Origin of the sequence: Corynebacterium tuscaniense (assembly GCF_008693065.1) — a bacterium.
Taxonomy (GTDB): Bacteria; Actinomycetota; Actinomycetes; order Mycobacteriales; family Mycobacteriaceae; genus Corynebacterium; species Corynebacterium tuscaniense.
Genome location: NZ_VXKH01000003.1, coordinates 1 through 115,343 on the forward strand (window position 1 = coordinate 1; position 115,343 = coordinate 115,343).

100 protein-coding genes, 4 tRNA genes and 1 pseudogene (1 of these 105 running past the window's edge) are annotated in these 115,343 nt (G+C 58.2%); 50 read left to right on the top strand and 55 right to left on the bottom strand.

Annotation, left to right across the window (positions count from 1 at the left end; translation table 11 throughout):
* The 4 genes from F4V54_RS01530 to infC all read right to left on the bottom strand — a co-directional run.
* Positions 1 to 1,510 (bottom strand): S8 family peptidase (locus F4V54_RS01530; protein WP_150386007.1); only part of this gene is annotated, 1,510 nt, incomplete at its 3' end.
* 376 nt (positions 1,511 to 1,886) lie between these two features.
* On the bottom strand, positions 1,887 to 2,270 hold the full coding sequence (rplT, locus tag F4V54_RS01535; protein WP_034662970.1) for a 50S ribosomal protein L20: 384 nt from the start codon (positions 2,268 to 2,270) through the stop codon (positions 1,887 to 1,889).
* Between the two features lie 60 nt (positions 2,271 to 2,330).
* Positions 2,331 to 2,525 (bottom strand): 50S ribosomal protein L35, encoded by a 195-nt coding sequence (gene rpmI / locus F4V54_RS01540; RefSeq protein WP_034662973.1) that lies wholly within the window; start codon positions 2,523 to 2,525, stop codon positions 2,331 to 2,333.
* A gap of 31 nt (positions 2,526 to 2,556) precedes the next feature.
* Positions 2,557 to 3,078 carry a translation initiation factor IF-3 gene (gene infC, locus F4V54_RS01545; protein ID WP_084576479.1) on the bottom strand — a complete coding sequence of 174 codons (522 nt, stop codon included), beginning with the start codon at positions 3,076 to 3,078 and terminating at the stop codon, positions 2,557 to 2,559.
* Positions 3,079 to 3,476: 398 nt separating this feature from the next.
* Between infC and F4V54_RS01550 the strand changes: the two genes are divergently transcribed.
* A complete protein-coding gene (locus F4V54_RS01550; RefSeq protein WP_150386008.1) occupies positions 3,477 to 5,447 on the top strand; it encodes a DUF2339 domain-containing protein in 1,971 nt (656 codons plus the stop codon).
* Here the strand turns inward: F4V54_RS01550 and uvrA are convergent.
* Positions 5,444 to 8,293, bottom strand: a complete 2,850-nt coding sequence (gene uvrA / locus F4V54_RS01555; RefSeq protein ID WP_150386009.1) for an excinuclease ABC subunit UvrA — start codon at positions 8,291 to 8,293, stop codon at positions 5,444 to 5,446. The two genes, F4V54_RS01550 and uvrA, sit on opposite strands and share 4 nt — an antisense overlap.
* 128 nt (positions 8,294 to 8,421) lie before the next feature.
* Here uvrA and F4V54_RS01560 point away from each other — a divergent pair, with 128 nt between their 5' ends.
* The 3 genes from F4V54_RS01560 to F4V54_RS01570 all read left to right on the top strand — a co-directional run bounded on the left by F4V54_RS01560 (position 8,422) and on the right by F4V54_RS01570 (position 12,575).
* A complete protein-coding gene (locus F4V54_RS01560) occupies positions 8,422 to 9,021 on the top strand; it encodes an MBL fold metallo-hydrolase (RefSeq protein WP_034662984.1) in 600 nt (199 codons plus the stop codon).
* A 75-nt stretch (positions 9,022 to 9,096) separates the two neighbouring features.
* Positions 9,097 to 10,209, top strand: coding sequence for a DoxX family protein (locus tag F4V54_RS01565; RefSeq protein ID WP_150386010.1), 1,113 nt, complete (start codon positions 9,097 to 9,099; stop codon positions 10,207 to 10,209).
* A 143-nt stretch (positions 10,210 to 10,352) separates the two neighbouring features.
* Positions 10,353 to 12,575, top strand: coding sequence for a HelD family protein (locus F4V54_RS01570; RefSeq protein ID WP_150386011.1), 2,223 nt, complete (start codon positions 10,353 to 10,355; stop codon positions 12,573 to 12,575).
* Here F4V54_RS01570 and F4V54_RS01575 read toward each other — a convergent pair.
* Positions 12,572 to 13,012 (bottom strand): universal stress protein, encoded by a 441-nt coding sequence (locus F4V54_RS01575; protein ID WP_034662991.1) that lies wholly within the window; start codon positions 13,010 to 13,012, stop codon positions 12,572 to 12,574. The two genes, F4V54_RS01570 and F4V54_RS01575, sit on opposite strands and share 4 nt — an antisense overlap.
* A 120-nt stretch (positions 13,013 to 13,132) precedes the next feature.
* Positions 13,133 to 15,241, bottom strand: a complete 2,109-nt coding sequence (gene uvrB / locus F4V54_RS01580) for an excinuclease ABC subunit UvrB (protein ID WP_150386012.1) — start codon at positions 15,239 to 15,241, stop codon at positions 13,133 to 13,135.
* 204 nt (positions 15,242 to 15,445) lie between these two features.
* On the opposite strand from uvrB, the gene F4V54_RS01585 reads away from it, so the two are divergent.
* From F4V54_RS01585 to F4V54_RS01610, 6 genes are all read left to right on the top strand, one after another.
* Positions 15,446 to 16,318 carry a TetR family transcriptional regulator C-terminal domain-containing protein gene (locus F4V54_RS01585; protein ID WP_102723362.1) on the top strand — a complete coding sequence of 291 codons (873 nt, stop codon included), beginning with the start codon at positions 15,446 to 15,448 and terminating at the stop codon, positions 16,316 to 16,318.
* On the top strand, positions 16,315 to 17,871 hold the full coding sequence (locus F4V54_RS01590) for an ABC transporter substrate-binding protein (RefSeq protein WP_150386013.1): 1,557 nt from the start codon (positions 16,315 to 16,317) through the stop codon (positions 17,869 to 17,871). Before F4V54_RS01585 ends, F4V54_RS01590 begins: the two co-directional genes overlap by 4 nt.
* Before the next feature lie 3 nt (positions 17,872 to 17,874).
* Positions 17,875 to 18,822, top strand: a complete 948-nt coding sequence (locus F4V54_RS01595; protein WP_150386014.1) for an ABC transporter permease — start codon at positions 17,875 to 17,877, stop codon at positions 18,820 to 18,822.
* A complete protein-coding gene (locus F4V54_RS01600) occupies positions 18,822 to 19,826 on the top strand; it encodes an ABC transporter permease (RefSeq protein WP_084576481.1) in 1,005 nt (334 codons plus the stop codon). Before F4V54_RS01595 ends, F4V54_RS01600 begins: the two co-directional genes overlap by 1 nt.
* 2 nt (positions 19,827 to 19,828) lie before the next feature.
* A complete protein-coding gene (locus F4V54_RS01605; RefSeq protein ID WP_249041194.1) occupies positions 19,829 to 21,613 on the top strand; it encodes an ABC transporter ATP-binding protein in 1,785 nt (594 codons plus the stop codon).
* Positions 21,614 to 21,792: 179 nt separating this feature from the next.
* Positions 21,793 to 23,529, top strand: a complete 1,737-nt coding sequence (locus tag F4V54_RS01610; RefSeq protein WP_170253085.1) for a choline/carnitine O-acyltransferase — start codon at positions 21,793 to 21,795, stop codon at positions 23,527 to 23,529.
* A gap of 12 nt (positions 23,530 to 23,541) precedes the next feature.
* On the opposite strand, the gene F4V54_RS01615 is transcribed toward F4V54_RS01610, so the two are convergent.
* The 3 genes from F4V54_RS01615 to rpsA all read right to left on the bottom strand — a co-directional run bounded on the left by F4V54_RS01615 (position 23,542) and on the right by rpsA (position 26,251).
* Positions 23,542 to 23,907, bottom strand: a complete 366-nt coding sequence (locus tag F4V54_RS01615; protein WP_034663002.1) for a DUF4259 domain-containing protein — start codon at positions 23,905 to 23,907, stop codon at positions 23,542 to 23,544.
* Between the two features lie 109 nt (positions 23,908 to 24,016).
* Positions 24,017 to 24,625, bottom strand: coding sequence for a dephospho-CoA kinase (gene coaE, locus F4V54_RS01620; protein ID WP_150386016.1), 609 nt, complete (start codon positions 24,623 to 24,625; stop codon positions 24,017 to 24,019).
* A 147-nt stretch (positions 24,626 to 24,772) separates the two neighbouring features.
* A complete protein-coding gene (gene rpsA / locus F4V54_RS01625; RefSeq protein ID WP_034663005.1) occupies positions 24,773 to 26,251 on the bottom strand; it encodes a 30S ribosomal protein S1 in 1,479 nt (492 codons plus the stop codon).
* Positions 26,252 to 26,593: 342 nt separating this feature from the next.
* On the opposite strand from rpsA, the gene F4V54_RS01630 reads away from it, so the two are divergent.
* Positions 26,594 to 27,850 (top strand): YkvI family membrane protein, encoded by a 1,257-nt coding sequence (locus F4V54_RS01630; RefSeq protein ID WP_211359442.1) that lies wholly within the window; start codon positions 26,594 to 26,596, stop codon positions 27,848 to 27,850.
* Between the two features lie 19 nt (positions 27,851 to 27,869).
* Here F4V54_RS01630 and polA read toward each other — a convergent pair whose 3' ends face one another.
* Both polA and F4V54_RS01640 read right to left on the bottom strand, forming a co-directional pair.
* Positions 27,870 to 30,554 (bottom strand): DNA polymerase I, encoded by a 2,685-nt coding sequence (gene polA / locus F4V54_RS01635; protein WP_282958568.1) that lies wholly within the window; start codon positions 30,552 to 30,554, stop codon positions 27,870 to 27,872.
* Between the two features lie 66 nt (positions 30,555 to 30,620).
* A complete protein-coding gene (locus F4V54_RS01640) occupies positions 30,621 to 31,634 on the bottom strand; it encodes a DUF418 domain-containing protein (RefSeq protein ID WP_150386017.1) in 1,014 nt (337 codons plus the stop codon).
* A 154-nt stretch (positions 31,635 to 31,788) separates the two neighbouring features.
* Between F4V54_RS01640 and F4V54_RS01645 the strand changes: the two genes are divergently transcribed.
* From F4V54_RS01645 to F4V54_RS01655, 3 genes are all read left to right on the top strand, one after another.
* Entirely contained in the window at positions 31,789 to 32,193 is a 405-nt protein-coding gene (locus tag F4V54_RS01645) for a TetR/AcrR family transcriptional regulator (protein WP_232218081.1), read from the top strand.
* Positions 32,183 to 32,548, top strand: a complete 366-nt coding sequence (locus F4V54_RS01650) for a hypothetical protein (RefSeq protein WP_034663010.1) — start codon at positions 32,183 to 32,185, stop codon at positions 32,546 to 32,548. Before F4V54_RS01645 ends, F4V54_RS01650 begins: the two co-directional genes overlap by 11 nt.
* A gap of 121 nt (positions 32,549 to 32,669) precedes the next feature.
* Positions 32,670 to 33,764 carry a DNA alkylation repair protein gene (locus F4V54_RS01655; RefSeq protein WP_150386018.1) on the top strand — a complete coding sequence of 365 codons (1,095 nt, stop codon included), beginning with the start codon at positions 32,670 to 32,672 and terminating at the stop codon, positions 33,762 to 33,764.
* A gap of 220 nt (positions 33,765 to 33,984) precedes the next feature.
* Here the strand turns inward: F4V54_RS01655 and F4V54_RS01660 are convergent.
* Positions 33,985 to 34,061 (bottom strand) — tRNA-Leu (locus F4V54_RS01660).
* Between the two features lie 71 nt (positions 34,062 to 34,132).
* Positions 34,133 to 35,710 (bottom strand): alanine/glycine:cation symporter family protein, encoded by a 1,578-nt coding sequence (locus tag F4V54_RS01665; protein ID WP_150386019.1) that lies wholly within the window; start codon positions 35,708 to 35,710, stop codon positions 34,133 to 34,135.
* A gap of 184 nt (positions 35,711 to 35,894) precedes the next feature.
* On the opposite strand from F4V54_RS01665, the gene F4V54_RS01670 reads away from it, so the two are divergent.
* The 6 genes from F4V54_RS01670 (at position 35,895) to F4V54_RS01695 (ending at position 41,507) form a co-directional block, all read left to right on the top strand.
* Entirely contained in the window at positions 35,895 to 36,818 is a 924-nt protein-coding gene (locus F4V54_RS01670) for a phytoene/squalene synthase family protein (RefSeq protein WP_346265109.1), read from the top strand.
* The gene (gene crtI / locus F4V54_RS01675) at positions 36,815 to 38,401 is read left to right on the top strand and encodes a phytoene desaturase family protein (RefSeq protein WP_150386020.1); all 1,587 of its coding nucleotides are present in this window, start codon (positions 36,815 to 36,817) and stop codon (positions 38,399 to 38,401) included. Before F4V54_RS01670 ends, crtI begins: the two co-directional genes overlap by 4 nt.
* A 74-nt stretch (positions 38,402 to 38,475) precedes the next feature.
* Positions 38,476 to 38,820, top strand: coding sequence for a hypothetical protein (locus F4V54_RS01680; RefSeq protein WP_034664798.1), 345 nt, complete (start codon positions 38,476 to 38,478; stop codon positions 38,818 to 38,820).
* A gap of 99 nt (positions 38,821 to 38,919) precedes the next feature.
* Complete coding sequence (locus tag F4V54_RS01685) at positions 38,920 to 39,819, top strand: ABC transporter substrate-binding protein (RefSeq protein WP_150386021.1); 900 nt, start codon at positions 38,920 to 38,922, stop codon at positions 39,817 to 39,819.
* Positions 39,820 to 39,821: 2 nt separating this feature from the next.
* Positions 39,822 to 40,742 carry an amino acid ABC transporter permease gene (locus F4V54_RS01690; RefSeq protein WP_150386022.1) on the top strand — a complete coding sequence of 307 codons (921 nt, stop codon included), beginning with the start codon at positions 39,822 to 39,824 and terminating at the stop codon, positions 40,740 to 40,742.
* Positions 40,743 to 41,507, top strand: a complete 765-nt coding sequence (locus F4V54_RS01695; protein WP_034664805.1) for an amino acid ABC transporter ATP-binding protein — start codon at positions 40,743 to 40,745, stop codon at positions 41,505 to 41,507.
* A 41-nt stretch (positions 41,508 to 41,548) separates the two neighbouring features.
* Here the strand turns inward: F4V54_RS01695 and coaD are convergent, their stop codons facing one another.
* The 6 genes from coaD to F4V54_RS01725 are packed head-to-tail and all read right to left on the bottom strand — an operon-like array spanning position 41,549 to position 47,946.
* Complete coding sequence (gene coaD / locus F4V54_RS01700; protein ID WP_150386023.1) at positions 41,549 to 42,028, bottom strand: pantetheine-phosphate adenylyltransferase; 480 nt, start codon at positions 42,026 to 42,028, stop codon at positions 41,549 to 41,551.
* Positions 42,028 to 42,606, bottom strand: coding sequence for an RsmD family RNA methyltransferase (locus F4V54_RS01705; RefSeq protein ID WP_150386024.1), 579 nt, complete (start codon positions 42,604 to 42,606; stop codon positions 42,028 to 42,030). The genes coaD and F4V54_RS01705 overlap by 1 nt, the downstream gene beginning before the upstream one ends.
* Positions 42,607 to 42,626: 20 nt before the next feature.
* Positions 42,627 to 44,747, bottom strand: coding sequence for an ATP-dependent DNA helicase RecG (locus F4V54_RS01710; RefSeq protein ID WP_150386025.1), 2,121 nt, complete (start codon positions 44,745 to 44,747; stop codon positions 42,627 to 42,629).
* Between the two features lie 3 nt (positions 44,748 to 44,750).
* Positions 44,751 to 46,289 (bottom strand): DAK2 domain-containing protein, encoded by a 1,539-nt coding sequence (locus F4V54_RS01715; protein WP_150386026.1) that lies wholly within the window; start codon positions 46,287 to 46,289, stop codon positions 44,751 to 44,753.
* Positions 46,290 to 46,300: 11 nt separating this feature from the next.
* Complete coding sequence (locus F4V54_RS01720) at positions 46,301 to 46,945, bottom strand: uracil-DNA glycosylase (RefSeq protein ID WP_150386027.1); 645 nt, start codon at positions 46,943 to 46,945, stop codon at positions 46,301 to 46,303.
* The gene (locus tag F4V54_RS01725) at positions 46,942 to 47,946 is read right to left on the bottom strand and encodes a thiamine-phosphate kinase (protein ID WP_376997652.1); all 1,005 of its coding nucleotides are present in this window, start codon (positions 47,944 to 47,946) and stop codon (positions 46,942 to 46,944) included. The genes F4V54_RS01720 and F4V54_RS01725 overlap by 4 nt, the downstream gene beginning before the upstream one ends.
* A gap of 141 nt (positions 47,947 to 48,087) precedes the next feature.
* On the opposite strand from F4V54_RS01725, the gene F4V54_RS01730 reads away from it, so the two are divergent.
* Positions 48,088 to 49,074, top strand: coding sequence for a DUF3515 domain-containing protein (locus tag F4V54_RS01730; protein ID WP_249041195.1), 987 nt, complete (start codon positions 48,088 to 48,090; stop codon positions 49,072 to 49,074).
* Here the strand turns inward: F4V54_RS01730 and F4V54_RS01735 are convergent.
* Together F4V54_RS01735 and F4V54_RS01740 are read right to left on the bottom strand one after the other, a co-directional pair.
* Positions 49,043 to 50,107: a D-alanine--D-alanine ligase family protein gene (locus tag F4V54_RS01735; protein ID WP_034664821.1), complete on the bottom strand. Its 1,065-nt coding sequence runs from the start codon at positions 50,105 to 50,107 to the stop codon at positions 49,043 to 49,045. The two genes, F4V54_RS01730 and F4V54_RS01735, sit on opposite strands and share 32 nt — an antisense overlap.
* A 22-nt stretch (positions 50,108 to 50,129) precedes the next feature.
* Positions 50,130 to 51,128 (bottom strand): NAD(P)H-dependent glycerol-3-phosphate dehydrogenase, encoded by a 999-nt coding sequence (locus tag F4V54_RS01740; protein ID WP_034664823.1) that lies wholly within the window; start codon positions 51,126 to 51,128, stop codon positions 50,130 to 50,132.
* Positions 51,129 to 51,277: 149 nt separating this feature from the next.
* Here F4V54_RS01740 and F4V54_RS01745 point away from each other — a divergent pair, with 149 nt between their 5' ends.
* Complete coding sequence (locus F4V54_RS01745; protein ID WP_034664826.1) at positions 51,278 to 52,297, top strand: NUDIX hydrolase; 1,020 nt, start codon at positions 51,278 to 51,280, stop codon at positions 52,295 to 52,297.
* 25 nt (positions 52,298 to 52,322) lie between these two features.
* Here the strand turns inward: F4V54_RS01745 and leuD are convergent, their stop codons facing one another.
* Positions 52,323 to 52,913 (bottom strand): 3-isopropylmalate dehydratase small subunit, encoded by a 591-nt coding sequence (leuD, locus tag F4V54_RS01750; RefSeq protein WP_034664828.1) that lies wholly within the window; start codon positions 52,911 to 52,913, stop codon positions 52,323 to 52,325.
* Between the two features lie 13 nt (positions 52,914 to 52,926).
* On the bottom strand, positions 52,927 to 54,348 hold the full coding sequence (gene leuC / locus F4V54_RS01755; protein WP_150386029.1) for a 3-isopropylmalate dehydratase large subunit: 1,422 nt from the start codon (positions 54,346 to 54,348) through the stop codon (positions 52,927 to 52,929).
* A gap of 174 nt (positions 54,349 to 54,522) precedes the next feature.
* Here leuC and F4V54_RS01760 point away from each other — a divergent pair, with 174 nt between their 5' ends.
* The 3 genes from F4V54_RS01760 to F4V54_RS01770 are packed head-to-tail and all read left to right on the top strand — an operon-like array spanning position 54,523 to position 56,149.
* Positions 54,523 to 55,230, top strand: coding sequence for an IclR family transcriptional regulator (locus F4V54_RS01760; protein WP_249041196.1), 708 nt, complete (start codon positions 54,523 to 54,525; stop codon positions 55,228 to 55,230).
* A gap of 23 nt (positions 55,231 to 55,253) precedes the next feature.
* Positions 55,254 to 55,649 carry a carboxymuconolactone decarboxylase family protein gene (locus F4V54_RS01765; protein WP_150386030.1) on the top strand — a complete coding sequence of 132 codons (396 nt, stop codon included), beginning with the start codon at positions 55,254 to 55,256 and terminating at the stop codon, positions 55,647 to 55,649.
* Between the two features lie 50 nt (positions 55,650 to 55,699).
* Positions 55,700 to 56,149 (top strand): hypothetical protein, encoded by a 450-nt coding sequence (locus tag F4V54_RS01770; RefSeq protein WP_102723384.1) that lies wholly within the window; start codon positions 55,700 to 55,702, stop codon positions 56,147 to 56,149.
* A 525-nt stretch (positions 56,150 to 56,674) separates the two neighbouring features.
* Here F4V54_RS01770 and F4V54_RS01775 read toward each other — a convergent pair.
* From F4V54_RS01775 to gltX, 4 genes are all read right to left on the bottom strand, one after another.
* A tRNA-Glu gene (locus tag F4V54_RS01775) sits at positions 56,675 to 56,747 on the bottom strand.
* 155 nt (positions 56,748 to 56,902) lie between these two features.
* Positions 56,903 to 56,975: transfer RNA gene (locus F4V54_RS01780), tRNA-Glu, on the bottom strand.
* A 46-nt stretch (positions 56,976 to 57,021) separates the two neighbouring features.
* Positions 57,022 to 57,093: transfer RNA gene (locus F4V54_RS01785), tRNA-Gln, on the bottom strand.
* Positions 57,094 to 57,239: 146 nt separating this feature from the next.
* Positions 57,240 to 58,742: a glutamate--tRNA ligase gene (gene gltX / locus F4V54_RS01790; RefSeq protein WP_150386031.1), complete on the bottom strand. Its 1,503-nt coding sequence runs from the start codon at positions 58,740 to 58,742 to the stop codon at positions 57,240 to 57,242.
* A gap of 145 nt (positions 58,743 to 58,887) precedes the next feature.
* On the opposite strand from gltX, the gene F4V54_RS01795 reads away from it, so the two are divergent.
* Positions 58,888 to 60,012 (top strand): isochorismate synthase, encoded by a 1,125-nt coding sequence (locus tag F4V54_RS01795; protein WP_150386032.1) that lies wholly within the window; start codon positions 58,888 to 58,890, stop codon positions 60,010 to 60,012.
* 9 nt (positions 60,013 to 60,021) lie between these two features.
* Here the strand turns inward: F4V54_RS01795 and F4V54_RS01800 are convergent, their stop codons facing one another.
* From F4V54_RS01800 to F4V54_RS01840, 9 genes are all read right to left on the bottom strand, one after another.
* The gene (locus tag F4V54_RS01800) at positions 60,022 to 60,813 is read right to left on the bottom strand and encodes a fumarylacetoacetate hydrolase family protein (protein WP_150386033.1); all 792 of its coding nucleotides are present in this window, start codon (positions 60,811 to 60,813) and stop codon (positions 60,022 to 60,024) included.
* A 57-nt stretch (positions 60,814 to 60,870) separates the two neighbouring features.
* On the bottom strand, positions 60,871 to 61,467 hold the full coding sequence (locus F4V54_RS01805; RefSeq protein ID WP_150386034.1) for a 3'-5' exonuclease: 597 nt from the start codon (positions 61,465 to 61,467) through the stop codon (positions 60,871 to 60,873).
* On the bottom strand, positions 61,468 to 63,333 hold the full coding sequence (locus F4V54_RS01810) for a DUF294 nucleotidyltransferase-like domain-containing protein (protein ID WP_150386035.1): 1,866 nt from the start codon (positions 63,331 to 63,333) through the stop codon (positions 61,468 to 61,470).
* 79 nt (positions 63,334 to 63,412) lie between these two features.
* Positions 63,413 to 64,960, bottom strand: a complete 1,548-nt coding sequence (locus F4V54_RS01815; protein WP_249041197.1) for a cell wall-binding repeat-containing protein — start codon at positions 64,958 to 64,960, stop codon at positions 63,413 to 63,415.
* Between the two features lie 10 nt (positions 64,961 to 64,970).
* The gene (locus tag F4V54_RS01820) at positions 64,971 to 65,987 is read right to left on the bottom strand and encodes a 3-isopropylmalate dehydrogenase (RefSeq protein ID WP_150386036.1); all 1,017 of its coding nucleotides are present in this window, start codon (positions 65,985 to 65,987) and stop codon (positions 64,971 to 64,973) included.
* Positions 65,988 to 66,047: 60 nt separating this feature from the next.
* The gene (serA, locus tag F4V54_RS01825) at positions 66,048 to 67,631 is read right to left on the bottom strand and encodes a phosphoglycerate dehydrogenase (protein ID WP_211359443.1); all 1,584 of its coding nucleotides are present in this window, start codon (positions 67,629 to 67,631) and stop codon (positions 66,048 to 66,050) included.
* Between the two features lie 150 nt (positions 67,632 to 67,781).
* Positions 67,782 to 68,750, bottom strand: a complete 969-nt coding sequence (locus tag F4V54_RS01830; RefSeq protein ID WP_249041198.1) for a hypothetical protein — start codon at positions 68,748 to 68,750, stop codon at positions 67,782 to 67,784.
* Positions 68,747 to 70,549 (bottom strand): GmrSD restriction endonuclease domain-containing protein, encoded by a 1,803-nt coding sequence (locus F4V54_RS01835; RefSeq protein WP_150386038.1) that lies wholly within the window; start codon positions 70,547 to 70,549, stop codon positions 68,747 to 68,749. The genes F4V54_RS01830 and F4V54_RS01835 overlap by 4 nt, the downstream gene beginning before the upstream one ends.
* A gap of 39 nt (positions 70,550 to 70,588) precedes the next feature.
* Positions 70,589 to 71,542: a cation diffusion facilitator family transporter gene (locus F4V54_RS01840; protein ID WP_150386039.1), complete on the bottom strand. Its 954-nt coding sequence runs from the start codon at positions 71,540 to 71,542 to the stop codon at positions 70,589 to 70,591.
* 227 nt (positions 71,543 to 71,769) lie between these two features.
* Between F4V54_RS01840 and F4V54_RS01845 the strand changes: the two genes are divergently transcribed.
* The 3 genes from F4V54_RS01845 (at position 71,770) to F4V54_RS01855 (ending at position 75,363) form a co-directional block, all read left to right on the top strand.
* A complete protein-coding gene (locus F4V54_RS01845) occupies positions 71,770 to 72,222 on the top strand; it encodes a hypothetical protein (protein WP_150386040.1) in 453 nt (150 codons plus the stop codon).
* A 275-nt stretch (positions 72,223 to 72,497) separates the two neighbouring features.
* Positions 72,498 to 73,730 (top strand): amidohydrolase, encoded by a 1,233-nt coding sequence (locus tag F4V54_RS01850; protein ID WP_034664854.1) that lies wholly within the window; start codon positions 72,498 to 72,500, stop codon positions 73,728 to 73,730.
* Positions 73,731 to 73,740: 10 nt separating this feature from the next.
* Positions 73,741 to 75,363, top strand: coding sequence for an MFS transporter (locus F4V54_RS01855; RefSeq protein ID WP_102723395.1), 1,623 nt, complete (start codon positions 73,741 to 73,743; stop codon positions 75,361 to 75,363).
* A 169-nt stretch (positions 75,364 to 75,532) separates the two neighbouring features.
* On the opposite strand, the gene ilvC is transcribed toward F4V54_RS01855, so the two are convergent.
* The 3 genes from ilvC to F4V54_RS01870 all read right to left on the bottom strand — a co-directional run bounded on the left by ilvC (position 75,533) and on the right by F4V54_RS01870 (position 79,010).
* Complete coding sequence (gene ilvC, locus F4V54_RS01860) at positions 75,533 to 76,549, bottom strand: ketol-acid reductoisomerase (protein ID WP_150386041.1); 1,017 nt, start codon at positions 76,547 to 76,549, stop codon at positions 75,533 to 75,535.
* A gap of 98 nt (positions 76,550 to 76,647) precedes the next feature.
* Entirely contained in the window at positions 76,648 to 77,175 is a 528-nt protein-coding gene (gene ilvN, locus F4V54_RS01865; RefSeq protein ID WP_034664858.1) for an acetolactate synthase small subunit, read from the bottom strand.
* Positions 77,176 to 77,177: 2 nt separating this feature from the next.
* On the bottom strand, positions 77,178 to 79,010 hold the full coding sequence (locus F4V54_RS01870) for an acetolactate synthase large subunit (RefSeq protein WP_249041201.1): 1,833 nt from the start codon (positions 79,008 to 79,010) through the stop codon (positions 77,178 to 77,180).
* Positions 79,011 to 79,326: 316 nt separating this feature from the next.
* Between F4V54_RS01870 and F4V54_RS01875 the strand changes: the two genes are divergently transcribed.
* The 4 genes and pseudogenes from F4V54_RS01875 to F4V54_RS01890 form a co-directional block, all read left to right on the top strand.
* Positions 79,327 to 80,889, top strand: coding sequence for a mechanosensitive ion channel family protein (locus tag F4V54_RS01875; protein ID WP_150386042.1), 1,563 nt, complete (start codon positions 79,327 to 79,329; stop codon positions 80,887 to 80,889).
* Between the two features lie 49 nt (positions 80,890 to 80,938).
* The gene (locus F4V54_RS01880; protein ID WP_150386043.1) at positions 80,939 to 81,448 is read left to right on the top strand and encodes a PH domain-containing protein; all 510 of its coding nucleotides are present in this window, start codon (positions 80,939 to 80,941) and stop codon (positions 81,446 to 81,448) included.
* 4 nt (positions 81,449 to 81,452) lie between these two features.
* A complete protein-coding gene (gene ilvD, locus F4V54_RS01885; RefSeq protein WP_150386044.1) occupies positions 81,453 to 83,306 on the top strand; it encodes a dihydroxy-acid dehydratase in 1,854 nt (617 codons plus the stop codon).
* Positions 83,207 to 84,145, top strand: a pseudogene (locus tag F4V54_RS01890) (glycosyltransferase 87 family protein); the annotation flags it as partial. The gene ilvD and the pseudogene F4V54_RS01890, both read left to right, overlap by 100 nt.
* A 288-nt stretch (positions 84,146 to 84,433) precedes the next feature.
* Here F4V54_RS01890 and F4V54_RS11730 read toward each other — a convergent pair.
* Positions 84,434 to 85,414, bottom strand: a complete 981-nt coding sequence (locus F4V54_RS11730) for a DoxX family protein (RefSeq protein WP_150386045.1) — start codon at positions 85,412 to 85,414, stop codon at positions 84,434 to 84,436.
* A 171-nt stretch (positions 85,415 to 85,585) separates the two neighbouring features.
* On the opposite strand from F4V54_RS11730, the gene F4V54_RS01900 reads away from it, so the two are divergent.
* Together F4V54_RS01900 and F4V54_RS01905 are read left to right on the top strand one after the other, a co-directional pair.
* The gene (locus F4V54_RS01900) at positions 85,586 to 86,989 is read left to right on the top strand and encodes a YkvI family membrane protein (protein WP_034664861.1); all 1,404 of its coding nucleotides are present in this window, start codon (positions 85,586 to 85,588) and stop codon (positions 86,987 to 86,989) included.
* 248 nt (positions 86,990 to 87,237) lie between these two features.
* Positions 87,238 to 88,338, top strand: coding sequence for an HNH endonuclease signature motif containing protein (locus F4V54_RS01905; RefSeq protein ID WP_150386046.1), 1,101 nt, complete (start codon positions 87,238 to 87,240; stop codon positions 88,336 to 88,338).
* Between the two features lie 205 nt (positions 88,339 to 88,543).
* Here F4V54_RS01905 and gatB read toward each other — a convergent pair whose 3' ends face one another.
* A complete protein-coding gene (gene gatB, locus F4V54_RS01910) occupies positions 88,544 to 90,046 on the bottom strand; it encodes an Asp-tRNA(Asn)/Glu-tRNA(Gln) amidotransferase subunit GatB (RefSeq protein WP_150386047.1) in 1,503 nt (500 codons plus the stop codon).
* A gap of 49 nt (positions 90,047 to 90,095) precedes the next feature.
* Positions 90,096 to 91,058 carry a bile acid:sodium symporter family protein gene (locus F4V54_RS01915; protein ID WP_150386048.1) on the bottom strand — a complete coding sequence of 321 codons (963 nt, stop codon included), beginning with the start codon at positions 91,056 to 91,058 and terminating at the stop codon, positions 90,096 to 90,098.
* An 88-nt stretch (positions 91,059 to 91,146) separates the two neighbouring features.
* On the opposite strand from F4V54_RS01915, the gene nadA reads away from it, so the two are divergent.
* Both nadA and nadC read left to right on the top strand, forming a co-directional pair.
* Positions 91,147 to 92,100: a quinolinate synthase NadA gene (nadA, locus tag F4V54_RS01920; RefSeq protein ID WP_150386049.1), complete on the top strand. Its 954-nt coding sequence runs from the start codon at positions 91,147 to 91,149 to the stop codon at positions 92,098 to 92,100.
* Positions 92,101 to 92,104: 4 nt separating this feature from the next.
* A complete protein-coding gene (nadC, locus tag F4V54_RS01925; RefSeq protein WP_150386050.1) occupies positions 92,105 to 92,953 on the top strand; it encodes a carboxylating nicotinate-nucleotide diphosphorylase in 849 nt (282 codons plus the stop codon).
* Here the strand turns inward: nadC and F4V54_RS01930 are convergent.
* The 5 genes from F4V54_RS01930 to gatC are packed head-to-tail and all read right to left on the bottom strand — an operon-like array spanning position 92,950 to position 97,693.
* Positions 92,950 to 93,510 carry a GNAT family N-acetyltransferase gene (locus tag F4V54_RS01930; RefSeq protein WP_232218108.1) on the bottom strand — a complete coding sequence of 187 codons (561 nt, stop codon included), beginning with the start codon at positions 93,508 to 93,510 and terminating at the stop codon, positions 92,950 to 92,952. The two genes, nadC and F4V54_RS01930, sit on opposite strands and share 4 nt — an antisense overlap.
* A gap of 23 nt (positions 93,511 to 93,533) precedes the next feature.
* Positions 93,534 to 94,565 (bottom strand): ATP-dependent 6-phosphofructokinase, encoded by a 1,032-nt coding sequence (locus F4V54_RS01935; protein WP_034664137.1) that lies wholly within the window; start codon positions 94,563 to 94,565, stop codon positions 93,534 to 93,536.
* A 19-nt stretch (positions 94,566 to 94,584) separates the two neighbouring features.
* Complete coding sequence (locus tag F4V54_RS01940; protein ID WP_150386051.1) at positions 94,585 to 95,919, bottom strand: MFS transporter; 1,335 nt, start codon at positions 95,917 to 95,919, stop codon at positions 94,585 to 94,587.
* Positions 95,903 to 97,384, bottom strand: coding sequence for an Asp-tRNA(Asn)/Glu-tRNA(Gln) amidotransferase subunit GatA (gatA, locus tag F4V54_RS01945; RefSeq protein WP_150386052.1), 1,482 nt, complete (start codon positions 97,382 to 97,384; stop codon positions 95,903 to 95,905). Before gatA ends, F4V54_RS01940 begins: the two co-directional genes overlap by 17 nt.
* Entirely contained in the window at positions 97,385 to 97,693 is a 309-nt protein-coding gene (gatC, locus tag F4V54_RS01950) for an Asp-tRNA(Asn)/Glu-tRNA(Gln) amidotransferase subunit GatC (RefSeq protein WP_034664170.1), read from the bottom strand.
* A 91-nt stretch (positions 97,694 to 97,784) separates the two neighbouring features.
* Between gatC and F4V54_RS01955 the strand changes: the two genes are divergently transcribed.
* From F4V54_RS01955 to F4V54_RS01980, 6 genes are all read left to right on the top strand, one after another.
* Positions 97,785 to 98,459 carry an ACT domain-containing protein gene (locus F4V54_RS01955; protein ID WP_150386053.1) on the top strand — a complete coding sequence of 225 codons (675 nt, stop codon included), beginning with the start codon at positions 97,785 to 97,787 and terminating at the stop codon, positions 98,457 to 98,459.
* Between the two features lie 96 nt (positions 98,460 to 98,555).
* Positions 98,556 to 99,080 (top strand): ArsR/SmtB family transcription factor, encoded by a 525-nt coding sequence (locus F4V54_RS01960; RefSeq protein ID WP_150386054.1) that lies wholly within the window; start codon positions 98,556 to 98,558, stop codon positions 99,078 to 99,080.
* Positions 99,080 to 100,102 carry a serine hydrolase domain-containing protein gene (locus F4V54_RS01965; RefSeq protein WP_249041199.1) on the top strand — a complete coding sequence of 341 codons (1,023 nt, stop codon included), beginning with the start codon at positions 99,080 to 99,082 and terminating at the stop codon, positions 100,100 to 100,102. Before F4V54_RS01960 ends, F4V54_RS01965 begins: the two co-directional genes overlap by 1 nt.
* The gene (locus F4V54_RS01970) at positions 100,099 to 100,356 is read left to right on the top strand and encodes a hypothetical protein (RefSeq protein WP_150386055.1); all 258 of its coding nucleotides are present in this window, start codon (positions 100,099 to 100,101) and stop codon (positions 100,354 to 100,356) included. The genes F4V54_RS01965 and F4V54_RS01970 overlap by 4 nt, the downstream gene beginning before the upstream one ends.
* A gap of 21 nt (positions 100,357 to 100,377) precedes the next feature.
* Positions 100,378 to 101,046: a hypothetical protein gene (locus F4V54_RS01975; RefSeq protein ID WP_150386056.1), complete on the top strand. Its 669-nt coding sequence runs from the start codon at positions 100,378 to 100,380 to the stop codon at positions 101,044 to 101,046.
* The gene (locus F4V54_RS01980; RefSeq protein ID WP_150386057.1) at positions 101,034 to 101,348 is read left to right on the top strand and encodes a hypothetical protein; all 315 of its coding nucleotides are present in this window, start codon (positions 101,034 to 101,036) and stop codon (positions 101,346 to 101,348) included. The genes F4V54_RS01975 and F4V54_RS01980 overlap by 13 nt, the downstream gene beginning before the upstream one ends.
* Positions 101,349 to 101,354: 6 nt before the next feature.
* Here F4V54_RS01980 and ligA read toward each other — a convergent pair whose 3' ends face one another.
* Both ligA and F4V54_RS01990 read right to left on the bottom strand, forming a co-directional pair.
* Positions 101,355 to 103,364: an NAD-dependent DNA ligase LigA gene (gene ligA / locus F4V54_RS01985; protein ID WP_150386075.1), complete on the bottom strand. Its 2,010-nt coding sequence runs from the start codon at positions 103,362 to 103,364 to the stop codon at positions 101,355 to 101,357.
* A gap of 73 nt (positions 103,365 to 103,437) precedes the next feature.
* Entirely contained in the window at positions 103,438 to 104,199 is a 762-nt protein-coding gene (locus F4V54_RS01990; RefSeq protein WP_150386058.1) for a MerR family transcriptional regulator, read from the bottom strand.
* 73 nt (positions 104,200 to 104,272) lie between these two features.
* Here F4V54_RS01990 and F4V54_RS01995 point away from each other — a divergent pair, with 73 nt between their 5' ends.
* Complete coding sequence (locus F4V54_RS01995) at positions 104,273 to 104,950, top strand: 3'-5' exonuclease (protein ID WP_034664165.1); 678 nt, start codon at positions 104,273 to 104,275, stop codon at positions 104,948 to 104,950.
* 4 nt (positions 104,951 to 104,954) lie between these two features.
* Here F4V54_RS01995 and F4V54_RS02000 read toward each other — a convergent pair whose 3' ends face one another.
* Both F4V54_RS02000 and mnmA read right to left on the bottom strand, forming a co-directional pair.
* Positions 104,955 to 105,827, bottom strand: a complete 873-nt coding sequence (locus F4V54_RS02000; RefSeq protein WP_170253086.1) for a uroporphyrinogen decarboxylase/cobalamine-independent methonine synthase family protein — start codon at positions 105,825 to 105,827, stop codon at positions 104,955 to 104,957.
* Entirely contained in the window at positions 105,824 to 106,933 is a 1,110-nt protein-coding gene (mnmA, locus tag F4V54_RS02005) for a tRNA 2-thiouridine(34) synthase MnmA (protein WP_150386059.1), read from the bottom strand. Before mnmA ends, F4V54_RS02000 begins: the two co-directional genes overlap by 4 nt.
* Positions 106,934 to 107,039: 106 nt before the next feature.
* Here mnmA and F4V54_RS02010 point away from each other — a divergent pair, with 106 nt between their 5' ends.
* The 6 genes from F4V54_RS02010 (at position 107,040) to F4V54_RS02035 (ending at position 112,151) form a co-directional block, all read left to right on the top strand.
* Positions 107,040 to 108,173 carry a sensor histidine kinase gene (locus F4V54_RS02010; RefSeq protein WP_150386060.1) on the top strand — a complete coding sequence of 378 codons (1,134 nt, stop codon included), beginning with the start codon at positions 107,040 to 107,042 and terminating at the stop codon, positions 108,171 to 108,173.
* Positions 108,170 to 108,856, top strand: coding sequence for a response regulator (locus tag F4V54_RS02015; protein ID WP_150386061.1), 687 nt, complete (start codon positions 108,170 to 108,172; stop codon positions 108,854 to 108,856). Before F4V54_RS02010 ends, F4V54_RS02015 begins: the two co-directional genes overlap by 4 nt.
* Positions 108,857 to 108,939: 83 nt before the next feature.
* Entirely contained in the window at positions 108,940 to 109,857 is a 918-nt protein-coding gene (locus F4V54_RS02020) for an ABC transporter ATP-binding protein (RefSeq protein WP_150386062.1), read from the top strand.
* On the top strand, positions 109,854 to 110,600 hold the full coding sequence (locus F4V54_RS02025) for an ABC transporter permease (RefSeq protein WP_052092829.1): 747 nt from the start codon (positions 109,854 to 109,856) through the stop codon (positions 110,598 to 110,600). The genes F4V54_RS02020 and F4V54_RS02025 overlap by 4 nt, the downstream gene beginning before the upstream one ends.
* 4 nt (positions 110,601 to 110,604) lie before the next feature.
* Positions 110,605 to 111,354: an ABC transporter permease gene (locus F4V54_RS02030; protein WP_102723775.1), complete on the top strand. Its 750-nt coding sequence runs from the start codon at positions 110,605 to 110,607 to the stop codon at positions 111,352 to 111,354.
* Between the two features lie 11 nt (positions 111,355 to 111,365).
* Complete coding sequence (locus F4V54_RS02035) at positions 111,366 to 112,151, top strand: spermidine synthase (protein WP_150386063.1); 786 nt, start codon at positions 111,366 to 111,368, stop codon at positions 112,149 to 112,151.
* Between the two features lie 8 nt (positions 112,152 to 112,159).
* Here F4V54_RS02035 and F4V54_RS02040 read toward each other — a convergent pair whose 3' ends face one another.
* The 3 genes in view from F4V54_RS02040 to F4V54_RS02050 are tightly spaced (at most 59 nt apart) and all read right to left on the bottom strand, a layout consistent with a single transcriptional unit that may run on beyond the window.
* A complete protein-coding gene (locus F4V54_RS02040) occupies positions 112,160 to 113,227 on the bottom strand; it encodes a glycoside hydrolase family 25 protein (RefSeq protein WP_150386064.1) in 1,068 nt (355 codons plus the stop codon).
* 59 nt (positions 113,228 to 113,286) lie between these two features.
* Positions 113,287 to 114,423 (bottom strand): cysteine desulfurase family protein, encoded by a 1,137-nt coding sequence (locus F4V54_RS02045; RefSeq protein ID WP_150386065.1) that lies wholly within the window; start codon positions 114,421 to 114,423, stop codon positions 113,287 to 113,289.
* 4 nt (positions 114,424 to 114,427) lie between these two features.
* Positions 114,428 to 115,343: the 3' portion of an electron transfer flavoprotein subunit alpha/FixB family protein gene (locus F4V54_RS02050; protein ID WP_150386066.1), read on the bottom strand. It continues 38 nt past the right edge of the window; only the last 916 of its 954 coding nucleotides appear in the window; its start codon lies off the right edge, out of view; it ends in the stop codon at positions 114,428 to 114,430.

Below are 115,343 nucleotides of genomic sequence, written 5' to 3' on the forward strand. Positions count from 1 at the left end.
GCGTCGGCGTTGGTGTCGGTGCCGGTTGCCACGGCCACGGAGACGGCGGTTGTGGTGTTGGTGGCTGCGGTGCCGGCGGTTGTGGTGTTGGTGGCTGCGGTGCCGGCGGGTTGTTGCCACCGCCTCGCTTCACCGCCGCAGCTGGGTCAACGATACCGGTGCCACAGCCATTGCAGCTACCGCGCAACGGACGCGTCGTCGAACGCAGTCTCTGTGCGACCTGGTCCGGAGACATCTGGCTCTCCGCCCGCATGAGTGCCACAACACCAGCGACGTACGGTGCCGCCATAGAGGTACCTTGAAGGTCACCGTAGGACGGCCTGCCTGGGCGCTGCCTTCCGGAGTTGTAGGTGGCCAGAATTCCACCGCCCTGGTTGGAATCGCCGCCAGGAGCGGTGACATCCACTGGTGCGCCGTAGTTCGAGTAGCTGGACTTCTGGTCGCGCGGACCAGATGCAGCAACAGTGATGACACCCCGGCAGCTGGCCGGCGTGACGTTAGCAGCGTTCTGGCTCTCATTACCTGCTGCGACCACCACGACGGTGCCCCGGCTGCGCGCGTTATCGATCGCCTGCTGATAAGCCCGAGAGCACTTGCCCTGGCCACCGAGCGACATATTGATCACGGTCGCCGGGTTCGGGTTGCGGGGCACACCGCGCACAGTGCCACCCGATGCCCACTCGATTGCATCAACAATATCGGAGCTGTAACCACCGCACGGCCCCATGACGCGAACCGGCTGAATAGTCGCGCGCGGAGCAACACTGGCTACGCCCTCACCGTTATCGGCCACCGCGGCAGAAATACCGGCCACGTGCGTTCCATGCCACGAGGAGTTATTAGCTCGTCCACATTGACCGGGCTCCGTCCAGTCTCCCTCATCTCGTGGATTCGGATCCCATCCGTCACCGTCTCGACCGGTTTGCGGTGAAGAGATGAAGTCATATCCACCCCGCACATTCTGGTTAAGGTCCGGATGGTTTGTAATGCCGGTGTCAAGAACTGCAATGGTTTGCCCAGCGCCACGCTTGGGGGCATTTGCCCACGCGGTCTCAATGCTGGGGCCTACCGAGCCATTCAGCGACCACTGTTGGCGGAAATGTGGATCATTCACCGCCATCGGGTACATGCGCACATCCTCTTCGATGTGATCAACCTTGCCGCTGGCAAGAGCTTCTCGCATGAACTTATCCACTTCGTCGTCGCTCATCTTCCTATCGGATGTGACAACAGTGGTGCCATCTTCGCGCTCACGGACTTCCGTCACATCTGGCAACGACTCTTCCGTAGCCGTGTTGAGAGTTCTTATGCGCTCCTCAGACTTGTCCACATCATCGGAAAAGTCCACGATGAATCGCGTCGGCGCTTTGTCCTCTTGACTCTGTATGCCAACATTTGGTGCGCTAGCAATCTTCCCATCTTGCGCAGACGTCACCGGCGCTTGCGCCGAAACCATGAGCATGAGGCTCATTGGTACGGCCACATAAGCAAAGGATTTTCTAGGTTGCAATGACCTACCCCTTCAGTCAATGTTTCGGTGTTCCCAGCGACCGATACCCCTGCCTCAAAAGACATGAGCACGCTCGCCGGCTTCCTACCGTCCCGTCAAGTAACGGCACGATAACGGAACAATAACAAAGATGACGCATAAACGTAAGAATTGACTAAGTTTACGGGCATACTTATGTACAGGTTCTTAGTTTTTTCTAAGGTTGATGTAGTGCGCATCCTGCAGAAATCCCTCCGAAGATGCTTGACACGCTCCCACCCCTTTTGTTCACCCCCGACCGTACAAACAGTCACTCCAGCAGCACGAAGCCCCGTGGTCTGGATGGAAACCAGCACCCACGGGGCATTCGACGATGGTGCACGGTGGCACCTAAAAGCTAGGCGACTTTCGGAGCATTGACATCTTCCGGAAGAGCATTCTTAGCCACCTCGCACAGCGCGGAGAACGCCGCGAAGTCGTTGACGGCCAGCTCGGCCAGGATCTTGCGGTCCACATCAACCTCAGCGAGCTTCAGTCCGTGGATGAGGCGATTGTAGGTGATGTCGTTCATACGGGCAGCCGCGTTGATGCGCTGGATCCAGAGCTTACGAAACTCGGACTTGCGGGCGCGACGGTCACGGTATGCGTAGGTATGGGAGTGCAGCCACTGTTCCTTGGCCTTGCGGTAGAGACGGGAACGCTGGCCGCGGTAGCCCTTGGCAGACTTGAGAATGGCGCGACGCTTCTTCTTGGCGTTAACTGAGCGCTTAACACGTGCCACAGTGATACTTCCTTAAATTCTCGTAACGGATGGATTTTCTAGGGAAAGGCAGGCGCTCGATTAAGCCATGCCGAGGAGGCGCTTAGCGCGCTTGACGTCACCTTTAGCAACGTCGGTGGTGCCGGAGAGCTTACGGCGACGCTTGGACGAAAGCTTCTCGTTCAGGTGGCGCTTACCAGCCTGCTCGCGGCGCAGCTTGCCAGAGCCGGTGACCTTGATGCGCTTTGCGGTGCCCTTGTGGGTCTTCTGCTTCATAGTGGTAAATCCTTAAAGGCGGTGAAACGATCTAATTCTTACCCTTGCGAACCGGCCCAAAGACCATGGTCATGTTGCGGCCGTCCTGCTTTGGACGGGACTCGACCTGGCCGACCTCCTGGATATCCTCAGCGAGGCGCTCCAGCAGGCGGTACCCCAGCTCCGGACGCGATTGCTCGCGACCACGGAACATGATGGTCACCTTGACCTTGTTGCCTTTTCCCAAGAAGCGTTCAACGTTGGACTTCTTGGTCTGGTAGTCGTGCTCATCAATCTTGGGACGGAACTTCTGTTCCTTGACCACGGTTTGCTGCTGGTTCTTACGGGCCTCACGGGCCTTCTGATCCTGCTCGTACTTGAACTTGCCGTAGTCCATGATCTTGCACACGGGTGGCTTAGCGTTCGGGGCTACCTCGACGAGGTCAAGGTCAGCTTCGTACGCAAGCTTGCGTGCATCATCGGTACGGACAATGCCAACCTGCTCGCCAGACGGGCCGACGAGACGAACTTCCGGAACGCGGATGCGTTCGTTGATGCGAGCTTCAGCGCTGATGAGAACTCCTAGTGTCTAGGGCGGTTATGTGGTTCGCTACCGATTCGCCCGTGAGAATTCCCCCTCAAACAAAATCCCACGCTGCCGGTGGCACGCGTGGGAGTTCATCCGAAAACGGCGCCAGCTGCTATGGCTGCCACCGTTGTTTTGACCCTTAGCCTTCCGGTGGCCGGCGGCATCAGGTGGGAGTAACTCCACTTGCAACCTATGTACCTGTGAAGGTTCGTAGGCGGTAGTGGGTAAAGGTTAGCACTCCCCTGCTGGAGCACCAAATCTAAGCACGCAAACCGCTCTTTAGGTTATCAATGTAACGACACAATAACGTTTCGCACGCGTTTGGAACCGTTCGGGCCTTTGCGTCGTCTAAGTAGTAACCAACCATTGTTAGGAGGACCAACATGAATCAACCGCCTGATCGGATTCTTGCGGATGTTCACCGTCAACTCGGCGAACTCCGAGAGAGCACTGCGCGTTCGCAGATGCTTGTCGCCGACATCCAGGCATCCCTAAATCGCCTCACTCCTGGCCCAGCTGTAGGAAGCCCGACACCCCAAAAACAGCAGGAAGCACAACCCGTGATGGCACAACCAGCGATACAGACGGCATCGCCAGGGACAATGCCCCACCATCCGGCGCAACCGGCACCGCTGCAACCGCAGCCAAAGGAACCGGTGGTTCCTCCCAAGTCGCCGAAGCCGAAACTGTCCACCGAGCAGTTGGTGCTGCGTTGGGCGGCGGTCATCGGCTCAATCATCACGTTTGCGGGCGCATGTTTCGGCATTGCGTTGGCTATTCAAACTGGCCTCCTAGGCCCCGTTGGCCGCGTGGTGGGTGCTGCGCTTCTCGCATTCATCTTGCTGGGAGTGGGCATTAGAGTGGACCGACGCAAGGGAAGCAACGCGGGCGTCATGGCACTTTATGTGACTTCATTCCTCATCCTCATCGCGGATCTGTGGTATGCCGCGTCGGTCCAAGGTTGGCTAGGTCCCATAGCGAAAGTCGCGGTATTCCTTGCCGTGTGGTTCAGCTACCTCGCACTTGCGAAATGGCGCAATAGCCTTCAGTTGGTTTTGGCCATGTGCATCATCCTCGTGTTCCACACTTTCTTCCTTTTCACCAACAACAATCTGATCAATGGCCTCGTAATGGTCGCACCTATCGCGGTGATCCTTTTGACCTGGTGGATGGCACGGGAAGCCTCCCCACGCCTCATTGCAATTGTTCGTGGTACAGCGGGCGCACTGCTAGCTTGGCAGACCTATGTACTTGCTTTCTCCACCCCTCTCTTTTTCGACGTTTCGTCGTCGGAGGAACCGATCGGTTTCGCAGTCACATTCCCACTGATCGGCCTTGTGCTTCTCGTTCTTGGGGAGATCTTCTTCGTCGCAGCTGGCGCTCAGCGTGTCCACAACATCATCTCGGCGGTCGTCGTGCCGGCGGTCATTTTGGTGGCCTCCTATGCGCTGCTCCGTGATACTGGCACGTGGCTACCTTTCCTCATCGCCACTGTAATAACCGTCCTTGTCGCTGTTATTGGCCCGAAGAACAAAACAGAATTCTCATCGGATCTTCTTACCGGCTGGCTTATCGTGTTGCCGTTCACATTCTTCCGGCCATTCATTGATTCCCAAGATTTCACTGGGAATACTCCTCAGGCAGAGGCAATTCCGGTACTGATCTTCTTTGCCGCCGCTATCACCGTGTTGATGCTTTTGCACCGCCTGCAAGTCAACACGCTGGCGGTCCTAGCTAGCTGGGCATTTATGCTCTTGGTCGGCGTTCTTCCCATGCTTGCGTACACCTTGAATCCTTCAATCACCACCCGCTGGTCCTGGTTCACGCTGATCCAAGGCCTTCTGCTGGCGGCTTTGCTCATTATCGCTGTGACACGAAAAGCCCTATGGCGTGGAGTGACCGCCCAGGCACGCGCCGTCTCTGCTGGTTATGGTCTCATTCTGGAGATGTTAGCGGTAGTGACTATCGTCGACTTGCTTTGGCGGATCTCTACCGAAGTGGCTGGCGCCCCGAGCGAGGCGGTCGTGGAAAGCTCTCGAATGGGCTTCTACAACGGCCACATGATTGTATCCATCTCCTGGATGGCTGCTGCTTCCTGGCTTTTGCTCAAACGCCCCGGAGCTATGGACACCAAGACCCTGCGCACCACTGGTTTGGTCATGGCCATAGTGGCTACGGGCAAGCTGGTCTTCTTCGACATGGCGGCGCTTGGCGGAATCCCACGCGTGCTCACATTCATCGTCTGTGGTCTGCTCCTCATCGCCGTTGCGATCAAGGGCGCACAACGCAAGACCACAGCTGCCAACACCAGTCCCGCCGATGTAGATGTTGATGTGCTCGAGCGACGAAACTAAACCATTTTGCTCAGGAACTGGCCGGTGAAGGATCCCTTCACCTTGGCCACATCCTCGGGTGTGCCTTCGGCAACGACGGTTCCACCGCCGGAGCCACCTTCAGGGCCCATATCGATGATCCAGTCAGCACACTTGATCACATCGAGGTTGTGCTCAATAACTAGGACAGAGTTGCCCTTATCTACCAAACCATTGAGCACGAGCATGAGTTTGCGGATGTCCTCAAAGTGAAGGCCCGTCGTCGGCTCGTCGAGAATGTAGATTGTGCGCCCGTTTGAGCGCTTCTGCAGCTCGGCAGCCAGCTTCACGCGCTGGGCCTCACCACCAGACAACGTCGTGGCGGATTGGCCGAGGCGGACGTAGCCCAAGCCGACGTCGCAAAGCGTCTGCAGATACCGGTGAATTGACGTGATGGGTTCAAAGAACTCGGTGGCCTCACTGATGGGCATATCCAGCACTTCGGCGATGTTCTTGCCCTTGTAGCGGACCTCAAGCGTTTCGCGGTTGTAGCGCGCGCCGCCACACACCTCACACGGCACATACACGTCAGGCAGGAAGTTCATTTCAATCTTGATAGTGCCGTCGCCGCGGCACGCTTCGCAGCGACCACCCTTGACGTTGAAGGAGAAGCGACCCGCCTTGTAGCCACGAACCTTTGCTTCTTGAGTCTCAGCAAAGAGGTTGCGGATCTTGTCAAAGACTCCCGTGTACGTTGCCGGGTTTGAGCGAGGCGTACGTCCAATCGGCGACTGATCCACCTGTACCAGTTTGTCTAGGTGCTCTAGGCCCTCAACTTTTTTGACACGTCCTGGAACCTGGCGGGCACCGTTGAGTCGGTTCTGCAGAGTCTTGGCCAGAATCTGGTTGACCAGGGTGGACTTGCCCGAGCCGGAAACGCCCGTGACAGCGACGAGAACACCGAGTGGAATGTCTACCGAAACGTTATCAAGATTGTTCTCCCGGGCGCCGACGACTTTCAGCTGCCGTTTCTTATCTCGGGGGCGGCGTGTTTCTGGAACGGCAATTGCCTTCTTGCCCGACAGGTAGTCACCGGTCAGGGAGTTCTTGGCTTTCAGGATTCCCTTCGGGGGTCCCTGGTAGACCACTTCCCCACCGTATTCACCGGCGAAGGGGCCGATGTCAATGAGCCAGTCCGCTTCCCGGATTGTGTCTTCATCGTGCTCGACCACAACGAGGGTGTTGCCAATATCGCGGAGCTTCTTCAAGGTGGAAATAAGTCGCTGGTTATCGCGCTGGTGCAGGCCAATGGAGGGCTCATCCAGAACGTACAAAACACCGGCGAGACCGGAACCGATCTGGGTGGCCAGTCGGATGCGCTGTGCTTCACCGCCGGACAGGGTCCCGGCAGAGCGGGACAGGGTGAGGTAGTTCAAGCCGACATCCAGTAGGAAGTGCAGGCGCGCCTGGATTTCCCGCAGCACTGCGCCTGCAATCATTTCTTCGCGATATCCCAGGACCAGGTTGTCCAGGTACTCAGAAGCATCTTCAACGGAAAGTTCGGTGAGTCCAGCAATCGACTTCTCACCATGCGTGGTGGAATCCAAACGCACGGCCAAGATTTCCGGCTTCAGACGCGCACCATGACACGTCGGGCAAGCCACATCACGTGTGTAGGCCATGAAGCGCTCTTTGGTGTGCTCTGAATCAGACTGCTCTATCTTTCGGTGCAGGTATCCCCGCACGCCCTCGAAGGCGGCGGTGAAGGAGCGCTGGCGCCCATAGCGGTTCTTGTATCGGACGGACACCTTCGTATCAGTGCCGTTGATCAGGGCATCTCGGTGGCTCTTCTTTAAGCTGGACAAGGGCGCTTCTGGGTCGAAGCCTTCCTCCTTCGCCAGGGCAATGATGAGTTTGGCAAAGTACCCCTTATTAGGGCTGGAGTTCCACGGCTGGAATGCGTCTACTGCTGGTGCATCTGGGTCTGGGATGACCAAGTCCGTGTCGATCTCAGCGCGGGTTCCCAAGCCATCACACGCTGGGCAGGCACCAAAGGGAGAGTTAAAGGAAAACGCGCGTGGCTCGTACTCCTCCACGCCGAGGGTGTGGCCATTCGGGCACGCCATCTTCTCGGAGAAGATCACCACTCGATCCGGATCATCAGCATCTTTTTCAACCCAGTCGAAGGCCACGAGTCCGTCGGCAAGCTTGAGCGCAGTTTCCACGGAATCAGTGAGACGCTGCTTCTGACTCTCTTTGACTGTGAGACGATCCACCACAACGTCAATATTGTGCTTGATCTGCTTCTGTAGCTTCGGCGGATCGCTTAACGTATACGTCTCACCATCCACGTTGACGCGGGCATAGCCTTGTGTGGCAAGGTCAGCGAAGAGGTCTACAAACTCACCCTTGCGTTTACGCACAATTGGCGCAAGCACCTGGAATTTGGTGCGCTCCGGGTTCTCCATCACCTGATCCACAATTTGCTGTGGTGTTTGTCTTTCAATCACCGCATCACACACTGGACAATGCGCCGTGCCCGCGCGGGAGTAAAGGAGGCGCAGGTAGTCGTAGATCTCCGTAATCGTGCCCACCGTGGAACGAGGGTTACGGTTAGTTGATTTCTGGTCTATAGACACAGCTGGGCTCAGCCCATCAATGTAATCAACCTCGGGTTTGTCCATCTGCCCCAGGAACATGCGCGCATAGGAGCTCAGTGATTCGACGTAACGGCGCTGGCCTTCAGCAAAGATCGTGTCAAAGGCAAGAGAGGACTTCCCAGAACCTGACAGCCCGGTAAACACCACCATTTTGTCGCGGGGTAGTTCAATGTCTATTCCCTTGAGGTTGTGTTCGCGTGCTCCGCGGACAATCAGCTTCTCAGCCACAGGCAGTGCATCCCCTTGTTTCAGTTGATGGTTGGATCCTCGAACAAAGATACCAACGCTAGCCGCTCACTAATCATTCCCGCAGCATCAACCTACGCAAGCGGCTGGCTTCTCATAGAGTAGGCGCCATGAACACTCTGACCCTTCACTCCGTTTCCGTATCCCCAATGGATAACAATTGTTACCTGTTGGCGTGTGGTGAGCAGGGTTTGCTTATCGACGCTGCCGCGGAACCACACACTCTCCTTTCCATGGCTGAATCCGCCGGAGTGCGCATCACCGATGTCCTGACAACGCATCGGCACGCAGACCACGTCGGAGCTTTGAAGGAGATCCTCGAAGCAACTGGAGCGAACCACTGGGGTTCCTTCCTTGACGCGCCGGCGCTGCCCGTTGCGCCGGATCATGAGCTGCATGAGGGGGACACACTCGACTTCGCTGGGCACGAATTCCCTGTCCATATCCTCCGCGGGCACACGCCCGGCGGTGCATCCATTGCCGCTGAGATTGATGGCACAGTAAATCTCTTCGTCGGCGATTCCCTCTTCCCCGGCGGAGTGGGCGGGACGAACGGCGAAGGCGATTTTGTCCGCTTGTTCACGGATGTGAAAGAAAAACTTTTTGATCAATATCAGGATGATGCGATCGTGCGCCCAGGACACGGAAAACCGACAACATTGGGTGCAGAGCGACCACATCTGGACGAATGGTGGAAGCGTCGCTGGTAGTTTTCCCTGCCAGCCTGCCGGGATCCGTCTACAGTAGGAAGAACGGACTATCCCCGAAGTAGAGAAGGATTGAGTATGATCCGCAAACTAGCTCGACCGATGCTCGCCTCTGTGTACATCGCAGATGGTGTCAACTCGGTCACCAAAGCTTCCGAGCATGCAAAAAGCGCTGAGAAGGTAGCTGGCGCTGTGAAGTCGGTGCTCCCGGCTCAGTACGCCAGCTTTATCCCTTCTGACCCGGAGACTCTGGCCAAGATTGGTGGCGGTGTAAAAATCGGCGCTGGTTCCACTTTCGCACTGGGCAAGGCTCCGCGCCTGTCCGCTGCTCTGCTGGCTGGCTCTTCCGTAGCCACCCTGCTTGGTCGCAATGCGTTCTGGGAGGCATCCAATGAGTCCGAGAAAACACGCCAGCGCAATGGTGCGTTGACCAACGTTGCTCTCCTCGGCGGTGTGCTGATCGCTGCTGCTGACACCCAGGGCAAGCCTGGTCTGGCGTGGCGTGCTCAGGACGCAGCAAAGCGTTCTAAGAAGAATATTCAGCAGGCTCTGCCGACCCAGTCTGAGTCTGAAAAGGCTCTAAAGAAGGCTGGCGAGTGGTTCCAGGACACCCGTGAGACGGTGACCGAGTCCGCTCAGCAAGCAGCTCACCAGGTGTCAGACTACGTGGATGACAACAAAGGTGACTGGAAGAAAGTCGCTGAGAAGTGGGCTGGCAAGGCTACTGATGTTGCTCATGATGCCGCTGACTGGGCTGAGGACACATACAAGGACCTCAAGCCGAGCAAGGTTCAGCAGTACAAGGCTAAGCGCCAGGTGAAGGGCCTGATCGGTGACGTGCAGGGCCGTGTGGGTGACGTGCAGGGCCGTATTGAGGACTTGCAGCCGTCCGCACTGGACAAGTTCAAGACAAAGCGCAAGGTGAACTCTGTCGTGGGCGACCTTCAGGACGCACTGGATGACTTTGTCCCGTCTGCTTTGGACAAGTTCAAGGCAAAGCGCCAGGTGAAGAAGGGCGCTGCGAAGGCTCAGAAAACCGCACAAAACGCGATTGACACCCTGCAAGATGCCTTTGACAATCTTGATGCTGCTCCGAGCCGCCGTCAGAAGCGCAAGCTCAAGAAAAAGGTGAACAAAGCAGAGAAGACGGCCAAGAAAGCCGTGAAGAAGGCAGAGAAGAAGTTCAAGTAATTTCTCTCGCTGCTGCCTTTTAGTGTGACAGCCTTATTGCCGGTTTTCCAGCAATAAGGCTGTTTCTCTTTTCGCGCTAGACTAGACCGTCACTGTTTACACGCGAACCGTTCAACAATTCTGAGTAAAGGAGAGTGTGCGTAGTGGCTGATCAGTCCGGCGCCTCTTCCCTGGGATCCCAGGAGGCAGTGAAGCATGAGCAGGCCTACGTGGATCTGCTCGTTGCCCACTTGGACCGAGAAGTGTCTGGCGCGCAAGAACGCTTGGAGGAAGTTCAGAGGGATGTGGACCCGGATAACCCGGATGCGGATGCATTAGTACGACGTGAAACGGAGTATCACGGGCTGAATGCGAAGCTGGATGCGTTGAGTATCGCCGAGACCGGTCTCGTCTTTGGACGTATCGATGTTGAGGATGACTCCCCAGAAAACCCCGTCCCCGGATTGCCCAACCTGGACCGACGCTATATCGGCCGCATGGGCATGGATGACCGAGAGGATAACTACCGCACGCTCTTGCTGGACTGGCGTGCCCCGATGGCCCGGCCGTACTACCTGGCTACCACTGCGCACCCGGAAGGAGTTGTCTCACGCCGCAATATCCGCATGCGCGGGCGGACAGTCACCGGCGTTGATGACGATGTATTGAGTGGGCCTGGTGCAGATGAACCCGGTAGGGATTCTGGTGTGGGCAGTGAGGCAGCACTGCTGCGCGCCTTGAACGCACCCCGCACCGGCCACATGCAGTCCATCGTTGAAACAATCCAGCGCGAACAGGACCAGATTATCCGCGATAGAACCCGCGGTGTGCTGGTTGTCACGGGTGGTCCTGGCACCGGAAAAACTGCTGTTGCTCTCCACCGTATTGCCTATTTGTTGTACACCTGGCGTGACCAGTTGGCCCGCACCGGTGTTCTTATCGTTGGGCCCAATCGGACCTTTTTGGACTACATCTCGCGCGTACTCCCAGAACTTGGTGAGACCGGCGTGGTACTGAGCACCGTTGAGGATCTGGTCCCCGGTTTCACTCCGACCCTGCTGGATGATCTGCTCACCCGCGAGGTCAAGGGTTCGGGGGAAATGGTCACGATTCTTTCCCGCGCGGTGCGCAATTATCAGCTGGTGCCCGGCGCGTCGATTCCGCTCAAGATCGATGGTATTGAGATCGCGGTGACACCTGAGATGATCGCCGCAGCGCGCACTCGTGCTCGTCGCAGCCGCAAACCGCACAATGATGCGCAAGCGGTCTTCGCCGAAGTTCTCACGCAGCTCCTCGCGGAGGCGATGGCTGAGCGCATCGGTGCGGACCCACTGGGTGGGGCTAACTTGCTCTCGCACGCCGATGTGGACCAGCTGCATGATGATCTTGCGGAGGAGCCCCAGGTCACGGCGCTCATTTCGGAGCACTTCCCTATTCTCGATCCCGTTGATGTGCTCACCGAATTTCTGAGCAGCCGTGATGCGATCAGTGCGGCCGCGCATGATTATGATGAGGAAACGCAGGACGCGCTCTACCGCGACGACGGTGACGCATTCACTGCGTCAGACACCGCGCTTATCGACGAGTTGTACACCCTCATCGGCATCCCCACCCCCACCGACGAAGTGGAGAAAGCCGAACGCCAATGGCGTGAACTCGTGGCAGATGCGGAAGATGCGCTGGACATCTTGGCGTCTTCGGCGAACACGGATACGGACGATGAGTTCGAGGCAGAGGTTTTGTCTGCCCACGACATCATCGATGCTGAGACCCTGGCTAGTCGCCAGCGTGAAACAGACGTACGGTCCACCGCCGAACGAGCCAGCGCTGATATGACCTGGGCCTACGGCCACGTCATCGTGGATGAGGCACAAGAGCTCACGCCTATGGAATGGCGGATGGTGTTCCGTCGCTGCCCGTCGAAGTGGATGACCCTTGTTGGGGATACGGCTCAGACTTCCTCCCCTGCCGGGGTAGACGATTGGTCCAGTGCCCTTGAGCCCTTCGTGGGGCAGCGTTTCGTCTCCCATAAACTCACGGTCAACTACCGCACACCAGAAGAAGTGATGGAGGTAGCCAACGATGTGTTGAAGGCTATCGATCCGGATGCGGAACCCGCCGTGACTGTCCGTTCATCGGGCCACCCCGTGCGTTTCCTCCCCGAAGACACAGACGCCACCACGGTTCATACTGAATTGGACAAGCTCGGAGGACTCGTCGCCGTGATCAACAAAGACAATGTGGGGACGGTGAAAGGGTTGGAGTTCGACCACGTCATCGTGGATAAACCCCATGAGATCATCGCAGGTTCCCCTCAGGGGCGACAAGACCTGTACGTGGCACTGACACGTGCCACTCAAACTCTTACCGTGATCGGCGAGTTCTAAGCCACGGTGTGAACGATCATCACATCACAATCGGACTGACGCGCAACGTCAGCCGGAACGGAACCGAGCAAGCGGCCCGTCAAAGAATTAATGCCGCGGTTACCCACGACGAGAAGATCCGCATCATACTCAGTCACGATGGCCATCAGCGCCTCAACCGGGGTGCCTGAACGCACAGTGGTGACCACATCTGTTGCACCATGCTGTTGAGCGTGCTCAGCGGCGGCGACAAGATTCGACTTCGCCGTCTCATCCCCAAGAATCGTATTGGAGTCCTGGCGCAGCGTCCCCGCAACATCCTCCTCAGACTCATAGTACGCACACCCGATAACAAGCTTCGAATTAAAAGCTGAGGCAATCTCAGCGGCGCGCTCAACTGCCAGCAGCGAAGAGTGTGAACCGTCCGTGCCAACAACAACAGTGTTGTACTTGCTCATGTTGCGCCTTTCGCTTCTACTTTCCACGAGGCCCTTTCACGGGCCGTGTCTTCTTTGGCCACTATATACACTCGCAGAACACCTGCGTTCGGCAGGCCAGATTACCTGCTCAGATATGAATTAGATCCCAGCGTCTTTCACACCGCGAAGTTCTTTCTTCAGATCCGCAATCTCATCACGCAAGCGTCCTGCCAACTCAAACTTGAGTTCACGGGCGGCGGCGGTCATCTGAACCGTAAGATCGTCGATAAGCTTTTGTATTTCGTCCGAAGCCATCGTTGAGGTATCGCGCCCTTCGACCATCGCTGTGTCCCCAGCGAGACTCTCCTCCGGCGCACCGCGTTCCTCGCCGTTACGCTCATAGACCTCGTCGAGAATATCCGCAATCTTCTTCCGCAACGGCTGCGGATCAATCCCATGCTCCTTGTTGTACGCGATCTGCTTCTCGCGGCGCCGCTCTGTCTCATCAATCGCCTCACGCATGGAATCTGTGATGTTGTCTGCATACATGATGACCTCACCCGACACGTTTCGAGCGGCACGACCGATCGTCTGAATGAGGGACTTGGTGGAACGCAGGAAGCCTTCCTTATCCGCATCGAGGATGGCCACGAGGGAGACCTCTGGGAGGTCCAGGCCCTCGCGCAGCAGGTTGATGCCCACCAGGACGTCATACTCACCCAAACGCAGTTGGCGGAGTAGCTCGACGCGCTGCAACGTATCAATATCCGAGTGCAAATACCGCACGTTGATACCGTTGTCCATCAAAAAATCCGTGAGATCTTCCGCCATCCGCTTGGTCAAAGTGGTGACCAGGACGCGCTCATCCTTCTTCGTGCGCTCACGGATTTCATGAATGAGATCATCAATCTGCCCCTTCGTTGGGCGCACGTCTACCTTCGGGTCCACCAGGCCCGTGGGGCGAATAACCTGCTCAACAAACTCTCCGCCAGAGGCCTCCAGTTCATAGTCCCCCGGCGTAGCGGACATGTACACGGTCTGGCCCACGCGCTCCTCAAACTCATCAAAGGTGAGTGGGCGGTTATCCACGGCTGAAGGAAGACGGAAACCGAACTCGACGAGATTGCGCTTGCGCGACATATCGCCTTCATACATGCCACCGATCTGCGGAACGGTGACGTGAGACTCGTCGATGATGGTGAGGAAGTCCTCCGGGAAGTAGTCAATGAGGGTTGCTGGTGCTGAGCCTGCCTCACGTCCGTCAATATGCCGCGAATAGTTCTCAATGCCGGAACAAAAACCCACTTGTTGGATCATTTCCAGGTCATACTCCGTACGCATACGCAGGCGCTGCGCTTCGAGGAGTTTACCTCGGCTTTCTAAGTCCTCCAGGCGGTCGGCGAGTTCCTCCTTGATGGCTTCAATGGCTTTTTCCATGCGCTCTTCCGTGGCCACATAGTGCGTAGCCGGGAAGATACGCAATTCATCGCGCTGTTGGAGGACATCGCCGGTCAACGGGTGAATGTAGTAGAGCGCATCTACCTCATCACCGAAGAACTCCACGCGCACAGCCACTTCCTCATAGGCCGGAATAATGTCCACGGTGTCGCCCTTCACTCGGAAGGTCCCGCGTTTGAAGTCCACGTCATTGCGCTCATACTGCACATCCACCAGCAGGCGCAGGAAGCGGTCACGCTCAATCTCTTCACCAACGCGCAGCAGAAGCGAACGATCCAGATAGGACTGCGGTGTGCCCAGACCGTAGATACAGGACACGGATGACACGACGACGACATCTCGTCGACTAAGTAGCGCAGATGTAGCCGAGTGGCGCAAACGCTCCACATCATCATTGATCGACGAATCCTTCTCAATGTAGGTATCCGTCTGCGCGATATAGGCCTCTGGTTGGTAGTAGTCGTAGTACGATACGAAATACTCAACCGCGTTGTTAGGCAATAGCTCACGCAACTCCGTGGCCAACTGTGCAGCCAATGTCTTGTTGGGCGCCATCACGAGCGTGGGGCGCTGTTGCTGTTCGATCAGCCACGCTGCGGTTGCTGACTTACCGGTACCGGTAGCACCCATGAGAACCACGTCGGGCTCCCCTGCTCGCAGTCTTCGATCCAGCTCCTTAATCGCTGCAGGCTGATCGCCAGAGGGCTCGAATTCAGAAACAACTTCAAACTGTTTCTCCGAACGTTCCACCTCACCTACAGGGCGGAACTCAGAGTGAGATAAAACAGGGTGTTCAGCAGCAAAAGCCATGCCAGCCAGTCTATAGAGGCACACGGTTGAAGGTGGGGCCGGTAGCCTCAATCCGCGATCACAACACCTCCTTCCTCAATTTTTCGGGGACTACATATCTCTTTTCTGCGTATCGCTTGCCGAATCTCATAAAGTTGCGAGACGTCACCTGAACCGCGTTCAAACAGTTGCGATAGTTTCACAGCATTACCTAAGCTTGCATGCATGGTCTCGCATTCACCCCTGTCAGTCGCGCGCGACGCAATCGCTGCGTCGGGCTATCGGCATAACGAGGTGGCTGCATATCTAGGCATCGATGCCCCGAAGCTCTCCAAGTCCCTCTCCGGAGTCCGGCGTTTTAGCCAGACAGAACTGGAACGCTTGGCAGAACTGACTGGCGTTGATGTGAAAGCCTTAAGACCATCGCCGAAAGAAGGCCACGCGACACCGAATCCCCGCCATTCCGGTGAGGAGTTCGCGCGCCGTCAGCAAAAGATTGTGGACGGCGCCTGGCCGCTGTTCACTTCCCGCGGATACCAGGCGGTCACCATCGCCGAGATCGCCCGCAACGCTGGGATTTCCACCTCAGCAGTCCACTATTACTTCCACTCAAAGAATGACATCTTCATTGCCACGTTGGACCGGTGTTCAGAACAAGCAGCCTCTCGCCGGTCATTCGTTGCAGAAATCGTGGATCCCGCCGAGCGTCTACTCGCCTTTGCAGAAGTAACGCTTGACGGCTCACCGGAGTCATTCTGTGAATGGACCACATGGGCACAGTTTTGGGCATCTTCCGTCGCTTTTGAAGACGCAAAGCGCGCCACAGCAGTGGCCTACGCACGGTGGCAGAAGCAGATGCGCAGCATTGTTGAGGATGGAATTGCCACTGGCTGTTTCATTGCTCACGACCCGGAATCCATGATCAACGCCGTTACAGCGATGATCGATGGGCTCGGCGTGCGCATGCTCGCAGGGGTGCTCTCCCCTGCTGCCGCGAAGGATGCTGTGACTGCCTACCTGAATACGTGGATTGTGCAGCCCGAAGCGAGAGAACTCGTATCGGCTACACCCACACTTAAGGAGAATTACGCACCATGATTGACCTCACACGCCGGCAACTGTTCGGCGCCTCGGCAGTCGCTGGAGCAGCAGGCGCACTAGCCTCATGCTCCACGCAGCCGCCGGCCGAACAGATTGATACGTCCGGCCCGCCACGAAAGGGAGGCAAACTCCGCGTCGGACTCGTTGGTGGTTCTACGGCCGACACGGTGGACGCCCATATCCCAGCTAGTGCCAGCGATGCGGCGCGCGTCATAAACCTCTACGAGCTTCTTGTTCGACGAGGGTACGACTACGAGTTGGAATACCGCTTGGCTGAATCGATTGAATCGAATGAGGCAGCTACCGAATGGACTGTGGTTTTACGTGAAGGTGTGAAGTTCTCTGATGGTCGCCCAGTTCGGCCCCAGGATGTTGTGGCAACGCTTGAACGCGTGGCCGATCCAGAGGACCCCAAAAATGGCGCTGGTTCCATCGCTCACGTAGAAGCGATGGAGGTTATTGATAATCGCTCCCTGGTGATCAAGCTCTCCCAGCCGGATGCGGCGTTCGTAGACACTTTGGCCGAGTACCAGATGGGCATCGTGCCGGAGGATTATGACCCGAAGAATCCCATCGGTGCTGGCCCGTTCAAACTGATGAACTTCAGCCCAGGGCGCTCCACATCGCTGGCACGGAATGAGTACTACTTCGAAGGTCCTGCGAACTTAGATGAAGTGCACATCATTGACTTCTACCAAGAAGACGCGATGCTCAATGCTCTATTGTCATCCCAGGTCGATGGCATTGGTGCGTTAAACCACGCGCTCGTTCGTGTCATCGAAGCAGATCCGCGTTTGAATGTGGTCAGCTCTGAAACAGGTATGTGGTTGCCGTTCACAATGCGTGTCGACGTTGAGCCTTTTGACGACGAGCGCGTGCGCCAAGCAATGCGCCTAGCGGCAGACCGCCCTGGTATGGTCAATCAGGTTTTCTCTGGTGAGGGCCAGGTGGGCAACGATATGTTCGCCCTGTACGACTCGGCCTACCCGCATGAGTTCCCGCAGCGCGAGCAGAATGTTGAAGAAGCCAAGCGTCTCCTCGCCGAAGCTGGTTACCCCGATGGCATCGACGTTGAGCTAAATACCTCTGAGATTGCTTCCGGCGCTATCCGTGCGGCACAGGTTTTCGCGGAGCAGGTGCGCGAGGCCGGCATTCGGGTGAAGATCAACCAAGTGGATTCCACCACCTTCTGGGCAGAAGGCAATTACTTGTCCTACCCGTTCTCCCAGAGCTTTTACTACACCCGTAACTTCCTGGAGCAGGTGAACCGCTGCGCCACTGCTGATGCGCCATTCAATGAGACTCATTGGGTAGATGATGAGTTCACCGCGAAGACCATCAAGGCGCGTTCCTTGTCCGATGATCGTGAGCGCACCAAGCTGATCAAGGAACTGCAGCAAGACCTGTATGACCGCGGTGGCTATATCATTTGGGGCTTCCCCAACAACATTGATGCGTATCACAACTATGTGGCTGGTGCCCGCCCTCATCCGAGTGGTGTGGCGTTGTCCCAGGCACTCTTCTACGACATGTGGATTGCGGAGGCATAAACCATGGGCAAACTGATTCTTCGCAGACTCGGTCTGAGTATCTTCATCCTTCTCGCCGTGTCCATCATCGTTTTCTGCGCGACGCTGCTTCTGCCAGGTGATCCGGCACGTGCAATCCTCGGCCAGCAGGCAACCCCGGAGCGTATCGCTGCACTGGAAGCTCAGATGAACTTGGACAAGAGTCCTTTTGAGCGGTACTTCCTGTGGCTCGGCGGTGTGGTCACCGGGGACTTTGGTATGTCCACCACAACAGGTGGTCCCGTATCAGAGCTGCTGGGTGAACCCCTGGTCAACTCCCTGATCCTCATGGTGTTGGCCGCGCTCGTTGCCATTCCGGTGGGCATCCTGCTGGGTGTCTACGCCGCATGGTGGCGTGGCTACAAGCGTGATAGCGCTATCACCTGGGTGACGTTGATCCTCGCAGCCATGCCGGAGTTCGTCATCGGTATTCTCCTCATCACGCTTTTTGCTACATCGGTATTCCAAGTCCTTCCGGCAGTGACCATGTCGCCACCAGGCACAGCTGTGTGGGAGTACCCATCCCAGCTGATCTTGCCCACGTTGACACTGGCTCTCGTGGTCAGTCCTTACATCGCCCGAATGACGCGCGCAACGATGATTGAGACCTTGGACTCTGGCTACGTGGAAATGGCACGCCTCAAGGGTGTTCCTGAGCGCCGTGTGATCTTCCGCCACGCACTCCCCCACGCTGTCGGTCCGATTGCTCAGGTTGTAGCAATTCAGCTGGCCTGGCTGGCGGGTGGCATCGTCGTGGTCGAGTACCTGTTCCGTTACCCCGGTCTCGGTGTCGCCATGATCGACGCCGTGAATTACCGCGACGTCCAAGTGGTGCAAGCAGTCACATTGCTGATCGCCGCCGTATACGTCGTAGTCAACCTGCTCGCTGACGTGGTGAGCATCATGGCCAACCCGAAGCTAAGGAGCAACTAATGTCTCAGCCACAGCTGAATCCACACTCCCCCACTCCGGTGCCTGTCTCAGCCGAGACGCAGGATGAGCACGCCACTGAGCTGAAGACTTCCCTGTCCAAACCAGCACCAATTTACAAGCGCATTTGGGCCCAGCCGGAGGGCAAGGTTGGTGCGATCCTAACTGGACTTGTGCTCCTTGTCGCACTGATCGGCTACTTCTTCGCCGAGCAAATCACCGGTTACTCGACCACTGAGTTCCTCGGCCTACCGTTCACCAGCGATGGCACGTTTGGTACGGACAACCTCGGTCGCTCTGTTGCCTCCCGCTTCATTGCCGGTGGGTTGCTGCTGTTGGTCACCGCTTTCCTCGCCACCGTGCTTGGCATGCTCGTGGGCACCCTCCTGGGCATGATTGCTGGATACGCGGGCGGGAAGACTGATGCAGTAATCATGCGCATCAATGACATTTTCCTGGCCTTCCCGCAGCTCATCTTTGCCATGTTGGCGATTGTGATCTTCGGACCTTCCGCAACGGTCCTGGTGTTGGTCATCGGTCTCACCCACGCCCCGCGTATCGCGCGTGTGGCGCGCGCCTCCACGCTATCTGTGACCAATGAGGACTACATCCGTGCCGCACAGATGTACTCCGTCCCGCATTGGAAGATCCTCACCCAGGAAATCCTTCCCAATATCACTGGGCCGCTGTCCGTGGAAGCCGGTTTGCGTCTCACCTATTCCATCGGTTCAATCGCTTCCCTGTCCTTCTTGGGCTTGGGTATCCAGCCACCCGCTGCGGACTGGGGTTTGATGATCAATGAAAACCGCATCGCTTTGTCCATCCAGCCATGGGGTGTTGTGCTTCCGGTGTTTGCCATCGCACTGCTCACCATTGGCACTAACATGCTCGCGGATGCGACAGCCCGGGCAACTGCAACGACCGCTATGCCGATTAAGCGCACCGGCCCGAAGGCTGAAAGTGTGCGTCAGGAAAAGGTAGAGCCGATCCACAACGAGGAGGTATAACCGTGACCACCGCAACTAACTCAGGTGGCCCGGACCCGGCCAATCAGGCTGAACAGGACGCATCGAGTGGCATCAACCTATGGGAGGCCGCCGGCCTCCAGGGTGAGTACACGCCACCACCGCGCACCGAAGAAACACTGGTGATGCGTTGCCGCGATCTTCGCCTGGCAACGTTTGAGGGCACCGAAATCCTCCATGGTGTCGACTTTGATCTCTACCGCGGTGAGATCGTCGGTCTCGTCGGCGAGTCCGGCTCTGGTAAAACCACCGCTGGTCTTGCCACGATGGGACACTTCCGTACCGGTCTGATCAAGACTGATGGCACTATCACACTGCACACGCGTGATGGTGAATCGATCGACATCTTCAGTCTGAATGAGGACCAACTACGTGATCTGCGTGGTGGCCGTGTTGCCTACATCCCGCAGGATCCAGCACTGAGCCTGAATCCTGCGATGCGCGTCGGCGACCAGATCCGTGAAGTCCTGGACATCCACGGCTACGGTTCCGATGCTCAGGAGCGCGAAGACCGCGTGCGCGAAGTTATGCGTGGCGTGGACTTGCCAGACACCGATGAATACTTGAGTCGCTGGCCCCACCAGCTTTCCGGTGGCCAACAGCAGCGCGTCGGTATCGCTATGGCTTTTGCCATGTACCCTGACGTGCTCATCTGTGATGAGCCGACAACCGGCCTTGACGTGACCACCCAGAACCACGTTTTGAAGACGATTCGCACGATGACGGTGAAGAACGATGTTGCATCGCTCTACATCACCCACGATCTTGCTGTTGTTGCGGAACTAGTGGACCGCGTCGTGGTGATGCTGCGCGGTGACATCGTCGAAGAAGGGCCGTACAACACCGTTTTGTACACTCCGAAGCACCCGTACACCAAGAAGCTGCTCGCAGCCATTCCGGACCTGGCGGGCCGCAAAGATATCGCTGGCTTTGCCCGCTGGAGTGTTGCGGAAGGTGCTCAGGGCACCTCTGTTACTGCAGAAACGCCCACAGATAAACAGGAGCAACAACGCAAGCACAATGCGCTGCTAGAGATCCGTGACCTCAAGATGGCGTATGGCTCCAACCAGGTGCTCCACGGAATCAACCTGACGGTGGAGCCCGGCGAATCCATCTTGATTCTGGGTGAGTCCGGTTCCGGTAAAACGACATTGTCGCGTTCTGTAGTGGGCTTGAACGATGGCTACACCGGCGATGTTCTCCTCCGTGGCGAGAAACTTGCTCCGAGTAGTCGTGCCCGCACCCTCCCACAGCGCAAGGATGTCCAGTACATCTTCCAGTCCCCCTTCTCGTCTTTGAACCCACGCCGCACAATCGGTGAATCAATGAGTGTCCCATTGGTCATTGCGGATGAGCTTTCTAAGGACGAGCAGCGTGCCATTGTTGAGGAAACTCTAGAAGCTGTACAGCTGGACCGGAGCTTCTACGATCGCCGTCCGGGTGACCTCTCCGGTGGTGAGCGCCAGCGCGCCGCTATCGGTCGCGCACTGGTGAGCACGCCCTCCGTGCTTGTGTGTGATGAGGTGACATCGGCCCTGGACGTGTCCGTTCAGGCCAGCATCCTCAAACTGCTCGCCGAACTGCGCCATGAGCGCGATTTGGCCATGTTGTTTGTCACCCACAACATCGCACTCGCCCGCCACATTGCCACTCGCGTGGCCGTGTTGAACAAGGGCGTCATTGTCGACGAAGGTCCTGTGGACGAGGTTCTGGAAAACCCGCAGCATGAGTACACGAAGGAGCTTCTGGCCAACATTCCTTCGCTCTAATGGTTCCTCGAGCGGTGGGTAAAACACCGTTCGACGCCTTCGCCGTCTCCACCGCCACCGACAGGAGGTTGTGGGAGACGGCGCTCAAATTTCTGCAGGTCTTAAGGGAAGCATTTCGTCGGTACAGTGGGTTGTGTATGCACTTTATTGAAGACCTACCTACAAGGAGGCCTGCACACGTGGCTGAGAAAACCACTATTACCCCGCACCCCTCAACATTGGATCTGAAGGTTCTTGAGGTCCCGCCGCTGTTTGGCACGCTCGATGCGTATAAGCACGCACTCTCAGCAGTGCTTGATGAGGGTACGTTGAGCCACGCCAACGAAATCGTCGAAAAGTTCCGCACAGGCGCTGGGCCCAAGCTTGATGCTGCGCTGCGTGAGCGCGCCGAAGCACGCGCGGCCGTGGGCACGAACTGGCTTAACGACGAGTGGTATTCCAGCTATCTCACCGTCCGTGATCCACTGCCGTTGAGCACAAATGTGGGCTTCCAGCTTGCTCTCCCGGTGAAGCAAACACCCGTCGGCCTGGACCGCGCTGTCGAATTTATCCGACGCGCCGCAGTCGTGCACCTGCAAGTGGCCTCCAAGGATCTGCCTGAGGATGTGGATGCCCGCGGTAACCGCATCACCCTGAACCAATGGTTCGTTTACGGAGGGGGCCTGCGTCATCCGCTGCCGAATGAAGACGCCATTTGGCAAAGCGACCTCGATGAAACGAACCGTGAGATCGGCGTTTTTGTTAACGGTCGCCTCTTTGCCATCCGCATCACTGACAGTTCCGGCAAACTCGTCTCTGCCGAGACCTTGCGGTCTGCTTTGGAGAGCATTCAAGCAGCGGCAACTGAACCATCTGACATTGACTTCAACGCTCCTTCCCTCCTGGGATCCGGCGTGCTTGGGGAGCTTCTTCCGGAGATACTGAACCAGAGCGACAACGAATCGACGTACAAGCGCTTGAGTGACATGCTCTTCACGGTCGAGCTGCTTAACGACGAAGACAAGACGAATAACCAGCGCATCCGTGAAGCAACATTCACCCCACGCGGTGCGTGGACGTACAAAGCGTTGAGCTACCAGGTGAGCCTCAAGGACGAATGGATTGCCGTTCACGTTGAACACTCGTGTATCGACGGTGCCACCTTGGTCACCGCCATGAACCACCTGCAAGCGGTTGAGCTGCCGAGTGAATCATCCGAGGAACTGACGGAACTCACCCCCGAAGAACTAGTGTGGACGCTGGATGAGGCAACCACGGCAAAGCTCCGCCAGCAGGCCACATCCTATGCGGAGCTGGCATCGAAATATGCGGTGGAAATCATCGATGCACCGCTGCGGCAGCCAGCTGATCTGCCCTTCAAGTTCAGCCGCGATGCTTCCGCCCAGTTGATCATGCACATCGCACAGCAGTTGACCTACGGCCGAGTCCGCGCCGTCTACGAAGCAGTGGATATGCGCGAATTCCGTGCCGGCCGAACCGAGTGCTTGCGCGCTGCTACCCCCGAAGCCGTCGCGTTTGCCCAAAAGCTGGTTGCTGGCACCGCAGCTCAGGACGATCTCCTCGCCGCAGTTAACGCCCACCGCGGCTGGGTTAAACGCTGCAAGTCCGGCAATGGTTTTGACCGCCACATTCAAATGATGGCCACCATCGATGACAGTGATCCTTTCTTCAACGATGAGGCTGTTCTTGCCGCGCGTCAGGACTTCCTGTCCACCACCTCCATTGGTGGCGCGAAGCAAATCGTTCGTTACAGCTTTGCGCCAACCTTGCAGGAAGGCTTCGGCATTTCCTACACTCCCCTCCCGGACGCCACGGAGTACTGCGTCTCCTGGAACGTGGACACAGCGGAGAAGCCGGAGGAGTTCAAGGTGAACCTGCTCAAGGCCTCCGATTTACTCTGGGATTTCCTGCAGTAAGTCAGCGTGGGTTTAGCTCACAAACTTCCCAGAGTATTTGCGCGTTTCGGCGAGCCAGTTTTCCAGCTCGCCGGCATCCTGCCACAGGTCGTACAACTCGGAGATCGCCGGGTTGACGGCCTGTTCCGCGCGGCGCCGAATCCACTGACGGTCATCGCGGGTAAACGGGAAAGACAGTGCAGCTGTGTATTCCTCCGATGGCACGAAGCCATTGAGCACCGCTGCCAAAGCCAAAACAGTTTCAGCCTCGTCGGTGCCGAGCGCCCCGCGCCCGCAATCAAAACGAAATTGCGCCATACGGAAAGACCCGTCGGCCAATGCGGCGACGGTATCCAATGCCTGATCATTATCAAAAGGCCCGATGTCCCACGTTCCCATAGGTGGGGACAGTAGGGATAGCAGGTTAATCAAACGTGTCTACGCATTAGCCAGACACTTAACATTGCCGGTCGAGTGAGCAACCTCTTGTGTTTTTGTCATCATTCCACTACTGGAAAGCTTCGCCTGTTTTCACTGCGTCAATGAGTCGTTTCACCTGTGGCGCGAGTTCTTCCAACGGGCCGTTATTATCAATAATCCAATCGGCTGCCGCTTTGCGCGCGTCATCGCCAATCTGCTGTTTAATCCGTGCGCGGGCATCAGCCTCATCTAAGCCGCGCGAAGACACAAGGCGCTTCACACGTTCTTCAGCAGCAACATCCACGACGACGGTGAGATCCATGTCTTTGTTCAACCCGAGCTCGATAAGCAAAGGCATGTCATAGACTGACACAGCAACACCATCGGCTTCTGCTTGGATGAACTGCCGGTGGGATTCCGAGCGAATCGCCGGATGCGTGATCGCGTTCAGTTGTTGAGTGGCCCCCTTGTCCGCGAATGCTCGACGCGCAAGCTCTGCCCGGTCCAGTGAACCATCCACTTTGAGTACATCGTGGCCAAACTCCTCCGCTACTTTGGCGAGGACTGGTGAGCCAGGTTCCATGATCTCCCGACCGATCTTATCTGCATCTACAACGCGAAAACCCGCTTCGTCCAGCATCGCTGCCACCGTGGTTTTACCGCTGCCAATGCCACCTGTCAGTCCAATCTTTTTCATGCCCGCCACCGTAGTCGAGTTCAGAGTAGAGAAAAAGGCCCGCACCTTTCGGTACGGACCTGGCTCGCTGGAGGCCTTTCGGCTGCTCCCTAGCGATGAGTCGCTTCCGTCAACTCCGTAGTGATGAGTCGCTGAAGCGACTCATCACTAGTTGCCAGCGAGCTTCTCGCGTAGAGCAGCGAGCTGCTCATCGGAAGCAAGGGAACCACCCTGCTCAGCCTCGCCAGCGGACGGAGCTGCCGGAGCTGCAGCATCGCCGGAGGTGGAGCTGTAGTTGGTCGGGGTAGCGCCCTCACCGTTGGCCTCAGCCTCTGCTGCGGCAGCACGGTTGCGTTCGATCTGAGCGGTGTGAGCCTCGTGCAGGCGTGCAGCCTCGGCGTAGCGAGCCTCCCACTCCTGACGTGCCTCGTCGTAGCCTTCCATCCACTCGTTGGTCTCCGGGTCGAAGCCCTCCGGGAAGATGTAGTTGCCCTGCTCGTCGTAGGAGTCGGCCATGCCGTAGCGGGACGGATCGAACTCCTCCGAGTAGTCCTCGTCTGCCTGCTTGAGAGACAGGGAGATGCGGCGACGGTCCAGGTCAATGTCGATGACCTTGACCATGACTTCCTGGCCAACACCAACAACTTGGTCCGGCACATCCACGTGGCGCTGAGCCAACTCGGAGATGTGGACGAGGCCCTCGATGCCCTCCTCGACGCGAACGAATGCGCCGAACGGGACGAGTTTGGTGACCTTGCCTGGGACGATCTGGCCCACAGCGTGGGTGCGGGCGAAGACGCGCCACGGATCTTCCTGGGTTGCCTTCAGGGACAGGGACACGCGCTCGCGGTCGAGATCGACGTCGAGGACCTCGACGGTGACCTCGTCGCCAACAGTGACAACCTCGGATGGGTGGTCGATGTGCTTCCAGGACAGCTCGGACACGTGGACCAGGCCGTCAACGCCACCGAGGTCGACGAATGCACCGAAGTTGACGATGGAGGAGACAACACCCTTGCGGACCTGCCCCTTCTCCAGCTGGTGCAGGAAGTCGGAGCGGACTGCAGACTGGGTCTCCTCAAGGTATGCACGACGGGACAGAACAACGTTGTTGCGGTGCTTGTCCAGCTCGATGATCTTGGCTTCGAGCTCCTGGCCGATGTACGGATCCAGGTCACGCACGCGACGCATCTCAACGAGTGAGGCCGGCAGGAAGCCACGAAGGCCAATGTCGAGAATGAGACCACCCTTGACAACCTCGATGACTGTACCGGTAACCGGCTGGTCGTTGGCCTGGAGCTCCTCGATGGTGCCCCATGCACGCTCGTACTGTGCTCGCTTCTTGGACAGAAGCAGACGACCTTCCTTGTCCTCCTTGGTCAGGACAAGCGCGTCAATCTCATCGCCGATCTGAACGACCTCATCCGGGTCGACGTCATGCTTGATGGAGAGTTCGCGGGTCGGGATGACGCCTTCGGTCTTGTATCCAATGTCGAGAAGAACCTCATCATGATCGACCTTGACGACGGTGCCGGTGACAATATCGCCATCATTGAAGTACTTGATGGTCGCGTCAACTGCGGCAAGAAAATCCTCAGCGCTGCCGATGTCGTTGATGGCAACCTGCGGGGTAGTAGAAGTGGGCATAAGTTATGTTGCTCCGAAACGGATAGGAGATAGCAAATGGACATGAGCGCATCTCTCGATACTCCGACTCGTGGATATCAAATCCGTGTATGAGCTGGTGTTTCGATCTCGCCCCCAGCGCGGACGGCCCTCCTATAATGACCGGCTCCTCGACAAAAGCGTAGATACGCTCGTTCGAGATTAGTCCATTTTCCCAGCTTGAGCAAACTTTAGGCGCATGCGTCGCCAAGCCATTACCGACGGCGATTTGAGCATTCCGCAACGAACCCCACTAGGCTTGTACAGCCAAACAAATTTTTGATAGCGCCCGAAGCTTTAGCCCGGCGCATAGGTGGTGTTTTTATGTTAAAACGCGGTATCGGTATCGGTTTCGCGTTCATTGGCGTCGTTGTTGGCGCCGGTTTCGCTTCCGGCATGGAGGCTTTCCAATACTTCGTGTCCTATGGCCACATGGGTCTGTGGGGCATCGCTCTAGCAGGAATTGTCATGGCTCTGGCTGCCGTGGCTTTCCTCGCCTTCGGGTCCTACTTCCGCGCGACGGAGCACACACGCGTCTTCGGCGCAGTATCCGATGGATTGTCCTCGAAGATCATGGACTGGTCCGCTATCGCCTGCATGTTCAGCGTTGGCTTTGTCATGTTCGCGGGCGCCGGTTCCAACCTGGAACAGGCCTACGGCTGGCCGATCTATGTCGGCGGTGTGTCCATGCTCATCATCATGCTGCTGGTGGGCCGCCTAGATGTGGACAAGATCTCGGTTATCTTGGGTCTCGTTACTCCCCTGTTGATCATCTTCGTGCTCATTGCCTCAATCTGGACGTTTACCCACGCGAGCGTGGATATCGCCGCACAAAGCGCATGGACCAAAGAACATGTCGCCGGCGCGACAGGCGCACCAACTTGGTGGCTCGGGGCACTCAACCACACCGGACTGAACGCGCTATGCACGGTGTCCATGGCCATTGTCATCGGTGGCGATAATTTTGATAACAAGTCCGTACGCATTGGCGGCCTCATCGCGGGCGCATTGTATGCACTGATGCTTGCACTGCTCGTGGTCACCTTGTTCATCGAAGCGCAAGCCGTCAACGGCGATGACATGCCGCTGCTCACCGTACTGTTCAACATCAACCCGGTCCTGGGCCAGGTAATGACATGGGTGATTTTCCTCATGGTCTTCAACACCTGCTTGGGCATGATCTACGCCATGGCAAAGCGGCTTACCCGCGATAAACCGGAGAACTTCTACAAGGTGTACGTGGTCGCCTGCATCATCGGCTTCATCCTGTCCTTCATTGGGTTCAAGACATTAGTGGCTAACCTCTACCCGATCTTGGGTTACCTGGGGCTCTTCGTCATCGCGATCATGGTGTACCAGTACTTCCACTACCGCGATCATCTAGCCAAGGAGAGCGAGGTGCGCACGGCCGCAGTGGACATCGTTACCGATGAGGAAAATTTGGACCCGGACAGTGAATTCGCGGATATGACCCTGGCGGAGCTCGCCGAGGAGTCCAGCCTTGACCTTGAGGAGTTCAAAGAAGGCCTCGAATCAGAGATGGAAGCCTTTGGCTCCGACACGGAGTCAAAGAAGGACTAAGCTCGCCTACTGGCGTCGCCTAGTGCGCCGCCTCATCCCAGTTCTTGCCGGTTCCGGCGGAGACTTCCAGCGGCACACGCAAGGTGATTGCGCGGTCCATCTCCTCTTCCACGATCGCGCGCACCTCCTCCAGCTCGCCCGGGGCCACCTCCACCACGAGTTCGTCGTGCACTTGGAGCAGAACACGCGACGCCAGCGGTTTACCTGCACGCTTCGTCGTTGACAGTGCATGGTCAACGCGGATCATGGCTACCTTGATGATATCCGCTGCAGTACCCTGTATCGGCGCATTCAGCGCTGCACGCTCCGCGTTTTCACGCGCCACGCGGTTATCGGAGTTCAGCTCCGGAAGGTAGCGGCGGCGACCAAAGATCGTGGAGGTGTACCCGTCACGGCGGGCCTGCTCCACTACCTGGTCCAGGTAGCGCTTGACGCCGCCGAAACGCTGGAAGTAGCTCTCCATGATCTGTTTCGCTTCACCGGCGGGAATGCCCAGCTGGTTGGACAGGCCATAGGCGGACAAACCGTAGACCAACCCGTAGCTCATGGCTTTGACCCGGCGGCGCAATTCCGGTGTGACCTCGCTGATAGGCACGTCGAAAACCCGCGAGCCGACGAAGTTGTGCAGGTCCTCCCCTTCCTTGTAGGCCTCAATGAGGCCCGGGTCTTCGGAGAGGTGCGCCATCACGCGCATTTCAATCTGCGAGTAGTCAGCCGTGAGTAGGCACTCGTACCCCTCGCCTACAGTGAATGCGGATCGAATGCGACGGCCCGCTTCTGTGCGCACAGGAATGTTCTGCAGGTTCGGGTCAGTGGAGCTCAAACGCCCCGTGGACGTGACGGTCTGGTTGAACGTAGTGTGAATCCGGCCATCCTCACCCACAGACTTGATCAAGCCCTCTAGCGTGGACTTCATCTTCTGGTACTCACGGTGCGCGAGCAGCTGATCGAGGAACGGGTGCGGGTTCTTCGCCGCAAGCGCCTCAATCTCCTTTGCCGCCGTGGAGTAGCCCGTCTTCGTCTTCTTCGTCTTGGGCAGCTCCAGCTTGTCAAAGAGCACAACGGACAGCTGCTTAGGCGACGACAGGTTCAGCGAAGGTTCATCCACGAGCTGGCGCGCTGTTTCTTCAGCAGCAGCAACCTTTTGCGCGAATTCTTTCTGCTGGTTCTGCAGCACATCCACATCAACAGCGATGCCGTTTTCTTCCATCTCCGCAAGAATGGTCACCAGCGGCAATTCCAAGTCCGCGTAGAGCTCATAGGAATCAATCTCGCGCAGCTCACCCGTCAACTTCTCAGCCAACTCAAGAATCGCCGCGGCGGAATCCACCACCGAAGTGTCCTCATCCAGCAGACTCATCTGCTCACTCGCAGGCGCGAGTTGTCGCTGTAGGTGGCGCTGATACACATCCGCCAGGTCATACGTGCGCTGGCCCGGACGCAACAAGTACGCCGCAATCGCCGTGTCATGCGCAATGCCGCGCAGAGTTATCCCGCGCCCACGCAACATGTGCCACGTGGCCTTCGCCGAATGCACGTACTTCGGCGCATCCGATTCAATCCATGTCTTCAGTGCAGCGTCCTCAGCAGGGCTCAGATCCCCCAGTTCGCGCGTCACAGCATGCCGTTGCTTATCGACGACCCCCACTGCCTGCACATCCCCACTCGCCGGCACCCCAGTGCCCACGACGTACAGGGCCATGCCTTGGCCTTCGCGCTTATTGAGCCACTCATCCAATGGTGCCTCATCGATTGTGAGTTCAACAGCCTCATCGGCAACGTCACCGTCGTCAAGCAGTACACCATCATGCGGCACAGCGGCGAGCACTCGTTCGCGCAGATTGACTCCAAATTCCAGGTCATCAAACGCAGTAGCTACCGCATTGACATCAGCGGGTTTGAGTTCCAGCTCATCGGGACCGACGGGCAATTCCAGGTCACGCACCATCTGGGTGAGCTCGCGGTTGAGCTGAACCTGCTCGATGCGCTCGCGGAAGGAGTCGCCCACCTTGCCCTTGATCTCATCTGCATGATCAATGAGGCCTTGGAGGTCTCCGTACTGCACGATCCACTTCGTCGCCGTCTTCTCCCCCACACCCGGGATATTCGGCAGGTTATCCGACGGGTCGCCGCGCAGCGCCGCGAAATCCGGGTACTGCGCCGGGGTGAGACCGTACTTCTTCTCCACTTCCTCCGGTGTAAACCGCGTCAAGGTGGACACACCACGGGTGGGATAGAGCACCGTCACCGAGCCATTGACCAACTGCAAGTAATCGCGGTCACCGGTGACAATGACAACCTCGTAATCATCCTGGGCTTGGGTGGTCAGTGTGGCCAGAATGTCATCAGCCTCATAGTTCTCCTTGGTCAAAGTGACAATAGCCAAGTCCCCCAGCACATCCTGGATGATGGGCACCTGGCCCTTGAACTCCTCGGGTGCTGATTCTCGCTGTGCTTTGTACTCCGGGAACCGCTCCGTGCGGAACGTCTTGCGCCCGATATCGAAGGCCACTGCCACGTGCGTCGCCTTTTCATCCGCGAGGATGTTCGCAAACATTGACAAAAAGCCGTACACCGCATTCGTATGCTGCCCACCCGACGTGGAGAAATTCTCCACCGGCAAAGCATAAAAAGCCCTGAACGCCATCGAGTGGCCGTCAATGAGCAGAAGACGTTTCTTAGCAGAGGAATCAGAAGAAATCACAGCGTCCCACCTTACCTGCGACTGTTGAACGCCGATTTAGGGTTTGCGCAAAAGCCCAAAACCGCCCTAAGAGGACATATGAAAACCGGTTCCCCACGTAATTTTCCGCCACAGTTTCTCCAACGGTCCCTGGCCGAATCTCTTGAGCCAAAGTGCGCTAAAAATCATCTGTGCAGTCAGCATGACTAAAACCACTCCCCATGCCGTGAGGAAAGAAGCATTCGTAGCCGATCCTTGTTCGGCGGGGATGCCCAACAGCGGTCTGGATGCCAGCAGAATCACGGTGGCTCCAATGTAGTTAGTCAAAGCCATTCGCCCCAATGGAGCAAAGACCACTTCGAATCCTTGCCGCAGAGGCGTGCGCACAAGAACGACCACCGCAGCAACCCACGTTGCGGCGAAAAGGAAACCCGCAATAGATGAATGGGGTGAAAAACCTGCTTGATCACGGTAGAGGTATTGGACATAGCTGGCGATAGCGGTGAACAAAATGAGTACTGGCAGCGCTAACGCTGCTGGCTTCGGATTCTCATCCAGCTTTTCCGGAACGCGCCACTCCGATACCGCAAAACCAAGTAGGAGCAGACCCGGAATGAGCAAAACACCGCCAAAATACGCGCCGACAAGGGTAAGAATCACACCAAGGGCCAATGCGATTCCTCGTCTCTTTTCCAGCGGTAAGAAAGTTAAAGGAAACAGGAAGACGAGCCCGCCAATTGCGTAGGGTCCGAGCGCTTCACCTGGCTGGAAGATCCCATGAACCAGCCCAAGGAGAAGCAAAGGAATGAGTCGCCGCAGCATGATCTGCCATTCCACTCGGCCACGTCTCCGCGCCGAACGAGTAATCATGGCAAACCCAATTCCAAATAGAAAAGTGAATACGGGAAAGAACCTTTCGTTTGCAAGGAAGTTCAACCATGTCCAAGCCTGGGTGTCTCTTGCGGACTCGGGAAACATATTCCACATCTGCGTCACGTTGACGAATGCGATTCCACATACCGCGATTCCACGTACGACGTCCAGAGAAAGGAGGCGGGGGCCTGTGCTTGTGGAGTTTGCCGAAGAAGCGTTGAGGGTCATTAAGTTCCTTAATGTTGAGTACTTCCTCTATACCGAATTTCTCCCCTGCTAGCTCATGAACAGGCCTTTACATTCCTTCTTTTGCGTGTTTCGACGTTGCCTAGGGCACAAAATATTAAAGAGATTCTAGACATTCTGTTCCAGAATGAATAGTATGAAAGTCATGGGCAGGCCAAGAGAGTTTGATGAAGACCAAGTTATCCGCAAGGCAATTGCACTATTTGGTGAACGCGGATTTAATGCTCCACCCGTAGATGCAATCCTTTCTTCCCTTGGGATTAACCGCTCGAGCTTCTACAAGCTCTTTGGATCGAAGCACGGCCTGCTCCATGCAGCACTGGAGGCAGTGTGTCAAGAAGCTAATGCCGGAGAAGTGACCGAGGACGCAAAAAACCTCGTTGTGGTCACCCTCGTTGAAGTTGCACCTACCAGCCACGAGATGCGAGGCCTCATTCTTGACGCAAGCGTTCTGTGCTTTGGAAAAGACAACGCTGCCCTGGGCGAACACCTACTCAACCGCGCCAGCGGAAAGCTCAAAGGAGAAACCAATGCTCAATAAGCTCACTTTTACTGACGACGCACTCATAGTTGAACCCGTTGGGATGAACAAAGTCTGGTCCTTTAAAGGCTCCATCAAGGTGCCGTGGAGCCATGTTCGAGGCGCCACCCACGACCCAGGGATTAAGGATGAGCCGAAAGGCTTCCGCGGCCCCGGGCTGGCCCAGGGGAAGAAATTCGCTGGAACATTCCGCACTGGAGGAGAGAAACACTTTTGGAACATCAGCGGGTATGAGAACGCTGTAGTGATCGAGCTGACCAACGAAGACTTCAGCCGGCTAATTCTCTCGATCGATGACCCAGCGCCGAACGTAGCAAGGATTAATGAATTGGCTATGGCCAATAAAAGTAGTTAAGCAGTGAACTGCAGGGGTTCCTCGTACGCCGCAATCGCATCACCAAAACGCACAACAGGCTGGTTGGTAGCCAGCTCCGGGCCGCGCAAAAGTTGGTTCATGCCCGGTATTGTGCACAGTCATGGCCACCAAAATGAAGGACTACTTCAACGCTGAAACCGCACAAAGGCTCGGCGCGCAGCTCGGCATTGACGGTGCGGAGTACGCCGCGTGGGTTGCTCCACTAGTCGAGAATTTAGAGATCTTGGACCGCGTGACCCTGTTTGCGCAGGGACTGCGGGAGCGCCTTGGCGAGGAGTATGCGGGGGTGATGGGCGGGATCGTCGAGAAGCTTGGGCCTGAACTTGCTGAGGGGGAAGGCTACTTCAACCACGCATTCCATTTGTGGCCGGTGAGCCGTTTCATTGAACTGTACGGGTTGGATAAGCCAGAGGTTTCTTTAGACGCGATCGAGGAACTCACGAGGGCTTTTACCGGCGAGTGGGCCGTGCGCCCCTACCTGGAGCGCTACCCGGAGCTGACCATGTCCCGGGTACACGAGTGGGCTGACTCCAACAGCCACAACGTGCGCCGTCTCGCTTCGGAGGGCATCCGACCACGCCTGCCATGGGCGAAAGTGCACACGCCGTTTGTAGCGGACCCCTCCCCGATCATCCCCATCCTCGACCGGTTGTATGACGATGAATCGCTCTTCGTCCGCAAATCCGTGGCCAACAATCTCAACGACATCGGCCGCACGCACCCCGAGTTAGCTCTCGCCACCGCTACACGCTGGGCAGATAGCGGCGCCCCGCACGCGGAATGGGTGGTGGAACGCGGGTTGCGCGGGTTGATCAAGCGCGGTCACATGGAGGCCCTGGAGCTTGCTGGCTTTTCGATGCCTACCGCCATCACCATGACTCGCCCCGAGTTCCCCCACGCTGTGGGTATTGGGGAGAAAGCGACCCTTTCAGCGTCGCTCACCAACACGGCCGATGTCGCCGTCAATGTGCTGGCGGAGTATCGCCTGCACTTTCTCAAGAAGAACGGCACCCGGAAACCAAGCGTATTCCGCCTTGGCAAATACACGCTTGAGCCCGGCGAAACCCGTGTGGTGACCAAGATCCACCCGTTTCGGGTGACCAGCACTCGCATCTACTACCCCGGCACGCAGGCATTGAGCCTGGTGATCAATGGGTGCGAGGGTGAGCTAGTGGAATTCGAGCTCACTCAGTAACAAACCCAGATGGACTAGCCGCCATTAGATCGTGAGGTCTCAATGCGCTCCGGCGTGGCTCCCCGCTGCACCATTTTCGAATATCGTGCAGAACCCCCATTAAAAACACCAGGACTGCACTGAACTTCGGAAAGTTGAGGGCATGCTGTAGGCACCCAGGCCTCGGGTTAAATGAAAGTAGCCCCGAGACATAACCGGAACTATGTCTCGAGACAACACATGGTGCCCCAGGTGAGACTCGAACTCACACTGGACGGGTTTTGAATCCGTTGCCTCTGCCAATTGGGCTACTGGGGCGTGCTGTGAGAAAGGATAGCGCACGAGATCCCGTGCGCTGAAATCAGCACGCCCCGGGGGTTGTTGTGGGACTAGATGCGCGGGTAGCGGTCAAGGATGGGGTCGTTGAGGCGGGTTTCGTCAATAAGCTCCCCTGTCTCCCACGTGCCAGCCTCAACCATGGCGGTCTTGCGTGCAACCCAGAAGTCGGCGTTTTTGATGCCCAGTGCTTCGGGGTCAAACTGTGGGTCACGGCCGGCTTTCTTCTGGCGGCGGTAATCCCACAGACACTTGAGAGCGGGGACCTGGAGCACCAAGATGGCCAGGATATTCAACCACGCGGTGGCGCCGACACCGATATCACCGAGTGCCCACGCATTACCAGGCGTGGTGGTGGCGCCGATCCATACGGAAACAAGGATGAGAACACGCAAGAACCAGATGACCACGGAGCGGGTCTTCTCATTCTTTATCCAGCGATTCAAGTAGGTGAAATTGACCTCAGCCATGTAGTAGTAGGCAACAATCGTGGTGAAAGCGAAGAAGAGAATAGACAGTGCGACGAAGCTGCCGCCAAGGCCCGGGGTGAAGGAGTCAAGTGCGGACTGCACGAAACCGGGGCCGACCTCAACCGAATCCGGGATCGCACCGGTAAAACGAACTGAGCCGTCTTCCGAGCCATTCTCGTACACGCGGTACATGTCAGTCGAGATGATGATGAAGGCGGTTGCTGAGCAAACAAGCAGGGTGTCAACGTACACGGCGAAGGACTGGACGAAGCCCTGCTTAGCCGGATGGGACACCTCAGCAGCGGCAGCGGACTGCGGGCCGGTTCCCTGCCCGGCCTCATTGGAGTAGATACCGCGCTTGACGCCCCACATGATGGCGAAGCCGATGAGGCCGGAGAACGCAGCTTCCTTGTCAAACGCGGAGCGGAAGATGAGGCCGAACACCTCAGGGATTTCAGATGCGTTGGCAAACAGGATGACAATGGACACGACGACGTAGATGAGAGCCATGAACGGCACAACCATCGAAGCAAACCACGCGATGCGCTTCACCCCACCCACCACGATGACGCCCAGTAGAACCACCATCACGAGAGCGGTCGCCCACGTTGGAACAGTCCATGCGTGCTCAACCGCTGTTGCAACACCATTAGCTTGCACGCCCGGCAGGAAGTAGGACGTAGCCAGTATCATCATGACCGCGAAAATGATCGCGTACACGAGGGCAAATTTGCCCGCTTTGGTGTGCTTGTAGGCCTTCTCAATGTAGTAGGCCGGGCCACCCCGGTATTCGCCCGTGTCCTGGTCCTTCTCTTTGTAAATCTGGGCGAGGCAGCACTCAATGTACGACGTAGCGGAGCCCAAAAAGGCCACGATCCACATCCAGAACACGGCACCAGGGCCACCGAAGGCAATCGCGGTGGCCACACCAGCAATGTTGCCGACGCCGACGCGGCCGGCAAGCGAGATCATCAGGGACTGGAAGGGCGAAATGCCGTCAGCGGAGTCTTCCCGCGACGACACCTGCTTGAACATGTCGGACAGGCACCGAACCTGCAGGAACAAAGTGGCTAGGGTGAAGTACACCCCGGCGCCCAAACAAAGATAAACGAGCCAGTTTGACCAAATCAGGCCATTGAGCGTTGTGATGACGGTTTCCACGGGTGGACCTTTCCTATGCCAGCCACAGCGGGGCGAATTTCAATTGTTGAATCGAATTTAGTGCATGGTGTAGCCCAATGTTAAGAGTTTTCAACGAATTTCTTGTTAAAAAATACACACCTGTGCATATGTCAAGGCAGCAGCCGTTTCGGCATTCTTATGGCCAGGCGCTACCTTATTTCTTATGTACGCAATGTCCTCGGATCGCTTTTTGCGGCGATACGACGCGATGTGTAGCGATGCCGCCGCTGCAGTAATGAAGCGGTACTCCACAAGCTTCACCTTGGCAACGAAGCTGCTCCCCGGGCAAACCAAAGAAGACATACGAAACCTTTATGCAGTTGTCCGTATTGCGGATGAGATTGTGGATGGCACTGCGAAACAAGCTGCCGTGGCTGATATTTCTGCGCTCCTTGATGAGTATGAAACAGCCGTGCTTGCCGCGCCCACGAAGCGTTTCCATACAGACCCGATTCTTCATGCGTACGCCCAAACAGCACGGCGCTGCCAGTTTGATTCCGCACACATCACCGCATTCTTTTCCTCCATGCACCGGGACGTGAATCAGACCACGTACACGCAGACTGACTTTGATAAGTATGTGTACGGTTCAGCGGAAGTCATCGGGCTGCTTTGCTTATCGACGTTCACCGCAGGCATGACCTTGTCTCTTGCCGAGAAGGCAAGACTTGATGAGGGCGCCCGGTCCCTGGGCGCCGCTTTCCAGAAAGTGAATTTCCTCCGGGATATCGCTGTAGACTCGCGACTGCTTGGCCGTTCCTATTTCCCCGGGATTAGCGTGTCGACGGATCAACCTCTCGCTGATGCTGCTAAAGATGCCATCGTCGCTGATATCCGTGCTGATCTTGCTGTGTCACGTGCATCTATGTATCTTCTTCCCCGCCGTGTTCACGCCGGCGTTCTTGCTGCCGCCGATTTGTTCGAGGAACTTACCGACATGATTGATGCAACACCGGCATCAGTATTAACCACCACGCGCATCAGCGTTCCCCGTCGACGCAAGCTTTGGTTAACAGCACGCGCTGCTTCCCGCGTTGCTGCCCAGTCCAACCGCATACCCCCTTTCACCGAGGAACCACGGAAATGACCTCACATAAACTGCCGACTGACGGGCGCGCCGCCATTGTGATCGGTGCTGGCATCGCAGGTCTGGCCGCGGCTGCATTGTTGGGCCGGGAAGGCTACGCCGTGAAAGTGATTGAGCGGCTCGACACTATCGGGGGGCGCGCCGGGGATCTCAGTGTTGACGGCTTCCGCTTTGATACCGGGCCCTCCTGGTACCTCATGCCCGAAGCGTTTGATCACTTCTTTGAACTCTGTGGCACACGCACTGACGAAGTGCTTGATCTTGTGGATCTGAATCCCGGCTACCGAATGTTCCCGGAAGGTTCGGCCCCCATCGATGTGCCCTCCAACCGCGATGAGTCCCTCACCCTCTTCGAATCGATCGAACCGGGCGCAGGCAAAACACTGGCAAGATACCTAGATAGCGCCGGGGAAACCTACCGATTGGCCGTAGATTACTTCCTGTACACAACGTTCACGTCACCTGCGGCATTCTTCACTCCGGAGGTGCGGCGGAATTATTCCAAACTCGCGGAGTACCTCACCCGATCTTTGGAGAGCTTCGTGTCCAAACGATTCACCGATACGCGGCTACGCCAGATGCTCTCTTACCCCGCAGTGTTCCTCTCATCCGATCCAGCACACACCCCGTCGATGTACCACTTGATGAGCCACACTGATCTAGTCCAAGGTGTGAAGTATCCTCGCGGTGGATTCACCGCCGTTGTTCACGCCATCGCTGATCAAGCTGTCGCCCACGGCGCTGAGATTGAACTCAACACAGCCGTAACAGCCATTGATACGGAGGGAAGCAGAGCGTCCGGGGTGACGGTGAGGCGGGATAACGGGGACGTCGAAAAGCTTTCTGCTGACGTTGTAGTTTCTGCTGCAGATCTGAAATTCACGGAAACTCGACTCCTCCCGCACGATAAACGCACGTATAGCGAGGAGTATTTTGCTGCCCGCAACCCCGGTTTGGGTGCGGTACTCGTCATGCTTGGTGTGAAGGGCATACTCCCCCAGCTTGAGCACCATAATCTCCTGTTTAGCGCCGATTGGTCAGACGACTTCGGTGCTGTCTTCCATGGCCCGGTGAGCAGCCGGCCGAACCACGCATCCCAGTCGATTTACATCTCTAAGCCGTCCAAAACTGATCCAACGACAGCGCCAGAAGGTCATGAGAACCTCTTCATTCTCATCCCCACCCCCGCTGCCACGGAGCTTGGGCACGGCGATGCTTACCACCTACAAAGCTCCCCCGCCGTCGATACAATCGCTAATGCCGCAATTGAACAGGTGGCTGCATGGTGCGGAATTCCTAATCTGTCTGAACGCATCGTTGTCCGTCGCACCTTGGGGCCGGCTGATTTCAAAGAGCGCTACCACGCGTGGGCCGGTGGCGCGATCGGGCCGGCGCACACGCTGAAACAATCAGCATTCCTCCGTGGACGGAACGCCTCGCGGAAGGTGAAAAACCTTTTCTACGCTGGAGCAACAACCGTGCCTGGAGTCGGTGTGCCAATGTGTTTGATCTCCGCGGAGAATGTGATCAAACGCCTACGCGGGGACCGTTCACCGGGCCCATTGTCCGTGCGAGACTGGTAGCCCTACCCCAGTTTTGGTTTTCTGTGAGCCAATTCAGTTTTGTATTAGGTCTAGTAAAGCTACACTTCACTGTCATGCGTAAAAAGATGATTGCTGTTGCGACTGCCGCTGCCTTGACCCTTTCCGCTGCACCCGCAGTTCATGCACAAACCACAACGAACTCTAAGGGCGCCGATACTGCCGTTGGGCGCGGTATTGAGAATGCCTTCGATCCGGATAAGGCCTCCTCTATGAAGGAAAAGTCTGTCAAAGGGTTCTTCGACATGGCAGTAAATCCTTACCGCCTTATGTCCTCCGATAACAAGGAGCTGAGCTCGCAAGGCGTCACCCAGGCCATTATCAACTACGTGATCATTGCAGCAGCTGTCACCGTGATTGGTCAGATTATTCAACTGATCATGTCTAATCTGTCACGCTAGAAAAAGGAGAAAGCGCTGCTAAGTCAGCGTTTAAAAATTCTTCTGCATTATCCAGAGGCATACAATAATCTTCATTCGAAGGCATTGTATGCTTCTTTTATGTTTAAACCTCTCAAGGTGGTTGCTGCCATCCTCACCACCGCCACTGTCGGTGCATTGAGTGGCTGTGTCACCAACGTAGAAGGCGGAAACCCCGAAGGCTGGGAACAAATCACCCCAGCTGAAATCCCCGAGATCGCCGCAATGGTGCCGGACAATGTCCGCCAAGACGGTTTCTTCACCATTGGCGCTAATCCACCGTTCGCACCTTTTGAATTCAAAGATTCACAGGGCACGATCGTGGGCCTGGAAATGGATTTGGGCCACGCCCTAGCTAGCGTCATGGGATTGAAGTTCCGCGCCATTGACCAGGACTTCGCCATGATCCTCCCCGCTGTGCAGGCAGGCACGCTTGATGCCGGTATGTCGGGTTTTACGGATAGTGAGGAACGCCGCCAGAACTTCGACTTTGTCAACTTCCTCTACGCCGGCATCCAGTGGGCGCAATCCCCTGGCAACGACGTTGATCCGGCTAACCCCTGTGGTCTCACAGTGGCAGTGCAGCGCACCACTGTCTCCGAAACGGATGATGTGCGACCGAAGGCTGCAAAATGCGAGGAGCAAGGCGACCCCATCACCATCCTCTCCTACGACACATCCGATAACGCCGCTCTTGCCGTGCTCGTTGGCCGCGCCGATGCACTGAGTGCGGACTCCCCTGTTTCCGCATGGGCCGTGGACCGCTCGGACGGCAAGCTCGAACTGATTGGGGAGATGTTTGATGCGGCGCCATATGGCATCGCTGTGCCGAAGGACTCTCCTTTGGGGCCAGCACTGGCCGCAGCCATGCAGCATCTCATCGACACTGGTGAGTACGAACGCATCATGGAGCAGTGGAATGTGAAAACAGGTCTGCTCGACCAAGCTCTAATTAACGAACAACCCGTGGGAGGACAATAACCATGACGCTCAAACCCACACGCCCACAACGCATCGAAGCTAAACCGTTGCGCCACCCCGGACGGTGGATCACCGCAGCCATCCTCGTTGCGCTGTCCATCCTGTTCATCGTCGATGCCGCCGGCCGTGATGCCTATGGCTGGCCCACGTATCGGGCATACATCTTTGACACCCGCGTCCTTACTGCTGCTGGCCACACGCTCGCACTAACTGTTCTTTCGATGATCATCGGTGTCGTTCTCGGCGTGGTGCTTGCTGTGATGCGCATGTCGCCGAACCCGGTATTCAAATCAATTGCGTGGTTGTACCTGTGGGTCTTCCGTGGCACCCCGATCTACGTTCAGTTGGTCTTCTGGGGGCTCATTGGTGCGATTTACCAGTCCATCAACTTAGGCTTTACAGAGATCTCGCTAGACGCGCTGACATCCTCGGCTTTCGCTCTCGCCGTCATTGGACTGGGTCTCAACGAGGCGGGCTACATGGCGGAGATTGTCCGTTCCGGTGTGAACTCGGTGCCTGCTGGCCAGATCGAAGCGTCGAAAGCCCTAGGCATGGGTTGGGGTATGACCATGCGCCGCACCGTGCTGCCGCAGGCCATGCGCATCATCATCCCGCCGACGGGCAATGAGTTTATTTCTTTGCTGAAGACCTCGTCCCTTGTTGTCGCTGTCCCCTACTCGCTCGAGCTTTACGGTCGCAGCCAGGACATCGCTGCCGCACTCTTCGAGCCGGTGCCCATGCTGCTTGTCGCCGCTACATGGTACTTGATCATCACGTCCATCCTCATGGTTGGCCAGCACTACCTGGAGCGTTACTTTGACCGCGGGGTAACCCGCGAATTGACCGCCCGCCAGCTGGCAGCACTTACTGACGCTGAGGGCAAGGCCCCAAACAACGTCACCGTCGTGGAAAGGAACTCTTAAATGAGCACCCCTATGATTCAAGCCGTTGATGTATGGAAGTCTTTTGGTGCCCTTGACGTGCTTAAAGGTATCAACCTTGAGGTGAACAAGGGCGAGGTCACCTGTCTCATCGGTCCATCCGGTTCCGGCAAGTCCACGTTTCTGCGTTGCGTTAACCACCTTGAAAAGGTCACCGCGGGTCGCCTTTACGTTGATGGTGAGCTCATCGGCTACCGGGAAAAGAACGGCGCGTTGCATGAGATCTCCGAGAAGGAAGCCGCTCGTCAGCGCCGCGAGGTAGGCATGGTGTTCCAGAATTTCAACCTGTTCGGTCACCGCACCGCGTTGGAAAACGTCATTGAGGCGCCGATCCATGTCAAAGGCATGACACCGGAGGCTGCGAAGAAGCGCGCGATGGAACTGCTTGAACAGGTCGGCCTGGCCAACAAGGCGGAGGCGTACCCAGTGCAGCTTTCAGGTGGTCAGCAGCAGCGCGTTGCCATCGCCCGTGCAGTTGCGATGGGCCCAAAGCTCATGCTTTTCGACGAACCCACCTCCGCCCTTGACCCCGAACTCGTCGGTGAAGTTCTTCGCGTCATGCGTGAACTAGCAGATTCCGGCATGACCATGCTCGTGGTCACCCACGAGATGGCCTTTGCCCACGAGGTTGCTGACAACGTGGCCTTCATGTCCGACGGCACCATCGTTGAATACGGCACGCCTGAACAGGTGCTAGACAACCCCCAGCACGAGCGGACGAAGGAATTTCTCTCCTCGATCTTTTAGCTCTTGCAGGTACCTGCAAGAGCTAAAAGGAGACGCTCAGATCAGTCTTTGAACTTGGCGTTCATGGCCTCCACGACGTGATCGGGCACCAGCCCGCTCACGTCTCCGCCGTATTTGGCCACTTCCTTACACAGGGACGAGGAAATGTAGCCGTACTTCTCATCCGTCATGAGGAAAAACGTGTCCACCCCGGACAGGCGGCGGTTCATCTGCGCCATCGGCAGCTCATAGTCATAATCGAGGGAAGATCGCAGACCCTTCACCAGCGCCCCCACGTGATTTGCTGTGGTGTAGTCCACCAGGAGACCACCCCAGGTATCCACCTTGATATTGGGGATGTGGCTGGTGGCCTGACGGATCATGTCCATGCGTTCCTCAATGTTGAACAAACCGCTTTGTTTATTCGGGTTCGCGGTGACAAGGACGATGATTTCATCGAAGCTCTTAGCGGCACGCGTGAAAATATCCACGTGGCCATTGGTCACGGGATCAAACGATCCGGGGCACACTGCCTTCGTCATTATTCCTCGTCCTTCCTGCGGTGGAACGTGGCCATATCCATACGAGCGATACCATACAGCCGCTTCTTCAACTTCTGCCCAGTGGGAGTGAAACCCTCCGGCCACGCTGTCTCCGGGCTGTCCCGGTGGCGTTCAATCACCACTGCTGCCCCATCGGCTAATGCTGGAATGAGGGCGTGAAGCATTTCCACCACTGATTCGTCGGAAAGCTCATACGGCGGGTCCGCCAACACCATGGTGAAGTGCTCACGTGGAGCACGGGCAACGTAGGTGGACGCCTTGACCGGCTCGATGATGACATTCGGGTGACCAACGACACCTGCGTTGTGGTGGATGACCTCCACCGCTTTCGGGTCGTTTTCCACCAACACCACTTCATCGGCACCGCGGGAAGCAGCCTCCAAGCCGAGAGCCCCGGAACCGGCGAAAAGATCGAGCACGTTCTGCCCTATGAAGCCGAAACGGACTTGCAACGAGGAGAACAATCCTTCGCGTGCACGGTCAGATGTGGGCCTGGTGCCCTCCGGCGGGACCTTGATCTTCCGGCCGCGGGCTTCACCCGAGATGATGCGGTTCATGCGCAACACTCTAGCTGTAGTTAGCTCTTGTTCAGATAGTCGAATGGGTCGAGGAAGAGGTCCTCAACAATCTCCCGCGCGCGCTCCGGGGCAGACTCAACGAATTCAGCCGCGTCATCGTAAGCGCGCTGAATGATCTCAAAGTCTTGCACGAGATTCAGCAACCGCAAGTGCCTATCTGTGCCGGACTGGGAGGTGCCCAGGACGTCGCCCTCAGAGCGAGTTTCCAGGTCAAGCTCGGCGAGCTGAAAACCATCAGAGATTTCCGCGATCCGCGTGACGCGCTCCAGTTGCGGTGAACCTTGCTCCGCAAACGTGTGGAAAAGACAAAGCGAAGCATGCCCGCCACGGCCCACACGTCCGCGGAGCTGATGCAGCTGTGAAACACCGAAGTGCTCCGATTCGCGCACCATCATCACGGTGGCGTTGGGCACGTCCACGCCCACCTCGATAACCGTGGTGGAGACCAGCACGTCGATGGTGCCGGCAGCGAAGGCGGACATGACGCGATCCTTTTCCTCACCTTTCATCCGGCCATGCAGCACACCGATGGTCAGGCCTTGGAGTTGGTGGGCTTCTAGTGTGTCAGCGACTTCAAGAACACCCCCTGGCCCCTCAATACGTGGGCACACAATATAGGCTTGGTGGCCACTGTAAATCTCTTCTTTGATTTTCTCCCAGGCGCGATCCACCCACGTCCGCTTAAATTCAGGGACAACTGCGGACTGGATGGGTTTACGTCCACCAGGCAGTTCACTCAATGTTGATACGGCGAGGTCCCCAAACACCGTCATGGCAATAGTGCGGGGAATCGGCGTTGCTGTCATAACCAGCAGGTGCGGTGTGTTCTCCCCTGCCTTATCGCGCAAACGATTGCGCTGCTCCACACCAAACCGATGTTGCTCATCAACCACGACGAAACCGAGGTTAAAGAATTCCACCAAGTCCTGAATGATCGCGTGCGTGCCCACGACGATGTCCGCCTCGCCCGTCATGATTGCCAACAGGGCTTCCTGCTTCTGCACCGTGGACATGGACCCCGTCAACGCAACAACGCGGGCGTGCACGCCCGTTTGCATGAGGGTTTTGCGCAGGGACTTCTCGTGCTGCAGGGTGAGGACTTCAGTGGGCGCGAGCAAGGCGCACTGCATGCCGTTATCAACTGCTTGCAGCATCGCGGCGAGAGCAACGATCGTCTTGCCGGAGCCCACTTCGCCCTGTAGGAGCCGGCTCATTGGGATGGTTCGCTCAAGGTCGGCAGAGATCTCCTCCAAGACCTGCGTCTGCCCCGCGGTGAGCTTGAACGGCAGGTGCTCCACCATGTGCACCACATCCCCATCAGGTTTACGCGGCAGCGGGGTGGCTTGGCGGTAGGAATCATCACGCCTACGCATAGCCATGACGAGGGCGACACTCATTGCCTCGTTGTACTTGAGGCGCTCCAAGGCAGCGTGGGGCCCCTGCGACGTGGGGTTGTGAATCTGGTTGATCGCCTCGTACAAAGACAGCAGCCCCGGTGGTGTGTACCCCAGTGGCTCAGGGATCTCCTCAATGGTGTCCAGCACCATGCTGATAGCACCCATGATCGTCCACGTAGATAGATTCTTCGTAGCGGGATAGACCGGCAGATAGTCGCGTCCGGCCAGCAGGTCATCCGGATCGCCGAAGACCGAGAGTTTCTTAATCGACCCGGTGGATGCCCCCTTGTTGTTGCCCGCTTGAGGTGTTCCGGGCGCAGACAGGATCATGAAGTCCGGATGCTGCATTTGTGGCTGATCCCGGAAGAATTTCACCTTGCCAGTGAACATCGCACGCACGCCGGGTTTGAGCACCCTCGGAGCATATTTCGCACCGAAGAAAGAAGCCTCAATGGTCTGATAGCCATCAGTGATGACGGCTTTGAAAATCGGGCGCTTGGAGGTCGTGATGGTGCGCACGCTTTCCACATTGCCGATGAAACTGATCGTGTCATCAGGCAGCACACCGTCGAGCGCATCACCGGTGCCGTACTGCAGGTACTTGCGGGGGTAGTACTCGAGAAGACCCGCGACGGTCTCAATTCCGAGGTGCTTGGCAATCGCGCGCGCAGGTGCAGTGGGAATGACCAAGTTGAGAGGGGTGAAATTAGTCAAACCCAGCATGTTTTACTCCACTCCGAGTTGTCCGGTTGAGCCGAGTCCATCGGCGGGATACACCACCACTTCTGCATCAAGGTCGGCTTCCAACGCCTCCACATCAACGTTGGCCACGTCCTGTGGAGATACCAGAATGGTGACCAGTTCCCCACCGCCGTCCAACATGACGGCGGCTGCTTCGCGCAGGGCTGCGGTCAAGGTCTCCGCCCTCACAACGAGGGTATCGCGCGCTACCACCTCAACGCCCTCACCAGTGGTCACTATGTCAGCCACCGCCATCTCCTCAGCGGCTTCCCTCATTACCGCTGCGGCTTCATCAACAGGCAGGCGTGGGTCATGGACAGACACCGCCGCAATTCCGTTGACCAAACGCACAGTGGGTAGCAGCGTTACCGCCAAGGACTCGTGCTCCGCGGCTGTCTCAATCTCCTCCAGGGTGGCCGGATCAAGCTGTCCATTAGGCAGAATGATTACTTCATGTGCACCGGAAGCACTGATTTCACGGCGAACGTCCGCTACCACGTTGGGCCCGGGCGCTACGGCCACAGCACCCGCACGGTTATACAAGTCCATGAGCGAACCCATCGGCGTGATCGCCACAATGAGCCGGCCCACACGCCGAGCTTCGTGCAGCGGGGAGGCATCCGGCAGGATCTCTAACCGCAGATCGCTCACGGCACCGAGCTCGAAAGCGCGCTCAATCACTGGTCCTGCCTCAGTGGTGTGAATATGTACCTTGCCGTGGGAGTCTGTCGACCGCGCGATCACAAGACTACGGCCCATCGTCGCCAACACAGCCTCAAGATTGTCCAGCGGGCCTTCAAACATGAACAGGACTTCCAGCCAGCCTGCTACACCGTGGGAATGATCCGCCTGATCATGTGCGCTCTCATGCTGCGCTTCATTTCCCTCAGCGTCATCAATGCTGCCGCCAGTCACCTCAGCATCAAGAACTTTAAGCAGAAGCACTAGGCCAGTACCCCCCGCATCCACAACACCGGCTTCGCGCAACTCGGCCAGCTGGGAAGGAGTGTTTGCAAGAGCATCTTCCGCGGAGGCCAATGCAGCCGACGTGACGTCGTCTAAATCAGAATTGCTTATCGACGCCCCCTCAGCCGCTCGCGCTGCCTCCCGCAACACCGTAATGATGGTGCCTTCAACAGGCTCTGCAATAGCGCGTTCCACAAACGCCACCGCGTTGCTCAGCGCCGCAGCAACGGCACTGCCGTCCAGTTCCCCTTCCGCCGCTGCTTGGGCAACACCACGCAGCACCTGTGAGAGAACCACACCGGAATTACCGCGAGCACCCTTGATGCTGCCGACGGCAAGAGCTTCCGCAATAACTTCGGCAGAGGCATCAGGTTCACATTTCTCAGCCTCACGTACGGCTGCAGCCATAGTGAACGCCATGTTTGACCCCGTGTCCGAATCCGGCACCGGAAACACATTCAGGCTGTTGATTTCTTCACGATGACGGCCCAAATCCTCTGCTGAACGGCGCGCCCATGACAGAAGTCGGACACCATCAATAGTCTCAGCAGAAGTCATGGGCATTAACTCTACAATGCCCAGTCGACACCGCCCCCGCCCTGTGCGATTAGTGCCTCATTAGCACGGGAAAACGGCCTCGAACCAAAGAAACCACGTCGAGCTGAAAGAGGTGATGGGTGTGGCGACATAATGCACGGGGTATCCCCCAAGAAGGCCTTGGCCGACTGCGCATCCTTGCCCCATAAAATGGCAACCAATGGCGTTCCACGCTGAGCGAGCGCACGAATCGCCACCTCCGTCACCTTTTCCCAGCCCTTACCACGGTGTGAGCCTGGTTCACCCGGTGCAACGGTGAGAACTCGGTTGAGCAGCATGATCCCTTGGCTTGCCCAGGAGCTCAGGTCGCCGTCGGGGCGGGGCGGGATACCTAAGTCGTCGTAAAGCTCTGCATAGATATTTACTAACGAGCGCGGTGGCTTGACCCCCGGCTGCGTGGAAAAGCTCAACCCCATCGGGTGCCCCGGCGTCGGGTACGGGTCCTGACCAAGAATGAGCACACGAACATCTTCGAAAGGGTCCTGAAAAGCCCGCAGAATATCCTTGCCGGCCGGTAAATACGCGGGCTGTGCGCGCAGGAAATCCCCCATCGCATGAATGCGCTCCTCAACGCTGGCCAGTGGCTCCTGCCATGAAGGATGAACGGGAAGACTCATGAAAAGCTCTCCCATCCGCGTGTGTACTGTGGCGCATTCCCGTCGATGGTCACCGGGATGCCGAAGGCTGCTGTCGTGACCGAACCGGTCTCACTGCTCGGCTTGTGCACCGTGCCAATGGGGCGGAAACCCACCGGCGCCTCGCCCTGCAACGTGCCGATCAATGTGTGATCCTCCCCTCCTTCACACACCCACTTCCAAGGATCCACGCCCAGCAACTCACCGGCCTGCACCAACAATTTGTCCGGCGCGATTGCGTTTGCCCTTAGATCAATCCGAACACCAGAGCGTTGGGCTAACACCCCGACGTCATGCAGCAGCCCATCTGAATTATCCGTCATCGACGTAGCACCGGCTGAGCGCGCCACCATGCCACACCCCGGAGTGAGCTCCGGCGATTGATAAGCATGCGCGAGTGGCTCCAACTCTTCCGGAATGGTGATGCCAGCCTCCAACAACTCCAGGCCCGCCGCGGAGTAACCGATGCGCCCATGGGCTACTACCGTTTGTCCTGCACGCGCTCCAGCCAGTGTCAGGGGTGGTCGATTGCCGCCAAGAGACCCGATCGCGGTGATCGACATAACCAGATTCTGTCCTGCCGTCACATCCCCGCCCACAAGCTCAGTGCCATACTTATCCAACTCCGCGCCAATACCGCGTGCGATCTCTGTCACCGTCGCTGCTGGTGTAGTGCTGGGTGCAGAGAAAGACAGCAACGCGGCCAATGGGCGTGCCCCCATCGCTTCAATATCGGCGTAGTTCTGCACCACTGCCTTACGCCCCAACAGGAACGGGGTAGTCAGATCCGACCTGAAATGGCGCCCCTCCACGATCATGTCGGTCGTGGCAACCATGCGGGAATTAGGAGAGGGCGGATGGAGCACAGCCGCATCATCACCATTCACAGCCGAGGGGCTGGCCTCAATAATGGAGCGGATAACAGCGTCCTCCCCGATCTCACCCAAGGTGGGACCATCAAGGGGAAAGCCAATGTTGATCACAAAACATCCAGCCTTTCGCATGGGAAACAGACATTGGAAACGAAGACAATCAGGTCACAGGGTAAACGACCGCAGGCCACAACACCGCGGCCGGGGTAGCTTCATGGGTTCTGCACCTGCAGCCAGATAGACTGTGCGGGTATGAGCACGGCGAGTACACACACAGAATCCTCCACCAGCGCACCCATTAACCGCACGTTGGTGTACATCACCCTCGGTCTTGCGCTGCTATTGGTGGTCGGCGTCCTCGCTGGATCCAAATTTGTTTTGGACCGCACCGCCCACCAGCCAGTTGTTCTCTCACCACTCCCAGCACCCCTCGCAGAGTCCCCTGAATGTGCCGCTGTGGTTGAACAGCTGCCTGAGAAACTTGCCGGCCACAAGCGCACACCGCTAGCTGATCCGGCACCGGCCGGTGCAGCTGTGTGGCAGTCCTCCTCTACTGAGCGCATTACGCTCCGCTGTGGTGTGGATATGCCTCTGCAATACACAGAACTCAGCCCCACATTCACCGCAGCAGGCGCAAAATGGGTAAAGGTGGGCGACCCGTCCGGCACTGGCCTTGCCACCTGGTTCACCGTCGACCGCACCCCCGTTTTGGCGGTGACGGCTGATAACGCAGCTCTTGGTCGTCACGATAACCCGGTAGAAGGGTTGAACCTCGCAGCAGCTGAAGGCGCCGCCCCTGAACCGGCACGGGCACCATTAGCCACATTGGAGGACGCCCAGGATTATTCCGCGCGCGCCTGCAGTGAATTCATTGCCGCCTTGCCAAAAGGGTTGGCGGAAGGTTACACCCCCATCGATTTCAGTGGCGTTGAAGGCCTCGCCAAAGACCGCACCCAGGTGTGGGCTGGCGATGGCCTTGAACCCATCGTTGTTCGCTGCGGGGTAAAGCAGCCGGCTAGCTACACGCCGGGCACAGTGCTTACTCAGGTCAATGAGATCCCGTGGTTTGAAGATGAGGCCGCCGCCGAAGGGCCGGAAACCTCCGGTGGCCTGGCCACGACCCTCTACGCACTTGGCCGTGAAGCAAATATCGCTTTGTCACTGCCCGCCGGTCTTGGGGATGAAGCCTTGAACACAGTCTCGGGTGTTATTTCCTCGACCGTTCCAGAGCGGAACTAATCAAGGTATTCAACAGCTCACTGTAGCTCATTCCCGCAGCTTGAAAAACCTGCGGGAACATCGAGATTGAGGTGAAACCAGGCATGGTGTTCACCTCGTTGAGCATCGGGCCATCCTCGGTGACAAAGAAATCCACGCGTGCAAGCCCGCGGCAATCCAAAGCCTTAAATGTTTGAATAGCCAGTTCCGCGAGTTGCTGGTTCAGGTCCTCGTCATAGCCCGCCGGGATGGTTGCGGTGACCACGTTGTCAAGGTACTTGGTTTCAAAGCCGTAAAAACCCTCATCCGAGTCTGCGGTGCCGTTCAACTTCGCCGGAGGTGAGGCCACCAACTCGCCACTGGCAAGCTCAATCACGCCGACTTCAACTTCGTCACCGACGAGCTCAGCTTCAACAATCACCTTCGTGTCATAGAGCTGTGCCATACGCACCGCATCCGCGAGATCATCCCAGTCGGAGACCTTGGTAATGCCTATCGACGATCCCCCTCGCGCCGGCTTCACAAACACCGGCAAACCGAGGTAGTCCCGTTCCTTCTGACCAATCGAATCAACCCCCATGCCGTCATGGAGGATGACTTCTCGGGTGACAGGAATCCCAGCAGCCCGAGTAATCGCCTTGGTGAACTCCTTGTCCATCGAGCACGCCGAGGACAAAACACCGGTGCCCACATAGGGCACACCAGCCATCTCAAGCAGCCCCTGGATCGTCCCATCTTCACCGTAGGTGCCGTGGAGCACGGGGAAAGCTACATCAACGGTGGCTAGAACCTCACCGGTTTTCACGTCATAAAATTCCCCGCGACGCTTCGGGTTAACAGATAGTGCGATCTCACGGCCTTCCGTGACAGAGGGCAGCTTGGAGTCCCCTACTGGATCTGTGGTCCCCTGCACCCACACTCCGTCTTGGGTGATACCTACCGGGAAAATATCAAAAGTGTCCTGTGGCAGTTCAGCCATGATGGCACCTGCGGAGATGCAGGAGATGGAATGTTCAGACGACATTCCTCCGTAAACAACGGCTAGTGTGATCATGGTTCACCACACTACTTGGGTACTACTCCGACTTTTTGGATCGACCCATGAGTGCCACAACCATTTCATCAACTTTCATGGCTCCGTGGCATACCGCATGAACCGCGGCTGTAAGTGGCATCTCTACCCCATTTGCCTCAGCCAGCTGATGCACGCTGGCAGAACTAGTCACGCCCTCAGCCACCTGACCATTAGTGGCCTTCCGGGCCTCTGCCATCGACATTCCCTGCCCCAAACGCTGCCCGAACGTTCTGTTGCGCGACAACGTCGAACTACACGTAGCCACCAAGTCACCGATACCCGCCAGGCCGGCAAAGGTCTTCTGATCAGCGCCCAATTGCACGCCTAGGCGTGTGATCTCCGCTAGGCCACGGGTAATCAACGTTGCCTGAGTGTTCTCCCCTAAGCCCTTGCCGGCAGCCATACCGCAGGCCAGAGCAATCACGTTCTTGCACGCGCCACCAATCTCACAGCCCACGACATCGGTGTTGGTGTAGGGGCGTAAATAGTTTGTGGCACATGCAGCTTGAATCAGTTTGGCGCGATTCAAATCAGTGCACGCAATCACAGTGGCTGCTGGTTGTTCTTCTGCCACCTCACGGGCCAAGTTAGGTCCCGATAGGACAGCGATGCGGTCTTCCGCCACACCCGTCACGTCCGCAATAACCTCAGTCATGCGTTTAAACGTGCCTGTTTCAATACCTTTTGAGATAGACACCAGGGTGGAATCTGACGGCAAGTGCGGTGCCCACTCCGCTAAGTTGGCACGCATCGTCTGACTGGGCACTGCAGGCACAACAATTTGTGCTGACTCTAAAGCCGCAATTGCATCAGCTGTTGCCTCAATGCCAGCAGGCAAGTTAATCCCAGGAAGGTAATCAGCATTCACTCGAGTTTCAGCAATAGTCTGAGCAAGCTCCGGCCGACGTGCCCACAGGGCCACCTGATTGCCTGCATCCGCAAAAGCCTTTGCTAAAGCCGTTCCCCAAGATCCAGCGCCTAAAACGGCCACCTTGACCATGTGCGTGCCCTTCCCTTCGTCGATAAGCATGCGCTTTATTAAAAGCATTCCCCAACAAACCATTCAGCCGAGTACGTCACAGTGTATAAGGACGCGCGAGCGAGCGGGTTCCGTGCACGGAAGCACGCGATGCGGAACAATGGGTTTCCATGGGCAAGCACTCACAACCAAACTCAAAGTTGCACGAACATGATAAAGATGTGCAGGGCGAAATGTTCCTCACAGGACGCCACCAAGAAATCCCCCGTCATCCACATGAAGAGTTTGCAAAGACCACCCTCGCCGCAGGAGCCGTGCTGTGGCGCGGTGATATTCAAGACATTGACAGCATTGAAGTCGCCTGCATCCACCGCCCGCGGTATGACGATTGGTCGCTAGCCAAAGGCAAGGTCGATCCGGGCGAGTCTCTCATTGCAACAGCCGTGCGCGAAATTCGTGAGGAAACCGGCTACCACATCAACCTTGGAAAGCTACTGGGTAAAACCGTCTACCCCATCAAAGACGCAACCAAGGTTGTGTACTACTGGACGGGCAAAGTCATCGGCGGTGAATTCGAACCGAACGATGAAGTCGATGAGATTCGCTGGTTACCTATCGATGAAGCGAAAGAGCTCATGTCCTACGACCTCGACCGACAGGTCCTAGCCAAGGCAGAGAAGCGGTTTCGCCTGCCCTCGACGAGCCGGATTCTCTATGTCCGCCACGCTCGCGCGCATGACCGCAAGAAATGGGCCGGCGATGACAACCTTCGGCCCTTGGACAAGAAAGGGCGCCGCCAGTCAGAGATGCTTGTGCCCCTGCTAGCACCATTCGCACCAGATCGGATCTACTCGGCGCTGCCGGATCGCTGCCAAGCAACAGCAGCACCGCTTGCGGACGAATTGAAGGTGCCCATCGACGTCGACGTCCGCTTCGGCGATGAAGCCTGGATCAACAACATGGTGGACTCCCAAAAAGCCTTCATGGATGTGGTGAACGAAGGTGGCACGAGCGTCATCGTGGGCCAGGGTCTCATCATCCCGAACATGCTCGCATGGTTGGCAGCTAATGGCCGCTTGCCAATCGACGGGGAAATCAAGTCCAAAAAGGGCTCCGTCTGGGTGCTCACCTTCAACGAAGGCCAGCTCATCGGGGCAGACTACATGCCCACCGCGCTGCCTGTGCGTTAAGCAGCGCGGTGGGCAGCGGTGACTCTTAGGTGATCGACGGCTTGTATGCTGGGCGGTGCTCCTCAAAGTCCTCAATGGCACCCTCATCGCGCATGGTTAGACCAATATCGTCCAGGCCTTCCATGAGGCGCCAGCGGATGTAATCATCGATTTCAAACGTGAAGGTATTCTCCCCCACGGTGACCGTGCGGTCTTCCAAAGAAACGGTCACCTCGGTGCCAGGGTTTTGCTCGAGGATCTTCCAGATCAGCTCAATATCGGACTCCGTCATTTGGCCGGCCAAGAGCCCTGCCTTCGACGTGTTGCCGCGGAAGATGTCCGCGAAGCGTGGGCTAAACACAGCCTTGAATCCATAATCCATAAGTGCCCACACGGCGTGCTCACGCGACGAGCCCGTACCAAAATCCGGGCCAGCGAACAGGACCGAACCGTTTTTGAACGCCTCCTGGTTCAGCACAAAATCCGGCTCGCCTTGACGCCAGTTTGAAAACAAGCCGTCCTCAAAACCCGTGCGTGACACACGCTTCAAATACACGGCCGGAATGATCTGGTCCGTGTCTACGTTCGAGCGGGTCAGCGGGACGCCAATGCCAGTGTGAGTGGTGAACTTCTCCATGGTGGTGTACTCCTTACAGATCAGCGGGGCTGGACAGATGGCCAGTAATAGCGGTGGCTGCAGCAACCAGCGGGGAAACCAGGTGAGTGCGGCCGCCGGGGCCTTGACGCCCTTCGAAGTTACGGTTAGACGTAGAAGCGGAACGCTCGCCAGGCTTGAGCTGATCCGGGTTCATGCCCAAACACATGGAGCAGCCGGCGGTGCGCCAATCAGCACCGAATTCCGTGAAGATCTTGTCCAGGCCCTCTTCTTCCGCCTGCTGCTTCACCATTGCAGAGGACGGCACAACCATCATGCGGGTCTCTGGGTGAATCTTCTTCCCTTTGAGAATCTCGGCTGCGGCACGCAGGTCCTCAATACGAGCGTTCGTGCAGGATCCCAAGAAGACAGTGTCGATCTTGATGTCGCGCAACGGTGTGCCCGGCTCAAGGTCCATGTACTTGAGGGCTTTCTCAGCGGCTGCCTTCAACGTGTCATCGCCGAAGGACTCTGGGTCCGGGACAAACTCAGCCAGCGGCAAACCCTGGCCCGGGTTCGTGCCCCAGGTGACAAACGGAGTCAGTGCCGAACCGTCGATTTCCACGACGGTATCGAACTCCGCACCCTCGTCTGTTGGCAAGGTCTTCCAGTAGGCCACGGCCTCATCCCAGTCCTTGCCCTTCGGCGCAAACTCTCGCCCCTTGACGTATTCAAAGGTCTTCTCATCCGGTGCGACCATGCCTGCACGCGCGCCACCCTCGATGGACATGTTGCAGATGGTCATGCGGGCTTCCATCGACAGCTTCTCAATCGCTTCGCCGCGGTACTCAATGATGTGGCCGGCACCGCCGTTCGTGCCAATCTTAGCGATGATGGCCAGGATCAAGTCCTTCGCCGTCACGCCCGGCTGCAGCTCTCCGGAAACCTCAATGGCCATTGTCTTGAACGGCTTGAGGGGAAGCGTTTGCGTTGCCATCACGTGCTCGACCTCAGAGGTACCAATGCCCATGCCGATGGAACCAAAGGCGCCGTGAGTGGACGTGTGCGAGTCACCGCACACGATGGTCATGCCGGGCTGGGTAATGCCCAGCTGCGGACCGACGGTATGCACGATGCCCTGCTTAATGTCGCCCATGGAGTGCAAGCGAACGCCGAACTCCTCGCAGTTCTTGCGCAGAGTGGACACCTGGGTGCGGGAGGTCAGCTCCTCAATCTCCAGCAGGTTACCGGACTTGATGCCAACGGTAGGCACGTTGTGATCCTCAGTAGCCAGGTGCTGCTCGGGGCGACGGATCTTACGGCCGTTCATCCGCAATCCGTCGAAAGCCTGCGGGGAGGTCACTTCGTGCAGAAGCTGGAAATCAATGTAGATCAAGTCCGGGTCCCCATTCTCACCCTTCTTGACCACGTGGTCGCGCCAGACTTTCTCAGCCAGTGTCAACGGTTTATTAACCATTGTCGCCTCCTTGCAGCTTCCCATCCCATGGGACTCAGATTTCCATTCGATGAGACAGTATAGACCATCTCTTGGCTCAGCTTATCGACGCCTCCCCCCCCGGCCTTTCACATTCCCCCTTCCCGCTTCCCCGCAAGGATGCCTCTCACATAGTGGACTGCTACGATCCACTATGTGAGAAAGACCGATAAGAAGACAGAGGTTCCCGAGGGCCCTTCCGGCATCAAGGTCCTCGACCGCTCTGTGAGCATCATCGAGGCGATCGCTAACGGCGATAAAACACTGTCTCAGCTAAGCGATGTCACCGGCTTACCCCGCGCTACCACCCACCGCCTGGCCACCGCACTGGAAGTGCACCACATCCTCATCCGCACGGAAGCAGGGGCCTGGACCATCGGGCCAGCACTCTCCCGCTATGCCGCATCCGCGCCATCCGCAGTAATTGAAGCAGCCAAGCCCATCATGGGCGCATTGGTACGTACCACCGGTGAGTCCGTCCAGCTCTATGAACTCACCGGCAATACCCGCACCTGCGTGGCCGCTGTGGAACCACCCAGCGGTTTGACCAATACCGTGCCGGTTGGATCCCAACTTCCCTTGGATCGCGGTTCTGCTGCCCGCGTTTTTGCCGCCTACGAGCACATCACTGCACCGTTTAGCAAGGATGAGCTCGGCCGCGTGCGTAAAACTCGCCTTGCGGAATCCGTCAACGAGCGCGAAGTTGGCCTGTCTAGCGTGTCCACACCCATCCATGACGCCGCAGGCCGCCTCCTTGCTGTCCTATCCATCTCCGGCCCAGCAGAGCGTCTCAAACCCTCCCCTGCCAACACATGGGGCAAGCAGCTGCTCAAAGCTGCCGATCAGCTGATGTCAGAAATCTAACTCACCTTGTGGAGATTAAAAACATGACTGAAAAAGACAACCGCTACGACGCCGGCATTGTAATCCGCCGCGCCGTGATGGGTGACGAGTTCGTCGATGCTGCCCTTGCGCGCAACGCCGGCAAAGACGGCGAACCACTGCAAAACCACATCACCGCTACCGTGTGGGGCTCCGTGTGGACCCGGCCAGGCCTGAGCCACCGCGACCGCAGTCTCCTCAACATTGGCATGCTCGTTGCACTCCGCGCGACCGAGGAACTGCGCGGTCACATCCGCGGTGGCCTGGCCAACGGCCTCACCCGCGAGGAGATCACCGAAGCCATCATTCATTCCTCCGGCTACTGCGGCGCACCCGCAGCGCTTTCCGCCATGAAGGTGGCCCAGGAAGTGCTCGAAGCCGAACTCGGCCCCCGGTGCTGACTCACCTTCGATCCCACATCCAACCAGTGCGAAGCTGCTAGTCTGAACCCGTGAGCAAGAAGAAACTGGAATACAAAGCCGAATGGAATAATTTTCAACTGATCGCTTTTTTGCTCTTGCTTTTCACGATACTGCTGCTGCTCATCCACTGGGCGCTAGTTGGAATTTGGGGAAAACCCTGGAAAGAATCATTAGCAGTAATTTTTTCTTATCGGGGCGCAATACCTGCAGCTGCCGCCGCAATTGTCACCCTCGGCATCGCCACGAAATCATTAACTCAAAAGTCCAACTCAGATGATCGGTCTGCCTACTACGAGCGCGTCAGGTGGGCAATAGAAATGACTCTTGCCGAAGACCCGGCGCAGCAGAACGCGGGCTGGCATTTTCTCACTCCTATGCTGGAGTCAGGACTCAAATCATCAGAAGATATTGGGTTCGCGCTCGCTATTCTTGAATACGATAAGAAGTTCAATCCCACGAATATCTCTACACCGCGATAGCCCCACAGCCGAAATTCTGTTTATCCTCATCCACGTTGGATAGTATTATGACGTGAAAAGGCGCGATTTAAGAAGAAGGGAGTCCGCTAATGTCCAGCCCAGCAGCAGCCCCGCGCAAATACCCTCTCACTGAATCTCACAAGCGCATGATTGAAGAACTACCGAAAACACAGGCAAAAGCCACCCGCGACCTGCAAGAGTATGTGAAGAAACTCGAGGCTCGCCAAAAACGCCCCCGCTGGCAGCGGCTACTTGGTATATACCCCGTTTAATCTCTCTCATCCGCCCAGCACAATTCGCACTTGTTCATTTAACCACTCAGCAAGTGGAGAACAAGGGCTTTCCCTTTGAGTCTTCAATCTTGAAACAAGCCGATCATGGAGATGTGCCAAGCGGGTTAAGGGATTCAAGGTCAAATCTTCGGTCATGAAAGAGCCCTGATTCTGCTTGTTTGAGAATCAGGGCTCTTTAAGCCGCTCCACGTCAGCACGCCTTGCGTAACCGGAAAGTGGAGTCACCGGTCTGTACCCCGTACGGGATTTGAACCCGTGTTACCGCCGTGAGAGGGCGACGTCCTAGGCCGCTAGACGAACGGGGCGTGTTCGCTGTTTTTTGCGACTTGCTTACAGTAAAGGACCGGGCGAAAAAGTCCAAACCAGCTGGTCATCATGGAGGTTCGCCCCCGTGCGGGAGACCAAGCAAGAAAACAAGTATCCCTCCGAATCTGAAACCAGACTCGGAGGGACTTCGTTGTACCCCGTACGGGATTTGAACCCGTGTTACCGCCGTGAGAGGGCGACGTCCTAGGCCGCTAGACGAACGGGGCGTAAGGACTTTTTGTCCTGCAGATCCTTATTGCTAATTCTCTGCAGCTGGCCTACCAGGACTCGAACCTAGAATGACGGTACCAGAAACCGTAGTGTTGCCAATTACACCATAGGCCATCGTTGCTGTTGAACTTCTTAAGCACTTAAGCTGTTCAAAACAACGTGGGATACTATAACCACGTCTGAGCCTAACTGCCAAATCGCAAGGTCAGACGCGGTAAATAGCACTCCACAAAGCGGGTCAAACTACCCCGCTGTGATTTCTATTGCGCTGGTTCTTCAGCGACATAAGGTGTAGCGGCGCGTGCAGCGCGCAGACGGGTCAAGGTGGACTCGCGGCCGAGGAGCTCCATGGACTCAAACAGCGGCGGGGAAACAGCTTCGCCAGAGACACCGACGCGCAGGGCGCCGAAGGCAACACGGGGTTTGAGCCCGAGTTCGTCGATAAGCGCCTTGTTGAGAGCTGCCTCGATGCTGGGAGTGGTCCACTCCCCGACTGCTTCAAGCGCGGCGATTCCGGCGTCAAGAGGTTCTACGGCTGCTTCCTTGAGGTTCTTCTTTGCGGCGCGCTCATCGAGGGTGAGTTCTGAATCCGGGATAACAAGGAACTTGAGCAGGTCGTAGGCGTCCGAAAGTACCTTGATGCGTGTCTGCACGAGATCGGCGGCGATAGCGAACTTCTCTTCTGGGTAATCGGCCGGGAAATCGGTGTACTCGGTCAAGTACTCGCGCAGGCGGTTCTTGAAGTCCTCCGGCTCAAGCATGCGGATGTGGTCCGCATTGATGGCTTCCAACTTCTTCTGGTCGAAGCGAGCAGGGTTAGCCAACACGTCAGAAACGTCAAAGGCTTTGACGAACTCATCCACAGTGAAAATGTCTTGGTCGGCGGACAGCGACCAACCAAGAAGAGCAAGATAGTTGATCATGCCCTCGGGGATGATGCCGTTATCGCGGTGGTTGAACAGGTTCGATTCCGGGTCGCGCTTAGACAGCTTCTTGTTGCCCTGCCCCATAACGAAGGGAAGGTGCCCAAACTCGGGAGTGAAGTCGGTGATGCCAATGCGCTGCAGCGCTTCGTAGAGTGCGATCTGGCGCGGGGTGGACGAAAGAAGGTCCTCGCCGCGCAGGACGTGGGTGATGCCCATCAACGCGTCGTCGACAGGGTTGACCAGGGTGTACAGCGGCGCACCGTTGGAACGCGCAACAACATAATCCGGCTGGGTGGTGGACTTGAACTCCACCTCACCACGGACCAGATCATTCCACTTCCAATCCTTATCCGGCATGCGTAGACGCCACACTGGCTCGCGGCCTTCGGCCTTGAACGCGGCAACCTGTTCCTCTGTGAGGTTGCGGTCAAAGTTGTCATAGCCCAGCTGTGGGTCGCGACCAGCAGCGATATGGCGCTCCTTGACCTCCTCTGCGGTGGAGTATGCCGGGTAGACCTCACCTGCCTCGATCAACTTGTCCAGGACGTCCTTGTAAATGTCCATGCGTTGGGACTGACGGTAGGGCTCGTGCGGGCCACCTTTGACCACGCCTTCGTCCCATTCCATACCAAGCCATGTCAGAGAATCAATGATGGCCTGGTAAGACTCTTCTGAATCACGCTTGGCATCAGTGTCCTCAATACGGAACACCAGAGTGCCTCCGGTGTGGCGAGCTTGCGCCCAGTTAAACAGCGCCGTGCGGACCATACCCACGTGTGGAGTACCAGTGGGTGATGGGCAGAAACGAACACGTACAGATGTGGCAGAGTCAGTCATGCACACAACTGTAGCGCGCTCTCCCCCACGGCTCGCCAGTAGCGCCTTCCTCGCGTAGGACAGATGCAGTCCCGCAAGTGAGCGATCCGGAGGTTTTAATAGCATGTGCTTATCGACGCTTCCCCACCCGCTAAGATGGTCCCCCATGTCCACCCGCCCTGCTGCCGCACCTGATACCGCACCGGACTTTGCGCTGTCCCGGCCCACAGGCTCCGTACGCACCCAAGGCGCGGTAACCACGTTCAACGATACCGGCTCAGCGGTCACTTCCCTTGAGCACGGTGACGTCAAAATTGTTGTCGGCGCACTCCCCTTCGACCGTGAGGCCCCGGCAGCGCTTACGGTCCCGGAGCACATCATCCGCGAGGACGGCTACCTACAGCCACATGCCTACTACCGTTCTGGCCCCGGCTCAGTGGTCCATGCGCGTGTGAGCGGATTTGATCCGGAGCCACGCGAACATCTTCGTCGCATCGAAGCAGCGATTGACACAATCCGGGAATCTCGCCTGGACAAGGTCGTGCTCGCCCGCGCTGTTGATTTTGCGTTCGATCCACCGGTGGACCCGCGCCTTGTGGCAGCGAGGCTCATTGATCTATCTCAATCACGCGATGGGTTCATGGCTGACCTTTCGCCCGCTGGCCTGCAGGGCCACACAATCGTGGGCTCCTCACCAGAACTGCTCATCCGCCGCGATGGGTTGAACATTTACTCCTACCCACTTGCCGGCTCAGCACCTCGCATCCCAAATGATCCGGTGGCCGATGCTGCTGCCGGTAAGGCGCTAGCGACGTCGGAAAAGAACCTCGCAGAACACTCCTACGTTGTTGAACACATCCGCGAAATCCTCGAGCCTCTATGCACGGAATTGAACATTTCCACCCGTCCACAGCTCGAATCCACCAATGAGATGTGGCACTTAGCCACCCCCATCAAAGGCGTGCTTAAACAGCCGGCTCCAACCGCCTTGGAGCTCGCAGCCAAGCTCTACCCCACTCCGGCCGTTTGTGGAACCCCACAGCATGCGGCAGAAACACTGATCACTACAGCTGAATCGGATCGTTCTTTCTACGCCGGTGCCGTTGGCTGGACCACGTCCGACGGTGATGGTGAATACGTCGTGTCTATCCGCTGCGCGCAAGTCAACGCTGATGGCACAGCTGCCCGCGCGTGGGCCGGTGGCGGACTCGTTGCCTCCTCAGATGCAGAAGAGGAGCTTGCGGAAACAACCGCCAAGCTCCTCACCATCCAGCGTGCGCTGGGACTTTAACCCAACGCTTTACGCCCGCTCAACGGGGTTACGCAGGGAACCAATCCCGTCAATCTCCACCTCGATGGTGTCACCTGGGACCATCTCGGCTGTGCCCGCTGGAGAGCCAGTGCAGATCACATCGCCCGGAAGCAATGTGTAGGACGATGTGATGAACTCGATGATCTTGCCGATCTTCCAGATCATCTGGTTCGAGTTCGAGTCCTGCTTCGTCTCCGTAACACCATCGTGAGTCAGGTGAGCCTTGATCGGCAGATCATCAAAGTCGAACTTGTCCAAGTCCGTCTCAATCCAGGGACCCAGCGGGCAGAAGGTGTCAATGCCCTTGGCACGTGCCCACTGGCCATCCGCGAATTGCAGATCACGCGAGGAAACATCGTTGACGATGGTCACACCACGAACAACAGACTTCCAGTCTTCAGCCTTGACGCTCTTGCATGGGACGCCAATGACCAGCGCCAGCTCGCCTTCAAACTCGACGCGTGTAGCAAAGTCTGGAATCTTGATCGCCGCATCCGGGCCGATGACAGCTGTCGGCGGCTTGAGAAAGAGAGTCGGTGGAAGGTGTTCAGCAGACTGTTTGAACACCTCTGCAACGTGGTCGGCATAATTGCGACCAATAGCTACGACCTTGCTGGGGAGCATGGGCGCGAGCAGGCGAACGCTCTCAAGCGGCCACTCCTTACCCGTGTACTCCGGTTCCGTAAACGGGGTCCCCTTAATCTGCTTGGCAGTGGTGCCCTCATCATCAATGACCGCGAAGGTCATTCCCTCAGGTGTGGCAATTCGTCCAAAACGCATGGGGATGAGCATACGCGAGCCAGATCACAGCAGTGGCTTTAACCCGCACATTCCTCTCTACATGCTCGATGGTTCCCTAGCTTTCCCCACAGTCAAAGCAAGATACAGCTCAGCGCATGCGAGCGCGTCCGTCAGCGCATTGTGGTTTCCGTAATCAGGCAGGCCATGACGAGCACGTACACGCGCTAGCCGCAAATCCTCTCCCCGTGGGTACGTTCCCATGCGTTCCATTCGGCGACGCTCCAGTGTCATTGTGTCCACGACTTCCTCATCGCGCACCCGCCATGTTTTACCAAAGACCTTTTTGTGCAGCGCGCCCAAAAATCCGGTTTCCATCTGCGCAAAATGCGCGAGGAGTTTTCGGCTTTCCAGTGCCTTTAGGAACTTCTGAAGGGCTTCCACAGAGGGAATGCCATGGCGAGCAACATCATCATCAGTCACGCCATGCACGGTCGCGGAATCACCAACATGAGCACCACTGAGCACGCAATAGCCAGCGCCGGAAAGATCAATCACACGATCATTGATGGGCACCCACCCAATGGAGACAAGTTCATGCACGCCGGGTTTCAACCCAGTTGTCTCCACGTCCACCGCGAGTAGCGCGCCTGGTTCCAGATCACGCTTGGGTGGTCGAAAGAGCCCAGAGAACATCTAAATCGACCTCACGGGAAACTTCGATGCCATTGCCGCTTGCAGGGATTTGATAATGCGGAAGGAGTCCCGCAACGCGTCGCGGTCGATCGAGGACATCTTGGATGGATCAATGTGATAGTTCGGGGTCTCCCCTGCCCGTACCTGCGCCGCCTGGTGGCGCAGTGCCAGGTTAGAAATGTGGTTGTAGGCGCGCTGCAAGTCTTGAGCGCCGCGGGCGCTGATGCTATCTCCCGCCGCCTGCTCAATGCGCTCCTGTGTGCCCACCACTGTCGAGCCCGCCAGAATGCCGTACAGTCGCGCCATCTGCACCACTGCTGCGGTGCCACCCTTCTTCACATCAAGCGTGTCCGCATACTCTCCAGAACGTTGGACGACGAACCCGCGGAAGAAACCGATGGGTGGTTCACGGCGCGTGGCCAGCGCCGCCAGATGCGCATGGAGGCGACGGGATCCACGCGCGGAAACAACTGCGTTGTCATGGACTCGCTGCGCCATCTCTTCATCACCGAAGAGACACCGGAAATCAAAGAACACCTGAGCGTGAAGCAGCGCCTCCGATTCGGGGGCGGTAATCCAGTTGTGGAAGGTCTTGTTCCATTCACTTTCGGTCATACGCCATTCCGACGTGGACGCCATCATGTCACCTGGACACAATGTCTGCCCGGCATCCGCCAAACCCGTGCAGATGTACTCAGTGAACTTCTGAAAGTACTCGCCGTGTTCGGCCTCGTCATAGGAATCAGACAGCACCAGCGCATTGTCCTGATCCGAGGCAGGCCCCATTTCACGGCGCGCTTGTGAGCCCACCGCCACGAAGGCAAAAGGTACCGGCGGTGGTCCGAATTCCTCATAAGCCAGCTCGGAAAGACGCCGCGCGATCGCATCCGCAATGCCGGTGAGCAAGTGTTGCACGTCGCTTGCCGACGACCCCCGGTCCACAAACCTCGCCGCCACTGCTGCCGCGCGCTTATAAGCATCCCGCAGCTCATTCCTACTACTGCCAGCCACATCAGCAGCCAGGTAGATGGGATCTGATTGGAGCTGGTGCATGATGTCACTACTGGTCAGAACACCGATGATTTCTTGCGAGGTCCCATCGACCACGGGCAGGTGGTGGAAGCCGTGTTCGCTCATCACCAACATGGCCTCAAACAGCAATGTCTCGGCGTTGATGGTGCGCACCGGTGATGTCATCACTTCGGCCACCGCGGCAGCAGTGGAATAACTTTCGGCTACAACGCGTCGGCGCAGGTCCCGGTCGGTGAGAATGCCAATGTCTCCGCCTTCCTCCACTGGTGTGACCACGATGCAGGACACATCACTCTCGCTCATTCGAACAGCGGCATCTCGGATCGACGCAGATGCCTCCACCGTGACCAAGTTGCCCGTTTTGATCATCTCACTCACGTTGGTGCGCAGAGTGTCTGCATTGCCCGGATCGTTCAACTCCTGTGCATAGGCAGCAACACGGCGAGAGAGGGATTGGAAGAAACGGAGGATATCCGGGTGATCGCTAATAAGCGAAACAAAAGCTTCACGTGGAAGGACCAGCAAAATGCTGTCTTCCACCGCGATCATGGTGTAATCCGATTCGGGCGTGCTGACGAGCGAGGAATACCCGAAATTGCGGCCGGATTCGCGCCGATCGATGAGCGTATCTCCCTCGGCGAGAACATCGACGGCGCCAGAACGGATGATGTACAGGTTGTCATTGATCTGGCCACGGGTGACGATGACCTCGCCCCGACGAACATAAATGATCTGCATTTGGCGTGGCAGCGCCGAAAGGGCTTCATCCGGCAGATGGGAAAATGGTTCGTGCTGCGCGAGAAAACCACGCACCTCATCGAGCTCAACTGTCATGGGCTTAGAGTGCCAGAAACTCTGGCCGCACATGACAGCTTTGACCGTTTTGGGGCTTTTGGAATGTGAAATAAATTAACTACTGGTAGCTGACAAACCACGGGCGCGGGTTCACCTGCGTGTATGTCTGCTCGGGTGTGAACATTGGCTTGTCCTCGTCGATGAAATTCTTCCAGGCAACGAAGAACCTCGGGTCAAGGTTCTCCAGCAAAATGTTCCAGGTATCAAACTTCTCACCAGGTGTGCCGTGTCCATCCGCATGGAGGATGAAAGACAACTCTGGGTGATCCGTGTTGATGTTGTGCCGATCCGGCAGCATAGCCACCTGGAATTGGTGCACGATGAGGGCTTTCTGCGGCAGCTTGTGCTTGCGGGTCAGGTCAGCCAACCACTGCGTGACCTCATTGATTTCCGCAGCGTCCGCAGAGCCAACCTGTGCAGCTGGGGTTTGTCCCGGCTGAAGCTTCCACTCCGCATCTAGTGCTAAACCGACATTCGGGCGCTTCAACAGCTCCTCATAGAGCACCGCCTGGTCCTTAAAGGTGTCCAGCCCCGGCTGCAGGTCTATAACGGCGTACCCACCGGCCTCCGTAATCGCATCAATATACGGAACGAGATCGGCTGGATCCGTTTCGTTGGTGAAGTTACCGTCATCCCCGGGTCCGGCTGATGCCACAGTGGCAATAACCTCAAAAGCTGGGACGATGGTCTCATCTGTATGTTCGCGGTATTGGTCCACCCACTTCTGCACCACCTGCACCGCTTCGGCGGGTGGCTGCTCCCCCATCTGTCCCAGCGCTGGCCCAGATGGATGGCCATAGAGCGCGATCATGCGGCGCCCAGGGAAAACCAGACCGCCACCGCCGGGCAATTCGCCATTGGCGGCCATGTCCACGGCCCCATTTAAATACTCTGAAGAACCGAAGTCCTGGCCTAGAGCTAGTACCTTCTTGCCTTTCACCTGATCCATAGATTCCCGGGTCACACGCGGATCTGGATACGACAGGACGGTGACGGGGATGTGCTTGGCTGTGGCAGTGGCTGCTGCTGCCAAGGAGGTCGACTCCGTGGCAAACACCGGGGTCTTGCTTTCCTTGGTGGCGCGTGCGCCACGATCGACGATCTGGGTAATTCCGTGGCCATCTCCGGCATCGACTGCCACGGTTTCGTCGATAAGCGCTAAGTCCTCCGCATCTGTTTCAGCCTTCATGGAGGTGTCTACGGGATCCTCTGATGAAACCTGAATTCGGCGTTGTGCTCCTAGGCGCGAAATCTCCTTCTCCACGGCATCTTCAGCACCTGGTTGATGGATGAGCATGGGCGCGCCGAGATCAACAGCAATTCCTGCTGCTTTCAGTTGAGCGTCGCGGGATGGAGCAGAAACAACAACGCTATCAGAGGTTTCAAAGAAGGCCCCGGACGCATCGATGCCTGTGCCATCGGCATCGGCAAGCACCGTGGAGCCATTCTCAACGAGAGGCCGAAGCAGGGTGTCAATCTCAGACAGGTGTTCAACAGCTTTATCAGGCTTCTTCGTACACGCAACACCGCCCAGTCCCACGGCAAGACTGACTGCGATAGCAAAGACAGTACGGACCAAACGGGCTGGGGGGTGAGAAGCACGCATGGTGCGAAGCCTACTTGAGAGCTTCAGCGATCCTTGTGCCGACCCTCTCAGTCACAATTTCTTCATCGGCACGCTCGGACACATCCTGGGCCACAGCGTCCTCAATACGCACCGCATTTTCCTCATCACCCAACCAGCGCAGCATCATCGCCACAGAAAGGATCATCGCGGTAGGATCCGCGATCCCCTGTCCAGCAATATCAGGTGCGGAACCGTGAACCGGCTCGAACATGGACGGGTTCGTCCGGGATGCATCGATGTTGCCGGAGCACGCCTGGCCAACGCCACCGGTAACTGCACCAGCTAAGTCTGTGAGGATGTCACCAAAGAGATTGTCGGTCACGATGACGTCATACCGCTCCGGGTCAGTAACCATGTAGATGGTCGCGGCATCGATGTGGTTGTAATCCACCTCGACCTCTGGGTACTCCGCAGCGACATCGTTGACGGTGTTCTGCCACAGCGCGCCAGCATTGGTCAGCACATTAGTCTTGTGCACGAGCGTGAGCTTCTTACGACGAGCTATCGCTGTTTCAAAACCATGGCGAACGAGGCGCTCGACACCGTAACGAGTGTTCTGCGAGACCTCGCAGGCCACCTCAGCTGGGGTGCCCTGACGCAGAGTGCCACCATTGCCGCAGTACAAACCCTCGGTACCTTCGCGCACCACAACAAAATCAATGTTGCCGGGATTAGCCAGCGGGCTCACCGCCGTCGGGTACAACTTCGAAGGGCGCAGGTTAACAAAGTGATCCAGCTTGAAGCGAAGTGGCAACAGCAGGCCACGTTCCAGCACACCAGCCGGCACCCGCTCCGGATCTCCAATCGCGCCGAGCAGGATGGCATCGTGCTCGCGCAGGCTTGCCAGATCCTCATCCGTCAACAACTCCCCATTACGCAGGTAGCGGCGGGCGCCGAGGTCATACTCCGTGAACTCAACGTCTTGGCGCACGGCGTTGAGCGCCTTAAGGCCCTCAGCCATCACCTCGGGGCCGATTCCGTCGCCAGCAATAACTGCGATCTTCATGTGGTGTGTCACCTTTCTTCCCATTGAGGGCGGCTTAAGGGCTGGTGTGCGAATGAGGGTTTAGTCCAGTACCAGCTGGAAACTGGATGCCTGAATAGACTCGGCGATAGCCTTCTCCAGATCCGCTGGGATCTCAGACTCAACTCGGAGGATAAGGAACGCACCGTCGCCCTTGGCAGCCTGGGTCAAAGCAGCAGCCTCGATATTGATGCCCTTCTCACCCAGCTGGCTGCCAACCTTACCCAGTGCACCAGGCTGGTCCGTGTAGGACAGGAACAGGTTGCGGCCTTCTGCGCGCATGTCCACGCCACGGCCGTTGATGCGCACAATCTTCTCCACGTGCTCAAGGCTGGTCAGTGCCCCCTCCACGGTCGCGGTATCACCATTCGCTGAAACAACCTGAACCTCCAACGTGGAGCGATGACCGCGGGATTCAGTGGCCACACCAGACTCCATTTCAAGACCACGCGCCTTGGCAATAGCAGGTGCGTTAACAAAGGTAACCGGCTCCTCCACGATGCCAGAAAACAGACCGCGCACAGCGGACAGGGCCAGTGTGGACGGATCCTCGGTGGACAACTCGCCTCGGGCGGTGACGCGGAGGGACACCGGGGCCTCATCGAGCAGGCTACCTGCAAGGAGACCGAGCTTGCGTGCGAGTTCAAGCCATGCGGCAACCTCTTCGCCCACGGCACCACCGATGACGTTGACGGCATCCGGGACGAACTCGCCGGCCAGCGCCTTGAGTACGGAATCAGCAACGTCCGTGCCTGCACGGTCCTGTGCCTCAGCGGTGGATGCGCCCAGGTGCGGAGTCACAACTACCTCATCCAGGGCGAACAGTGGGGAGTCCGTGCACGGCTCAGTGGCGTACACGTCAAACCCAGCGCCGCGGATCTTGCCGTTGGAAATGGCATCAGCCAGCGCCTGCTCATCTACCAGGCCACCGCGCGCGGCGTTGATGATGATCTGTCCTTCCTTGGCCTTCGCCAGCAGCTCAGCGTTGAACATTCCCTGCGTTTCCTTGGTCTTGGGTAGGTGAATGGTGACAAAGTCAGCACGGGAAACAAGCTCTTCCAGCTCCACCAGCTCGACACCGAGCTGCGCGGCGCGTGCGGGGTTAGCGTACGGGTCATATGCAATGACGGTGGTTTCAAAAGCGGAAAGGCGCTGTGCAAAGAGCTGACCAATGTGGCCAAACCCGACGATGCCCACGGTCTTGCCAAAGATTTCAACACCCTTGAAGGAGGATCGCTTCCACTCCCCGTCACGCAGGGTCTTGTCCGCAGCCGGAATCTGGCGTGCAGTGGACAGAAGCAGGGCGATAGCGTGCTCACATGCGGAGTGAATGTTGGAGGTCGGCGCGTTGACCACCATGACGCCACGCTGGGTTGCGGTGTCCACGTCAACGTTGTCTAGGCCCACACCGGCGCGACCAACGATACGCAAGTCCGGCGCGGCTAAAAGGACCTCAGCATCAACAGTGGTTGCGGAGCGAACGAGCAATGCCTCTGCCTCGGGCACAGCAGCGAGGAGCTCAGCGCGGTTCGGGCCGTCTACCCAGCGCACCTCCACTGCATCTCCGAGCGCATCCACGGTGGATTGGGCGAGTTTATCTGCAATGAGGACAACGGGTTTAGACACGGTATTTACATCTCCTGCTATGTGGGTTGGTGCACTCGGACGTGCATTCGCTTCTGGCAGCGTCGATTATTTTATTCACACCACTGTGTATTCCCCTATTTCAGGGTTCTATTTCATGCAGTATTGCTTATCCGCGCCACCTCCGCCCCCTCACAAGACCTGTGGCAACTTCTCTATCCCAGCAAAACTCCGAGACTCTGCGGTCGCCTCCGCCTCCTTGATCCGGCTGCGCAGCTCCTCATCGGTGCCAAATTCCGGCCCTAAAGCAATGAGCGGTTTATCTGCAAGTCCTGTCATGACCAACAGTGCGCGATCATCCACGCGCGGGTCTGGGTCATCCACCACATAAACGTCCGCGCCAAATCCTCGTGCAGTGGCAACAGCGGCAAGGGGGCTCGAAGCCACTGCAATCACGTGGGGCGCCATCTCAGCGTTCTGCCTTGATTGAAGTGGGACAACACCTTCTTTTGCCCGATCTTCCACGTGCTGCTCTCCCCCATAGCCACTTTTCAGCCACACCGGATCATTGGGATCCAGACCCGCAACCGCCGCTACCGCTTTCTCAGGTGCATCCACTACTTTTTCGCCGAACTGCAGCGCCGTTGCTTTCTCTAAGGCATCCAATCCACCGGGATCCCGGATCACGGTGAGCTTCTCCGAGTAATTGAGTACGGGAACGTTGCCCACGGCAAAGACCGTGTGGGTATCCAGCCGTTCAATCTCCCGCACCACGGCCGCATGATGGTCGCTGGAATACACAACCATCGGTGCATGGGCGACAACTGCCAGCGATGCAGCGCGCAGCTGTGATTGCGGATCGCCGTCGCTGATGATGAGTACCTCAGAGTTGTCAAAGAAGATCTTTGAGGTTTCGAAGCCCCACGGGTCATCTACCACGACCGGGGTTGGCGTAAAACGTTCAGACACATGGTTTGAACGGTTCACTGTGCGCGCCTGCTGCAGAAGTGGAGGCACCGTTGTTGTTGGCGTGGTCACTGTGGGGTCTTGCCCAGTGGCTGCATCTTCAGGAGACGTGCATGCAACAAGCCCCAGCGCAAGACAGATGGCAGCACCAATTAGCGGTGCTGCCTTACGCTTTGTGTCGCTTACTTTCGTCACGCGTCCTCGATATCACTGTCTTCGCTGCTTGCATTCCTCGCGCTGACGTTACCGTCACGCACCACGGGTTTGTCCATGGCATATTCAATCATCCCGATGAAACGTTCCGCCCGGTCAGCAAAGAATGCCTCCCAATGAGAAGTCAGCAGGTATTCCGGCACCAATTCGTGTGTTGCCAAAACTTCATCGAATTCTGAATCTTCCATGATGGCCTTGGATTGCAGACGCGAGAGGTACCGTTTCGGATCCCCGCTTTCCATCACGCTTTCAGTGCGTTTGCCAAGGGGTGTGCGGTTGAGTACCGAGTGCGCCAATTGTTCATCCACGCCATGTGTGTGGCAGTAGCCAGCGGGAAAGACCTGATAGAAATCAGGTTGCAGTTCAACGATGCTGGTGGCGTCAAAAGTCTTGCCCGTACGCCAATCGCGTGCACCCCGCGCCATGAGCAGCGAATAGATACCGCGATACACCGCCGAATCGGGACCAGCGGTAAGCAAACGCGACTCCGCAAACTGTGCATCTCTTACTGTCTTAGGTACCTCGTCGGTGGTGCCCATGGCCCACGGGGTGACTTGGTCCACATCAATGCCCGCACGAATAGACGGCGCGTGCGCACCATAGAGCTCACCAAACACACCACACCAGAACCATTGGTTAACACGGTCCGTGGTGGTCTGTTCATCGCAGCTGAGACCGGCTGTATCCCTGTTCAAACGCGCAAGAATGACAGCCAAGGGAACAAGCTGATGCGAATAAGGAACCTGATCAACGGTGAAAATGCACCGTTCTGCCAAAAACCTCGCGGTGCGATCAAAAGCCGCAACTAGTTCACGTGAAGCCCAGAGATAATCCTCCAAGGCCAAGTTAAGAACGTCCCCACGGTGGCCACGGGACGGGCCCGTCGTGCTGGACACCAACAGTGAAACACCGCGTAAAAAGCGCACTCGGTCGATCTCATCCAACGCCGGATGCTTGCGCAATTCCTGCTCACACTGCTCCCAATGTTTGGCGAGGACGAAAGTGGGATCCTCAAGGGCAAAGCTGGCAGTCAGCAGCTCAAAGACATCCATCGACACACCTTGCGAATTAGCCTGGGCAAAGATCTGCCCAACACCGATCTGAGAGGTGTCACGGTCGAGCCGTGTCATCGGGATGTCGTAGGCCGCCAACGGTCGCAAAACTCGGCGATGGAATTCCTTCACTTTGTCGCGCAGTTCGGGGTCATCGGTCTTCGCTGCCATATCAAAGAGCAGGTCATTGCCTTCCTCCCACAGCAGGGAGGACACCGGTACGACGTAGTTTTCTACCATCGACTCCCGGGAAGTTATTCCTCCGGGGATGTCGGGCCCAAAGTGCGAGCGGATTTCCCCGTCATCGTCGATAGCAAAAATTGCTTCTTCCGGTATGGGTTCTGTTTGAACTGCGAGGCGCACGTCCACAAAGAATCGTCGATAAATGCTCCGCCCGCGAAAATCCAGGACCTCAATGCGGCCATCACCTTGGAACGTCAAATACAGAGAAGACAGGCGCTGCTGGCCATCGAGAAGCAGCAAGCCCGGATCACTGTCTGTGGCTGGTGCGCCGGGAAGTGGCTGTGGGCTGAAGCGCATAGGCACATTTCGTGTATCCAGCGCCAGTAGGGTTCCCACTGGGTAGCCCCGCAGAACCGTGGAAATGAGCAAGCGCGTGCGGTCCACATCCCACAGGTACGTGTGCTGGAAATCAGGAATTTGAAGCTCGCCACGTTCAGCGCGTGCGAACAGGTCGGTCAAGGAGTAGCTCGGCGTTGTAAACCCCATGTGTCTAACTGTAGAGGACACCGTCCCTTTCAGGCGGGTTTAAAGAGTTCCCCGCGCTTCCTCGAGCGCACACACCACCTCATGGTTCACGTGTCCTGGCGGTTCAATCTGGATGGTGGCATGATCAACCCCCAGCTCTGCGAGCTTTTCTTGCGCACGGTCCAGCAGAATCCCGTGGTCCGCATGTGTGATGAGGTGCACGGTACACAACACGTTGTTGCCGCTCATGGACCACAAGTGAAGGTCATGGATTCCTTTCACGCCGTCGAGTGCGAGCAATTCGTCAGACACAACATCAGGGTCGAAGCCTTCGGGCACGCGTTCAAGCAGAATGCTTGTCGACGACTTGAGGAGCTCCCACGCCCTCGGCAGCACCATGCCCGCGATGATGAGTGAGGCGATAACATCTGCTGCTTGGAATCCGGTGGTGGCAATGACAATGCCTGCCACGATCACCGCCACTGAGCCGGCCATATCCACCAGCACGTGAAGATACGCACCTTCCACGTTGATGGAATCCTTGCGCTGGCGATGCAGCACTAGTGCGGACGCCGCATTTGCAACCAACCCGATGATGGCGATGAGGATCATCGTGCGGCTGGCGATCTCCGCGCCACGCCCAAGACGCGATACCGCTTCGTAGACGATCCACAGTGACACCACGCCCACGGTCACCGCATTAACTGCTGCCGCAAGAACTTCGGCGCGACGATAACCGAAGGTGGCAAAGCGCGACACCTGCTTACGTCCGATGAGAACAGCAACGAGCGCAATGATCATCCCCGTTGCATCGGAGAGCATGTGCATAGCATCGGCCAACAAGGCCATCGATCCGGACAACCAGCCACCGATGAGCTCAGCAAAGAAAACGACACCAGTGATAGTCAACGCGATGGCAAGCGAACGCACCGAGGCATCAGCGACATCTACCCCACCGTGATCATGGTGGTGATGATGAGATTGTCCATGGGAGGACGCACTGTGTTCTTTCATGGCTCCACTTTATGACAATTCAGGACTTATTGAAAGTGTATTGAAAATAGGGTGACCTAAGCCAAGACCCTCATGAAGCCTAGTCACCTGCTTGGTCGCCGATTCATGCGTTCATTACACACGACACAGCACACATCCAAAATGAAAAGAAAACCTCATTTGAACCAAAAACTTGTTAGCGTGGACAACCGATTACTAAATACAGCTTTAGGAAGGTAGACCGACCAATGACTAAGCACAACGATCCGACCAAGTTTGAGTACGGTGGCTCGCTTAACGACGAAACGCGGATCCAGGATCCGATTCTGACGGAAGATACCCGCACCGCGTCGATCCCGCTTGCCACCGGTGCGGACTACGCCGAGAGCTCCACCGGCACTAACACCAACGGTGGTGGCTGGTGGAAGTGGCTGCTCGGTGCCATCGCTCTGGCACTTCTGGGCTGGCTGATCTGGGCGCTGGTCACTGGTTCCGGTGAGCAGTCCTCGACGGAGCCGTCCACCACCATCGTGGGCACCACGACCATCAACGTGACCACAACCGTCGCCCCTGCTGAAGACGCGCCGGAACCGGCTCAAGATGTGCCAGGAGATAGCGCTCCTGCTGAAGATGCGCCAGCCCCGGTTGAAGAAGCCCCGGCACCAGCACCAGCCGAGGAAGCACCGGCGTCGGCAAACTAGCCACCACACTTTGGCGGCCCCGAAGGAGATCCACGCCCCTTCGGGTCCGTTTTGCTATGCACTAACCCAAGCGCGAGCACTTCATTGAATTCGATCCGAGGCACGTGGTCGAGATACACGAGCAGTGGGAGCACCTATTCATCTGGCTACAACAAGTCCTAAAACTGTGAAAGAACTCATATTCCGCGGGAACACTTCCTGAAGTTCTGTTTACCAGCAGGTTAAAGACCTAGCTTCCCCTGCGCTAATGCTGAGAATGGGCGTACAGTTAAAGTATGTCCACCAAAATAGATAGTGCCAGGAAAATTTTGGGGGACCTCGCGTCCACCCGATCAAACCGCGAAGAGTTGTACAAGTATTTCCACCAGCACCCTGAGCTGTCCATGCAGGAGCGTGGCACCGCAGATCGCATTGTTCAAGAACTCGAAGCTTCGGGCATATCCACCACCCGCATCGGGGAAACAGGCGTTCTTGCCACCATTGAAAACGGTGCCGGCCCAACCGTAGCCATGCGCGCTGATATTGATGCGCTGCCGGTGAAAGAAGTGTCCGGCAAAGATTACGCCTCCACAGCAACGCAGCTTGATGAGAAATCCGGTACCGAGGTTCCCGTCGCCCACGCCTGTGGGCACGACTTCCACCTCATGTCGCTGATCACAGCGCTGCAGGCATTCAACGCCCACAAAGATGAATGGTCAGGGACCTTCATCGGTGTCTTCCAACCCGCTGAAGAAACCGCCGAGGGTGCCCGCGCCATGCTGGACGCAGACCTCAAAGACGTCATACCCCGGCCGGATGTCTACCTTGGCCAACACGTGCTCGCCAGCTTGCCGTGCGGTTACGTAGGCACGCGTCCGGGCCCTGTGCTTTCCTCCGCTTTCTCAGTGAAGGTTGTCGTGCACGGCAAAGGCTCCCACGGATCCATGCCAGAACTTGGTGTTGACCCAGTTGTTCTGGCCTCCACCATCGTGATGCGCCTGCAGACTATTGTCTCGCGTGAAGTGGCAGCCAAAGAGACTGCGGTGGTGACCGTAGGAGCGATCCATGCAGGAACTAAGTCCAACATCATCACGGATTCTGCGGAACTGCTCATCAACACCCGCGCTTACAACAGCGCAGTAAGCGAGCACCTCAAAGAAGCCATCGAACGCATCGTTCGTGCAGAGTGTGTTGCGGCACGCAGCCCACAAGAGCCCGAATTCACCTACTACGACCGCTACCCGCTCACCGACAACGACGGGGATACCACCGCTACTGTGCGCGAGGCCTTCGACGCATACTTTGGCGATGAGGCCTGCGACCTCGATGCAGTTCCCGCCTCCGAGGATTTCTCCATCATCCCTGATGCGCTCGGTGTGCCCTACACCTACTGGGGTCTCGGTGGCTTCGCCGACTTGAGCAAAGCCGTGGGGAACCACAATCCTGCTTTCGCACCAGACCTCCAACCCACCCTTGATCGCGGCGCTGAGGCAATTGTTGTTGCGGCATCCGCATGGCTGACCAAGTAAGGAGTCCATGATGTCAACACCAATACAATCAGTCCAAAAAGCCAAAGAGTTCAAAGGTAATGATTCTGCTCTCCTCGGCATCGTCCTTGCCGTGATCACCTTCTGGCTTTTTGCTCAAACCACACTGAATATCGGCCCGGCGATGGGCCAAGACATCGGCACCCCTCCCGCCGTGATGAACATCGCCATCTCCCTGTCAGCATTGTTCTCTGGCATGTTCATCGTCGTCGCCGGTGGATTCGCTGATCGCATCGGACGTGTCCGGTTGACCGACATCGGTAACATCCTAGGCATCACCGGTTCTTTGCTCGTCGGTTTGGCAATCACCGGCGGCGTTGGCAATGCGATGCTCATCATTGGCCGCATCCTGCAGGGCGTCTCAGCCGCATGCATCATGCCCGCAACGATGGCACTGCTCAAGACCTACTGGCAAGGTGCTGATCGCCAGCGTGCCGTGTCCATGTGGTCAATTGGTTCCTGGGGTGGCTCCGGCCTGGCTGCTATCTTCGGTGGATTCATGGCCTCCACGCCCCTTGGATGGCGCTCCATCTTCATTATCAGCGCACTGATCTCTGCGGCCTCTATCCTGCTCATGCGTCAGATTCCGGAGGATGCTCCGGCGAAAGACTCTGGCGCAAAGACCGATGTGCCCGGCATCATCACCCTGGCAACGTTTGTGCTGACCCTGCTGCTAGTGGTCACCCAAGGCGCAAACATTGGTTGGACCAGCTGGATTACCTGGACGCTGTTGGCAGTATCCATCCTCTCGCTGACCGCCTTCATCCGCGTAGAAAACCACAGTGAGGCGCCCCTGGTGGACTTCTCCCTGTTCAAAAACCCCGTGTTCACCGGTGCCACGATTTCAAACCTGATGATCAACGCAACCGCTGGCCTCATCCCCGTCACGCTGTGGGTCCTGCAGGATGCTGCTGATCTAGATGCTGCAAAGGCTGGCTATTACACGCTGGGTTACGCGATCTTCATTATCGGCTTCATCCGTGTCGGTGAAAAACTCCTTCAGAAGTTCGGTGCAAAGAAGCCGATGATGTGGGGCGCGATGATCGTCATCGTCTCTATCGTTCTGCTTATGGGCACCAATGTGATGACGCAGACTTATCTCATCCTGGCGATCATCGCCTTCAGTCTGTTTGGTCTGGGCCTAGCTTTCTACGCCACCCCGTCGACTGACGCAGCACTGAGTGCCCTTCCGGATGACAAGGCTGGTGCAGGCTCCGGTGTGTACAAGATGGCATCTTCCCTCGGTGCCGCTTTTGGCGCCGCAATCCCGACGACTATCTACACCGTCATGTCCTCCTCGGATTCCGTCCTGCTGGGCAATGCACTCGAGTTTTCGGGCCGCCAGGACAACGCTGTTGTTCGTGAAGCAGCGATGTTCGGTCTGGGCGCAACGCTGATCATGGCGCTGATCGCACTTTGCTCGATTATCCTGTTCGTGCCCGGTGACGCTGGCAGCAAGAAGTCTGACAAGGCACCCACCAAGGCCACGGAGCTTCTGGCTGCTGCCGAGGAAGAAATCGCAGCCGCCGAGGAAAAGATTGCAAAGGCGCAAGAAGAAGCCCGTCTTGCCCGTCAACGCTACAAGGAAGCGCAAGAAGCACTCGCCAACGAGTAGTGTTCTTCCCTTGCACCTCTCCCCCACTGGCTGGACTGAAACATCAGTTTTACCAGTGGGGGAACTCTTATGTTGTAGGGGTATAGGAATGAGAAAACCGCCTAGAACTATCCGGTTTCAACCCGGGTTCCAGGCGGTTTATATTTGCCACGAAGTGTGGCTGGACCGTTTAACGCGCGGTGTCGGTCAGCGGGTTCTGAACCCAGCTCATCATGTCACGCAGCTCGGCACCGGTCTTCTCAATCGGGTGCTGGGAGATCTTCGCACGAAGATCCTCGAGTTCCTTGTTGCCACCCTCGACGTTGGCAATCAGGCGGCGAGTGAACTCACCCGACTGGATGTCTTTAAGAACTTCACGCATGCGCTCCTTAGCACCTGCGTCAACAACGCGTGGGCCCGACAGGTAGCCACCGAACTCAGCGGTATCAGACACCGAGTAGTTCATGTTGGCAATGCCGCCCTCGTAGATCAGGTCGACGATGAGCTTCATCTCGTGCAAGCACTCGAAGTAGGCCATCTCCGGCTCGTAGCCGGCCTCAGTCAGAACGTCGAAGCCGTTCATGATCAGCTCTTCCAGGCCACCGCAGAGAACAGCCTGTTCACCGAACAGGTCGGTGACGGTCTCAGCCTCAAACGTCGTTGGGATAACGCCCGCGCGAGCGCCACCAATAGCAGCGGCGTAGGACAGCGCCAAGTCGCGGCCATTGCCCTTCGGATCCTGATCAACAGCAATCAAGCACGGAACACCCTTGCCGTCAGCAAAGGTACGTCGAACCAGGTGGCCCGGGCCTTTCGGAGCAACCATGCCAACAGTGATGTTGTCAGCCGGCTCAATGAGCTTGAAGTGGATGTTCAGGCCGTGGCCAAAGAACAGAGCATCACCGTCAGTGAGGTTCGGCTCAATGTCGTTCTTGAAAATCTCAGCCTGAGAGGTGTCCGGAGCCAGAAGCATGATCACATCGGCCCAGGCAGTTGCATCAGCGTTGGACTTGACCTCAAAGCCAGCCTCGCGAGCCTTCTCCGCAGACTTGGAGCCGTCGCGCAGGCCAATGACAACCTCAACGCCAGACTCACGCAGGTTCTGCGCGTGTGCGTGGCCCTGGGAGCCGTAACCGATCACGGCAACCTTGCGGCCCTGGATGATGGACAGATCAGCGTCGTCGCCGTAAAAGACTTCAATAGCCATGAGAGAACCTTTCAAATTCTTTGAGATGCGCTAGTCGCACGTCCCACTATACGGGACAATCGTCTAACTATGTGAGACGGGGGTGAGAAATTTGTGAGCTACTTGGACGGCGCCAGCGTCTTCGGGCCACGATTGAGCGCCACGCGGCCGGACTGAACCAGCTCACGGATACCAAAGGGCTCCAAGACATCCAGCAGAGCACGCAGCTTGCTTGACGTGCCGGTCGCCTCAATCACCACGGAATCCGGCGCAACATCCACAACGCGGGCACGGAAGATGTTCGCCGCATCCACAACCTGCGGACGGTTGCTGTTGTTGGCGTTCACCTTCACCAACATGAGCGAACGCGCAACGGTGGACTCCTCCTCCAGGCGCAAAACCTTGAGCACGTTCACGAGCTTGTTCAGCTGTTTGGTGATCTGCTCCACCGCGTGCTCAGAAGCATCGACCACGACGGTGATGCGGTGGATGCCCGGGGTCTCCGTTTTTGCGGAGGTCAAGGACACAAGGTTGAAACCACGGCGCGTAAACATCGCAGTCACACGGGTGATGATGCCTTCGACGTCCTGAACCAGCACGGACAGGACGCTACGAGTCACGTCGTCATAAAGATGATTAGTAGTCATGCTTAGTTCTCCTCAGCCGCGTTAGTGGAGTTGGTGGTGTCGGTGTCATCATCAATCGCATCAGCGATCGTCTCGTGGATATCTGCGGGGGTTTCGCCGGCTGAAATCTCTTCGTCGAAAAGCGGGCGCAGATCGCGCGCGTACTGGATCTCGGAGTTCGAGCTGCCAGCAGCAATCATTGGCCAGACTTGTGCGTCCTCCCCCACGACGAAGTCAATGACGACTGGACGGTCATTGATCTCGCGGGCACGCTTGATGGCCGGCAAGACCTCTTCTTCCGTGGTCACACGGATAGCTTCAGCCCCCAGTGCCGTAGCCAGACCCAGGAAGTCCGGAACATACGTGGTGTCCTGACGGAGCTTCGTGTGTGAATAGTGGCCATCGTAGAACAGAGTCTGCCACTGGCGCACCATGCCCAGGTTGCCGTTATTGATCAAGGCAACCTTGAAGGGGAAGCCTTCCACGGCAGCCGTGGTGATCTCCTGGTTGGTCATCTGGAAGCAACCATCACCGTCAATCGCCCACACCTCCTTGTCCGGGCAACCAGCCTTGGCGCCGAGGGCTGCCGGAACAGCAAAGCCCATGGTGCCCAATCCGCCGGAGTTGAGCCAGGTGCGCGGGTGCTCGAAGTCGAGGAACTGTGCGGACCACATTTGGTGCTGGCCAACACCAGCAACAAAGACCGCGCCAGGCCCCACTTCCTTGGACAGGGTCTCGATAACGAACTGCGGGGACAGCGTCCCATCTGCGTGCTTTTCGTAGCCACGCGGGAAACGCTTCTTCATGTCGCCGAGGTAGTCCATCCACTCGCTAATCTGCGGGGTGGAAATCTTCTTGCCCTTCTTGAAGGTCTCAGCGAGCTGGCTAATGACCTCCCGCGCATCACCTACGATCGGCACATCAGCAACGCGGATCTTACTAATCTCGGCAGGGTCCACATCAGCGTGAATAACCTTGGCGTCTGGGGCAAAGTACTCCGGGTCACCCGTCACACGATCATCAAAACGCGCGCCCAGGGTAATCAGAAGGTCTGCCTTCTGCAGCGCGGCGACAGCAGGAACCGTGCCATGCATGCCCGGCATACCCATGTACTGCGGGTGGTGCGAGGGGAATGCGCCGAGAGCCATAAGCGTGGTCACAACCGGAAGGCCGGTCAGCTCTGCAAACTCACGCAGCTCCTTAGCCGCGTTGGCCTTGATAATGCCGCCGCCAGCGTAGATGACCGGCCGCTCCGCCTCCGCAATCATCTTCGCAGCCTGGGTGATCTGACGGTTGTGCGGTTTTGTGGTCGGCTTGTACCCCGGCAGGTCCACAACCGGTGGCCATACAAAGTCCAGTTCAGCGTTCTGGATATCCTTGGGAAAGTCCACGAGGACCGGGCCAGGGCGCCCAGTGGAAGCAAGATGGAACGCCTCAGCCAAAGCCTTTGGAATGTCCTCTACGCGAGCGACCATGATGTTGTGCTTTGTAATCGGCATAGTGATGCCGCGGATGTCTGCTTCCTGGAACGCATCAGTACCCAGTAGAGAAGTACCCACCTGGCCGGTGATGGCCACGATGGGAACCGAGTCCAAATAAGCATCCGCCAGGGCGGTGACGAGGTTGGTTGCGCCCGGGCCCGACGTGGCCAGGCACACGCCGACCTTCCCGGAAGCAAGCGCGTACCCCTCAGCCGCGTGTCCGGCACCTTGCTCGTGGCGCACAAGGACGTGGCGCAACTTCTTGGCGGCAAACAGGGCGTCATATAGCGGAAGCACCGCTCCCCCTGGAATACCGAAAACAATGTCCGTGCCGAGCTCCTCAAGACTGCGGACGATCGCCTCCGCACCTGTCATGTGTTCGGGCTGCTTTTTCTGTGACGCTGCCACTATTCCCTCAAACTCCTTATGTGAGGCCTTTTCGGTGTTTTACCAGACTAAATCACGCCATCCTGCGGGCGTGATCTAGGGGTGACCAACAACAAAGCCCCCGCTTTGTTGGCGGGGGCGCTTGTTGTAATTGACCGTTTGTGAAACCGGCTCTGGTGCTACGAGAGCATCAGTCACGCGAAGCGCCGTGAGGTACCACTACTAGGCCAATCAAAGTCATGCCGAAGATCATACACAATTCCCCAGCACTTTCTCAGCGATTTCGCGCTAACCTAGCTGTGCTATGCCGTTTTCACTGATTCTTGACCAGGTGTGGCGTTGGCTCGCCGATACTGGAATTAACCTGGCCCTCCTGCTTGTCCTTGCCTTCCTGGTTCCACGTGCTGGCCGTTTGGCCAACCGGTATGTGGAACGTCAGGTGGCTGAATCTAAAGACACGAACGAGGGGAAGACCTCCCTGGCGCTCGCCGGTGTGGGCATTTATATCGTCCAGCTGGTCGCCTACTTCCTCATTCTCGTTTTCTTCCTCCAACAGCTTGGCTTCTCCCTCGCCGGCGCTGCTATTCCCGCCACTGTGGTCTCTGCCGCGATTGGTTTTGGTTCGCAGCAAATCATCGCTGACTTCGTCGCGGGCTTTTTCATTCTCACGGAGAAGCAATACGGCGTGGGGGACCTAGTCACATTCAAAGGCAATGGCATTGATGTCACCGGTGACGTCATCCAAATCACCATGCGCGCCACTCAGGTCCGCACCCTCGAGCAATACACGGTGACCATTCCGAACTCCGCAGCACAGGTTTGCATCAACAACTCGAACCACTGGTCGCGCGCCCTTGTGGAAGTCCCCGTTCCACTACTCGGCTCACATGACACCGAAGAAGTCATCACCCGTGCAGAAGCAGCTGCACGTCGTGCGATTTCGGAGCCGGATATTGTTCCGCTCATCCAAGGCGATCTGCTGTGCCAGCCAGGCACAGACCTCAACCCGCCAAACACGGTAGGCATGCCATGGACACTGGATATCCGCTTCATGGTGCGATGCAGCCCCGGCGATCAGTTCCCCATCGAGCGCGCAATTCGTGTGTATATCCTCGATGAATTCTTTGATGAGTACGGCTCAGCTGCTGCCATGCCCGAGGCCCCGCTTTTCGACGCAAAAGATACCCGCACCACCGCTTTCACCCCTGCTTTCCTAACTCGGCGATACGCCTCCGAGTGGAACCAGTGGGAAGCAGAGGACAAAGAGGAAAGCGACAAAGAACACAAACCCATCCTCTCCCCCACACCTGAAACACAGGTAGAGGCAGAAGAAGCTGCACCAACGGAAACCCAGCGCACTGGCTTGTCCGCGGGTACACCAACGAAGACAGACAACACTGCCCCGGAGGATGATCCGGCGACAAAGGATAAAGCGCAGGCCGAGAAGGAAAGGCGCTACACCTTCGGCACTCTTGGCGGACGGATTCGGGCATCCACTGGAATGCTGATCTTGGTCTTCGCGGTGCTGCTCATTCTGCGTGGCTTGACGTTGTCTTCGGGAGAAGATAGCGAAAAGAACTCTGGAATCCTTGCCCCACCGCGCAATCCTGAGCCGTCGTCCATTGTTGAGACGCCACAGCCACAAACACAAACAACCCAGGCACCGGCACAAACTACGCACGCGACCCCCACCGCCACCGTAGAGTCCGCACCCAACTCCACTGTGCCCACGTCAGAGCCAACGGATGTACCGACGAGTAACCCTCAACAGCCAAGGCAGAACACACCGGAACAAGATGAACCGGCGCAGCAGCAGGGTGCGGGGCCGACCCAGGAATCGTCGATAAGCGAGCCCGCTCGGCCGTAACTTGGCGGTGACTGCCCAGCGTGACACCCAGTTGGATAGCATGACACCCATGACTTCTGTCGGCCGCACGTTCACTCCAGACCGCACCCACCTCCTCGCGGTGGGTTTGATGACAGGTATCGGGCTCATTGCTATCTCATGGGCACCGCTCTACCTTGGCTGGGCCCTCATCTTCCCGGTGATCTTCACCATGTGGGTACTTAAGGCACGAACACATGTTGATGAGACTGGGATTGACATCACCTACCTCTTCCGCAAAAACGTAAAGATTCCATGGTATGAGTTCAAAGGCGTGTCTTTCCAAGGCATGAGCGCCAAAGCTGCCACCACAAATGGCAAAGAATTTCCCATGCCCGGAGTAACGTTCAATTCATTGCCGGAACTGTCTGAAGCCTCCCAAGGTCGCATCACCGACGTGATCACGGAAGCTGCTGAGGCAGCAGACGGAATGATGGAAGTCACCGACACCGAAGGCAACTCAGTACTCATGACAAAGGAAGAGTACGAAGCCCACGCGCAAGAAAACGCGGATACAGAAGAACAAGCAGACAAGGAGTAAGCACGTGCCCAACGCGATCCCTCTCCGTTCCCGGGTCACCACCGTCGGCCGACAAGCTGCCGGTGCGCGCGCTCTGTGGAAAGCAACCGGAACCAAAGACAACGAATTCGGCCGCCCGATCGTTGCGATTGTGAATTCTTACACCCAGTTCGTGCCCGGTCACGTGCACTTGAAAAATGTCGGCGACATTGTTGCTGAAGCAGTGCGTGAAGCTGGCGGCATTCCGAAGGAATTTAACACCATCGCCGTGGATGATGGCATTGCCATGGGCCACGGTGGCATGCTCTACTCCCTGCCGAGCCGAGAAATCATCGCGGACTCCGTGGAGTACATGGTCAACGCGCACACTGTTGACGCCATGGTGTGTATTTCCAACTGCGACAAAATCACACCCGGCATGCTCAACGCTGCGCTGCGTCTGAACATCCCGGCCGTCTTCGTATCCGGTGGCCCGATGGAGGCTGGCAAGGCTGTCATCGTGGACGGCATCGCCCAGTCCGGGAAGAAGACGAACCTCGTCGATGCGATTTCTATGTCCGCTAATGATGACGTGAGTGATGAGGACCTCGACCGCATTGTCGAATCCGCGTGCCCTACCTGCGGGTCTTGCTCCGGCATGTTCACCGCAAACTCGATGAACTGCTTGACGGAAGCGCTCGGGCTCTCCTTGCCGGGTAACGGCACCACGTTGGCTACACACACTGCTCGCCGTCGCCTGTTTGAACGCGCAGGCGCAGCGATCATGGACATCTGCCGCCGCTACTACGGTGAAGGCGATGAGACCGTGCTGCCCCGCAATGTGGCTACCCGCGAGGCCTTCCGCAACGCTATGGCACTGGACATGGCTATGGGTGGCTCCTCCAACACGATCCTGCACACCCTTGCTGCAGCACAAGAGGGTGGAATCAACTTTGACCTGAAGGACATTGACGAGCTCTCGCATGAGATCCCGTGCATCTCCAAGGTCGCGCCCAACGGTGACGCGCACATTGAGGATGTGCACCGCGCCGGCGGTATCCCCGCCATCCTGGGTGAGCTCAACCGCACCGGATTGCTCAACACTAACGTCCACTCCGTGGTCTACCCCACGCTCCAGGAATGGCTCGATGACTGGGACATCCGTGGAGGCAAAGCCACTGAGGAGGCCATCGACCTGTTCCACGCAGCCCCTGGTGGTGTCCGTTCCACCGAGGCGTTCTCCCAGTCCAACCGCTGGGACAGCCTGGACACGGACTCCGTCAACGGTGTAATCCACGACTTTGACCACCCGTTTAGCTCCGACGGCGGCCTGGTGGTTCTGCGCGGAAACCTCGCCGAGGACGGAGCCATTTTAAAGACCGCAGGTGTAGACCAAGAGCTGTGGGAATTCTCTGGTCCCGCCCGCGTCGTCGATTCCCAGGAACAGGCCGTGTCCATGATCCTGGCCCGCGAGGTTCAGCCCGGCGAAGTCGTAGTCATCCGTTACGAAGGCCCCGCCGGTGGGCCAGGTATGCAGGAGATGCTCCACCCCACCTCCTTCCTCAAAGGCGCAGGTTTGGGCAAGGTGTGTGCTCTCATCACTGACGGCCGATTCTCCGGCGGCACCTCTGGTCTGTCCATCGGCCATATTTCGCCGGAAGCCGCCCAAGGTGGACTCATCGGCCTGATTGAGAACGGTGACACAATCCGCATCTCCGTGCGTGATCGTGTCCTGTCACTCGAGGTAGATGACGAAGAACTTGATAAGCGCCGCACAGCGATGGAAACAAAGGACAATCCATGGACACCGAACCGCACACGTCACGTCACCAAGGCACTCAAGGCCTACGCTCGAATGGCAACATCAGCGGACAAGGGCGCCGTGCGCAAACTCGACTAGTTTTCCGCGTTCTGCTCATCGCGCTGGCCATCACGCTGGGCGCGGTAAACCTGTACGGCAGCTATCTCACGGCGTTTGATTCACGGCTGCTCGACGTCGGTGTTTTCCGCGATGCCGGCAATGCGTTCAGACACGGTCATCCGCTTTACGACGGCTTCCCGTCCCGCAGTGGATACGCCTTCATCTACCCACCCTTCGCGGCAGTTCTGTTCCTCCCTTTGACTGTCGGCGGGGAACTGTTTATGGACATCGTGTGGAACGCCACCATCGTCGCGTGCGTGGTGGGCATCATGGCCATGGCCTGCCACCGCTTGGGTATAAAAAACTGGCTATTTTGGGCAGTCACCTTGGGGGGATTTGCTACTTGCTTGGATATCATCCAGGCCAACCTGTACTTCGGCCAGATCAACGTCTTCCTGGTGTTCCTGGTCACCGCTGACGTACTTGGATACACCCCGAAGCCGATCCGCGGCCTAGGCATCGGTCTCGCCGCGGGTGTGAAAATCACACCGGCGGCCTACGCCATCATCTTCTTAGTGCGCAAGGATTGGTGGTCGCTCGGCCGGTCGGCTGGATTCTTCTTTGTCACCGTCATCCTGGGCTTCATTGCCCGCGCGGGTGAGTCCGTGGATTTCTGGACGAAGTACTTCTTCGAAACCGACCGCGGTGGCCGGGTAGACTACCCACATAACCAAGGCCTTGGTGGCCTGTTGTCGCGTGGTCCACTGAGCGTTGACGCGGTGGGCACTATCACACCGATTATCTTCGTCGCCTTCGCCGTTGCCACCATCTACGTGGCCTACCAGCTGGAGAAGCACAACCGTAGCGTCGAAGCACTCTTCCTGGTCGTTTTAGGAATTTCTATCGGCGGGCCATACGCCGTGTCGCACCACTGGGCTGGCGCAATTTTGATCCTTCCGATCATCCTGACGGTGCGCGAGGATGCCCTGAGGATACTTCTTTCTATCACCGCCGGCGCCTGGATTGTTCCGGGTTACATGCTCATTCCGGAAAGCGACCCCTCGAACGTGGCGTGGCGGATCTGGCTCACGGGCAATCTGATCGGCCTCATGGGTCTTACGGTGTTCATCGTGTACTTGATGTACACCGCATCCCCTGAGTGGCGTTTACAGGAACCACCACACAAGACCAGCGGCAGCCAGTCCGATGGCGGCGCCGATCCAGGCGCTGACACGCGGCCGACGCGCCCAACTACGGGAGTAGTCAACACCGAAGATCCCGGGGCCAGTGAACTGAACCACTAGGGCCATACCCAGCAGCACAACTGCAAGCCACGTGGCCGGATCCCAGTTGAATGGCGAAAACGTACCGGAAACAGCATCAAGCGCTACAACCCCGGTGGCAGCAACACCCACCATTGCTGCCACCGGGGTCATCAGACCCAGCAACAGGAAAACACCAGCCGCCAGCTGCATTGTCGACAACACAATCGCGAGGATGCGTGGCTCGTTGTGGTATGCCAACTGGTCTTGCAGTCCGGCCAACCCTTCATTCGTACCTAGCTGGAAGAAGGTTGCCACGGCGGTCAGTGTGAGCACCAGACCCAAAACAACGCGCAGAATCAGCAGTCCGAAATCGACCGTGCCACGGTCTACCCCGTCTGGTTGTGCCGTGGACGCGGGGGCTGTGTCCACGGCAGGGGTGGCCGGAGTTGCGCCGTCGTTAAGCAATGGCTGCTCAATGTGCCCCGTGGGTGCCGTCGCACCTGCAGCAACCGGTGGAGGCGTTTCGGCCTTTAGCTGGCCAGACCGTGCCGGCTTTTCCGTTTTCCCGGCGACGATCTTGATCGGCTCATCATTCGCCGCATGCCTTCCAAAGGTGAGACCCGCTGGCCCCTCCCCTTTCTTATCAGTGGAAGCAACCGAGGTTTCCGGTTTCAGAGCGGGCTCCGGTTTGGGCGCAGCTGGGAGAACCTCAGTGGGGGCTGCCTTGCCCGTGCGAGTGTAGATATTGGATTCCGCCGCGGACGGAATATCATCCAACGCGGAATCAAGCTCAAGATCAATGTCCACATCGTTGAGCTCGCGCGCACTTGGGCTCGATTGCTTACTGTTCGGGTTGTTTGGAGTACTTCCAGTTTGGTCCATGCACACCAATCTATGGCAGCACTCAACTGATTCCGGGGATCTTTCCCGCGTGTACGCCAAGCCACCACCGGAATCTGAGAGCTTTCTGGCCAAAAGGTTGAGTCAAGTCAACTAGAACCTGTCTGATACCCTCTATCGCGCACGTTTTTTCGATATTTAAAGGTTTTTCAAATGAATAAATCTCTAAAGGTGGCCCTAGCGCTCGTCGGACTCACGGTGGGTGCCGGCTTTGCTTCGGGCCAGGAAATCCTTCAGTATTTCCTCGCTTTCGGCTACCGCGGCATCATTGGTGCTGCCATCGCAGGCATCACCATCGCTGTCTTCAGTGCCTGGGTGTACCAGCTCGGCTCCTACTACATGGCTGATGACCACAGTGCGGTGTTCAAGAGCGTCTCTCACCCGTGGCTTGCCCGCTACATGGACGTGACCACGATGTTCACGCTGTTTTGTATCGGCTTTGTCATGGTGGCCGGTGCCGGCTCAAACCTGAACCAACAGTTCGGCTTCGACACATGGATCGGCTCCGCGATCATGGTGGTGCTGCTCATCGGTTCCGGCTTTTTGGATATTGACAAGCTGACCAACGTCATCTCCTTCATCACTCCCCTGCTGATCCTGTGCCTCCTGGGCGCGTTTGTGATCACGCTGATGAACATGCCGGACAATGCAGCAAGCCTGAATGAATTGGCTCAGACGAATACGCCTGCTTCCGGCACGTTCAACAACTGGTGGATCACCGCGTTGAACTACGCAACGTTGGTCATGATCATGGACTGCTCCATGATGCTCGTCTTCGCTGGTTCTCAGATGAATCCGGCTCAAGCAGGTAAGGGTGGTCTGCTTGGCGGAATCATGTTCGCTGTTTTGCTGATGATCCTCGTGTTCATCCTGTTCTTCAACATGGAACACATCATGGACGCCGATCTGCCATTGCTCATGGTCTTTTCCACGATGCACCCGGCAGTGGGCACCGTGGTGTCCATCGTGATCTACCTGATGATCTACAACACCGCGGTTGGTCTCTTCTATGCTCTCGGCCGTCGCCTGAGCCATGACAAGCCGCAGAAGTTCCGCACATACTACGGCATCGTTGTCATGATCGGTTTCGCGCTGTCCTTCATCGGCTTCGCAGATCTCATCGGCTGGGTCTACCCGTTGCTGGGCTACCTCGGCCTGATCCTCGGTGTTGTCATGGGCGTTGCCTGGTTCCGCGATCGCACCAACATCAAGGAGGAGACGGAGCGCCGTGAACGTTTGGCTGAGCTGGCTGAAACCGCACTCGATCCGGAGTTGGCGGACCTAACCCGCTCGGAGCGCGAGGAGGTAGAGGACTTGACCGCCGACTCGCATGTTGCTGACCAGGACCTGTGGCAGTCCGTCCAGGAGGAAGTCGCCGCTGATCTGGACGCAGATCCAGAGAGTGAATTCGACCTGAAGGAAGTCCCAGCGCTCGACCCCGAGTCTGAGCTCTACGAAGGTGCACCCGAAACTCAGGATGATGAGATTCAGTGGAAGGCCTACAAAGAGATGTACGAAACCGGGGAGTTCCCGGCCGTCAAGCCCGAGTCGAAGTAGCTTTTCGCTTATCGATGCCTTCCCCCAGCCCCCAATCCTTTTGCCGGGGCAGCAAATCCGATTGTTTTCTGCGGGCCTTAACTTTTTTGGATTGTGTGGGAACCGGCCCTTTGCCGCTGGTGAGGGCTATATTCCACACTCTCCTATGCGTGTAGCAGCGCGCATACCCTGTGGATAGTTTTTGAGTTATCCACAGGCTTTTTGGACCCTAGCTGCGCGTTTCTGGTTTTCGGTTTAGTGTGCGTGGCATGAATCCTTTTGCAGCACTAGTCGCGGGTCTCACCAACCCGATCGAGACCCTGGCATCCTTTGATGCCCAGGTCCTCCGCGATACCGGCTGCAGCCCTGCCCGTATTCGCGAATGGACCAAAGTTCACACGGTCTACTACGGGAAAACGAAGTTCACCCGCAAACAAGCCAACGCGATTACGGTGGCACGCTCGACTAAGAAGTCCTTGGATCAGCTTGCCTACATCGAGGGACAGTTAGTACCTATCGCTGACCCTGCTGAGAAGTGGCGGCTACGTTTAGCGTTGTTGTCGGTTCCGGGTGACTATAAAACGCTTCAGCGTCGGGCGAAGACCATCGTCCCGGAGGTGGATAAGCCTGCCCCGGAACCGGCGGTGGGGTTTGGGCGCTCACGTAAAAAGAGGCGCCCTATCATCATCACGGCTAGAGAAGAAGACGCAGCAGCTATCGAGTTCGCCTCACGCCAGGGCCTCGGCGATGGTCCTGCAGGCCCCCAGATGTACGAGAACTTAATGACCATCCTGGGTCTTCGCCCTGATGCTCAAGGTGAAGGGGATGCCGCCCCAGCGCGAGTTGCTCCGGCTGTTCCCCGCCCCTTGATCCTCATCCCACTAGAAGACCACATCACCATTGTGGGCGGTGACGGGGACGACACCATCTTGGGGTTGACTGATGGCACCACCATGACTGGAGCTGAGTATTTGGCTCAGAATTATGGGGATGAGTTGGAGGTGGCGGTGTTCCACCCGCAGGCAGGTGCGGTCAACCTGTATGACACTCAACGCTTCGCGAACCGGAAACAGCGCGACTTAGCACGGGCAACACTGCCGATCTGCCCGGTACCGGGGTGCCGGCATGCGGCTGATAACTGTCAGGTCCACCACATCAAAGCATGGTCGAGGGGTGGGCATACGAACATGAATAACCTGGCGATGCTGTGCCGCTATCACAACCGCACCAACGACGATGACCCCGCACACGCCCACCAAGGCCGGGTAGAAAATATCCGCGGTGTGCCAACCTGGCGCTCACCCCGGGGACACCTCGTGGCCAACACTGTCCACCCCTACGGAGCCATGACACTGCTCTACGGAAGATAAGCGGACACCTCACACCTCATGCTGAAAGCCAGCAACAGCTGGTCTTTCGCCATGCCTAAAAAGAGTTGGTTTGACTATCGCGAAGCACCCACAGCAAAACCGCAGGTCGAGGACCGCTGTGCGGGGCGAAAGTCAAACCGGCCCATCAACGCCACAGGCCCCGGCAACCAGGAACGGCTGGCCGGGGCACGGGTGCGTCGAAAAGCTAGTCGGCGAGCTTCTTTGCGATGATCTCGTTGATGGACTTCGGATCCGCCTTGCCCTGCGTTGCCTTCATCACGGCGCCAACGATGGCACCGGTGACCTTGGTGTTGCCGGCCTTGTACTTCTCCACGATGTCCGGGTTAGCAGCGAGCGCTTCATCAACCGCTGCTTCGATGGCGCCGTCATCGCGGACTACCTCGAGGCCACGCTTAGCCACGACCTCGTCGACATTACCCTCGCCGGCAATGACACCGTCGAGCGCCTGACGTGCGAGCTTGGTGGTGAGCTTGCCTTCCTTAACCAGTGCCACAACGCGAGCGACATCAGCCGGAGTTACGCCCAGTGCGTCAAGTTCAGTGTCGGCCTCGTTGGCCTTTCCGGCGATGTAAGACACCCACCATGCACGTGCCTCATCCGGCGTGGTGCCGGCCTCAACCGTGTCAACAATGAGGTCGAGCGCACCAGCATTAACCAGATCGCGGAATCCCTTCTCCGGCAGCTGCCACTCCTCCTGGATGCGTGCGCGACGCACCCACGGGAGCTCCGGCAACGTTGCGCGGATCTCTTCGACCCACTCCGGCTTCGCAATCACGGGCGGCAGATCCGGGTCGTTGAAGTAGCGGTACTCGCTGGCTTCTTCTTTCGGGCGGCCCTTGGAAGTAGAACCATCTGTTTCCTGGTAGTGGCGAGTTTCCTGAACGATCTCCCCGCCTGCCTCTAGCACAGCAGCATGACGCTGCATCTCGTAGCGCACTGCCTGCTCGACGGACTTCAGGGAGTTGATGTTCTTGGTCTCCGTACGAGTACCGAACTTCTCCTGGCCCTTCGGACGCAGAGAAACGTTGGCATCGCAACGCATAGAACCCTGATCCATACGGGCATCAGACACACCGAGGGCCTTCACCAGTTCACGCAGTGCACCCACGTACGCGCGGGCAACTTCCGGGGCGCGCTCCCCTGCGCCGATAATCGGCTTCGTCACGATCTCAATGAGTGGCACACCCGCACGGTTGCAGTCGACCAGTGAAGCCGTCGCACCGGAGATCCGGCCCGAAGCCGAACCCAGGTGGGTCAGCTTGCCCGTGTCTTCCTCCATGTGGGCGCGTTCGATGTCGACGCGCCACTCCGTGCCGTCATCAAGCAGAACATCCAAGTAACCGTCGTATGCGATCGGCTCATCGTACTGCGAAATCTGGTAGTTCTTCGGCTGGTCCGGGTAGAAGTAATTCTTGCGGGCAAAGCGAGAAGACTCGGCGATCTTGCAGTTAAGAGCTAGGCCAATCTTGATGGCCCACTCCACGCCCTTGGCATTCACCACAGGAAGTGCGCCAGGTAAGCCCAGCGACACCGGGTCGATGTTCGTGTTCGGCTCCGCACCAAAGTGCGCGGAGGAGGTGGAGAACATCTTCGTCTCGGTAGAGAGCTCGACGTGCACCTCAAGGCCCATTACTGGGTCATACTTTTCCAGTACCTCGTCGTAATCCATCAGGTCGTACGCAGTCATAGTTGACCAGTGTAATGCCCTTCTGCTGACGCCGAGACGATAGCTCCGGTTACCAGTTCTTCTTGTCCTTTGCGCGGAAAATGAGCGCGAGAACCGCACCGGACAGGTTGTGCCACACAGAGAACACTGCGCCAGGCAGAGCAGCCAGTGGGCTGAGGTATGCGGTAGCCAGCGTTGCTGCCATGCCGGAGTTCTGCATACCCACCTCAACGGCCATGGTGCGTGAGGTCGCCTCCGACTGGCCGGTGATTTTGCCGGTGAGGTAGCCAAGCACGTAGCCGAGCGTGTTGTGCAGGATCACCGCAATGAGGACGATGAGGCCCGCTTGCGCGAGCTTGTCGCGAGAGCCCGCAACCACGATGGCAACGATCATCGCGATTGCCGTCACAGACACCCATGGGAGCGTCGGAAGAATCTTTTCGACGAACTTTGGAGCCAGGAAACGCACCAACAGACCCAACCCCACAGGCAGAACAACCATCTTCAGGATCGACAGCGCCATCGGTCCAGCGCTGACATCCATGTGCTCACCGGCCAGCCACAGTGTCAGCAGTGGCGTGAGCAGCGGTGCCAGCAGTGTGGACACGGACGTCATGGTCACAGACAGGGCGACGTCACCCCGTGCCAGGTAGGACACCACGTTGGAGGAAGTACCACCAGGGGCACAACCAACGAGGATCACGCCCGCTGCAACTTCCGGCGGGAGGCGCAACGCCCACGTCAATACGACGGCAGCCAATGGCATGATGACAAACTGCGCGACCACACCGATGACCACTGGCAAGGGATTCTTCGCCACAAAGACGAAGTCCTTACCCGTCAATGTCAGGCCCATACCGAACATGACAATGCCCAACAGCCACGTTGTCCATCCTGAAATCGGCGCGACAACGTTGGGTGCGGCGAAACCAATGACACCACCGGCGATCACCAAGAGAGGAAAGCCGAGTGTCGCGATGAAGGCTGAACGCTCTTCATTGCGTTTGTTCTGTTCAATCTTCGTCGATTCCATACAGTGGACCATAACTCTCACTGTGTGAAACCTGTGCTTTGGGGGTCAACTTCACCTCGTACGCATAAAAGCAAGCTACATTGAACACATGTGGACCGATGAAGTGCAAAAACTAAAACAAGAACGTAGCGCAGTGATTTTGGCGCACAACTACCAAATCCCGGAGATTCAAGACATCGCTGATTTCACTGGCGACTCATTGGCACTGTCCCGCATCGCCGCAGAAACCGACGCAGACGTCATTGTGTTTTGCGGCGTGCACTTCATGGCCGAAAGCGCCAAGATCTTGAGCCCGGACAAGACCGTGCTCATCCCTGATGCGGACGCCGGGTGCTCCCTGGCAGATTCCATCACGGCTGAGCAACTCCAGCAATGGAAGGAGGAATTCCCCGATGCCGTTGTGGTCAGCTACGTGAACACCACGGCAGACGTGAAAGCACTCACCGATATCTGTTGTACATCTTCCAATGCAGTAGAGGTCGTTGCATCCATTGATCCGGACACAGAGATTCTTTTCTGTCCTGACCAGTTCCTTGGCGCTCACGTGAAGCGTGAAACAGGCAGGGACAACATGCACATCTGGGCCGGCGAATGCCACGTCCACGCCGGCATTAACGGCAAGCAGCTAGCTGATCAAGCTGCTGCTCACCCGGATGCGCCACTGTACATCCACCCTGAGTGCGGCTGCGCAAACTCCGCGATTTTCCTGGCTGGTGAAGGCGTGATCGATCCCGAACGTGTACACATGCTGTCTACCGGCGGCATGCTCGACCAGGCTACACAGGACACACAGGGCACCGTGCTCGTCGCCACTGAAGTAGGCATGCTTCACCAGCTGCAGTTGAAGTCCCCGAACACCGACTTCCAGCCAGTGAACCCTCAGGCTTCGTGCTCGTACATGAAGATGATCACTCCGGAGAAGCTTGTGGCGAGCCTGCGTGACATGAAGGATGAAGTAACGGTGCCAGAAGACATTGCAGCCAAGGCGCGACAGTCGCTGGAACGTATGATCGCCATCGGTAATCCAGGCAGTGGGGAGTAATTCAATGCAGGGTTTGAACAAAGAAGCCACGATACAACTCATCCGACTTGGGCTTTCAGAAGATTTCGCTCACGGGCCGGATGCTACCTCCGAAGCGACCGTCGATACGGGCGCACAGCTGACCGCATCCCTCATCCCCCGCCAACCAGGTGTCGTTGCTGGGCTCGACGCCGCACGGTGGACATTCAATGAGGTCTCCCCCGCCATCACAGTGGACATCCATGCATCTGACGGCGACACTGTCGCACCCGGTGACCACCTAGCCACTATCTCTGGCCCAGCCCGCGCCATCCTGTCAGCGGAGCGCACCGCCCTGAATTTGCTCACCTACGCCAGTGGTATTGCCACCCACACCAATCAGTGGGCCCAGGAGCTCGTTGGAACGCACGCCCGTGTGCGGGACTCCCGGAAGACGCTGCCCGGCTACCGTGACCTTGCTAAGTACGCTGTGCGCTGCGGTGGTGGCGTGAATCACCGCATGAGCCTGGGGGATGCCGTGCTCATTAAGGACAACCACGTCGCCAGCGTGGGGAGTGTCGCCGAAGCTTATCGACGCACCGTGGAAGCCTTCCCCCACCTCCCCCGCGAAGTCGAGGTGGATGATCTTGCGCAACTAGAGCAGGTGCTCGTATTCGAGCCAGACCTGGTCATGCTGGACAACTTTAGTGTGGAGGGGACGCGGGAGGCCGTCGATAAGCGAGATGCGATGTCGGCTGCAACGAAGCTGGAATCCTCGGGTGGTCTCACGCTTAGTGTTGCCCGCGCCTATGCGGAGACGGGTGTGGATTATCTTGCTGTCGGCGCACTCACGCACTCCGTAACCGTACTGGATATCGGGCTGGACGCGATCTAACGGCGACGGAGATTCGCCTCAAGGGCCGTCTTCACCTCGGGCCACTCGGTGTCCAAAATCGAATACACGCAGGTGTCGCGCACGAGTCCGCTCTTGAGGATCTTGTGGCGGCGCAGCACACCGTCCAGTTTCGCACCGAGGCTCTCAATGGCCGCACGCGACTGGCGGTTCATGTAGTGCGTGCGGATCTCCACACGCAAGCAGCCAAGCTCCTCGAAGGCGCGCTGCAGCAACAGCAACTTCGCCGCTTTGTTGATCGGGGTGCCCTGCGCTTCTTTAGCCAACCAAGTCGAGCCGACCTCGATGTTCCTATTCGTGGGGTCCGGGTGGAAGAAGGTAGTCACACCGATCGCTTGCGCCTCTGGATTCACAATTGCCCAGGGTGCGCGGGTCCCCTGCCCCTGCTGCGCCAACAGGTCGTCAATGTAAGCGGGTACGCCCTCCGGCGTGGGGATGTGGTCCTGGTACCACAGTTCCGAGAGATCTCCCACGTGGGCGGCGAGGGATTCCGCATGCTCGTGGCTCAGCGGCTCTAACGTGACCCACTCGTTGGACATGGCGGGAGTATCGCAAAAATTCATCAGCCGAACATAGCACGCGCAGTTTTGTACCGGTGCTCCGGCACACGCTTCAGCGTGCCCACAGCTGCTTCTAGCGGGACTAGATCAATGTTCTCACCGTGCAGAGCCACGGACATACCGAACTTGCCCTCGTGCGCGGCGCGTGCTGCGTGGACGCCGTAACGAGTGGCCAGCACGCGGTCATAGGCCGTGGGCGTACCACCGCGCTGGATGTGGCCCAGAACCGTCGTGCGTACGTCATAGCCCAGGCGCTTGTGAATCTCATCGCCGATGATCTGGCCCATGCCCTTGAAGGTCTTGTGACCAAACTCGTCTTCCTCACCCAGGCCGGCATCCATCGTGCCTTCCTTCGGCACAGCACCCTCGGCCACGACGATGATGCCGTACTTCTCCCCCATCTGGAAACGACGTTCCATCGCCTTGCAGATGTCCTCAATGTCGAAGGGGTCCTCCGGGATCACCGTGTAGTGCGCACCGCCAGCCATACCGGCGTGCAGCGCGATCCAGCCGACGTGGCGGCCCATCACCTCAACGATGAGGATGCGGTTGTGAGACTCCGCCGTGGTGTGCAGGCGGTCAATCGCATCCGTAGCCACGGATACTGCCGTGTCAAAGCCGAAGGTGTAGTCCGTGGCATTGACGTCATTGTCAATCGTCTTCGGCACACCCACCACTGGAATGCCATTGTCAGAGAGGAATTTCGCCCCCTTAAGCGTACCCTCACCACCAATGGCGATGAGCGCGTCCACTCCCGCATCTGCAAGATTCTCCTTGATTTGATCAACCCCGGCCTTGAACTTGTCCGGGTGCAGGCGGCCCGTACCCAAGATGGTGCCACCGCGCAGCAGGATGGAATCCATATACGCGTCGTCGTAGAGGTCTTCGCGCAGATCATCCATGAGGCCCACCCAGCCATCACGGTAGCCCACCACCGTGGAACCAAACTCGGAGCTCGCGGTGCGGACGATACCGCGGATAACAGCATTCAGGCCGGGGCAATCGCCTCCGGAGGTCAGTGTGGCAAGACGCATGAACCCCAGACTAGCGCGATTATGCCGACATGTCCGCGACGGCCTGTTTTCTCCCCGCAACCAGTGCCAAAGAAGCAAATGCCCCCACGATCATCGCGGCAGTCGGGAGAACCAGCGCCTTGCCAGCCGTGGTGTCGATCGCACCAGAAGCCAACACTGTGCCCACCAGAGCAACGCCGAGCACGCTGCCCACCTGACGGGCGGTGTTGTACAGCCCCGATGCCGCACCAGTCTGATGTTCTGCAATGCCCCGCATGGTCACCGCGGCATTGGGTGCCCACACGAAAGCACCACCAACTCCCAGCAAAGCCGTTACCACGAGGAAGCACCACACCCCTGCCGAAGCCTGAATGAGTGCAATAGCCAGACCGATGCCGACGGCAGAGACCCCGAAACCAATGACACACAGCCGACCAGGATCGCGTCGATCCGTCAGATATCCAGCCACGGGCGTGAGCACGAATGCCAACACAGACATGGGTGCCGTGATTAAACCCGACTGGCTCGGCGTTGCGCCGGCGACTGTCTGCAGCCAGTACATCAGCGGGATGAACATTGACGCGACGGTAAAGCCCATCGCGGCCACGCCGACGGCGCCCAGGGTGAAAGAACGATCGCGGAGCAGGTCCACGGGCAAGAAGCCTTCGTCTGTTCCCCGTCGCGCGGAGAGCACGAGCAAACCCAAGAAGATCACACCCATGGTTACGGAAATCCACTTGCTGAATTGGATGCCGTAGACCAAGCAACCGAGCCCGCCGAAAGACAACAGAACCGGAAGGAGGTAAACGGGTTGGTTGCTGGAAGGCAGCCTCGGTAAGGCAATGAGCCCCGCGATAAGCGCTATGGCACCCAGCGCCGCCTGCGCAAGAAATGCCGCGCGCCAGCCGGAGAATTCTGCGATCGCGCCGCCCACAACCGGACCGATGAGTGAGGCCACCGAGCCGATCACTCCCCATGCAGCAAAGGCGCGCCCCTGTTTATCCTCACTGAATACCCGCGGGATGAGGCCGAAAGCTTGTGGCAGGAAGAGCGCCGCACCAAAGCCTTGGAGTCCGCGGGCTGCGACCAAGGTGGCAAACGACCACGACAAGCCAGCGAAAACTAGGGCCGCGACGTAAACCGCCAGCCCAATAAGGAACACGCGCCGTTGCCCATGCGCATCCCCCAAGCGCCCCGACGCCGGCATGGGCGCAACCGTGCACAGCAAGTAGACGCTGGTGAGCCAGACGGCATTTCCAACGTCGAAAGGCAAGAGCGGCGTGATCACGGGCATGAAACCCTGATCAATGAGGACGAGAAAATACCCCGCAGCAAGAGCTGCGAGGGTATTCCAGGGGTTAACGGCCGGTTTCATAGGCTGCTGCCACTCGGTAGAGCCGCTCGTCGGCGAACGCCGGCGCGATGAGTTGCAGGCCAACCGGCAGACCCGTATCAGAGGCGGTGCCCGCCGGGACAGACATGCCCGGCAGGCCAGCCAGGTTCAGTGGCAGGGTGAACAGATCGAAGTTGTACATGGCCAACGGATCATCGATCTTGTCCCCCAGCTTGAACGCCGTCGTCGGCGTCGCCGGGCCCGCGATGATGTCCACCTGCTCGAAAGCCTTGGCAAAGTCCTGCGCGATGAGCGTACGAATGCGCTGCGCCTGCAGGTAGTACGCGTCGTAGTAACCAACCGACAGGGCGTACGTACCCAGGATGACGCGACGCTTCACCTCATCGCCGAAGCCCTCACCACGGGTGAGCGCCATGACCTCTTCCGCGGAGTTCTTGCCGTCGTCACCGACGCGCTTGCCGTACCGCATGCCGTCGAAACGCGCGAGGTTAGAGCTGACCTCCGAGGTCTGAATGATGTAGTACGCACCCATGACGTGCTCGAACGTCGGGCAATCAACCTCGAAGATCTCTGCGCCCTGGGCTTCGAGCTGCGCGATTGCCTTATCCACGGCCTCCACAACCCCCGCCTGCACCCCCTCACCGGAGAACTGCTTCACACGGCCAATCTTCACACCGGTGAGATCGCCGGAAGCGCCCTGCTTCGCGGCTTCCACAACAGCGCTGACCGGGCGATCAACGCTGGTGGCGTCGAACTCATCGTGGCCGGCAATAATCTCGTGCAGCAGTGCCGTATCCAGCACATTATTGGCGCACGGGCCTGCCTGGTCAAGGGAGGACGCATTGGCGATCATGCCGTAGCGCGACACCGCACCATAGGTCGGCTTCACACCCACCGTGCCGGTGAGCGATGCTGGCTGGCGGATCGACCCACCGGTATCCGTACCAATGCCCAGTGGTGCCTGGCCAGCAGCCAGTGCTGCAGCCGTACCACCACCGGAGCCACCCGGTGTGCGGTCCAAGTCGTGCGGGTTGCGGGTCACCTTGTAAGCGGAGTTCTCCGTAGAAGATCCCATGGCGAACTCATCCAAGTTGGTCTTGCCTAGGATCGGGATCTTCGCGGCGCGGATCTTGGACACAATTGTCGCGTCGTAGGGGCTCATGTAGCCCTCAAGCATCTTGGATGCAGCGGTCGTCGGCGCATCCGTGGTAACAAACAGGTCCTTCAGCGCCAGCGGGACACCAGCCAGTGGGGATGCCGGGGCTTCACCGGCCTTCACAGCAGCATCCACTTCGTCGGCAACAGCGAGTGCTTCCTCCGCACCCACATGCAAGAACGCGCCGATCGTCTCATCGGTCTCCGCAATGCGGTCGAGGAAGGCCTGGGTCACCTCGCGGGAGGTCACCTCACCTGCCTGAATCTTCTCGGCCAGCACGTGCGCCGGCAGGCTGGTCAGCCCTTCTGCGGGAATGGTGTACTCGGTCATCTACTGCTCCTCCCCCAGAATCTGCGGAACCATAAAGCGGTCTTCCTCAACCTCCGGCGCCTGGTCCAGCGCCTGCTCCTGCGTCAATGTCGGACGCACAACATCCTCACGCATGCCAGCATCAATTGAGTGCGGGTGGCTCATCGCCTCAACACCGTCGGTGTCTACAGCCTGAACCGCTGAGACGGCCTCAACAATCGTGTCCAATTGGCCTGCGAGCTGGTCCAATTCCTCTTCGCTCACGGCAATACGCGCCAGTCGTGCAATGCCTGCGACCTCCTCACGGGAGATTCCTGAGGCTTCAGCCACGGTGCCCACCTTCTTAAAATCATTGGTATTAGTCTCGGTCGCCCTTATACTACGGCAGCACCCCAATTGAATTTCAACGAGACGAGATGTCATGTCCTACCTGATCCGTGTTGTCCTTCCAGACACCCCCGGCAGTCTTGGTGAGCTCGCCGAGGCTTTCGGAATGGTCGACGCCAATATCAAGTCCGTAGACATCGTGGAATCAGTTTTTGCCGGCGATGCCGCAATGGTGACCGACGACATTGTGGTGGAACTTCCCACCGGCGTCATGGTTGATTCCCTCATCACCGCCGCCGCATCCGTCAAGGGTGTTGAGGTGGATTCCATCCGCCCCTTCACCGGCCGCGTTGATCGCCGCGAGCAGGTGCAAATGCTCGCTCGCGTGGCCCACCAGGTCCACGATCTGCCCGCCGCGATGGAGGAGCTCGTCTCCGTCATGCCCATGGCGTTGACGTCGTCCTGGGCTGTGGTCCTCCGCGAAACCGCCACCGGCAGCGAGCGTGTCGCCGCATCCCAGGCCGCGCCCGGTGATGATGGTTCCGCACCCCAGCTTATCGACGTCTCCCATGCCCGCATCCTCCGCGATGACACCGACACGTGGGTCCCCGATGCCTGGTGGCTCCTCGACTCCACCCTGGCCATCACGCCCCTGGGTACCACTGGCCTCTACATGGTGGTCGGCCGTACAGGCGGTCCGGACTTCCTCGCTTCCGAGGTCAGCCACATCGGCGACCTCGGCGCCATCGTGGGAGCCTTGGTCCGCTAAACAGCACCCTCCACCCCCTTTGACTCGTGCGCGCTTCGGCGCGCTTTTTCTCTTTCACGCTTGACAGATTGCCAGTGATTCCGTATTTCTAGAGTCATGCAACAGGAAATTTCCATTTCCCATGAAACCGATACAACGATCCTGGAGCGCCTGAAAGCTCTCGAGTCCCGAGTCGCTGCCCTCGAATCCTCCCCCACTTCATCGTCTTCGGGAGATTTCTGGGTCGTGGACCAGATCCAGTGCTCGAACTCTTCCGATCACGACCATCATGGATCCGTCGTCTTCGGAGGTGCCGTCACACTTGACGGCCGGGAGTACGCGTACCAATGGGAACGCAGCGCCGACTACCTCACCGGCCGCGAGTGGAACGAGTACATTCACCGCATCGCCGCGATCGCACATCCAGTCCGAGGCGCTATCCTCCGCCGACTCTTGGTGGCGCCCGCAACAGTCGCCGAGCTTGTCGACGAAGCCCTTGTTTCCTCCACCGGCACCGCCTATCACCACATTGGCGCCCTTCAGAGCGCCGGCTGGATTGCCAAACTCGACGGCCGCTACGAAGTCAGGTCTTCCCGTGTCATTCCCCTATTGACCATCATTGCCGCCGGAGAGGACCACTAATGCGCCAGCAATATATCCGCCGCATCGCCGTAGGCGTCCCCGCTGCTCTGGCCACTCTTTCATTACTGCTCTATTTCGGCCCTCGCCCCATCGATTCCGCTACAGACCACACTGGCGACGACACAATTACATCGGTGCTCGTCGCCCACGCCCCCAAGGGGTACCACCAACTCGCCGGATTCATCTACGACGGTGGCGAGGTCCGCTTCGGCGGCCTGGGAGCCGACCAACACACCGAGTTCGAGATCGGTTCCCTGACCAAGACTTTCAACGGCGAGCTGGCCCGCCAACAAATTGAAAATGGCTCCCTTCGCCTGGATACCCAAGTCCAAGACATTATCGATGCTGCAGGAACCCCAATTGCTGATGTCACCATTAAGGAACTACTCAATCACACCTCCGGCCTATCCAGACTGGAAGGCGTGGGCTTTGCCAACCTAGTGCTGTCCCTGCTCCGCAATGGCGGCAATCCGTACAAGGATGCCACCCCGAACGACATTCTGGAAGCTGCCAAGCAAGCAGAACTCAAAAATCGTGGCGAAGAAAACTACTCCAATTACGGTCACGCCCTTCTCGGACAGCTCCTCGCTGTCAACGCTGACACTCCCTATGAAGAGCTGTTGCGCACCCGGATCTTCGAGCCAGCCGGAATGGCCTCGACTTTCCTCGCCATGCCGGGCACCGTCGACGGCCACCCACAGGGTCTCACTTTCAACGGCCGTAAAGCCGAGCGTTGGGATATGAACGGATGGGCTCCCGCAGGCGCCATCCGTTCCACTGCACACGACATTGCCAAGTATGTCGACTGGGTTGTCGCACACGGTGGCCCGGAGCTCGGCTGGGCGGATTTTGAGGAAGACGACACAACATATATCTTCCACAACGGCGGAACCGGCGGATACAGCACAATGCTCGTCTGGGACCCAGAATCACCACATCCTCGCGCCGCATTCGTCGCTAATTCGAGTGAAGCCGACGTCGACGACCTTGGAATTGAACTGGTAAAAGGTACGCGCCCATGATCAGCCTAATTGTCATTCTAGTCTTGCTCGGGTTATCGACGTTCAGCTTGATGCGCAAGAAGAAGCCATTCATTGGTTTCTTGGATGCAGTTGTCACATCCCTCGTAGTGGTTCTCATCGCCCGAGGGATGAGTTGGAATGAATCCATCCCGATCCTTGTCTGGTGGCTCTTCGCGGCTTGGGCAGCCATCCTCGTGGGCCTCCAATCAGCGAGTCTGTTGACCCAAGAAGGTACAACCGAATCCAACGGTTAGCAGCCAACTATCCTTGTGAACATGAACGATATGGAAAAGCTCTACGAGTCTGCGGCGAAGCTGCAGAAAGTGGCGCCAGATGCCGTACTCGTCGGAGGAAGTGCGGCCGTTTTCTACGCTGGCCACCGCATGTCGTTCGATCATGATCACGTGATCCAGAACCTTCAAGGACGGTACGACGCAGTTCTTGAATCGGTTATGGCGCTCGAGGGCTGGACTACCGATCCACGCGCTTCCAAGCCGCCAATGACGATTATGGGCAGTCTCGATGACTATCAAGCTGGTCTTCGTAACTTACGACGCAAAACCCCATTAGAGATCGAAGAGATCACTCTCCCATCGGGGGACACCCTCCGGATTCCTACAATTGCCGAAGTCCTACGCACAAAGGCCTTTCTCATCGTTCGTCGAAACCAAGTGCGCGATTATCTCGACGTAGCTGCCGTTAGCTCCCAATTAGGCATCAAGACAGCCTGCAAGATTCTTTCCAACATCGATTCGTACTACTCCGAGATGACCGAAACCGATGGTTCAGTGCTTTCCGAGCTGATCTTCATGTTGGCGGCACCGAATCCTGCAGACACCCGGAATCGAGATTCGCTTGCGAACTACAAGGGTGTTTCAGCCGATTGGAATTCATGGTCACGGGTAGAAGCCACGTGTAAGGAGTTGGCTGCATGTCTCACGTAATTCGTCCGCAGATGTTCCGAAACGTCTCGGCATCGCCAAAGGATCCGATCTCCTCGTGGCCCTACGAGGTGTACGCCGCCACCCTGCAATACGGCAATGTTTTTGACTGGCGGGTCTTCGCCGAGGAAATCCGTCGGGACCCATGGGGCGAGGTGGCAGAGCTCATGAACAGTGTCGTCCATGAGCTTCCCAATTTGGATGCTTCCCCACTCTTCTTCCTCATTCTGGGGCAGGCCCGTGGGGATGAAGAGATCTTCTTCAAGTCGCTGCCTGGGCGCGACAACGACTATGAAGCCTGGTGATTCGGTCTAAATCTCGCCGGTTTCCAGCAGCTGTTCAAACTGGGCTTCGTCCAAGATGGTGATGCCCAGGTCGCGTGCTTTCTCCTCCTTGGAACCGGCGTTCTCCCCCACCACGACGTAGTCGGTCTTCTTCGACACCGAACCCGACGCCTTGCCACCGCGGGACAGGATTGCCTCCTTGGCGCTGTCGCGGGAGAAGTTCTCCAGCGTTCCGGTGACCACGATGGTCAGGCCTTCAAGCGTTTGGGGTGCTGCGTCCTCGACGGAATCTTCCATGGTCACGCCAGCAGCGGCCCACTTATCCACGATGTCCACATGCCAGTCAATCTCAAACCAATCCTTGAAGGACTCGGCGATGATCGTGCCGACACCGTCGGTCTCAGCAAGGTCTTCTACCGAGGCTGCACGCAGCGCATCCATGGACTTGTAGCGCGCCGCCAAAGACCGCGCCGCCGTCGGACCAACATGGCGGATCGACAAGGCCACCAGCACGCGCCACAGGTCAGTGGTCTTTTTCTCCTGCAGGTTGCTCAGGAGCTTCTTACCCGACGCATTCACCGTGCCCTTCTGGGTGGTGTACACACTGGATTTTGCCAAGTCGTCGACGGTGAGGTCGAAAAGCGTGGATTCGTCGATAAGCACTCCCGATGCGATGAGATCATGCGCACCCTTCTCGCCGAGAGCTTCGATGTCGAAGGCCCCGCGGGAACCGATGTATTCCAGGCGCGCGCCGAGCTGCGCCGGGCACGAGCGGGTGTTCGGGCAACGCCAATCCGCATCGCCTTCCTTCGCGGGCGCGAGCTCCGTGCCACACGCCGGGCAATCCTTGGGGAACACGAACTCGCGCTCAGTGCCGTCACGCAGACCGGCGACCGGGCCGAGGACCTCCGGAATAATCTCGCCGGCCTTACGTACCACCACCGTGTCACCGATGAGCACGCCTTTGCGTTTGACCTCCGTCTGGTTGTGCAACGTGGCCATCGCAACCGTGGACCCGGAGACGAACACCGGTTCCATCACGGCATACGGCGTAGCGCGACCCGTACGACCAATGGACACCTCAATATCCAGCAGCTTCGTGGTCACTTCCTCCGGCGGGTACTTGTACGCGATCGCCCACCGTGGCGCGCGCGATGTGAAACCGAGCTGCCGTTGTGTGGCTAGGTCATCGACCTTGATCACCACACCGTCCATCTCGTGGATGGCATCATGGCGGTGATCAGCCCAGTAAGTGACCGCGTCCTGGACCTCCTGCGCGGTCGAAGCCTTCTTGGTGTATTCGCTAACGGGCAGACCCCAGGACGCAAGCTTCTCGTACGCCTCATGCTGGGAGGTGAGCTCCACACCCTCGCGCGCGCCAATGCCGTGGCAGATCATGCGCAACTTACGCTTGCGCACCGCCTCCGGGTCCTTCTGGCGCAGGCCACCAGCTGCGGTGTTTCGCGGGTTGGCAAACGGCTTGCCGCCCTCCTTCTGGCGCAGTTCATTGAGCTCCGGGAAGTCCTCCGGGCGGATGAACACCTCACCACGGACTTCCACCAGTGCCGGTGCGTCGCCTTTAAGCTCGTGCGGGATGTCCTCAATAACCCGGGCGTTGGCGGTGATGTCCTCGCCCACGCGACCGTCCCCACGCGTGGCAGCGCGGACGAGTGTGCCATTCTCGTAGACCAGGTCGATGGACACGCCGTCGATCTTCAGCTCCGTCAGGTAGGGTCCGGGGGTTTTGGCCAGCCATTCCGCGAGCTCTTCGGCTGAGAACACGTTGTCCAAACTGGTCATCGGCTCAAGGTGCTCAACATCCGCGAAGGCCGAGTCCGTCACCGCCGCACCGACTTCCTTTGTCGGCGAATCCGGCACCGCCAGCTCTGGGTGTTCTGCCTCCAGTTTCTGGAGGGCCCGGAACATCTCATCGAACTCCGCGTCCGTAATCACCGGGTCGCCGTTGTAGTACAGGTCTCGGTGGTGGCGGACCTCCTTGGCCAGTTCATCCCACTCGCGGAGGAGATCCTTATCGATGCTGCCGTTATTCTCAGTCACGCTGCCCCAGTGTAGATACGCAGAAACGGGAACCACCCAAGGACTCCCCTACTCACCACTCCGGATTGTTCACATCCACGCCCTCAGTCGCAGCATGCTTTTCGACGAGCTCCAGCAGGTATTCCTGCGCCCCCTTGTACGCCTCGTGGAAGCGCTCATCACCGACATACATGCGCGCCAGGATGAGCTGACGGGACGGGGTGACCTCGTACCACTGCCCGATCATCTCTCGGTGGCGAGCGACGAGCGCGGAGGCTTCCTCAGAGCCAGCCTCCACCCCAGCGTCTCGTGCAGCAACCAGATCCGCGGCGAAGGCCTCCTGGTCGCGTTGTAGCTGGGCGAAGTCGTCTTCACCCATCTGCGCCAGTTTCTCTTGGGACTGCGCCCATTCGGCAGTATCACCCCAGCGTTCCTCGGCTTCCGCCTGGTATTCCGGCATTTTCTCCCCGAGGTATTTCTTCATTGCGTCCATGTTGATCTGTCCTTTCACAGTTTCATTAATAAGTTCATCCACCGCCTTGATCTGCTCGTTCACAGCAGCAAGCCGTTGAGCCAACTCGGCGCGGTGGTGGTTCAGGGCGGATCGGAGGGTGTGCGAGGGGGCGTCGATAAGCTCGGCGATGCTTTCCAGCGACATGCCCACGCCGCGGTAGAGCGCGATGGCTGCGCAGCGTTCCACGTCAGCATCTGAATACATCCGGTACCCGCTGTAGGTACGGGCTGGCTCCAACAAACCGCGCGCCTCCCAATGCCTTAGCGCTTTAGTGCTCAGGCCGAGCATGTCGGCCATTTCTCCGATCGTGTAATCACCCATGGCACTAGTGTGAACGTTGACCTTGGGGCAAGGTCAAGATGTGGGTGTCGCGTCGCTCATTAGAATGAGCACCATGCCTACATTCGACGCGTCGCGGATGCTCTCCTTCGACCTTGAAACCACCTCGGCGAATCCGCTGGAGGCACGCATTGTTACCTCTGCACTCGTGCGTATCGACGGTCGCGAGGTCACCGCCACCGAACACCTCGCCGACCCTGGCGTGGAGATCCCTGAACAGGCCGCTGCGATCCATGGCATCTCTACGGAAAAGGCCCGCGCGGAAGGTCGCCCGCATAGTGAGGTATTGAAGGAGACCGTGGACACCATCAAGCAGGCCTGGGACGACGGTTTCACCCTGATCGTGTTCAATGCACCGTACGACCTGACGGTGCTGCGCGCGTTGACCGGCGATTTCACCGTGACTGGCCCGGTGTTTGATCCGCTGCTCATTGACCGCGCGATGGACCGCTACCGCAAGGGCGGCAAGCGCAATCTCGGCGCACTATCGGAGCACTATGGTGTGCAGCTAGAAAATGCTCACGAAGCCACCTCTGACGCGATGGCTGCTGCGCGCATCGCCTGGAAGCAGGTCAATTCCGTCTGGCCGGAGCTGGCCCAGAAGGACCTGGATGAGCTCATGGAATTCCAAGCTGTCAAGCATTTTGAAATTCAGACGGACTTCCGCAAATACATGGAATCCCGCGGCCGTGATACCTCCGGCATCAACACCGCGTGGCCCATGATCAGCTAGTCCCTTACTTCGGCGTGGCAGCAATCGCGTCTGCCATTTCCGCTGCGGCGCTATAGTTCGCCGCGGTAGCCAGCAGCGTCGGACCAGGTTCCGCGTAAACGTCGATTTTGGTTAATGCCGGATCGATCTGTAGCTGGTCGAAGATGTTGAACACATCGCGCGGTTTCATCACCGGTACCGCGATCCGCGCACCACGGTCGAACGCGCCGGCAAGAGCATCCCAGTCGAACTCCCCTGCTAGGTTCACGGTGAACCAGTCGGCCCCGTACAAAGGTTCCGGCGCGTTGAGGAGGTGCTCGCCGAAGGGCTCGTAGGCCTCCAGGAGACGCTCGTCGGGAACGGCAGGGATCTCCTCGTAGTCCGTCGTTCCTTTGACCGTTCCACCTCGCACGTTCTCGAGCGCCGGCTCGTCGAGCTGCAGGATGGTTGGCACGCCGAATCGCTTCTCCACATCTCTCCTATGCTCCGCCGCCGCATACACCAAGGCCTCTGCAATATCCCGTGTCGCCCCACGGTCCGTGATCATGCGGTGGCCATTGGCCATTTCGAGCTGTGCGGCGAGAGTCCACGGGCCTACGAGCTGGACTTTGAGTTCGGTGACCTTGCCAGCCCAGAGTTCCTCGAGCAGATCAAGGCCACGTTCGAATTGATCGCGGGCACGCATGGTGGCGATCTGTGGGCGGCGTGTGACCCGCCAGGAGCGCGGTCCGATATCGAGGTTCAGTGGCAAAAGCGCGACCGTGCGACCAATGAGATCAGAGCCCACTCCACGGGCAGGTAGCTGCGGAAGGTGCGGTGTCGGTAGCTCGGAGAGCACGACGTCCGCGGCCTGCGCAAGGTCGGTGCCGGGCATAGACCCCAGGCCAAACGCCGTCACGCTGACTCCGTCCCGCAGATCGTGCCGGAACCCAGCACGATGTCCCCCAGCCCATCAGGGTCTGGCAGGTACAGCACGGCAGCCTGGCCGCGTGCAACACCGGAGAGCGGCTCGGCAAGATCCAGGGTCATGGTGTCGGCTTCTAGGTCCACATGAGCGCGGCATTTCACCACACCGCCGTGGGCACGGATCTGCACGAGAGCGGAGAGCGGATCTCCGCCCTCGGAAGTTTCGGACATCACGGGGTGAAGAACCTTGAGACGGTCAGTGTGGATCGTGGTCACCTCGAGAGCCGCACGCGGACCGACAGTGACGGTGCCGGTTTCAGTATCAATATCGGTAACGTAGCGTGGCTTGCCATCGGCAGCTGGCACGCGGATATTCAGGCCCTTGCGCTGACCAATCGTGTACTGGAAAGCACCGTCGTGCTCTTTGAGCTCCGCGCCATCCTGGTCAACGATCATGCCGGGGCGCATGCCAATGGACTTGCCCAAAAACGCCTGGGTATTGCCGTCCGGGATGAAGCAGATGTCATAAGAATCTGGCTTCGACGCGGTGGAGAAGCCATAGGCGGCGGCTTCCGCGCGGATCTGTGGCTTCTCAGTGTCGCCAACTGGGAAGATGCAGCGGTCCAGCTCATCGCGCGTCATCACACCGAGGACGTAGGACTGATCTTTCAGGGCATCGGTGGAGCGGCGGAGGTTGCCAGAGGCGTCGATAATCGCGTAGTGGCCTGTTGCGATGGCGTCGAAGCCGAGAGCCATCGCGCGCTCGAGGAGTGCTGCGAACTTAATCTTCTCGTTGCAGCGCAGGCACGGGTTGGGGGTCTCCCCGCGGGCGTAGCTGTCCACGAAGTCATCGATGACTTCTTCTTTGAAGCGGTCGGAGAAATCCCACACGTAGAACGGAATGCCCAGCTTGTCGCACACGCGGCGCGCGTCGGCGGAGTCCTCGATCGAGCAGCAGCCACGCGCGGATTCGCGGGTTTGCTGCGCGTCCTTGCTCAGGGCGAGGTGAACGCCGACGACATCGTGTCCGGCATCGACGAGTCGCGCCGCCGCCACGGAGGAATCGACGCCGCCACTCATTGCTGCCAGAACTCGCACGTGGCGTGAGTGTAGTCGCGTCACCGCGGGACAGAAAATGCTCGACCCGCAAAGTGGTACCACGGTACGACGACAGTGATGCGCCCGGAAATTACGCTGGCAAAGCATGACCAATCATGTGGAGGTTGAGCTTATTCGACCCCGGGACGTACTTCTAGCGCTCGTGCTCGTGGCGTTTTGCCTCATCAGCCCGTTCGCGACAGGTTTCGGCTTGCTCGACGCAGCCCTTGTCGTATGCGCGGGTGCCGCGCCGTTCACGCGCCGTCGCTGGCCGTGGGTGACCATTGCGTCGTGCGTCGTGGTGCTCGCAGCCTGCTCTTGCACTGAAAAACTACCAACCGGGGTGATCGGTGTTGCGATGATCACCGCCTACATCATCGCGCGCCACCTTCCCGCACCCGTACGGTATGTCGTGGCCACCATGCTCCTTGCCGGCGACATCGCCGCGACGACGCTTATCGCCCCAGCTTTGGTGACGTTGCCATTGCCTGTGCGCGCCCCGTACATCGCATGGAGCGTCACGTTGCTCGTCATTGCCTTCCTTCTCGGTGAACTGCGGCACCGTGCGGAGGAAGCGGCAGCGAAGGAACTACAGATCCAGCTCGAGCGCCAGCGCGATGTATTCGAGCGTGTGGCAGCTGAACAGCGCGCGCATCTCGCCCGCGAAATCCACGACATTGTGACGCATTCTCTCACCGTCATCGTGGCGCAGGCCGACGGCGCACGCTACGGAGCCTCGTCCGACGACGCGCTGCGCACGATCAGCACGGTCGGCCGGGAATCGTTGCGCCAAATGCGCGGTGTCCTCAGCCTACTGCGTGGCGGGGAGCAGCGCCCTGTCGAGCCGCTCGTTCCCGCACTCGATATCGATGGTCTTGTCGCCACTACCCGCGCGGGCGGACTCGACATCGACTACAGCGTCGAAGGCACGCTGCCCCCACTCGACCCGGGCACGACGCTGACAATCCACCGCATCGTCCAAGAGGCACTTACCAATGCGATGAAGCACGGTGACGGCACTGCGCGGCTCACCGTTGCCTGGCATCCAACCGAGGCTGCAATCTGCCTCGAAAATGGGTTCACGCCCGGCGCCAAACACCAGCAGGGTCACGGTCTCCGCGGGATGCGCGAGCGAGCATCGCTTATCGACGGCTCCCTTACCTCCTCCCCCTCCCACAACAACACCTGGCTCACCGAAGCGCGCCTGCCTTTACAGCAAACAGATAGGGTCGAGCCATGACCCATTCCATCGGTCTCGTCGACGACCAGCTGCTCTTCCTCCACGGCATCCGCGCTGTGGTGGACTCCCAGCCGGACCTATCGGTGGGCTGGCTCGCTGGCAACGGTGAAGAGGCCCTGGAGGCGATGGCCGCTAACCCGGTCGACATCGTGCTCATGGACATCCAGATGCCGGTCCTCGACGGCATCGCAGCCACACGCCAGTTCTCGCAGCACTTCCCGGACGCGAAGGTCATCATTCTGACCACATTCGACGACGAAGGTTACGTGATGGGGGCATTGTCCGCGGGCGCGAGTGGATTCCTGCTCAAAGACGCAGAGCCAGACACGCTGTTGAGCGGTATCCGCACCACTGCGGCCGGGGATGCGGTGATCTCGCCGAGGGCGACGAAGCGGGTCGTCGATAAGCTCAGCTCTTCTTCTACTGAGGCCGATATGCCACTTGCTCCCGCCGATCGTCTTGCCTTGGACGAGTTGACTGCGCGCGAAACTGAGATCCTGGTCGCAGTCGGGCGTGGTTGGTCGAATGCGGAGATCGCCGAGCGGATGTTCATCTCCATGCCGACGGTGAAGACACATGTCGGGCGTGTCCTGGCGAAAACAGGCTCACGCGACCGTGTCCACGCCGCGCTGTTCGCGTACCGGACCGGACTCGTTGCGCGCAAAGACTTGCTGGATTCCTAGAGCGCGTCATACCCGAGTAGGACAGCGAAGATCATGCCCCGCGCCGACGCGGAAGCCCCTGGTCGTGCGGGAACCTTGAGTGCATGGAGACATCATCGATCATCAGGACAGAAAGTCTGACAAAGACGTACGGTGGCACAACCGTGGTCAACAACCTTGGCTTGGATGTTAAGCCCGGTACCGTGCACGGGCTGCTCGGTCCGAACGGGTCGGGCAAATCGACCACCATGAAAATGCTGCTCGGTTTGGTCTCACCCACCAGTGGCGAGATTGAGATGCTCGGGCGGCCCATGAACCGCGCGACCCGCCCCGAGGTGCTCGCCGGCGTGGGCGCGCTTATCGAGGCACCATCCGCATACCCGCATCTAACCGGCGGCGAGAACATGAAAATCGCATCGCGACTCTTCGGTGCCTCGGAAGCTAATGCGCAACGCGCGATCGACCTCGTGCGGCTGAGCAACCAGATGGACAAGCTGGTCAAGAACTACTCGCTGGGCATGAAACAACGCCTCGGCATCGCGATGGCTCTCACGCGCAACCCGCAGCTACTCATCCTCGACGAGCCCACCAATGGCCTCGACCCGGCGGGCATCGAGGAGATCCGCGCGCTCATCGTCAGCCTCGCCCGCGACGAAGGCCGCACTGTGCTGGTATCCAGCCACTTGCTCTCCGAGATCGAGAAAATGGCCTCGAATCTGACCATCATCAACCGTGGCACGCTTATCTTTCAGGGCTCGCAGCAGCAGCTTTACGACGCCCAACTGCCCGACATCTTCATCCAAACCCCCTCCGCGGATGTCGCCGCCTCACTTCTGGCAGCCCTGCACCCCGTGCAGGTTGCCGGCGGACTCGAGGTGAAGGGGCTCAGTGACACCCAAGTCGCCGATGCCTGCGCCCACCTGGTCAGACACGGTGTTCCACTCCACCAGGTCGTGCGCAAGCGCCGCAGCCTGGAGGAGATCTTCATCGGACTAACGGGACGGGAGGGTTTAAGCGCATGATCATCGAATTCGCTAAGCTGCGCCGCACCAAGGTCGTGCTGCTCGGGTTCCTCCTGTGCGCAGGCATTGTCCTGTTCGCCGGCATGAATCTCTTCGTCGAAGGCCGCCTGGACGACTTCCGCGCGGACCCCGAATCGTCCTGGGCCGCCCATCTTGTCGGATATTGCATGGCTCTGGCGTTCTTGTCGCCGGTGCAGTTGGCGGTCGTGGCCAGCCGCGTGGCGGACGCTGAGAACGTCAACGGCGGGTGGCGTCTCAACGCCATTGCCGGTGTGCCGCCAGGCACGTTGATCGTGCGCAAATTCGCAGTGGCGGCGGTGCTCGTGGCCGTGCTCAAACTCGTTGAATTCGCAGGCGTCTTTGTCATGCCTCTCCTCATGGGCGCCCCCGCCCCTGGCTCTGACATGCTGGAGGCCTGGTTACTCTTCGGCCTTGGCGCAATCGGAACCTCGCTGGCCTTGCTCGGCGTCATGCTGTGGTTAGCTGCGGTGACTGACTCCCAGATCGTCGTCCTCGCCATTGGTGTCGTCGGAGGCTTCCTCGGCGTTGCCGCGCTGCTCTCGCCAACGTGGCTGGCCACCATCAACCCCTTCGGATACTTCGCCATGCTCACCCCGTTCACCTTCGGCGAAACAAGCATCACACCAACTTCCCCGCACTGGTTCGCGTGGGGCACCTACATCATCACCGCCGCCGCTGTTGTCACCGTGGCAACCCGCATACTCGACCGGAAGGAGCTCTAGAAACATGAATTTGCTGCGCAACGACCTCACGAAATTTCGCCGGTCGCATATGTGGGCCGTCCTTACCCTTGTCCCGCTCATAGCAGTGGCAATCGGAGCCGGCAACTACGCCGGCAACCAAGGCCAACTCGATTCAGGATGGACGAGCTATCTGTCCCAGATCATGCTCTTCTACGGAATGATCTTCATGACAGTCGGAATCGCTATCATCGCCTCCGCCGCCTGGCGCGTGGAACACCGTGGCCACAACTGGCTTTCTCTGCTCACTTCCACCCGCTCCGCAAGCAGCCTGGCTGCCTCCAAGATCGCAGCGATCTCGCTCGTGGCGGTGGCGATGCAGGCAGCACTCGTCGTACTGGCCATCGTCGTCGGACTCGCCCTCGGCGTGCCCGGTACGCCGCCCGGAACATTCTTCGCGGTCGCGCTTCTCTCGTTGCTGCCCGCCACCGCGGTGTCCGCGTGGCAGTCTTTCCTGTCGATGGTGATTCGCAATTTTGCGGGTCCCGTCGCCATCGCATTGGTCGCAAGCATCTTCTCCTTCGGCGTCCTTGCTTCAGGCGCGACGTTCGCCCGCTTTGTCTTGCCGCCGGGACTGCTCAGCGACACCCTCTGGCTAGGAAGCAGCGCAGTGGCAGGAGCCAGCGCGATCAGCACGGCGACGGTCGCTCAAGTCGTGTTCGGATCACTCGCGCTCTCTGTGGCCGGATGGTTCGCCGCCACGGCCTATCTCCGGACAACGGATGTACGTCTGTAATCTCAGCGACTATGCCCCAGAAAAGCGAAACCTTCGAGATTGACACCGGTGTCGCGGAGATCATCCACCAACCGGATGGGTCGATGCTGTTGCTTGTGAACGGTGTGCCCAGCTCGCACATCGTGCCGGGTGAGCCGGAGCGGCTGGACTTTGAGTACATGCGGTGGATTGCGGCGGCGATCGAGGAAACGCGTTCCTGGGATAGACCTCGCCTGACGCATCTAGGTGGCGCGGGGTGCTCGCTGCCGCGTTACTTCGCGCACGTGTGGCCGCATTCGCGTAACACGGTCGTCGAATGGGACATGGATTTGGCGCAGCTCGCGCGGGAGAAGTTCGACATTCCGCGCGCGCCACTCGTGAAGATCCGGGTGGGCGACGCGCGCGATGTCACCGATGGGTTCGTCGAGGCGTCGCGCGATGTGATCATCCGCGATGTCTTCGAGTCAGCAACGACTCCGCGCAGCTTAACGACGCTCACCTTCTTCCACCACTGCCTCCGCTCCCTCTCCTCGACTGGTTTGTACGTGGCTAACTGTGGTTCGCGCGGTGACCTGAAAGAGGCGCGCGAGGAGCTGGCGGGCATGGCGGAAGTTTTCCCGCACCTTGCTGTGATTGCTGATCCGCCGATGTTGAAGGGCCGGCGCTACGGCAACATCATTTTGCTCGGCTCCCGGGCGGAGATACGCGAAAACCCCGAGCTGACCCGCAGGTTGCTCGGGGGTGGTGTGCCCGCTCACTTCAAAGGTGACAACTGGGCCCGCGACATGGCTGCTTCCGCAACGCCGCGCGAGGACTAGCTCGTGGACTATTTGACTTCGTTCTGCTTATTCGCGTTGTCCAGGAGGATAAGCAGGTCGCCGACGGAGTAGTCGTCTCCGACCATCATCTTGTTCAGGTCGTCGATCGGCAGGGTGCCGGTTTCAATCTGGCGGCGGGCGGTGTCCGCGATGTTGTGCGCATCTCCAGAGTCAAAACCGAAGTTCTGTGCAGCATTTTCCACCTGCTCCGGTGCAAGGATGCCCGAGGCCAGGCCGAGGATCGCGGCCGCAAGAGCCGTGTTGGACTGCTCCAGAACCTGCAGTGAATCGGAGAAATCCCCTTCGATCGGCTGATCCTGCAACGGCTCCAGGATGCCGCCGGTGGCGCCCAAATCACCAGCGGTGAAGCGTGCGAACTGGCCGTGGTTGCCGTTGAACAGGTTCAGGTCCACCGGAGTGTTGATGCCGGCCACGTTCCCGGACTCAGAGCGCTGCCAGATATCCACCTTGTCCCAGCCACCGACCGGTGCCGGCGCCTTGTTCTGGTAGGCAGCCAGCCACAGCGGGTAGTCGGAGAATTCCTCAGTGTTGCCCATCTGCTCCAGCCAGAAGTAACGGTAGGTGTACAGCATCGGGCGACGGCCAGTCTCGTTTTCTACCTCAGTGAGGAAGGTGCGGGTCCACTCCTTGAGCTCGTCCGGGTTCAGGCCTTCATCAACCTCAATGTCGAGGACCGGTGGCAAGGACAGCCCCGGCACTGAGTTGTACGCGCGGGCCAGGTTCTGTGCCTGTGAGACCGGGTCCTTTGCCGGACGGGCGTAGTGGTAGGCACCCACTGCCATGCCGGAGTCGATGGCGCCCTGCGCGAATTTTGCGAAGGCGTTGTCCGTGTAATCCTGACCTTCGGTCGCCTTGATGATGGCGAACTTGTGGTTATCGTCGCGCACCTCATGCCACGCGATGGAGTCACCACCGGTGTCCTGATGGTGGGAAACATCCACACCATTGATCCAGTCAGCAGGACTATCAGCGTGAACGTTGCCGGCGGCCATGACGCCGCCAAGGGCGATTGCAGCGGATGCGAGCAGGGCTGCGGGGCGCATAAAACGAGTCATGTTTTGCACCGTAGTTCACTTAAGTCACACACGCATCATGCGACACGCAAAAAACTTAATTAAAGAGATCCCACGCTGCGCGCTTTCTCAATCACATCGGGGAGAACGGTGACAAGATGGTCGATGTCATCCTGCGTCGTCGTGCGACCAAGGGTGAAGCGCAAAGCGCCATCCGCATGATCATCGGGCAAGCCCATCGCCTCAAGCACATGGCTGCGCTGGTTCACACCGTTATTGCATGCGGAACCTGTAGATGCCTCGATACCGTGGCTATCCAGGAGCATGATCATCGCGTCACCGTTGGCGCCTGGGAAGGTCAGATGCGCGTGCCCGGGGAGAACCTCTGTTGGCTGGTCTGCCCCAAGAACCGTCGCGTAGGAGCCGGGCACTGAGTGAGTGACGGTGGCGATGAGTTCGTCGCGAAGTTGTGAGAGGCGTTTATTCTCCGCGCCCATTTCGTCAACTGCTTCTTCGAGCGCAGCAGCGGTGGCGGCAGCTGCCGCGACGTCAACAGTTCCGGGGCGCAGGCCACGCTGCTGTCCCCCACCGGTGAGCACCGGGGCAGGAGTTGGGGAACGTCGGGCTAGCAAGATCCCGACGCCACGCGGCCCACCGAATTTGTGGGCGCTGGCGGCGAGTGTTGTTGTCCCGAGGGCGTTAAAGTCCACGGGGAGATGGCCCACCACCTGCACCGCATCCACATGGACGGGTGAGCCGACGGCGGTGGCACGGGAAACGATCTCGGTGACCGGCTGAATCGCGCCAGTCTCATTATTCGCCCACATACAGGTGACAACGGAGGCGGGCTGATCAAGGGCGTCGGTAAGCTGCACGAGCCCGTCCAGACCCACCGACAGCAGATCAACGGATGCGCCGTGCTTGGCCAGGTCCGCGACGGTTTCCCGCACCGCCGGGTGCTCAATCGGGGTGGACACGATGCGCGCACCTGGTTCTGCAGCGAACCCGCGGATGGCCACGTTATCAGCTTCCGTGCCGGAGCCGGTGAAGATCACCTCCACGGGATCCGCGCCAAGGATGCCCGCGATGGTTTCCCGTGCCTGGGACAGCACGGCATTGGCCTCACGGCCGGAGCGGTATTGCCCACCGGGGTTGAGAAAGTGGGCGTGCTCCACCCACGTGTCAACCGCCACCTGACGCATCGGCGTGGTGGCGGCGTGATCGAAGTAGCTCACCACAGGTTTACTGCTTGCGGGCCTGTAGCGCCTTGATCAACTCGGGCACGAATTCCTCCACATCGGCAACAACGCCGATGTCGGAGATAGCAAAGATCGGCTCTTCGCGGTCTTGGTTCACAGCAACGATGGTGCCCGAGGTCTGCATACCGGAGGTGTGCTGGATCGCGCCCGAGATACCCAAAGCGATGTACAGGTCTGGGGACACAGTGGCACCGGTCTGCCCCACCTGGGTTTCCGGGTCGGCGTAGCCCAGGTCCACGATGTCGCGGGTGGAACCGACAGCGGCACCGAGCTCGTCCGCGAGGCCCTCCACGTAATCCCGGAACCCGTCCGCATCACCAATACCGCGCCCACCGGACACAACCGTGGCTGCCTGGGTGAGTTCAGGGCGGTCGCCGCGCACCTTCGGAGTGAAGGATGTCACGCGGACATCGCGCTCAGTGGCGGCAGGGAGAGGCATGGGTGCGAGCTGACCCGCGGCAGCTTCCGGAACGGCCTTCACGGAACCCGGGCGCAGAGTGTAAATCGGGGTCGAACCACCGGCGGCAGTAGTGGTCTTATAAGCACCACCGAAGATCTCGTGGTGGGCAGTCCTATCTGCAGCGATGCCCACAACGTTGGTCAGTACACCGGCCCCCAGACGAGCGGCCAAACGGCCAGCGATCTCATTGCCGGTCGCGGTAGCCGCAATGACAATGGGTGCCGGGTTCGCCGCACCGAGAGCCTGCAGCGCATCCACCTCAGGGGTGATCAAGCGCGAGGTGTAATCCGCGGCAGACGCATCAATGACCTGCGCAGCACCAAGCTCAGCCAAGGACGGCGCCAGCGCAGCGGCCTCCCCGGGTGCACCAACAACCACAGCAGACACAACACCGAGCGGGCGCGCAACTGTGATCAGTTCGCCGGTGATGGGACTCAAG

Excerpts from the sequence above, each read along its gene's own strand:
- F4V54_RS01590 (WP_150386013.1), top strand. The coding sequence starts at position 16,315 with ATGATTGACCTCACACGCCGGCAACTGTTCGGCGCCTCGGCAGTCGCT.
- F4V54_RS01765 (WP_150386030.1), top strand. The coding sequence starts at position 55,254 with ATGACTGAAAAAGACAACCGCTACGACGCCGGCATTGTAATCCGCCGC.
- gatB (WP_150386047.1), bottom strand. The coding sequence starts at position 90,046 with ATGACTGCGTACGACCTGATGGATTACGACGAGGTACTGGAAAAGTAT.
- F4V54_RS01850 (WP_034664854.1), top strand. The coding sequence starts at position 72,498 with ATGTCCACCAAAATAGATAGTGCCAGGAAAATTTTGGGGGACCTCGCG.
- nadC (WP_150386050.1), top strand. The coding sequence starts at position 92,105 with ATGCAGGGTTTGAACAAAGAAGCCACGATACAACTCATCCGACTTGGG.
- F4V54_RS01930 (WP_232218108.1), bottom strand. The coding sequence starts at position 93,510 with ATGTCCAACGAGTGGGTCACGTTAGAGCCGCTGAGCCACGAGCATGCG.
- F4V54_RS01640 (WP_150386017.1), bottom strand. The coding sequence starts at position 31,634 with ATGACCCTCAACGCTTCTTCGGCAAACTCCACAAGCACAGGCCCCCGC.
- F4V54_RS01880 (WP_150386043.1), top strand. The coding sequence starts at position 80,939 with ATGACTTCTGTCGGCCGCACGTTCACTCCAGACCGCACCCACCTCCTC.
- F4V54_RS01600 (WP_084576481.1), top strand. The coding sequence starts at position 18,822 with ATGTCTCAGCCACAGCTGAATCCACACTCCCCCACTCCGGTGCCTGTC.
- F4V54_RS01820 (WP_150386036.1), bottom strand. The coding sequence starts at position 65,987 with ATGAAGATCGCAGTTATTGCTGGCGACGGAATCGGCCCCGAGGTGATG.
- coaE (WP_150386016.1), bottom strand. The coding sequence starts at position 24,625 with ATGAAAAAGATTGGACTGACAGGTGGCATTGGCAGCGGTAAAACCACG.
- rpsA (WP_034663005.1), bottom strand. The coding sequence starts at position 26,251 with ATGCCCACTTCTACTACCCCGCAGGTTGCCATCAACGACATCGGCAGC.
- F4V54_RS01565 (WP_150386010.1), top strand. The coding sequence starts at position 9,097 with ATGATCCGCAAACTAGCTCGACCGATGCTCGCCTCTGTGTACATCGCA.
- F4V54_RS01990 (WP_150386058.1), bottom strand. The coding sequence starts at position 104,199 with ATGGGTGATTACACGATCGGAGAAATGGCCGACATGCTCGGCCTGAGC.
- F4V54_RS01870 (WP_249041201.1), bottom strand. The coding sequence starts at position 79,010 with ATGACAGGTGCGGAGGCGATCGTCCGCAGTCTTGAGGAGCTCGGCACG.
- F4V54_RS11730 (WP_150386045.1), bottom strand. The coding sequence starts at position 85,414 with ATGGACCAAACTGGAAGTACTCCAAACAACCCGAACAGTAAGCAATCG.
- F4V54_RS01715 (WP_150386026.1), bottom strand. The coding sequence starts at position 46,289 with ATGACTTCTGCTGAGACTATTGATGGTGTCCGACTTCTGTCATGGGCG.
- F4V54_RS01935 (WP_034664137.1), bottom strand. The coding sequence starts at position 94,565 with ATGCGTCTTGCCACACTGACCTCCGGAGGCGATTGCCCCGGCCTGAAT.
- F4V54_RS01630 (WP_211359442.1), top strand. The coding sequence starts at position 26,594 with ATGTTAAAACGCGGTATCGGTATCGGTTTCGCGTTCATTGGCGTCGTT.
- F4V54_RS01970 (WP_150386055.1), top strand. The coding sequence starts at position 100,099 with ATGATCAGCCTAATTGTCATTCTAGTCTTGCTCGGGTTATCGACGTTC.
- F4V54_RS01720 (WP_150386027.1), bottom strand. The coding sequence starts at position 46,945 with ATGAGTCTTCCCGTTCATCCTTCATGGCAGGAGCCACTGGCCAGCGTT.
- F4V54_RS01815 (WP_249041197.1), bottom strand. The coding sequence starts at position 64,960 with ATGCGTGCTTCTCACCCCCCAGCCCGTTTGGTCCGTACTGTCTTTGCT.
- F4V54_RS01800 (WP_150386033.1), bottom strand. The coding sequence starts at position 60,813 with ATGCGTTTTGGACGAATTGCCACACCTGAGGGAATGACCTTCGCGGTC.
- leuC (WP_150386029.1), bottom strand. The coding sequence starts at position 54,348 with ATGGTTAATAAACCGTTGACACTGGCTGAGAAAGTCTGGCGCGACCAC.
- F4V54_RS01905 (WP_150386046.1), top strand. The coding sequence starts at position 87,238 with ATGAATCCTTTTGCAGCACTAGTCGCGGGTCTCACCAACCCGATCGAG.
- ilvN (WP_034664858.1), bottom strand. The coding sequence starts at position 77,175 with ATGACTACTAATCATCTTTATGACGACGTGACTCGTAGCGTCCTGTCC.
- F4V54_RS01560 (WP_034662984.1), top strand. The coding sequence starts at position 8,422 with ATGAACACTCTGACCCTTCACTCCGTTTCCGTATCCCCAATGGATAAC.
- F4V54_RS02025 (WP_052092829.1), top strand. The coding sequence starts at position 109,854 with ATGATCATCGAATTCGCTAAGCTGCGCCGCACCAAGGTCGTGCTGCTC.
- uvrB (WP_150386012.1), bottom strand. The coding sequence starts at position 15,241 with ATGGCTTTTGCTGCTGAACACCCTGTTTTATCTCACTCTGAGTTCCGC.
- F4V54_RS01740 (WP_034664823.1), bottom strand. The coding sequence starts at position 51,128 with ATGGTCAAGGTGGCCGTTTTAGGCGCTGGATCTTGGGGAACGGCTTTA.
- F4V54_RS01955 (WP_150386053.1), top strand. The coding sequence starts at position 97,785 with ATGTCCTACCTGATCCGTGTTGTCCTTCCAGACACCCCCGGCAGTCTT.
- F4V54_RS01875 (WP_150386042.1), top strand. The coding sequence starts at position 79,327 with ATGCCGTTTTCACTGATTCTTGACCAGGTGTGGCGTTGGCTCGCCGAT.
- leuD (WP_034664828.1), bottom strand. The coding sequence starts at position 52,913 with ATGGAGAAGTTCACCACTCACACTGGCATTGGCGTCCCGCTGACCCGC.
- F4V54_RS01900 (WP_034664861.1), top strand. The coding sequence starts at position 85,586 with ATGAATAAATCTCTAAAGGTGGCCCTAGCGCTCGTCGGACTCACGGTG.
- F4V54_RS02015 (WP_150386061.1), top strand. The coding sequence starts at position 108,170 with ATGACCCATTCCATCGGTCTCGTCGACGACCAGCTGCTCTTCCTCCAC.
- F4V54_RS01575 (WP_034662991.1), bottom strand. The coding sequence starts at position 13,012 with ATGAGCAAGTACAACACTGTTGTTGTTGGCACGGACGGTTCACACTCT.
- F4V54_RS01645 (WP_232218081.1), top strand. The coding sequence starts at position 31,789 with ATGAAAGTCATGGGCAGGCCAAGAGAGTTTGATGAAGACCAAGTTATC.
- F4V54_RS01995 (WP_034664165.1), top strand. The coding sequence starts at position 104,273 with ATGCCTACATTCGACGCGTCGCGGATGCTCTCCTTCGACCTTGAAACC.
- F4V54_RS01705 (WP_150386024.1), bottom strand. The coding sequence starts at position 42,606 with ATGAACCGCATCATCTCGGGTGAAGCCCGCGGCCGGAAGATCAAGGTC.
- F4V54_RS01745 (WP_034664826.1), top strand. The coding sequence starts at position 51,278 with ATGGGCAAGCACTCACAACCAAACTCAAAGTTGCACGAACATGATAAA.
- F4V54_RS02010 (WP_150386060.1), top strand. The coding sequence starts at position 107,040 with ATGACCAATCATGTGGAGGTTGAGCTTATTCGACCCCGGGACGTACTT.
- F4V54_RS01940 (WP_150386051.1), bottom strand. The coding sequence starts at position 95,919 with ATGAAACCGGCCGTTAACCCCTGGAATACCCTCGCAGCTCTTGCTGCG.
- coaD (WP_150386023.1), bottom strand. The coding sequence starts at position 42,028 with ATGACGAAGGCAGTGTGCCCCGGATCGTTTGATCCCGTGACCAATGGC.
- F4V54_RS01795 (WP_150386032.1), top strand. The coding sequence starts at position 58,888 with ATGTCCACCCGCCCTGCTGCCGCACCTGATACCGCACCGGACTTTGCG.
- F4V54_RS01845 (WP_150386040.1), top strand. The coding sequence starts at position 71,770 with ATGACTAAGCACAACGATCCGACCAAGTTTGAGTACGGTGGCTCGCTT.
- F4V54_RS01975 (WP_150386056.1), top strand. The coding sequence starts at position 100,378 with ATGAACGATATGGAAAAGCTCTACGAGTCTGCGGCGAAGCTGCAGAAA.
- F4V54_RS01835 (WP_150386038.1), bottom strand. The coding sequence starts at position 70,549 with ATGGGGTTTACAACGCCGAGCTACTCCTTGACCGACCTGTTCGCACGC.
- F4V54_RS01960 (WP_150386054.1), top strand. The coding sequence starts at position 98,556 with ATGCAACAGGAAATTTCCATTTCCCATGAAACCGATACAACGATCCTG.
- F4V54_RS02035 (WP_150386063.1), top strand. The coding sequence starts at position 111,366 with ATGCCCCAGAAAAGCGAAACCTTCGAGATTGACACCGGTGTCGCGGAG.
- F4V54_RS01730 (WP_249041195.1), top strand. The coding sequence starts at position 48,088 with ATGAGCACGGCGAGTACACACACAGAATCCTCCACCAGCGCACCCATT.
- F4V54_RS01680 (WP_034664798.1), top strand. The coding sequence starts at position 38,476 with ATGCGTAAAAAGATGATTGCTGTTGCGACTGCCGCTGCCTTGACCCTT.
- gatA (WP_150386052.1), bottom strand. The coding sequence starts at position 97,384 with ATGACCGAGTACACCATTCCCGCAGAAGGGCTGACCAGCCTGCCGGCG.
- F4V54_RS01810 (WP_150386035.1), bottom strand. The coding sequence starts at position 63,333 with ATGACAGTTGAGCTCGATGAGGTGCGTGGTTTTCTCGCGCAGCACGAA.
- crtI (WP_150386020.1), top strand. The coding sequence starts at position 36,815 with ATGACCTCACATAAACTGCCGACTGACGGGCGCGCCGCCATTGTGATC.
- F4V54_RS01690 (WP_150386022.1), top strand. The coding sequence starts at position 39,822 with ATGACGCTCAAACCCACACGCCCACAACGCATCGAAGCTAAACCGTTG.
- F4V54_RS01585 (WP_102723362.1), top strand. The coding sequence starts at position 15,446 with ATGGTCTCGCATTCACCCCTGTCAGTCGCGCGCGACGCAATCGCTGCG.
- F4V54_RS01685 (WP_150386021.1), top strand. The coding sequence starts at position 38,920 with ATGTTTAAACCTCTCAAGGTGGTTGCTGCCATCCTCACCACCGCCACT.
- F4V54_RS01735 (WP_034664821.1), bottom strand. The coding sequence starts at position 50,107 with ATGATCACACTAGCCGTTGTTTACGGAGGAATGTCGTCTGAACATTCC.
- F4V54_RS01650 (WP_034663010.1), top strand. The coding sequence starts at position 32,183 with ATGCTCAATAAGCTCACTTTTACTGACGACGCACTCATAGTTGAACCC.
- F4V54_RS01965 (WP_249041199.1), top strand. The coding sequence starts at position 99,080 with ATGCGCCAGCAATATATCCGCCGCATCGCCGTAGGCGTCCCCGCTGCT.
- F4V54_RS02040 (WP_150386064.1), bottom strand. The coding sequence starts at position 113,227 with ATGACTCGTTTTATGCGCCCCGCAGCCCTGCTCGCATCCGCTGCAATC.
- rpmI (WP_034662973.1), bottom strand. The coding sequence starts at position 2,525 with ATGAAGCAGAAGACCCACAAGGGCACCGCAAAGCGCATCAAGGTCACC.
- F4V54_RS01840 (WP_150386039.1), bottom strand. The coding sequence starts at position 71,542 with ATGAAAGAACACAGTGCGTCCTCCCATGGACAATCTCATCATCACCAC.
- gltX (WP_150386031.1), bottom strand. The coding sequence starts at position 58,742 with ATGACTGACTCTGCCACATCTGTACGTGTTCGTTTCTGCCCATCACCC.
- nadA (WP_150386049.1), top strand. The coding sequence starts at position 91,147 with ATGTGGACCGATGAAGTGCAAAAACTAAAACAAGAACGTAGCGCAGTG.
- F4V54_RS01595 (WP_150386014.1), top strand. The coding sequence starts at position 17,875 with ATGGGCAAACTGATTCTTCGCAGACTCGGTCTGAGTATCTTCATCCTT.
- F4V54_RS01805 (WP_150386034.1), bottom strand. The coding sequence starts at position 61,467 with ATGTTCTCTGGGCTCTTTCGACCACCCAAGCGTGATCTGGAACCAGGC.
- F4V54_RS01550 (WP_150386008.1), top strand. The coding sequence starts at position 3,477 with ATGAATCAACCGCCTGATCGGATTCTTGCGGATGTTCACCGTCAACTC.
- F4V54_RS01710 (WP_150386025.1), bottom strand. The coding sequence starts at position 44,747 with ATGCTGGGTTTGACTAATTTCACCCCTCTCAACTTGGTCATTCCCACT.
- F4V54_RS01980 (WP_150386057.1), top strand. The coding sequence starts at position 101,034 with ATGTCTCACGTAATTCGTCCGCAGATGTTCCGAAACGTCTCGGCATCG.
- F4V54_RS01670 (WP_346265109.1), top strand. The coding sequence starts at position 35,895 with ATGTACGCAATGTCCTCGGATCGCTTTTTGCGGCGATACGACGCGATG.
- F4V54_RS01655 (WP_150386018.1), top strand. The coding sequence starts at position 32,670 with ATGGCCACCAAAATGAAGGACTACTTCAACGCTGAAACCGCACAAAGG.
- F4V54_RS02020 (WP_150386062.1), top strand. The coding sequence starts at position 108,940 with ATGGAGACATCATCGATCATCAGGACAGAAAGTCTGACAAAGACGTAC.
- F4V54_RS01855 (WP_102723395.1), top strand. The coding sequence starts at position 73,741 with ATGTCAACACCAATACAATCAGTCCAAAAAGCCAAAGAGTTCAAAGGT.
- ilvC (WP_150386041.1), bottom strand. The coding sequence starts at position 76,549 with ATGGCTATTGAAGTCTTTTACGGCGACGACGCTGATCTGTCCATCATC.
- F4V54_RS01695 (WP_034664805.1), top strand. The coding sequence starts at position 40,743 with ATGAGCACCCCTATGATTCAAGCCGTTGATGTATGGAAGTCTTTTGGT.
- F4V54_RS01615 (WP_034663002.1), bottom strand. The coding sequence starts at position 23,907 with ATGGGAACGTGGGACATCGGGCCTTTTGATAATGATCAGGCATTGGAT.
- F4V54_RS02030 (WP_102723775.1), top strand. The coding sequence starts at position 110,605 with ATGAATTTGCTGCGCAACGACCTCACGAAATTTCGCCGGTCGCATATG.
- F4V54_RS01915 (WP_150386048.1), bottom strand. The coding sequence starts at position 91,058 with ATGGAATCGACGAAGATTGAACAGAACAAACGCAATGAAGAGCGTTCA.